The organism is Acinetobacter sp. YH12254, assembly GCF_013417415.1.
In the GTDB taxonomy this organism is placed as follows: domain Bacteria; phylum Pseudomonadota; class Gammaproteobacteria; order Pseudomonadales; family Moraxellaceae; genus Acinetobacter; species Acinetobacter pseudolwoffii.
In genome coordinates this window covers 1-115,343 of the sequence record NZ_VPEB01000005.1, presented here as the reverse complement: position 1 = coordinate 115,343, position 115,343 = coordinate 1, and the positions used below count along the sequence as shown (strand labels likewise).

At 43.0% G+C, this 115,343-nt stretch carries 101 protein-coding genes, 3 tRNA genes, 1 other RNA gene and 4 pseudogenes (1 of these 109 running past the window's edge); 49 read left to right on the top strand and 60 right to left on the bottom strand.

From position 1 onward, the window contains the following. The 4 genes and pseudogenes from FTV29_RS05020 to FTV29_RS05005 form a co-directional block, all read right to left on the bottom strand. Positions 1-135 carry the 5' end (the start) of an alpha/beta hydrolase gene (locus tag FTV29_RS05020; RefSeq protein ID WP_100328783.1) on the bottom strand. It extends 753 nt beyond the left edge of the window, so the window shows 135 of its 888 coding nt (coding positions 1-135); its start codon is at positions 133-135; the stop codon falls past the left edge of the window. Further along, the gene (locus tag FTV29_RS05015; protein WP_005096366.1) at positions 125-811 is read right to left on the bottom strand and encodes a BON domain-containing protein; all 687 of its coding nucleotides are present in this window, start codon (positions 809-811) and stop codon (positions 125-127) included. The genes FTV29_RS05020 and FTV29_RS05015 overlap by 11 nt, the downstream gene beginning before the upstream one ends. A 133-nt stretch (positions 812-944) precedes the next feature. Beyond that, positions 945-1,358 carry a YraN family protein gene (locus tag FTV29_RS05010; protein WP_005096365.1) on the bottom strand — a complete coding sequence of 138 codons (414 nt, stop codon included), beginning with the start codon at positions 1,356-1,358 and terminating at the stop codon, positions 945-947. 15 nt (positions 1,359-1,373) lie between these two features. Next, positions 1,374-2,333: pseudogene (locus FTV29_RS05005) on the bottom strand (penicillin-binding protein activator). Positions 2,334-2,343: 10 nt separating this feature from the next. On the opposite strand from FTV29_RS05005, the gene rsmI reads away from it, so the two are divergent. Beyond that, the gene (gene rsmI / locus FTV29_RS05000) at positions 2,344-3,186 is read left to right on the top strand and encodes a 16S rRNA (cytidine(1402)-2'-O)-methyltransferase (protein ID WP_005096362.1); all 843 of its coding nucleotides are present in this window, start codon (positions 2,344-2,346) and stop codon (positions 3,184-3,186) included. Between the two features lie 87 nt (positions 3,187-3,273). On the opposite strand, the gene FTV29_RS04995 is transcribed toward rsmI, so the two are convergent. The 7 genes and pseudogenes from FTV29_RS04995 to FTV29_RS04965 form a co-directional block, all read right to left on the bottom strand. Beyond that, positions 3,274-3,528, bottom strand: a complete 255-nt coding sequence (locus tag FTV29_RS04995) for a hypothetical protein (RefSeq protein WP_005171865.1) — start codon at positions 3,526-3,528, stop codon at positions 3,274-3,276. 175 nt (positions 3,529-3,703) lie between these two features. Beyond that, complete coding sequence (locus FTV29_RS04990) at positions 3,704-4,951, bottom strand: FAD-dependent monooxygenase (protein WP_180075205.1); 1,248 nt, start codon at positions 4,949-4,951, stop codon at positions 3,704-3,706. Continuing rightward, positions 4,948-6,156 (bottom strand): 2-octaprenyl-6-methoxyphenyl hydroxylase, encoded by a 1,209-nt coding sequence (gene ubiH, locus FTV29_RS04985; RefSeq protein ID WP_005096358.1) that lies wholly within the window; start codon positions 6,154-6,156, stop codon positions 4,948-4,950. The genes FTV29_RS04990 and ubiH overlap by 4 nt, the downstream gene beginning before the upstream one ends. Positions 6,157-6,273: 117 nt before the next feature. Beyond that, positions 6,274-7,178: pseudogene (gene yddG / locus FTV29_RS04980) on the bottom strand (aromatic amino acid DMT transporter YddG). A gap of 478 nt (positions 7,179-7,656) precedes the next feature. Continuing rightward, positions 7,657-7,926, bottom strand: a complete 270-nt coding sequence (locus FTV29_RS04975) for a DUF378 domain-containing protein (RefSeq protein ID WP_159138069.1) — start codon at positions 7,924-7,926, stop codon at positions 7,657-7,659. Between the two features lie 262 nt (positions 7,927-8,188). Next, entirely contained in the window at positions 8,189-9,523 is a 1,335-nt protein-coding gene (gene pepP, locus FTV29_RS04970; RefSeq protein ID WP_005096353.1) for a Xaa-Pro aminopeptidase, read from the bottom strand. A gap of 128 nt (positions 9,524-9,651) precedes the next feature. Then, positions 9,652-10,284 carry a UPF0149 family protein gene (locus FTV29_RS04965; protein ID WP_159138035.1) on the bottom strand — a complete coding sequence of 211 codons (633 nt, stop codon included), beginning with the start codon at positions 10,282-10,284 and terminating at the stop codon, positions 9,652-9,654. A 64-nt stretch (positions 10,285-10,348) separates the two neighbouring features. Here FTV29_RS04965 and FTV29_RS04960 point away from each other — a divergent pair, with 64 nt between their 5' ends. The 3 genes from FTV29_RS04960 (at position 10,349) to ssrS (ending at position 11,468) form a co-directional block, all read left to right on the top strand. After that, positions 10,349-10,906: a hypothetical protein gene (locus tag FTV29_RS04960; protein ID WP_005096351.1), complete on the top strand. Its 558-nt coding sequence runs from the start codon at positions 10,349-10,351 to the stop codon at positions 10,904-10,906. Then, the gene (locus FTV29_RS04955; protein ID WP_004279505.1) at positions 10,903-11,190 is read left to right on the top strand and encodes a cell division protein ZapA; all 288 of its coding nucleotides are present in this window, start codon (positions 10,903-10,905) and stop codon (positions 11,188-11,190) included. The genes FTV29_RS04960 and FTV29_RS04955 overlap by 4 nt, the downstream gene beginning before the upstream one ends. A 97-nt stretch (positions 11,191-11,287) precedes the next feature. Beyond that, positions 11,288-11,468, top strand: a non-coding RNA gene (gene ssrS / locus FTV29_RS04950) — 6S RNA. A 189-nt stretch (positions 11,469-11,657) separates the two neighbouring features. Here the strand turns inward: ssrS and FTV29_RS04945 are convergent. The 3 genes and pseudogenes from FTV29_RS04945 to FTV29_RS04935 form a co-directional block, all read right to left on the bottom strand. After that, on the bottom strand, positions 11,658-11,819 hold the full coding sequence (locus tag FTV29_RS04945) for a YqaE/Pmp3 family membrane protein (RefSeq protein WP_005096350.1): 162 nt from the start codon (positions 11,817-11,819) through the stop codon (positions 11,658-11,660). Between the two features lie 309 nt (positions 11,820-12,128). Then, complete coding sequence (locus FTV29_RS04940; protein ID WP_252766743.1) at positions 12,129-13,406, bottom strand: sorbosone dehydrogenase family protein; 1,278 nt, start codon at positions 13,404-13,406, stop codon at positions 12,129-12,131. Between the two features lie 499 nt (positions 13,407-13,905). After that, positions 13,906-14,387, bottom strand: a pseudogene (locus tag FTV29_RS04935) (VOC family protein). Positions 14,388-14,808: 421 nt separating this feature from the next. Here FTV29_RS04935 and FTV29_RS04930 point away from each other — a divergent pair. Continuing rightward, positions 14,809-15,390 carry a 5-formyltetrahydrofolate cyclo-ligase gene (locus FTV29_RS04930; protein ID WP_180075204.1) on the top strand — a complete coding sequence of 194 codons (582 nt, stop codon included), beginning with the start codon at positions 14,809-14,811 and terminating at the stop codon, positions 15,388-15,390. A gap of 146 nt (positions 15,391-15,536) precedes the next feature. Beyond that, positions 15,537-17,963: an endopeptidase La gene (gene lon, locus FTV29_RS04925; protein WP_100328791.1), complete on the top strand. Its 2,427-nt coding sequence runs from the start codon at positions 15,537-15,539 to the stop codon at positions 17,961-17,963. A gap of 60 nt (positions 17,964-18,023) precedes the next feature. On the opposite strand, the gene FTV29_RS04920 is transcribed toward lon, so the two are convergent. Beyond that, positions 18,024-18,971: a M28 family peptidase gene (locus FTV29_RS04920; RefSeq protein ID WP_100357239.1), complete on the bottom strand. Its 948-nt coding sequence runs from the start codon at positions 18,969-18,971 to the stop codon at positions 18,024-18,026. Between the two features lie 151 nt (positions 18,972-19,122). Here FTV29_RS04920 and rlmH point away from each other — a divergent pair, with 151 nt between their 5' ends. From rlmH to FTV29_RS04905, 3 genes are all read left to right on the top strand, one after another. Next, positions 19,123-19,605 (top strand): 23S rRNA (pseudouridine(1915)-N(3))-methyltransferase RlmH, encoded by a 483-nt coding sequence (gene rlmH, locus FTV29_RS04915; protein ID WP_005096341.1) that lies wholly within the window; start codon positions 19,123-19,125, stop codon positions 19,603-19,605. Between the two features lie 110 nt (positions 19,606-19,715). Next, complete coding sequence (locus tag FTV29_RS04910) at positions 19,716-20,492, top strand: dioxygenase (RefSeq protein ID WP_180075203.1); 777 nt, start codon at positions 19,716-19,718, stop codon at positions 20,490-20,492. A 132-nt stretch (positions 20,493-20,624) separates the two neighbouring features. Then, the gene (locus FTV29_RS04905) at positions 20,625-21,398 is read left to right on the top strand and encodes an META and DUF4377 domain-containing protein (protein WP_218946048.1); all 774 of its coding nucleotides are present in this window, start codon (positions 20,625-20,627) and stop codon (positions 21,396-21,398) included. A gap of 68 nt (positions 21,399-21,466) precedes the next feature. Here FTV29_RS04905 and gdhA read toward each other — a convergent pair whose 3' ends face one another. Then, the gene (gdhA, locus tag FTV29_RS04900) at positions 21,467-22,810 is read right to left on the bottom strand and encodes an NADP-specific glutamate dehydrogenase (protein WP_005096336.1); all 1,344 of its coding nucleotides are present in this window, start codon (positions 22,808-22,810) and stop codon (positions 21,467-21,469) included. Positions 22,811-23,157: 347 nt separating this feature from the next. Between gdhA and FTV29_RS04895 the strand changes: the two genes are divergently transcribed. Further along, entirely contained in the window at positions 23,158-23,949 is a 792-nt protein-coding gene (locus tag FTV29_RS04895; RefSeq protein WP_180075201.1) for an RnfABCDGE type electron transport complex subunit B, read from the top strand. A gap of 4 nt (positions 23,950-23,953) precedes the next feature. Beyond that, positions 23,954-24,667, top strand: coding sequence for an endonuclease III (gene nth / locus FTV29_RS04890; protein ID WP_005096332.1), 714 nt, complete (start codon positions 23,954-23,956; stop codon positions 24,665-24,667). Positions 24,668-24,784: 117 nt separating this feature from the next. Here nth and FTV29_RS04885 read toward each other — a convergent pair whose 3' ends face one another. The 4 genes from FTV29_RS04885 to FTV29_RS04870 form a co-directional block, all read right to left on the bottom strand. Next, positions 24,785-25,000, bottom strand: a complete 216-nt coding sequence (locus tag FTV29_RS04885; RefSeq protein WP_005096331.1) for a DUF3149 domain-containing protein — start codon at positions 24,998-25,000, stop codon at positions 24,785-24,787. A gap of 86 nt (positions 25,001-25,086) precedes the next feature. Further along, complete coding sequence (adk, locus tag FTV29_RS04880) at positions 25,087-25,746, bottom strand: adenylate kinase (protein WP_005096329.1); 660 nt, start codon at positions 25,744-25,746, stop codon at positions 25,087-25,089. Between the two features lie 75 nt (positions 25,747-25,821). Further along, positions 25,822-27,138 (bottom strand): hypothetical protein, encoded by a 1,317-nt coding sequence (locus tag FTV29_RS04875; protein WP_159138043.1) that lies wholly within the window; start codon positions 27,136-27,138, stop codon positions 25,822-25,824. Between the two features lie 65 nt (positions 27,139-27,203). Next, the gene (locus tag FTV29_RS04870; RefSeq protein WP_005096326.1) at positions 27,204-27,722 is read right to left on the bottom strand and encodes a hypothetical protein; all 519 of its coding nucleotides are present in this window, start codon (positions 27,720-27,722) and stop codon (positions 27,204-27,206) included. A 238-nt stretch (positions 27,723-27,960) separates the two neighbouring features. Here FTV29_RS04870 and mrdA point away from each other — a divergent pair, with 238 nt between their 5' ends. Together mrdA and rsmD are read left to right on the top strand one after the other, a co-directional pair. Then, positions 27,961-30,012 (top strand): penicillin-binding protein 2, encoded by a 2,052-nt coding sequence (mrdA, locus tag FTV29_RS04865; RefSeq protein ID WP_180075200.1) that lies wholly within the window; start codon positions 27,961-27,963, stop codon positions 30,010-30,012. Position 30,013: 1 nt separating this feature from the next. Further along, positions 30,014-30,571 carry a 16S rRNA (guanine(966)-N(2))-methyltransferase RsmD gene (gene rsmD / locus FTV29_RS04860; RefSeq protein ID WP_005096323.1) on the top strand — a complete coding sequence of 186 codons (558 nt, stop codon included), beginning with the start codon at positions 30,014-30,016 and terminating at the stop codon, positions 30,569-30,571. A 92-nt stretch (positions 30,572-30,663) separates the two neighbouring features. Here the strand turns inward: rsmD and FTV29_RS04855 are convergent, their stop codons facing one another. Then, entirely contained in the window at positions 30,664-30,882 is a 219-nt protein-coding gene (locus FTV29_RS04855; protein WP_005171910.1) for a hypothetical protein, read from the bottom strand. Positions 30,883-31,127: 245 nt separating this feature from the next. Here FTV29_RS04855 and FTV29_RS04850 point away from each other — a divergent pair, with 245 nt between their 5' ends. From FTV29_RS04850 to FTV29_RS04840, 3 genes are all read left to right on the top strand, one after another. Further along, positions 31,128-31,862: a sulfite exporter TauE/SafE family protein gene (locus FTV29_RS04850; protein WP_100328797.1), complete on the top strand. Its 735-nt coding sequence runs from the start codon at positions 31,128-31,130 to the stop codon at positions 31,860-31,862. A 99-nt stretch (positions 31,863-31,961) separates the two neighbouring features. Next, positions 31,962-32,723: a 3-oxoacyl-ACP reductase gene (locus FTV29_RS04845; protein WP_180075199.1), complete on the top strand. Its 762-nt coding sequence runs from the start codon at positions 31,962-31,964 to the stop codon at positions 32,721-32,723. Between the two features lie 134 nt (positions 32,724-32,857). Then, entirely contained in the window at positions 32,858-33,178 is a 321-nt protein-coding gene (locus tag FTV29_RS04840) for a hypothetical protein (protein WP_005096317.1), read from the top strand. A gap of 78 nt (positions 33,179-33,256) precedes the next feature. Here the strand turns inward: FTV29_RS04840 and FTV29_RS04835 are convergent, their stop codons facing one another. Beyond that, positions 33,257-33,805, bottom strand: a complete 549-nt coding sequence (locus FTV29_RS04835; protein ID WP_180075220.1) for a 1-acyl-sn-glycerol-3-phosphate acyltransferase — start codon at positions 33,803-33,805, stop codon at positions 33,257-33,259. 362 nt (positions 33,806-34,167) lie between these two features. On the opposite strand from FTV29_RS04835, the gene FTV29_RS04830 reads away from it, so the two are divergent. Further along, on the top strand, positions 34,168-35,331 hold the full coding sequence (locus FTV29_RS04830; RefSeq protein ID WP_100328800.1) for a hypothetical protein: 1,164 nt from the start codon (positions 34,168-34,170) through the stop codon (positions 35,329-35,331). A gap of 38 nt (positions 35,332-35,369) precedes the next feature. Here the strand turns inward: FTV29_RS04830 and FTV29_RS04825 are convergent, their stop codons facing one another. Next, positions 35,370-36,524, bottom strand: coding sequence for a LuxR C-terminal-related transcriptional regulator (locus tag FTV29_RS04825; protein ID WP_180075198.1), 1,155 nt, complete (start codon positions 36,522-36,524; stop codon positions 35,370-35,372). Positions 36,525-36,753: 229 nt separating this feature from the next. Between FTV29_RS04825 and FTV29_RS04820 the strand changes: the two genes are divergently transcribed. Continuing rightward, positions 36,754-37,248, top strand: coding sequence for a copper resistance protein NlpE (locus FTV29_RS04820; protein WP_180075197.1), 495 nt, complete (start codon positions 36,754-36,756; stop codon positions 37,246-37,248). 66 nt (positions 37,249-37,314) lie between these two features. Here the strand turns inward: FTV29_RS04820 and FTV29_RS04815 are convergent, their stop codons facing one another. Further along, positions 37,315-39,003 (bottom strand): YadA C-terminal domain-containing protein, encoded by a 1,689-nt coding sequence (locus FTV29_RS04815; RefSeq protein WP_180075196.1) that lies wholly within the window; start codon positions 39,001-39,003, stop codon positions 37,315-37,317. Positions 39,004-39,525: 522 nt separating this feature from the next. On the opposite strand from FTV29_RS04815, the gene FTV29_RS04810 reads away from it, so the two are divergent. Next, positions 39,526-39,903 carry a hypothetical protein gene (locus FTV29_RS04810; RefSeq protein WP_180075195.1) on the top strand — a complete coding sequence of 126 codons (378 nt, stop codon included), beginning with the start codon at positions 39,526-39,528 and terminating at the stop codon, positions 39,901-39,903. A 430-nt stretch (positions 39,904-40,333) separates the two neighbouring features. Here FTV29_RS04810 and groL read toward each other — a convergent pair whose 3' ends face one another. From groL to FTV29_RS04790, 4 genes are all read right to left on the bottom strand, one after another. Continuing rightward, positions 40,334-41,968: a chaperonin GroEL gene (groL, locus tag FTV29_RS04805; protein WP_180075194.1), complete on the bottom strand. Its 1,635-nt coding sequence runs from the start codon at positions 41,966-41,968 to the stop codon at positions 40,334-40,336. 66 nt (positions 41,969-42,034) lie between these two features. Further along, positions 42,035-42,322, bottom strand: a complete 288-nt coding sequence (gene groES, locus FTV29_RS04800) for a co-chaperone GroES (protein ID WP_005096311.1) — start codon at positions 42,320-42,322, stop codon at positions 42,035-42,037. 167 nt (positions 42,323-42,489) lie between these two features. Next, positions 42,490-43,266, bottom strand: coding sequence for a metallophosphoesterase (locus FTV29_RS04795; protein WP_005171918.1), 777 nt, complete (start codon positions 43,264-43,266; stop codon positions 42,490-42,492). Beyond that, positions 43,247-44,185 (bottom strand): diacylglycerol kinase family protein, encoded by a 939-nt coding sequence (locus FTV29_RS04790; protein ID WP_159138047.1) that lies wholly within the window; start codon positions 44,183-44,185, stop codon positions 43,247-43,249. Before FTV29_RS04790 ends, FTV29_RS04795 begins: the two co-directional genes overlap by 20 nt. Before the next feature lie 415 nt (positions 44,186-44,600). Between FTV29_RS04790 and FTV29_RS04785 the strand changes: the two genes are divergently transcribed. Then, positions 44,601-46,430, top strand: coding sequence for a phosphoenolpyruvate carboxykinase (GTP) (locus FTV29_RS04785; protein WP_005096308.1), 1,830 nt, complete (start codon positions 44,601-44,603; stop codon positions 46,428-46,430). Positions 46,431-46,576: 146 nt separating this feature from the next. After that, positions 46,577-46,999 carry a hypothetical protein gene (locus FTV29_RS04780; RefSeq protein ID WP_180075193.1) on the top strand — a complete coding sequence of 141 codons (423 nt, stop codon included), beginning with the start codon at positions 46,577-46,579 and terminating at the stop codon, positions 46,997-46,999. A 61-nt stretch (positions 47,000-47,060) separates the two neighbouring features. On the opposite strand, the gene FTV29_RS04775 is transcribed toward FTV29_RS04780, so the two are convergent. Beyond that, a complete protein-coding gene (locus FTV29_RS04775) occupies positions 47,061-47,729 on the bottom strand; it encodes a methyltransferase (protein ID WP_180075192.1) in 669 nt (222 codons plus the stop codon). 166 nt (positions 47,730-47,895) lie between these two features. After that, the gene (gene folD, locus FTV29_RS04770) at positions 47,896-48,744 is read right to left on the bottom strand and encodes a bifunctional methylenetetrahydrofolate dehydrogenase/methenyltetrahydrofolate cyclohydrolase FolD (protein ID WP_100328806.1); all 849 of its coding nucleotides are present in this window, start codon (positions 48,742-48,744) and stop codon (positions 47,896-47,898) included. A 153-nt stretch (positions 48,745-48,897) separates the two neighbouring features. Here folD and FTV29_RS04765 point away from each other — a divergent pair. Next, positions 48,898-48,971 (top strand) — tRNA-Cys (locus FTV29_RS04765). Between the two features lie 10 nt (positions 48,972-48,981). Then, positions 48,982-49,067: transfer RNA gene (locus FTV29_RS04760), tRNA-Leu, on the top strand. A 119-nt stretch (positions 49,068-49,186) separates the two neighbouring features. Here the strand turns inward: FTV29_RS04760 and FTV29_RS04755 are convergent. The 3 genes from FTV29_RS04755 to FTV29_RS04745 form a co-directional block, all read right to left on the bottom strand. Continuing rightward, on the bottom strand, positions 49,187-50,089 hold the full coding sequence (locus tag FTV29_RS04755; protein ID WP_005096301.1) for a YafY family protein: 903 nt from the start codon (positions 50,087-50,089) through the stop codon (positions 49,187-49,189). 154 nt (positions 50,090-50,243) lie between these two features. Beyond that, positions 50,244-50,447 (bottom strand): hypothetical protein, encoded by a 204-nt coding sequence (locus FTV29_RS04750; RefSeq protein ID WP_180075191.1) that lies wholly within the window; start codon positions 50,445-50,447, stop codon positions 50,244-50,246. 216 nt (positions 50,448-50,663) lie between these two features. Then, positions 50,664-51,656, bottom strand: coding sequence for an NAD(P)H-quinone oxidoreductase (locus FTV29_RS04745; RefSeq protein ID WP_005171939.1), 993 nt, complete (start codon positions 51,654-51,656; stop codon positions 50,664-50,666). A gap of 127 nt (positions 51,657-51,783) precedes the next feature. Between FTV29_RS04745 and FTV29_RS04740 the strand changes: the two genes are divergently transcribed. Next, positions 51,784-52,128 (top strand): co-chaperone YbbN, encoded by a 345-nt coding sequence (locus tag FTV29_RS04740; protein WP_005171940.1) that lies wholly within the window; start codon positions 51,784-51,786, stop codon positions 52,126-52,128. A 76-nt stretch (positions 52,129-52,204) separates the two neighbouring features. Here FTV29_RS04740 and FTV29_RS04735 read toward each other — a convergent pair whose 3' ends face one another. The 3 genes from FTV29_RS04735 to cysD all read right to left on the bottom strand — a co-directional run bounded on the left by FTV29_RS04735 (position 52,205) and on the right by cysD (position 55,288). Further along, entirely contained in the window at positions 52,205-52,474 is a 270-nt protein-coding gene (locus FTV29_RS04735; protein WP_180075190.1) for a hypothetical protein, read from the bottom strand. Positions 52,475-52,618: 144 nt separating this feature from the next. Next, positions 52,619-54,235 (bottom strand): sulfate adenylyltransferase subunit CysN, encoded by a 1,617-nt coding sequence (gene cysN, locus FTV29_RS04730; protein ID WP_180075189.1) that lies wholly within the window; start codon positions 54,233-54,235, stop codon positions 52,619-52,621. Positions 54,236-54,373: 138 nt separating this feature from the next. Continuing rightward, positions 54,374-55,288, bottom strand: coding sequence for a sulfate adenylyltransferase subunit CysD (gene cysD, locus FTV29_RS04725; RefSeq protein ID WP_005096294.1), 915 nt, complete (start codon positions 55,286-55,288; stop codon positions 54,374-54,376). A 311-nt stretch (positions 55,289-55,599) separates the two neighbouring features. On the opposite strand from cysD, the gene FTV29_RS04720 reads away from it, so the two are divergent. The 3 genes from FTV29_RS04720 (at position 55,600) to FTV29_RS04710 (ending at position 58,830) form a co-directional block, all read left to right on the top strand. Next, entirely contained in the window at positions 55,600-56,142 is a 543-nt protein-coding gene (locus FTV29_RS04720; RefSeq protein ID WP_180075188.1) for a hypothetical protein, read from the top strand. Between the two features lie 308 nt (positions 56,143-56,450). Then, positions 56,451-57,086 carry a YqiJ family protein gene (locus FTV29_RS04715; RefSeq protein ID WP_005096292.1) on the top strand — a complete coding sequence of 212 codons (636 nt, stop codon included), beginning with the start codon at positions 56,451-56,453 and terminating at the stop codon, positions 57,084-57,086. A 37-nt stretch (positions 57,087-57,123) separates the two neighbouring features. Beyond that, a complete protein-coding gene (locus tag FTV29_RS04710) occupies positions 57,124-58,830 on the top strand; it encodes a flotillin family protein (RefSeq protein WP_005096291.1) in 1,707 nt (568 codons plus the stop codon). A 64-nt stretch (positions 58,831-58,894) separates the two neighbouring features. On the opposite strand, the gene sucD is transcribed toward FTV29_RS04710, so the two are convergent. From sucD to sdhC, 9 genes are all read right to left on the bottom strand, one after another. Next, positions 58,895-59,785: a succinate--CoA ligase subunit alpha gene (sucD, locus tag FTV29_RS04705; protein ID WP_005096290.1), complete on the bottom strand. Its 891-nt coding sequence runs from the start codon at positions 59,783-59,785 to the stop codon at positions 58,895-58,897. A gap of 12 nt (positions 59,786-59,797) precedes the next feature. Then, the gene (sucC, locus tag FTV29_RS04700; RefSeq protein WP_005096289.1) at positions 59,798-60,964 is read right to left on the bottom strand and encodes an ADP-forming succinate--CoA ligase subunit beta; all 1,167 of its coding nucleotides are present in this window, start codon (positions 60,962-60,964) and stop codon (positions 59,798-59,800) included. Between the two features lie 172 nt (positions 60,965-61,136). Then, positions 61,137-62,567 carry a dihydrolipoyl dehydrogenase gene (gene lpdA / locus FTV29_RS04695; protein ID WP_005096288.1) on the bottom strand — a complete coding sequence of 477 codons (1,431 nt, stop codon included), beginning with the start codon at positions 62,565-62,567 and terminating at the stop codon, positions 61,137-61,139. Positions 62,568-62,662: 95 nt separating this feature from the next. Next, complete coding sequence (odhB, locus tag FTV29_RS04690; protein WP_005171964.1) at positions 62,663-63,877, bottom strand: 2-oxoglutarate dehydrogenase complex dihydrolipoyllysine-residue succinyltransferase; 1,215 nt, start codon at positions 63,875-63,877, stop codon at positions 62,663-62,665. Between the two features lie 18 nt (positions 63,878-63,895). Beyond that, positions 63,896-66,718 (bottom strand): 2-oxoglutarate dehydrogenase E1 component, encoded by a 2,823-nt coding sequence (locus FTV29_RS04685; RefSeq protein WP_180075187.1) that lies wholly within the window; start codon positions 66,716-66,718, stop codon positions 63,896-63,898. A gap of 821 nt (positions 66,719-67,539) precedes the next feature. Continuing rightward, a complete protein-coding gene (locus tag FTV29_RS04680; RefSeq protein WP_005171970.1) occupies positions 67,540-68,250 on the bottom strand; it encodes a succinate dehydrogenase iron-sulfur subunit in 711 nt (236 codons plus the stop codon). 14 nt (positions 68,251-68,264) lie between these two features. Next, positions 68,265-70,163 carry a succinate dehydrogenase flavoprotein subunit gene (gene sdhA, locus FTV29_RS04675; protein ID WP_005171973.1) on the bottom strand — a complete coding sequence of 633 codons (1,899 nt, stop codon included), beginning with the start codon at positions 70,161-70,163 and terminating at the stop codon, positions 68,265-68,267. Between the two features lie 12 nt (positions 70,164-70,175). Further along, on the bottom strand, positions 70,176-70,541 hold the full coding sequence (sdhD, locus tag FTV29_RS04670; RefSeq protein WP_005096282.1) for a succinate dehydrogenase, hydrophobic membrane anchor protein: 366 nt from the start codon (positions 70,539-70,541) through the stop codon (positions 70,176-70,178). After that, entirely contained in the window at positions 70,541-70,939 is a 399-nt protein-coding gene (sdhC, locus tag FTV29_RS04665) for a succinate dehydrogenase, cytochrome b556 subunit (protein ID WP_074383085.1), read from the bottom strand. The genes sdhD and sdhC overlap by 1 nt, the downstream gene beginning before the upstream one ends. Positions 70,940-71,947: 1,008 nt before the next feature. Between sdhC and gltA the strand changes: the two genes are divergently transcribed. The 3 genes from gltA to FTV29_RS04650 all read left to right on the top strand — a co-directional run bounded on the left by gltA (position 71,948) and on the right by FTV29_RS04650 (position 75,874). After that, positions 71,948-73,222: a citrate synthase gene (gltA, locus tag FTV29_RS04660; RefSeq protein WP_005096279.1), complete on the top strand. Its 1,275-nt coding sequence runs from the start codon at positions 71,948-71,950 to the stop codon at positions 73,220-73,222. A gap of 150 nt (positions 73,223-73,372) precedes the next feature. Then, positions 73,373-73,876: a hypothetical protein gene (locus tag FTV29_RS04655; RefSeq protein WP_180075186.1), complete on the top strand. Its 504-nt coding sequence runs from the start codon at positions 73,373-73,375 to the stop codon at positions 73,874-73,876. Between the two features lie 372 nt (positions 73,877-74,248). Beyond that, positions 74,249-75,874 (top strand): NAD+ synthase, encoded by a 1,626-nt coding sequence (locus FTV29_RS04650; RefSeq protein WP_180075185.1) that lies wholly within the window; start codon positions 74,249-74,251, stop codon positions 75,872-75,874. A gap of 215 nt (positions 75,875-76,089) precedes the next feature. On the opposite strand, the gene FTV29_RS04645 is transcribed toward FTV29_RS04650, so the two are convergent. Beyond that, a tRNA-Met gene (locus FTV29_RS04645) sits at positions 76,090-76,166 on the bottom strand. A gap of 176 nt (positions 76,167-76,342) precedes the next feature. On the opposite strand from FTV29_RS04645, the gene FTV29_RS04640 reads away from it, so the two are divergent. Beyond that, positions 76,343-76,747 carry a hypothetical protein gene (locus FTV29_RS04640; protein WP_005171986.1) on the top strand — a complete coding sequence of 135 codons (405 nt, stop codon included), beginning with the start codon at positions 76,343-76,345 and terminating at the stop codon, positions 76,745-76,747. A gap of 240 nt (positions 76,748-76,987) precedes the next feature. Beyond that, a complete protein-coding gene (locus tag FTV29_RS04635) occupies positions 76,988-77,428 on the top strand; it encodes a universal stress protein (RefSeq protein ID WP_005096273.1) in 441 nt (146 codons plus the stop codon). Positions 77,429-77,481: 53 nt separating this feature from the next. Here the strand turns inward: FTV29_RS04635 and FTV29_RS04630 are convergent, their stop codons facing one another. After that, a complete protein-coding gene (locus FTV29_RS04630; protein ID WP_074383182.1) occupies positions 77,482-77,778 on the bottom strand; it encodes an MGMT family protein in 297 nt (98 codons plus the stop codon). A 198-nt stretch (positions 77,779-77,976) separates the two neighbouring features. Then, complete coding sequence (locus FTV29_RS04625; protein ID WP_005171990.1) at positions 77,977-79,476, bottom strand: sodium:proton antiporter; 1,500 nt, start codon at positions 79,474-79,476, stop codon at positions 77,977-77,979. 229 nt (positions 79,477-79,705) lie between these two features. Here FTV29_RS04625 and FTV29_RS04620 point away from each other — a divergent pair, with 229 nt between their 5' ends. Together FTV29_RS04620 and FTV29_RS04615 are read left to right on the top strand one after the other, a co-directional pair. Next, positions 79,706-80,260 carry a hypothetical protein gene (locus FTV29_RS04620; protein ID WP_005096270.1) on the top strand — a complete coding sequence of 185 codons (555 nt, stop codon included), beginning with the start codon at positions 79,706-79,708 and terminating at the stop codon, positions 80,258-80,260. Positions 80,261-80,369: 109 nt separating this feature from the next. Then, the gene (locus FTV29_RS04615) at positions 80,370-80,522 is read left to right on the top strand and encodes a hypothetical protein (RefSeq protein ID WP_180075184.1); all 153 of its coding nucleotides are present in this window, start codon (positions 80,370-80,372) and stop codon (positions 80,520-80,522) included. On the opposite strand, the gene FTV29_RS04610 is transcribed toward FTV29_RS04615, so the two are convergent. Together FTV29_RS04610 and FTV29_RS04605 are read right to left on the bottom strand one after the other, a co-directional pair. Next, positions 80,506-81,411 carry a neutral zinc metallopeptidase gene (locus tag FTV29_RS04610; protein WP_100328816.1) on the bottom strand — a complete coding sequence of 302 codons (906 nt, stop codon included), beginning with the start codon at positions 81,409-81,411 and terminating at the stop codon, positions 80,506-80,508. The two genes, FTV29_RS04615 and FTV29_RS04610, sit on opposite strands and share 17 nt — an antisense overlap. A 49-nt stretch (positions 81,412-81,460) precedes the next feature. Beyond that, positions 81,461-82,387: a DUF808 domain-containing protein gene (locus FTV29_RS04605; RefSeq protein ID WP_074383090.1), complete on the bottom strand. Its 927-nt coding sequence runs from the start codon at positions 82,385-82,387 to the stop codon at positions 81,461-81,463. A gap of 189 nt (positions 82,388-82,576) precedes the next feature. On the opposite strand from FTV29_RS04605, the gene trpS reads away from it, so the two are divergent. Next, on the top strand, positions 82,577-83,590 hold the full coding sequence (gene trpS / locus FTV29_RS04600; protein WP_005096266.1) for a tryptophan--tRNA ligase: 1,014 nt from the start codon (positions 82,577-82,579) through the stop codon (positions 83,588-83,590). A 351-nt stretch (positions 83,591-83,941) separates the two neighbouring features. On the opposite strand, the gene lysS is transcribed toward trpS, so the two are convergent. Continuing rightward, on the bottom strand, positions 83,942-85,471 hold the full coding sequence (gene lysS, locus FTV29_RS04595; RefSeq protein WP_005172002.1) for a lysine--tRNA ligase: 1,530 nt from the start codon (positions 85,469-85,471) through the stop codon (positions 83,942-83,944). Positions 85,472-85,853: 382 nt separating this feature from the next. On the opposite strand from lysS, the gene FTV29_RS04590 reads away from it, so the two are divergent. Then, complete coding sequence (locus FTV29_RS04590) at positions 85,854-86,348, top strand: YqiA/YcfP family alpha/beta fold hydrolase (protein WP_100357258.1); 495 nt, start codon at positions 85,854-85,856, stop codon at positions 86,346-86,348. Between the two features lie 360 nt (positions 86,349-86,708). Here FTV29_RS04590 and FTV29_RS04585 read toward each other — a convergent pair whose 3' ends face one another. Continuing rightward, positions 86,709-87,251: an adenine phosphoribosyltransferase gene (locus FTV29_RS04585; RefSeq protein ID WP_005096259.1), complete on the bottom strand. Its 543-nt coding sequence runs from the start codon at positions 87,249-87,251 to the stop codon at positions 86,709-86,711. Positions 87,252-87,739: 488 nt separating this feature from the next. On the opposite strand from FTV29_RS04585, the gene rubA reads away from it, so the two are divergent. The 5 genes from rubA (at position 87,740) to FTV29_RS04560 (ending at position 91,941) form a co-directional block, all read left to right on the top strand. Beyond that, the gene (rubA, locus tag FTV29_RS04580; protein WP_005096258.1) at positions 87,740-87,904 is read left to right on the top strand and encodes a rubredoxin RubA; all 165 of its coding nucleotides are present in this window, start codon (positions 87,740-87,742) and stop codon (positions 87,902-87,904) included. A gap of 98 nt (positions 87,905-88,002) precedes the next feature. Further along, the gene (gene rubB / locus FTV29_RS04575; RefSeq protein ID WP_180075183.1) at positions 88,003-89,181 is read left to right on the top strand and encodes a rubredoxin reductase RubB; all 1,179 of its coding nucleotides are present in this window, start codon (positions 88,003-88,005) and stop codon (positions 89,179-89,181) included. Positions 89,182-89,238: 57 nt separating this feature from the next. Continuing rightward, the gene (estB, locus tag FTV29_RS04570) at positions 89,239-90,177 is read left to right on the top strand and encodes an esterase EstB (protein WP_218946047.1); all 939 of its coding nucleotides are present in this window, start codon (positions 89,239-89,241) and stop codon (positions 90,175-90,177) included. Between the two features lie 13 nt (positions 90,178-90,190). Next, positions 90,191-91,099, top strand: coding sequence for a LysR family transcriptional regulator OxyR (oxyR, locus tag FTV29_RS04565; protein WP_005172010.1), 909 nt, complete (start codon positions 90,191-90,193; stop codon positions 91,097-91,099). 254 nt (positions 91,100-91,353) lie between these two features. Continuing rightward, entirely contained in the window at positions 91,354-91,941 is a 588-nt protein-coding gene (locus FTV29_RS04560; RefSeq protein WP_180075182.1) for a response regulator transcription factor, read from the top strand. Positions 91,942-92,002: 61 nt separating this feature from the next. Here FTV29_RS04560 and ppk1 read toward each other — a convergent pair whose 3' ends face one another. Together ppk1 and mtgA are read right to left on the bottom strand one after the other, a co-directional pair. Further along, entirely contained in the window at positions 92,003-94,084 is a 2,082-nt protein-coding gene (gene ppk1, locus FTV29_RS04555) for a polyphosphate kinase 1 (protein WP_180075181.1), read from the bottom strand. 111 nt (positions 94,085-94,195) lie between these two features. Continuing rightward, on the bottom strand, positions 94,196-94,870 hold the full coding sequence (gene mtgA, locus FTV29_RS04550; RefSeq protein ID WP_180075180.1) for a monofunctional biosynthetic peptidoglycan transglycosylase: 675 nt from the start codon (positions 94,868-94,870) through the stop codon (positions 94,196-94,198). A gap of 78 nt (positions 94,871-94,948) precedes the next feature. Between mtgA and FTV29_RS04545 the strand changes: the two genes are divergently transcribed. After that, positions 94,949-95,767, top strand: a complete 819-nt coding sequence (locus FTV29_RS04545; RefSeq protein WP_005096251.1) for a rhomboid family intramembrane serine protease — start codon at positions 94,949-94,951, stop codon at positions 95,765-95,767. A gap of 51 nt (positions 95,768-95,818) precedes the next feature. Here the strand turns inward: FTV29_RS04545 and FTV29_RS04540 are convergent, their stop codons facing one another. Then, positions 95,819-98,311 carry an ABC transporter permease gene (locus tag FTV29_RS04540; protein WP_180075179.1) on the bottom strand — a complete coding sequence of 831 codons (2,493 nt, stop codon included), beginning with the start codon at positions 98,309-98,311 and terminating at the stop codon, positions 95,819-95,821. Between the two features lies 1 nt (position 98,312). After that, entirely contained in the window at positions 98,313-99,038 is a 726-nt protein-coding gene (locus FTV29_RS04535; protein ID WP_005096248.1) for an ABC transporter ATP-binding protein, read from the bottom strand. A gap of 11 nt (positions 99,039-99,049) precedes the next feature. Between FTV29_RS04535 and FTV29_RS04530 the strand changes: the two genes are divergently transcribed. Continuing rightward, positions 99,050-99,679 (top strand): arylesterase, encoded by a 630-nt coding sequence (locus FTV29_RS04530; protein ID WP_005096245.1) that lies wholly within the window; start codon positions 99,050-99,052, stop codon positions 99,677-99,679. Between the two features lie 43 nt (positions 99,680-99,722). Here FTV29_RS04530 and FTV29_RS04525 read toward each other — a convergent pair whose 3' ends face one another. Further along, entirely contained in the window at positions 99,723-100,337 is a 615-nt protein-coding gene (locus tag FTV29_RS04525) for a carbonic anhydrase (protein WP_005096244.1), read from the bottom strand. 309 nt (positions 100,338-100,646) lie between these two features. On the opposite strand from FTV29_RS04525, the gene FTV29_RS04520 reads away from it, so the two are divergent. Further along, the gene (locus FTV29_RS04520) at positions 100,647-101,684 is read left to right on the top strand and encodes an alpha/beta fold hydrolase (protein WP_159138419.1); all 1,038 of its coding nucleotides are present in this window, start codon (positions 100,647-100,649) and stop codon (positions 101,682-101,684) included. 14 nt (positions 101,685-101,698) lie between these two features. After that, positions 101,699-102,700 carry a hypothetical protein gene (locus tag FTV29_RS04515; protein ID WP_005096242.1) on the top strand — a complete coding sequence of 334 codons (1,002 nt, stop codon included), beginning with the start codon at positions 101,699-101,701 and terminating at the stop codon, positions 102,698-102,700. A 36-nt stretch (positions 102,701-102,736) separates the two neighbouring features. On the opposite strand, the gene FTV29_RS04510 is transcribed toward FTV29_RS04515, so the two are convergent. Continuing rightward, positions 102,737-104,836: a TonB-dependent receptor domain-containing protein gene (locus FTV29_RS04510; RefSeq protein ID WP_180075178.1), complete on the bottom strand. Its 2,100-nt coding sequence runs from the start codon at positions 104,834-104,836 to the stop codon at positions 102,737-102,739. 193 nt (positions 104,837-105,029) lie between these two features. Next, complete coding sequence (gene nfuA, locus FTV29_RS04505) at positions 105,030-105,668, bottom strand: Fe-S biogenesis protein NfuA (protein ID WP_180075177.1); 639 nt, start codon at positions 105,666-105,668, stop codon at positions 105,030-105,032. A gap of 159 nt (positions 105,669-105,827) precedes the next feature. Between nfuA and FTV29_RS04500 the strand changes: the two genes are divergently transcribed. Together FTV29_RS04500 and FTV29_RS04495 are read left to right on the top strand one after the other, a co-directional pair. Then, a complete protein-coding gene (locus FTV29_RS04500) occupies positions 105,828-106,445 on the top strand; it encodes a rhomboid family intramembrane serine protease (RefSeq protein ID WP_005096237.1) in 618 nt (205 codons plus the stop codon). 219 nt (positions 106,446-106,664) lie between these two features. Beyond that, positions 106,665-108,206, top strand: coding sequence for a hypothetical protein (locus FTV29_RS04495; protein ID WP_074383099.1), 1,542 nt, complete (start codon positions 106,665-106,667; stop codon positions 108,204-108,206). Positions 108,207-108,357: 151 nt separating this feature from the next. Here FTV29_RS04495 and FTV29_RS04490 read toward each other — a convergent pair whose 3' ends face one another. Continuing rightward, entirely contained in the window at positions 108,358-109,977 is a 1,620-nt protein-coding gene (locus FTV29_RS04490) for an inorganic phosphate transporter (RefSeq protein ID WP_005096235.1), read from the bottom strand. A gap of 533 nt (positions 109,978-110,510) precedes the next feature. Between FTV29_RS04490 and metH the strand changes: the two genes are divergently transcribed. Both metH and FTV29_RS04480 read left to right on the top strand, forming a co-directional pair. After that, positions 110,511-114,197, top strand: coding sequence for a methionine synthase (gene metH, locus FTV29_RS04485; RefSeq protein WP_180072007.1), 3,687 nt, complete (start codon positions 110,511-110,513; stop codon positions 114,195-114,197). An 823-nt stretch (positions 114,198-115,020) separates the two neighbouring features. After that, positions 115,021-115,343, top strand: a pseudogene (locus FTV29_RS04480) (IS701 family transposase); the annotation flags it as partial.

The following is a 115,343-nucleotide window of genomic DNA, read 5'->3' as shown; positions in this document are numbered from 1 at the left end:
GTAACCCTGTTTAGGCGTTAAACGATTCAACGCATAACTGCCAAAATCATAGAGTCTAAATGCTTTATAGCGTTGCTGGACTTCCAGAATCTGATTCGACAATTGGTTTTTAAAATGACCGACCTTATGGAGCATCGGTTGGTTCAACCGTATCAGGATCTATCGCAACCGGCGTCTGTTCGATACCGGGCTGTGCATAAGCAGGTGCTGCAAAGTTCTGACTGCTCAGATTTGAAGACTGTTCAACATTATCAATCAGGGTCACAATTTTGGTGACATTGCCCACTTGCTGCAATACCTGATTCAGGTCAGCAATTTCTGCGCTGTTCAAACGTCCCATCACATACAGCACGCCATCTTCAGTATGCACATGTACTTTACTGTCCGCAACCACAGTGGCTTTCATGATCAGGCCACGGGTATTAGCTGTGACCGCAGTATCCTGCATGATGGTGCTATAGCTGATCTGGTTGCCTACAGTAATAAAATTATGTACCGCTTTGACATCGCTCATGGATTTGACATTGTCTTCTGCCAGCTGCTTGAGATGTGCATCGGGCACCTGACCGGTCAGCAAGACATTGCCATGAAAACTTTCAATATTGACCCGGGCCTGTTTGAAGCGCGAATCTAGTTTATAAAGATTAATTTTTGCAGTACGGACAATCGAGGAATCAATAAACACCTGCCCCAAGGTACGCGCCCCACTCTCAGTTCCTACAGGAGCCGTACCTGTGCCGCTAGAAATAAAACTGGCACAACCTGATAAACTTGCGACACACAGCATTGTTATTGCAATACGCTTAACCACTCAGCAAGACTCCTTCATTTTATTACGTCTTTTTCAATCTAATAATCTGTCTTTAAGCTCAGATCATGGCAACTCTGCTTGAACTTTACAATGATCTTGAGGCAAATATAAGCATCTTTAGACCTTATTTTATTCACAGATTAATAAACTCTTGATCAAAAGTAAAAGCATTTTCAATCCATTCCAGATCATAAGGGTATTGCGAAAAGTCATGCTGTAGGGTTTTTGCAAATTGCTGTTTAAAATCAAAACAAATCACGTCAAAACGATAGTAATAGTGTGCAAATTGTGGATTTTTCTGAATAAAGCACATTGCCGTCTTGAGCATCTTGCCCTGTTTTGCTTTCGACACCGACTCGATCGCTTGCGCATATCCGGTGTGTGCACGAGCTTTGACTTCAACAAAGATCAGCTCCTGTTCACGTACCAGAATCAGATCCAGTTCACCATAACGGCTGTGATAATTGGCTGTAAGCAATTGAAATCCCTGCTGCTGCATCAGTTGGGCGGCTTGCTGTTCTGCCCATGTACCTAATTGCTGTCGCATTATTCTCTTTCCCTGTTAGAGCAGCTTTACACCTGTGCCACTGTACTGAAAACATTGCGGAGTACGCTGGACACCGTGTTCAGTGATCTGAATCCGGCCGGTTCTGCCCTGAAATTCAATCGTTTGCAGCCGCGGCTGAGATAAATACTGCTGGGTGATGTGCCAGGCATCGCCGCCAAAAGCAATCAGGCGCTGATAAGACAGATTAACCGGTTCCTTGGCATAAGCTTGCAGCACATCCGGCCAATCCGCTAAGTAAAGCACTGGAACATCACAAAACTTGATCCCTTGTGGCAGCTTGTGCTGTTCGCTCATGGCATTGGCTACGGTATACATCCGTGAACGATTTAATTCAGGCATGACAGCCATCCATTCTGCATTGCCCAGAAACAATAATCCCTACTTGGGCATTAAAAATCGTGGTGGTTTATCTACGATTTTAAATTTCAGATCACTCTGGCTCAGCAAGGACATCAACAACAGTTCATGCTCCGCTTCACTGCCCGGCTGGCGTAAAATCAGCAGTTGCCGAATCCCGTCTTTGAATAAAAGTGCTTTTAAGGCAGCGGCATCATCTTTCTTGGATAGACTGAACTGCCAGACATTGGGAGAGACATCAGCCACTTCATTCAGGCTGAGGGTACGTACTTTGGGTTTGCTGTTCAGCAGTTGTTCCACGTCGCTACGTGCCAATGGCCCCACCACCATTCTGGTCTTTTTATTGACATGCTGTTTAAGTAGCTGGGAGATATTTTTCTGATTGGCATTGACCCATTTCAGCGGAATCTTGTGTCCTGAAGCGGTATAGGCACTGAGAAAACCCTGTTTGATACTCGATGCAGCTCGCGCCAAAGGCCCGGATTCGGGTAGAATGATCAACACTTCTGCTTGAACGCTGCTGATGCAGCTGACTAAACACAAGCCTAATATTTTATTTTTCATCTTCCATTTTTTATTATTCAATTTATTCCACATGGAGAAACCTATGAGTGCTCAGTTATTTGTTGTTGCGACTCCAATCGGGCACTTAGATGATATTAGTTATCGTGCAATTCAGGTGTTGAAGTCGGTGAGTCTGATTGCTGCTGAGGATACACGAACTTCGGCACAGTTGCTTAAACACTTTAATATTCAAACACCTTTGACTGCATGTCATGAACATAATGAAAGCAACAAAATTGAGCAGCTGATCCAGCGTCTGCTCAATGGCGAAGATATGGCCCTGATCAGTGATGCTGGCACGCCCCTGATTAGCGATCCTGGTTTTAAATTTGTTCGGGCTGCTCAAGCGCATAATATCCGTGTTATTCCTGTGCCCGGTGCTTGTGCTGCGATTGCGGCCTTAAGTGCGGTCGGCTTGCCGAGTGACCGTTTCAGTTTTGAAGGCTTTCTGCCATCCAGACAAAGTCAGCGCCTGCTGAATCTGGAAAAACTCAAAGATGAAACCCAGACCTTAATTTTCTATGAAGCACCGCACCGGATTCTGGAATGCGTTAAAGATATGGCGAGCATATTTGGAGCAGACCGTCCTGTTGGCTTCGCGCGTGAAATTACCAAGACTTTTGAAACCATCAAGAAAATGACTTTAGGTGAACTGGTCGAATTCATTGCTAATGATCATAATCAGCAAAAAGGTGAAATTGTTCTGGTGATTGGCGGAGCAACCGAAGAAAAAGATCTGGATCAGGAAAAGCTGGATAAATTATTGAATCGCTTATTACAGGATCTGTCAGTCAAAGCAGCTTCACAACTGGCAGCAGATTTAACCGGTATCAAAAAGAAAGTGGCTTATCAACGTGCTTTAGAACTGACATCAGCCAACGATTAATATTCTAGCTATCTATCACTTTTATTTTTGCAAAAAAACACCACAACTGATGTGGTGTTTTTTTATAAATCCAAGTCAAGGAATGACTTATTCTTTAGCTACTGACTCATCTGCCGGTACTTCAACGATACGGCCGCCACTTGCGAGAAAAGCCGCAATTTCGTCTTCAAGTGCCTGACGCTTCTTTAACTTTGCAGTCACGGTCAAAGTTTCAGCTTCTGCAAGATCGTTATCATTGACGACCTCTGTACTCTCTGTTGCGCCTTTTTCAGCTGCTTTTGCTTCATCATCGTCAACGATTGAATCTTCAACGTCGTCATCATAATCATTCATGTCTGTCATTTGCATCTCCCCCAAAATGAGCGCTCGCTTTGTATTTAAAGCCAGGTGTCGAATTAAGTGAAATTTAGCAATCTATGTGGCATTCGCCTAGTACCAAATATTAAAAAATCGTATTTTTTTTAAACAAAATCGTTACTCTTTATGGATGTTTGTTTAAAAAATTTACATTTCAACGTTAAGCTGCATAGCGTGTGTCTTTAAGTAAACTCAGACCATTGGCCTGTGCCATAAATGCATCTTTTAACATTGGCTGATTTTCTACCTGTTTCAGACCGAAATTACGTGCCCAAACCATCGGGAAAAATGAAGTCGTTTCCATCCAGCCAATCGCAGACATGCTGTGCATCATGGCATCGTTTTGTCCTTTACGGCGGTGCTCATAACGCTTCAGGCTTTGCTCATGTGCCCAAACACCACGTGACTGATCATGCAGCAATACATCACAGAGCACGGCAGCATCCAGACAGCCAATATTCACCCCTTGACCTGCCAGCGGATGAATCACATGGGCAGCATCACCAATCAAAGCCAGACCATCTTGAACATAGTGTTGGGCGGCACGTGCTTTTAATGGAAAAGTCGCACGTGGTGTCGCTTGTACGACCTCACCGAGCATATGATGACTTTCACGGGTCAATAGCTGTGTAAAGTCAGCATCTGACAACCCTGCATATTCTTCAGCATAATCATCCGGCAAAGTCCAGACGATGGATTGCCAATGTCCCTGCTCTTCTTTTTTTAAGCTGGCCATCGGTAAAAAAGCCAGAGGGCCGGTTTCCAGAAAAATCTGGCGCGCCATATGCTGATGGGGCTGTACAGTTTGAATCGCACAGCTGATCCCGGCCTGTTGGTAATCCAGCACATCAATATCAATGAAAGCTTGCTCACGGACAAAGGAGTTGGCACCATCTGCACCAATCACCAGTTTGGTTTTAAGCTGTGTGCCATCGGCCAGATGAATGATCCAGACACCGACTCCTCGTTCTACCCGGCTGACTTTAACTTCGGTACGGTAATCCTGTACATCGTCAAGCATCTTTTGCTGAATAGCCAGATTCAGGATACTCGGTTCCACCATCGAACCTAAGGCCTGTTCTACTGAGGGTATTTTTTCTGAAGGCTGGCCGAAATTAATATCACCATAGCCATTTTTATTCCAGACCTGCATACCGGTATAAGGCTGCTGACGTGCCAGTTTTTCCCATACACCGACTATTTTTAATAGGTGAATGGTTGCCTGACTCAGCGCCAAAACACGTGGATTCGCTACACCTAATGCCTTATCTGCATCTAAAATTGGGGCAGCGTCTAAAACTGTAGGCTGCACACCACCTTGCGCCAGCAGAAGTGCAGTCAGTCCACCGACCAGTCCACCGCCAATAATGACCACATCCAAGATTTCGTTATTTTGATTTAAGCTCATGCTTTTAATCCCATGGCATAATTCGCAACCAAAGGTTTAATGCCTGGAATATTTTCAAAGCAGATTAAGCCTGTGTTACGCATCAGTTTGAGGAATGGATTCTGGTTACTAAAACCGCGTACCACTGAATCACAGAATTTAATGACCCGCTGCTGATCTTTCAGGCGTGATTTTTCGTAGTCCTGTAGCATGGCTGCATTGCCTAAATCAGCACCCTGCTCAAGCTGCTCTGCCAAATAGCGATTAAGCACATAAGCATCGCGCATACACAGGTTAAAGCCCTGTCCGGCGACAGGATGGATGGTATGGGCAGCATTGCCCATCAATACCACACGGCCAACGGCCTGTTTTTCTGCCAGGACTTGAGAGAGTGGGAAGCTAAAACGGCGACCGGTTTTCTGGAATTTTCCGGCACGATCACCATAAGTGTCCTGCAAGGCATCAAGAAAATGCTGATCATTTTCATCGCCCAACCATTCACCTTCTGTGCCTTTTTTTACCGGCCAGACAACGGAACGGCGATATTCACCCGGCAATGGCAATAACGCCAAAGGGCCTAAATGACTGAAACGCTCAAAACCGACATGACCATGGGGCTTCGAGGTTTGTACTGTAGTCACGATCGCGACCTGATTATAATCGTGTTCTGAAGTACCAATGCCCAATGCTTTACGGCAGAAAGAATCACGACCGTCTGCGGCAATGACCAGTTTAGATTGTAAAGTCAGCTCAGATTCACCACGCTGCGCCTGAATATAAGCACAATCGGCATCTTGGGTCAGCGATGTGACTTGTACACCATCAATCAGTTCAATCAGCGGCTGTTGTTTCACTTGGGTCAGCAGCACACGGCCGAGCCAGGCATTTTCAATCACCTGACCGAAACTTTCGACTTTTTCCTGTTCTGCTTTTAGGCATGCCTTACCAAAGCTGCCTTGTTCGGTAATATTGACTTCCAGAATTGGTGTGGCATGTTGCTGTAGTGCATCCCAAAGGCCGAGTTCCTGATAGATCTGTACACTACGGCGCGACAAGGCACTGTTACGCGCATCAAAACTGGAATGATACGGGGCAAGATGTTCATCATCATAATCTGGATATTTGATGGCTTCCAAAAGTTTGACTGCAATATTGGTTTTCGCCAACATCAGTGCGAGGCTTAAGCCCACCATACCACCACCGACAATGATGACTTCTTGTTGCATGCTGTAATCCTTTCAATGTCGTATCTAAGTCAATAGATACTTATAATCATGATGGATTTTATATTAGCTCAAAAAAATTCTTTTTTATAATGAAATAGCGTGTCTCGCCTCTGATGTTTATTGTTTCCGGGTGGCCAACCAGCACAGAATTGCTCCAGCCGTAACCATTGCCACACCCTGCCAAAAACCAAAAGACAAAGACGTACTCAGCAATAATGCTGCAAATAAAGCAGATAACACCGGAGTAAAATAGGAAGCACCCGCCATTAATGTCATGTTTCCAGAAATAATTCCAATATTCCAGGCACCATATCCCAAACCTAAAGCTCCGGCTGCCATAATCAAAGTGACGGTATTATCATAAGTAAAATTAAGCGCTGCTCCATTCATCAGGAAATATTTGATCCAGAGCACAACCGCAGCAAGGGCAAAGAATATCGTGACCAAGTTTTTACCTTGAGAAGTTTTTACGGTCACGGAACAATATGCAGCCCACAAAACCGCTGCAGCAAAAGCTAAACCATAACTAAGAGGATTAGCTTTCAAATTGCTCCATATTTGTAAGAGATCAAAGCCGGTATCTCCGCCTAAAACCCAACAAATTCCAACCAAGGCCAATAGGCAACCAGGAAGAATTAAGAGATTGGCTTTAACGTTGTTAAAAATGATTGCAAATAATAAGGTAAAAGTCGGCCATAGATAATTAATCATCCCTACTTCAATGGCTTGCCGACTATTTTGAGCATAACCAATAGAAAGGGCAAAACATAATTCATAAGCAACAAATAAAAGACTCCCCACCATAAATAAGGCTTTGGAATAGTAGAAAGCTTGGGTAGACCGATGGTAAAAAATAAAATAATGGATGCCACACTGTAAATCAGGGCAGCACCTGCGACCGCTCCAAAACTCTCACTGACACTACGAATTAAGCCAACATTCGTACTCCAGAAGATGACCGCAGAAAGACCAATTAAAGTCGCGACATTTCGATTAAATACCGGTAGAGCGTTTAAGAGCATGGGCTATTTACTCAGAATCAAAGATATTCAGATATATGCTTTTGTAGTTTTAAAGATTAATTTTTCGACTCATTCAGATCATGCAATGAATCAGAATGATAGTAAATAATGCAGACTTAAATTTTAGATAAGAACTGTAACTTTCAGCTAAATTTATAGTTTTGTATGACTAAAATTGGCACAACATTTATTTTTTTAAATCGTCGCTTAGCTTTTAAGGAGAACTAAGATCTACAGCTTGGAGGTAAAAAAATCATTTGTTTATGGACGTTTTTTCCTCATAACTCCGCTATTTTATGGCTATCCAAACACCCAAAATGCCGTCTCTGTCAGCCAGTCATCTAGCTCAAATCACCATAATAAAAACGGAGCCTCAGCTCCGTTTTATTGATAACTATTCCATCCACTCAAGCCGAATTTTAATTATTTAAAATCAACCTTGTAGGGATGTAAGTCATATAGATTAATCGTTGGCATATTAACGCACCACTCGGCTATGCGGCTCAGTGTGATGCACTGTTTTTCCTAATTTCGTACCGGTATAGATCAGGTACAATGCCGACAAACCAACCAGTACATAAACAATTCGAGAAAGCGCAGTCATATCACCAAAGATTGCAGCAACCAAATTAAAGTCGAATGCACCAATTAAACCCCAATTGATGCCACCAATAATTGTTAAAGCGTAAGCAATCCAGTCAATCGTATTTAGTCTCGTAAGTCTTCTCCTGCTGTTCTTTAAGTTTATTTAAGGATCAGAGAAAGTATGAGAAGCAAAGCGCATTTAATATGTAGCTTTGATGCTAAAAACCGATTTTCTGTGTTGAATTCCTGTCAATTTTTAAGCTGCAAATTTTAACTGGGTGAGTTTTATTTGACTTGTTCGTGATAAATGTAATTGAAATCTTTTTTACTATCGTTGCGCAATCTCTCAAAAGATCTGGCTTCAAATCTATTAGAGCAGTCATAAAAAAAGCCGATCTAAGGATCGGCTTTTCATGTCTCTAAAATTAAGCAGCCTGTGCTTTCGCCATTAATGCTTCAATGTCTTCTACCGTTTTCACGACTTTCGCGGTTAACACCAACGGGCCATTTGCAGTGGCCACGACATCATCTTCAATCCGGATGCCAATGCCACGCCATTTTGCATCCACAGTTTCATCATCAGGTGCAATATATACACCCGGCTCAACGGTGACCACCATGCCTTCTTCATACGGACGCCATTCACCATCGACCTTATACGCGCCAACATCATGCACATCCATACCAAGCCAGTGACCCGTGCCATGCATGTAGAACTGGCGGAAAGCTTCTTTTTCTATAATGTCGTCGATATCACCTTGCATCAAGCCAAGATCAAGCAGACCTTGCACCAGGATGCGCACAGCAACATTGTGCGGTTCTTTATAGGAGTTGCCAATTTGCACGGCATTGATCGCAGCGATTTGGGCATCCAGTACCACGTTATACAAGGCTTTCTGTTCCGGACTGAATTTACCATTCACTGGAAAGGTACGGGTAATATCTGAAGCATAAAGCTGATATTCAGCCGCGGCATCAATCAACACCAAATCACCATCTTTCAGCGCTTTATCATTTTCTACGTAGTGCAGGATGCAGGCATTTTCACCGCCACCGACAATACTGTTATAGGCCGGAACACCGCCATTCTTGCCGAAAATATAATTCAGCTCGGCTTCGAGTGCATATTCCATCATGCCCGGACGTACTGCTCGCATCGCTTGAGTATGTGCATCTGCCGAAATATCTGAAGCAATTTGCATCAGTTCAATTTCATTGTCATCTTTATGCAGACGCATTTCGTCAATAATACGATCCAGCTGAATCACTTGAGCAGGTGCAGACGTACCACGCCGGCTTTCACCACTTGCAGTCGCAATCCATTTCGCTACACGTGCATCAAAATCCGCGTTGTGGCCAATGCGATAAAATAACTGGTCTTTATTTTGTAATTTTTCCAGAATTCCTTCATCTAGCAGATCAATCGGATAGGCTTCATCTGCATCATAATCCTGCATCGCCCCATCAATCCCTGCACGATAGCCATTCCAGATTTCCATTTCCCGGTTACGTTCCCGGCAGAATAAACTATAGCTATAGCCTTCTTCTTCAGTGTCAAAGGTTTCAATCACAGCCACAGCTTCAGGTTCTGAAAATCCGGTTAAATAGAAGAAACTACTGTCTGCACGGTATTTATAATCTGCATCACGGTTACGCATCGCCACCGGACTGGTCGCGATAATCGCAATACTGCGTAAACCAATTTCCCCTGCGAGAATACTGCGACGTTCCTGAAAATCAGCTTGTGTTAATTTCTTCATTACACCTTACTTCTTGTCAATTCATGCTTTTATTGAAATATTCTCTTGAAAACAGAACATATATTCTAATGAAACAGCAAAATATATGCCTGATTTCAAGCAGTGTGATGACATAGCTAACTATTTAGTTAGCTTGGACGTTTAGGCGAGAAAATTTCGACCACGCTTTGCGCCTCTGTAGCAGAAACCTGAGGCTGCACTTTTTGTGTCAATTGCTGCAAGAGTGGCGTTTCCTCAACCTCCACTTTCTTACGTCCCAAAGACAGGCTCACTGGAATCAGGCGCACAAATTCATACAATTCCTGATAGCTTTCTTCACCTTCGGCATCATCGTCTGATTCTTCAAACTCAACCGCGGCTACATCTTGTAAATGTTCAATCAGTTCTACTTCGTCCTGACGAATATGACCAGAAGCCAGACCAAAACCTAACACCACGCCTGCGCACCAGTCCGCCAATGCCTGCACACGTTCTGAGAGCACATGCTCATCATCTGGAAGCAAAGGTAAATAATCCAGTTCATCTTCAGACAATGCATGGAAAACATCTTCAGCTTCGCCAGTCAACAGTTCTAATGCTTCGGCATCCAGTTCAGGCACATCCAGTGTTTCTAAAATCTGTAACCATTCTTCACTGCTCGGTGCCTGGGTGACACAAACAATCCCGGTCAGCAAACCATGCAGTTCACTCGGGCTAGAAATTTCCTCAATTGAAGAAAAATTGCGGTGCCATTCGGTCCAACCTGAAATATCGTCTTGCATTCGTTTATCCAATCTCTATACTGCTTATATATTACCTCTGTTTGCAACACTGTGCGACCTCGATATGTTAGAAGAATTACAGCGTCTACAAGTGCAGATTGGCGTGTTAAAAACGCGACTCGCACGGCTTGAAAGTGAGAATTCCAGTTTGCGCGAAGAGCAAGACTCTTCCATGGTGCAACATCAACAGCAAATTGAACAAAAGAACAGCGTGATTGCGCAAAAACAACAAGAAAATGAACACCTGACCGAACAGCTGACAGATTCTCGTGCCCAGTTTCAACTGCTCAATAATGATGCAACTGCACTGGCAGACCGTTATGGCCGTCTGGAAAAAAGCTGTACCGATCTGAAAAACCGTTTTCAGGAAATTCTGGCTGAACGAAATGAACTGCGGGTTTTGAAGGAAAAGATGCTGATCGAACAGCGTCAAGCCCAACAGGAAATTCAGCGCCTCAATCAGGAATCTGAGCGTTTAACCCAGAAAAATGAAAATGCCAAAGCCAAAGTTGAGGCGATTATTCAACGTCTGGCAATTCTCGGCACTGCGCAGGATCATCATGCACAAGAAATCCAACAACTGGCCCATCCGACTGAAGTAACTGAGGAAGCCTCATCATGAGTGAACAAATTGCAATTGATCTCAGAGTATTGGGGCATAGTTTCCGTTTGGCCTCTACTCCTGACAAGCAGGAAGAATTAGAGCGCGCGGCACAGTTATTGAATGATAAATACGATGAATTTCGTCGTAAAGCACCACGCATGGAACCCAGCAAGCTGATTATCATGGTGGCACTTGAGCTGATGCAGGAAGTCTTGAACATGAACAGATCACTGCAACAATATGCGCATTGCGAGCGTTTGTTACAAACCATTTTAGAAGAAGTTGAGGAACTAACAGAATAATCTCATATTCTGTTTAAACTTCGGCCATTTGGCTGAACTGTTTACAGTTCATGAACAGCATAGAGTTGCCACACCGACATTATCGTTTATAATTAACTTATCTCTGAGGTGTTCGCCAGCGGGTCTATATCCCTGCCGATACTTATATCTCCGGATGCGTTCTGCATATTTAGAGTGTATGCCTGCCTTCGTGCAGGAAACCCAGCAAGTATGCGTCGCGTCCACCTTGAACTCATCGGGTTCAGGGTAACGACATGCAGCGGCATCTTCGGAGTACTTTAATTTTTTGCTTAAAATATACTTATAATTCTCTTAAAATCCTTTCTAAACTTTCTCTCAGTTTTATATTTCAGTATTTATCTCGGTCATTTCTCAAAGTTCATTTTATTCATACCATTATCTGGTAGGCCTATAAAATGCTTAACAAGAAAATCGCTTTAACTTTCTTTTAAATACACATTGAATTTTCAAGTTATTTGATCTCGATCTAAAATAAACATGGCCCAGATTGCGGCAGGAATCCAGCCTAAAATTGAAATCTGCAGCATGAGACATATTGTTGCTTCAACCGGTTTGTGAATGGTCATAAATAAGGACCAGGGGAAAATAAAGGCAATCATCAACTTCATTTTAAATACCCTCTTGTGTTCGTGTTTGCAATTTTAATATCCAGTTTTTACTGGACTCTGTGTTCGCTCTTTTTAGTATTATCAAAAAAAATATGCATGCTGTATCATTCTAAAAAACATCTCAAAAGCCTAATTCAGTTAGCTTAAATGCAGCTTAAAAATTATTTTAAATCAGCTTGGCGAACTTATATTTTCAGTTATCGTCTTGACGTTTTTATGAAAAAGACCTTGCTTTCACTCGCGCTGCCCAGCAGCTTTTCACTCGACTGAAACCCCTCATCTTTGGGCTGTTTAGGTGAAAACTGATTGCTACTTGGCAGCCGTATTCAAGGGTGATACCCGCCAAATCACGTCACCGACATCATCAGCCACTAAAATAGCGCCTGCAGAATCTACGGTTACACCAACAGGGCGCCCAAATGCTTTGCCCTGCTCGCTTAAAAATCCGGTTAAGACATCTTGAGGCTGACCGAAAGGCTGGCCATTTTGAAAGGGAACAAAAATCACTTTATAGCCACTATGCGGTTTGCGGTTCCATGAGCCATGCTGGCCAATCAGTGCACCATTTCGATAATGAGGCATTAGATCTGCTGTATAAAAACTTAAGCCCAATGATGCTGTATGATTACCCAAAGCATAGTCTGGTGGAATTGCCCGTGCCACCCGTGCAGGGTTTTGCGGCTTGACCCGTGTATCTACATGTTGGCCATAATAACTATAGGGCCAGCCATAAAAAGCACCGTCTTTAACCGAGGTGAGATAATCTGGAACCAGATCATTGCCGAGCTCATCACGCTCATTGACTACCGTCCAGAGTTTGCCACTCTGTGGTTGCCAGTCCATACCATTCGGATTACGAAGTCCGGTTGCAAAAGGTCGTGCTTGAGTATTGGCCAGGTCAAATTCCATGATCAGTGCCCGACCTTCTTCTTGATCCAAGCCATTTTCAGCTACGTTACTGTTGGAACCTACCGTAATATAGAGTTTGCTGCCCGTAGGATTGGCAATGACATTTTTGGTCCAGTGATGGTTTAAACGACCCGCCGGTAAATCCAGTACTTTGGTGCCGGTTGCAGTAATTTGAGTAGCACCTGCTTGATAAGGAAAGCGCATCAGGGCATCAGTATTGGCCACATACAACATATTGCCGACCAGTACCATGCCAAATGGAGAGTTGAGATTCTGTAAAAATACAGTTTTTTGTTCAGCGACTCCATCACCATTACTGTCACGAAGCAGACTAATGCGGTTAGCACTCGGATGCGATGAGCCGGCTCGCTGCATTACCCATTTCATGATTTTGCCTTTAATTCCTTTGCTATCATCAGGCTTGGGTGGTGCATCGGTTTCGGCCACCAGCACATCACCATTTGGCAATACATAGATCCAGCGCGGATGCTGCAACCCTTTGGCAAATGCCTGAACTTTTAAACCTGTAGCGGGAGTGGGCATTTTACCCTCAGGCCAACCTTTGGCAGGTGCAATATTGACTGTAGGCAGCAAGCTGGATTTTGGTTTGGATAACTGTGGCTGGGAACCATAACTGTCAGCAATTGGCGACTTGGATGGCATAGTACAAGCCGTCATCGCCAGCAGAAGTGCCAAGCCTGCACTAGGCAAAAAAAAGTGAACCGGCTGAATAGGCATTTTTATCTCTTGTTATTTTTTATCGTCATCGAATTACTTTAAAAAACAATTGGAGATGCCACTAGTGGCTTGATGTTTTTTCTGGTTATGAATTGGTTATCAATTTTGAAGTAGATTTGTTTTTTTGTCGTAGCAGCATGATGCACAAGAGCTAAAAGAATTCTGATCAGCCATTCGATTCAGGGATTGTTGTAGTTCATCCAAGCAAAGCTCTGTTTTAAGGTTTCAGATACTGTTCAAAAGAAAAGCCCATCTTTTGATGAGCTTCTACGTGCAGATTAGACCTGAATGATCCTAAACCTAGAGAATCTATGAATAAGAGAGTCGGATATTCGTCTGAAATACTTCAAAAAACAATTAAGGGAAGTCCTCCAAACAGCTGGGTAAGATTGTGCTACACAGCCAGATCCACTGGAATGAAAGATAAGATCCGTGGCTCTCAACCACGAAATGCCGCTTCAATCGCGGAGATATCAATTTTCTTCATGGTCATCATTGCATCAAAGGCGCGTTTGGCGGCGGCACGGTCAGAACTGGTCACTGCCTGAATAAGCACAATTGGTGTAATCTGCCAGGAAATGCCCCACTTGTCTTTACACCAGCCACACTCGCCTTCCTGACCGCCATTGCCAACAATTGCATCCAGTATCGGTCGGTTTCTTCCTGATCTTCAGTTGCCACCTGAAATGAGAATGCTTCGTTATGCTGGAATGCCGGGCCACCATTTAGTCCAATGCAGCTAATACCCAGCACCCTAAAGTCAACGGTGATGACATCGCCTTCTTTTCCAGAAGGATAGTCTCCGGGTGCAAGGTTGATCGCGCCAATTGAGGAGTCAGGAAATGTCTCGGCATAAAATCGTGCAGCAGCTTCAGCCTCGTTATCATACCAGAGGCAGATGGTGTTCTTCGCAATATTCATCATGTTTAATCTCCATTGATTTAGGTCTTACGCGCTCTGCCTAGGCACAATGTGTTACATCTATCGGGTTAATCAGAGATCTGATCCCTTCTTTATAATTCACTCAAAAACACAAAAAATCGATTTTAGATTTGTACCTTTATTAATCAAAATCTATTTCATGATCATTAAAAGAATTACTTGAAAACTCATGCTTCAAAGAAAACAAAAAAAAATATGACGTTTTAAGCAGCCAATAATTCAATGCCTTTGATTGACCAATTTTAATCAAGTTTCTAGAGATGAGATTCATTATGAAATTTACTGAACTTAACCAGGTTGCTACCTCGTCATATGAGAATCAAGATCACAATTATTTTTTACTTTTCCAGAATTCCCACTTAGACTAGAGCACACTTTTGTTAGATCCGCTTTTTGCCCTATGACCATTCAAGAATTAAGAAGATACCTGCGTAAAACACGTCGTCATCTTTCTAAATTTGAGCAAAGGCAAGCTGCACAAAAAGTTTTAAATCGCCTTATACGCAGCCCGCAATTTATTCATGCCAAGCACATCGGCATTTATCTGCATGCTTTTGGTGAGATTCATACCCACACCATTATTGAACGCTGCTTTAAACTGGGAAAACAGGTCTATCTGCCTGCGATTTGCGACATGAATCAACAGCTGGTCTGGATTCGAATCAGCCAGCATCAATATCGCAACAAGCGCTTTGCCTATCATCGGCTGGGAATGCGGGAGTCCATGACGACACGTGGTACTCATGTTTCTAAGCTGGATTTATTGATCATGCCGCTGCTGGCCTGTGATCATTCAGGGACACGAATCGGGATGGGTGGCGGTTTTTATGATCGAACCCTGGCTTCTGCGCCCGGGCGTCCATTCCGTCTGGGACTGGCGCATGACTTTCAACTGCTTAGCCAGCCCTTAAAACGGGAAAAATGGGATCAACCCTTGGATGCTCTTATTACCCCGACAGTTTTTTTAGCTTTCAAACGCTAATTTCTCAATTTCCCTGTTGTGAACTACTTTAAAATCACATAATTAGTCATTTTTCATACAATTTAATCTTAACGCCCCTTGTATTTTTTAAATTACCCATCACTATTAAAACATGGCAACACCGTTGTCACTCATTAGGAGTGCTCATGTCTGAAATTATTATGAATCAAGAAACCTTAGAGCCTCAGGTTCCAAGTGTACTACCCCTTTTGGCGCTGCGTGATGTGGTGGTTTATCCGCATATGCAAATTGCGCTGTTTGTCGGTCGTGAAAAATCGATCAATGCAGTTGATGTGGCTCGTAACAGTGACAATCTAGTATTTGTAGTTGCGCAAAAAGATTCGCTTACAGAAGAAATTGATCACGACAATTTATATCAATACGGTACTGTCGCGAAGATTGTGCAAGTTGTGAATCACGAAAATGATGAAAACTGTATCAAAGTCCTGATTGAAGGACTGCACCGTGCCAAACTGAAAACCATCATTGACGAAAATGAGTATCTGACAGCAGAACATGAACTCAGCCCAATGACCGTTACGGTGGATGAAGACACTCAAGCCGTGCGCTTGCAAGAATTACGTGCGCTTTTTGCTCAATATGCAGAAGCGAAACTTCGTAATGCGCGTGAACTGATTACCGCAGCCAACAAAATTGAAGACCTGTTACAGTTATTATTCTTCGTGGCGACCCGTGTTCCATTGAATATTGATGTCAAACAAAAATTCCTGGAACATGATGAATTCGAAGCGCATTTAACTGAGCTGATGACTTATCTATTGCAACAATCTGAAGAACAGCAGATTGAGCAAACCCTGCATGACTCTGTTAAACGTCAGATGGAAAAGAACCAGCGCGAATACTTCCTGAATGAAAAAATGAAAGTCATTCAGCGCGAGCTTTCCGACATGAACGGCGGCGCGGAAGATGATGTCGCTGAAATTGAAAAACGTCTTGCTGAAGCAGATCTGCCTGAGCATGTACGCAAGAAAGCTGAAAACGAATTCCGTAAACTGAAAGCGATGCAGCCTGCCTCAAGTGAAGCAGCAGTTGTTCGCAACTATCTGGAAGTGATTCTGGATACACCGTGGAATAAAGCCAGCAAAGTCAGCATTAACCTGAACAAAGCACAGGAAATTCTGGATGCAGACCACTATGGTCTGGACGATGTCAAAGATCGTATTGTGGAATATCTTGCGGTTCAGTCGCGTGTGAAAAAATTGCGTGGCCCAATTCTATGTTTAGTCGGTCCTCCGGGTGTTGGTAAAACCTCACTGGGTGAGTCGATTGCTAAAGCAACTGGTCGTGAATTTGTGCGTATGGCCCTTGGTGGTGTACGTGACGAAGCCGAGATTCGTGGTCATCGTCGTACCTATATCGGTGCGATGCCAGGTAAAATCGTGCAGTCATTGACTAAAGTTGGGGTGAAAAACCCGTTGTTCCTGCTCGATGAAATCGACAAGATGGCGCAAGATTACCGTGGTGATCCGGCGTCTGCGATGCTCGAAGTCCTCGATCCATCACAGAACAACAAGTTCAGTGATCACTACCTGGATCTAGATCTGGATCTGTCTGAAGTAATGTTTATCTGTACCGCAAACAGCATGAACATTCCTGAAGCCTTGCTGGATCGTATGGAAGTGATTCGTCTTCCGGGTTATACCGAAGAAGAAAAAGTCAATATTGCAGATCGTTATCTGGTACCAAAAGCCATTAAAAATAATGGCCTGCGTGCTAAAGAGTTAACTGTGCATGAAGAAGCGATTCGTGACATCGTGCGCCGTTATACCCGTGAAGCCGGTGTACGTAGCCTTGAGCGTGAAGTATCCAAAATTGCACGTAAAGTGGTCAAAGAAGCGGTGAGCAAAAAAGCCAAAAACCTTCAGATTGAAGTGACAGCAGGCAATCTTCCAGATTACTTGGGCGCACATAAATTTGACTATGGTATGGCGGAAGAAGAAGCACAAATCGGCCGTGTCAATGGTCTGGCCTGGACTTCGGTGGGTGGCGAATTGCTGACCATTGAGGTTGCAGCCGTTCCAGGTAAAGGCAAGTTCATTACCACCGGTTCTCTTGGCGATGTCATGAAAGAATCAATTACCGCTGCCATGACTGTGGTGCGTACCCGTGCAGATGAGCTTGGCATCGAAGCGTCCCGCTTTGAAGAAACCGATGTGCACGTGCATTTACCGGAAGGTGCGACACCGAAAGATGGTCCATCCGCAGGTTTGGCATTGACCACTGCATTGGTATCTGCATTTACCGGGATTCCGATTCGTCCGGATATCGCGATGACAGGTGAAACCAGTCTGGGTGGTCGTGCATTACGTATTGGCGGTTTGAAAGAGAAACTTCTTGCAGCCCATCGTGGTGGCATCAAGCTGGTCTTCATTCCACAAGAAAACGTACGTGATTTGGCGGAAATTCCTGAAAATGTAAAAGATGGTTTAGAGATTAAAGCCGTGAAATCGATTGATGAGATTTTACCGCTGGCCCTCATCTCTTTGCCAAAAGCCTTGGTGAAAGCACCGATTGTAAAAACCAAAGAAGAAGCGAAAGCAGCCCGTCATTAAGATGAGCTGATTTGCCAAAACCCTGCTCCGGCAGGGTTTTTTATTGTGTAAAGAAATTGATTAAGGTTGCAAGGCCATCTCTACCAGCCCATCAATCACATAGGTCATCTTTTTCAGATCCAGTTTATCCAAGGTGTCCAGCTCAGTATTATAATAAGGGTTACGATAATGCGCCGTATCGGTAATTAACATGGTCGAATAATTGAATTTGGCATAATTCAGATAACCAGAAAAATTCATATCCTGAGCAAAAGTTGGACTAATAAAACGTTGACATTCCAGACGGTTAAGACTTTGCATGGCAGTACAATAATCTCCGGTCATGCCAGTCGAGGCCAAATGACCAATCGCGGCAATAAAGTTCCCATGATCTGGATAAATCCATTTCAACCCCACCGGATAAGTCTGCACCAGATTTTCATCAAAATAGCCAATTGAATCCAGAATCACCACACCTTTCAGCTTCTGCTTTTTTTTCTTGAGCGACTTGGCATGAATATAGCTGCCCATATGTTCTGTCTTGAAAAAAGGCGGCTCTTCCAAGGTATAAAAAGCAAATTCGATCTCATGTTTGAGCTTGGATTTTTGCAAGGCCAATAATCTTGCGGTTTCCAGTAAACCTGCCACTCCCGAGGCATTATTGTCAGCACCATATCGATCACTAAAGACATCATAATGCGTGCCCATGACCATTTTGGTTTTGGCCTGAGCATTTAAATGGCAAATGACATTTCGATAGCTTAGGCTATTGACCACATAGACCTGAAACTGACAGGGAATGCCAAAACGCTGCATCTGTCCTTTAATCCATGCAGACACTCGGTTCAGTTCTTTAACATTCTTGTAATTTCGAAATTCATCGACACTCATGATCTGGCTGAAAAACAATTCCAGATGAGGTATCTGGGCACGTGTGTTGCTATTGGCGGCACTGAGACTTGAGCCGATTAGACCGATGACCAACAGCAGCCAAGTACAACATCCTTTTATTATGACCTTAGTCCGCATTTATTATTATCCATTCCTTTATCAAGCGGAGACTTGAACTCAGGACATTAAAGCAGCACTAAATCCTTCATTTCAATTTCAATTTGTTTCCTGACTCAACTTCGTGTTGTTTGATCGTTATAATGAAGTATCCAATTATTGATCTGTCTGTATGAAAATCCGTATCCTGACCATTGGTCAAAAAATGCCAGCATGGGTGCTGACTGGTTTTGAAGACTATTTCAAGCGTATTCAGCCCTTTGTACAGACCCAGATTATTGAACTGCCCATGGCCAAGCGCGGCAAAAATGATTCTGAAGCGGATATCCTGAAATATCGAAATATTGAGGGTGACAGCATTTTAAATGCACTCAAGCAGAACGAAATCCTGATCGCGCTAGAAGTGGGTGGACGTGAGTTCAGTACCGAAAAACTGGCTGAAACCATGAAAGGCTGGATGCTGGAAGGCAATGATGTGGTACTGGCGATTGGCGGGCCAGATGGTCATTCGGAAGCAGTACGTAAAGCTGCTGCATGGCATTGGTCCCTCTCTAAGCTCACACTCCCCCATCCCATGGTTCGGGTGATGCTGATTGAACAACTGTACCGTGCAATGACCATTAACCATAATCATCCCTACCATCGTGCAGGTTAATGACGTTGCTGAAGCGTTCTTTTTATGCAACGTTTTGTTGAATAATTCCCCCTGCTTTTTTCGTTATTTTTAATGCATTATTGAGACATCTTCTAGATGTGGTTTGACTTATGAACTTACAAACGTTGCCCGGCTTATTTATTTCTCATGGCTCTCCTATGCTGGCGCTGAATCCTGAGCAAGTGGGTCCTGCCTTGCATCGTTTAAGCGAAAACCTGCCACGCCCGGAAGCGATTATTATCATGTCAGCGCACTGGGAAAGTGAGGCACTGGAAGTCAGTAGCGGTATTCGACCAGAGACCTGGCATGATTTCCGTGGTTTTCCGCCAGAGCTGTATCAATTACGCTATCCTGCACCGGGAAATCCTGAACTGGCCGAGCAGATCTTGGGTTTGCTGGCCAATGCCGGTTTTGCCGCACATGCCAATAGTACTCGTCCACGAGATCATGGCGTATGGATGCCGCTGCTGCATATGTATCCGGATGCGGATATTCCAGTGGTTGAAATTTCCTTGCCCATGTCGATGAGTGCCGATGAAATCTATAAAATTGGTCAAAGTCTGGCACCGCTACGTGAGCAGCAAATCCTGCTGATTGGTTCAGGCAGTATCACGCATAACCTACGTGAACTGTCTTGGGATGGAACGGCGGCTGATGTACCGGTATGGGCATCAGATTTCCGCAATTTTGTCGTCCATAAACTGGCCCATAGCGATTATGATGCGATACTGGACTGGTCCAATATTCCATACATGGCGCGTAATCATCCAACACTGGAGCATTTTGCCCCGATCTTCTTTGCGATGGGAACCGGAAGCCGCTTTAGTCTGGTGCATAGCAGTTTTAGCATGGGTTCTCTCGGCATGGATGTCTACCGCTTCGATTAATCTTGATTGAAAACTCAAAATTTTAACTTTTAAATTTGGATACATTTTGCAACCAAAATCTGCGATATGTATCCATATCTTTTAGAAATGCATCCGTTATCATTTCAATTCTTTGTTCTTTATTATAAATCCATGAAATTAAACTTTATTGTACTGGCATTATTACCTTTAACTTTTGCAGCCTGTCAGTCGGGTGATATCCAGCAGGCTGGAGATCGTACAGTGGCTACCCTACAACAAAAAAGTGCAAATCAGCTTCTTTCTGCCTACCACTGGCAACTAGATCGCGGGCTGGAACGGCCAATCGTGCTCAGTTTCGATGCTCAAGGCCGCCTGAGTGCCGTGACGGGCTGTAATGGACTCAGTACAAACTGGTCAGTGAAAGATAATATTATCAGCACCAGCGAAGTCATAGGAACCGAAATGGCCTGTGATGCGGCACTGATGCAACAGGAACGCTTTGTCAGCCAGCTTTTACAAAAACGTGCAATTCCTTTTGCGCTCAATACCACGAACCTTGACCAGCCGACCTTAACGCTTTCCGGTGTTGATGGTCAAAAATATGAATTTACCGGGAAAATGACTCCGGAAACCAGATATCAGGGGCAAGCTGAAACAATTTTTCTGGAAATTTCCCCAGATACCAAATCATGTACCGGTGTGGCTCAGCAAAGCTGCTTGCAAGTCAAACAGGTTAAATATGATCAAAACGGTCTGAAGACCCAGGTCGATAAGGACTGGACATTATTCTATGACCAGATTGAAGGTTTTCAGCATTCACCAAATGAACGCCAGATTATTCGGCTAAAACGTTTTGAAATTAAGAACCCTGCGGCAGATCAATCTAAATATGCTTATATTTATGACATGGCAGTCGAGCGCGAAGCTGTGAAAGGTTCACTATAAACTGTAATTTTAGTCATAAAAAACCGATGCCTAGGCATCGGTTTTTTGTGCTTATACTAAGTTAAAACTTAGAATACGCCTTGAGCAAGCATTGCATCAGCCACTTTTACGAAGCCTGCAATGTTGGCACCGTCTACATAGTTCACAGTACCGTCTTCTTTGGTACCGAATTTTACGCAGTTACGGTGAATTTCTTTCATGATCGCATGTAAGCGCTCATCAACTTCCTCAAAGGTCCAGCCTAAACGCAATGCATTTTGCGACATTTCCAGACCAGAAGTGGCAACACCACCTGCATTTGATGCTTTACCTGGCGCATAAAGCGTTTTCGCTTCAACGAATTTCTCTACAGCAGCCAAGGTTGAAGGCATGTTTGCACCTTCAGCGACACAGATCACGCCATTTGCGAGAAGCTTTTCAGCATCCTCCGCATCCAGTTCGTTTTGAGTCGCGCATGGCAGTGCGATATCACATGGAATACCCCAAGGACGTTGTCCTTCCAGATATTCAAAACCATGTTTAGAGGCAAATTCTGAAATACGACCCCGTTTTACGTTTTTAAGTTCCATCACTTCAGCAAGCAATGCTTCAGTGAAACCGTCTTTGACGTGAACCGTACCCGCAGAGTCAGAAAGTGAAACCACTTTCGCGCCCAGATACAATGCTTTGTCAGCAGCATATTGCGCAACGTTACCAGAACCTGAAATTGCGACAACTTTGTCTTTGAAGCTTTCGCCACGAGACTTGAGCATTTCCTCAGCGAAATACACAGTACCGTAACCCGTTGCTTCCGGACGCGCCAATGAACCACCGAAGGTTAAACCTTTACCGGTGAATACACATGCAGTGTCGTTACTTAATTTTTTCATCATGCCGGCCATATAGCCCACTTCACGACCGCCCACACCAATATCACCTGCAGGGATATCTGTGTTCGCACCTAGGTGACGATATAGCTCGATCATTAAAGCTTGGCAGAAACGCATGATTTCGCCTTCTGATTTGCCTTTAGGGTCAAAATCAGAACCGCCTTTACCACCACCCATAGGAAGTGTGGTTAAAGCATTTTTAAATGTTTGCTCAAAGCCTAAGAATTTTAGGATTGAAAGATTCACGGAAGGGTGGAAACGCATACCACCTTTAAATGGACCGATCGCTGAGTTGTATTGTACGCGGAACGCACGGTTTACCTGAGTTTGACCTTGGTCATCTACCCAAGAAACTCGGAACTGGATCGCACGTTCTGGCTCAACTAGACGTTCTAGCAAACCATGTGCTGCGTATTGTGGATTCTTTTGAATGAATGGCCACAAACTGGTCATCACTTCTTCGACAGCTTGAAGAAATTCTGGTTGGTGTGCATCACGTGATTTTACGTAATCTAGGAACTCATTAAGTGTGTTGTATTTCAACGCTTAATCCTCAGCAGAAAATGGATCAAAATTGGTCAAATTTACAATCAATGTTAAATTTTGGCGCAAAATATTAAATATCTTTTGTAACTAATCTACAATACTTTTTTTGAAAATACTTTAAAATTAATTTGATAACAAATATTTATATTGATTATGAATATTTTTTCTATGTCAGGAAATGCCAATTGAATCAAGGCTTAGATTCAGATTTATGCTTAATAATAAGGCATAACTTGACCCTTAATTGCGCACGACTTAGGAGTTTAAAAATATGTTAAAATGCATAACTCGACATATTTTGTTTCACTTACTGCAAAGCTCAGCATGAGCAGCTCTGGTTATTCATGAATTCGCCAATTTCTCTGGTCCAATCGATTGATGCTTTACTCCCTCAAACCCAATGTGGACTCTGTGGTCATCGTGACGGATGTTTACCTTATGCCCAGTCGATTGCTGAGGGTGAAAATGCCAATAAATGTGTACCAGGCGGACAGCCTGTTGCCGATACTTTGGCTGCATTATTAAATCGTCCTGAACTTGTGGCAGAAGAAAGTGTCTGGCCCATTCAAGCCGACGGTCGCCCGCAGCGCATCAAAGCCGTAATTCGTGAAGATGAATGTATAGGCTGTACCAAATGTATTAGCGCCTGCCCGGTCGATGCGATTATTGGCGCCGGCAAACTGATGCATACCATTCTGACCGATTTGTGTACTGGTTGCGAACTGTGCATTCCACCGTGTCCGGTTGACTGTATCGATCTGGTCGAAGACCCACAGCCTTTGCCGACTGAAGCACAGCGTATTGCTGAACAGGACGATTTACGTCAGCGCTATTATGCGCATATCCAGCGTGAAGAAAAACGCCGTACTGACCGTAAGGGCCCAGTCGTCCGTGCAGAAATCAATACTGCCCTGTTTGCCCAGTTCTCTGCTTTAAATGAGCAGCTTCCTGTGATTGGAGTCGTGAATAAGCCGGCGAATACTCCGATTACGCTAGATTCTAAAACCACGATTGAACTGGCAAAACTACGCACCCAAATTAAAAAGCTGGAAAAACAGCTTTCGGTTCGTGAAGATGCCAGCAAACGCCTGCAACTGACAGAATTAGCTGAAAAATTACAGACCTTACAGGGATAAGTACATGACCACTGCGAGCACAAAACCTGTAAAAAACATGACCAAAAAACAGATTCAGACCTTTTTTGAACGCCTGCGTGAACAGCGCCCCAATCCGAAAACCGAACTGAATTATGCCAATCCCTTTGAATTACTGGTGGCAGTAACGCTCTCTGCCCAAGCCACCGATGTCAGCGTGAATAAGGCCACGGACAAACTGTTTCCAGTCGCCAATACACCGGAAGCGATTTATGCGCTCGGTGTGGATGGTTTAAAGGAATATATCAAGACCATTGGTTTATATAACTCAAAAGCAGTCAACGTAATTAAAGCCTGTGAGATGCTGATTCAGAAGCACAACAGCGTGGTACCGGATAATCGTGCGGATCTGGAAGCCTTGCCGGGTGTGGGACGGAAAACGGCCAATGTGGTGCTGAATACTGCCTTTGGTCAACCGACCATGGCGGTGGATACACATATTTTCCGGGTTGGTAACCGTACCGGGCTGGCTACAGGTAAAAATGTGCTTGAAGTTGAGCATCGACTGGTCAAAGTGATTCCGAAAGAATTTATCATTGATTCTCATCACTGGCTGATTTTACATGGCCGTTATTGCTGTATTGCCCGTAAACCGAAATGTCATGAATGTGTGGTCGCCGATGTGTGTAACTGGCCTGATCGTTTTGAATTTGGTGCAGCACGCGCAATTGCAGTGAAGAATATCGCTATTTCTGAATAGAATTGCAGAACTAAACTAAGACCGAAAAAAAGGTGATCAATACCTCACCTTTTCTACAATTTTCAGCATACCGCTTTTATTTAAAACTGGACTCAGCTTCCACTGAAGCATGCCGAATTATTTATTCTGATCGTGTTCAGCCTGTTCCTGTTCTTTTTTGCGCTGTTCAAGCTCCGCCTGCAATTTCGGGTGCAACTGGCGTTGTGGATGCTTGGCTGCATTTTCTGCACGTTCTTCCTGACGTACTTTATTCAGTATTTTAAAACTCATATAGAACAGACCCATCAACACTGCCAGAAATATAACCATTAATACCAACACGCCAAATTTCATAGCCATAGCACCTGTTCAAATACGCAATAAAAAAGAGCCCTAATATGACTTAGGGCTCTTCGATTGTCAAAATCATCGTTAGCCGATTATTTTGCTTGATCCAGAATTGCGAAAAGCTCAGTCTGAACCTGATCGATTGGACGCAGACCGTTTAACTTGTTGTAAGTCGGTGCATTTTCACCTGATGCTGCACGGCCTTGGTAGAAGCCCACCAGTTGCTCCGTTTCAGTATGGTAAGAACCTAAACGTTTACGAATTGTCGCTTCCAGATCATCTGGACGCTGAACCAGATCTTCACCCGTTTCGTCATCTTTACCTTCCACTTTTGGCGGGTTGTAAACGATGTGATACACACGGCCAGATGCCGGGTGCTGACGACGGCCAGAAAGACGTTGTACGATCTCTTCATCTGGAACATCGATTTCAATCACGTGATCGATGTTGATACCTTCGTTTTCTAAAGCTTCTGCTTGAGGAATGGTACGCGGGAAACCATCAAAAATACAGCCATTTACACAATCAGGTTGCGCAATACGCTCTTTGACCAGACCAATGATCAACTCATCAGAAACCAAACCGCCATTGTCCATGACACTTTTAGCTTGTAGACCTAATTCAGTTCCTTCACGAATTGCAGCACGGAGCATATCACCGGTTGAAATTTGTGGGATATTGTAGCGCTTACAGATCAACTGAGCTTGTGTACCTTTACCTGCTCCAGGTGGTCCGAGTAAGATAATGCGCATATATAAACATCCTCATTTAAACAATATGTATGACGCCACGACCACAATCGCCCGATTGTGTCCCCCGGCATCTCATTATAAGAAAGCCACAAACAAATGGATTAAACCCGCGACAAAACCGGTTACCCCACCCAATAAAATCAGAATCCATTCATCTTCCTGAAATGCAGGACGTAAAAGATTCTGAAACTCCTTCGGAGTCAACTCGCGTATGCGGTCTCTAAACATTTGATAGATTTTCTGTGCACGGCTCGCATTAAATGCTGGGTCGCATACAGGCACCATCGTAATTTCAATCGAGCGATCGATCAAGTCCGTCTTGAGTTTTGCATACTCTTTTGGCCCTAAAGACAGCTGTAAAGAGGTCCGAACCAGGGGTGTTTCCATAATTTCATTAATATGACGTTTGACAATGCGGCGGGTTTTGTCTTTTTTCCCGCCATACATCATCTCGGTCATGATCGATTTTAACGTAATCAGATCTTCTGTGACTACACTTGCGAAAACATCAGAGACTTCATCCTGACGTTTCATAAATGCGCCTTGTATGTTATAGGTGCCAATACGCGGAATGACAGGTTTAATCCATGGAAACTTGCGACTTGTGGTACGGCTAAAGAATTGCGGGTACTTTACCGGATGCGGATAGAGCGGGTTGAATACCATCCAGATCGCAATCCAGTTAGTCAAAAAGCCCCAGATGGCAGCCCAGAACGGGACAGTCCAGTGCCACGGCACCACGAACCAGACAATCATCTGGAAAATACCAAAGAACATGCCGATGAGTGCACTGATATGCCAAATAAAATTGATTTCTTTTTGGCCCACTTTCAGGAACATGCGCACCATTAACCGACGGTCACCTTCCATCTGGCTGACCACCATTTCACGCATATCGACAAGTGACTCGACGTTCATGGTCAGCTCGGTCACCAATTCACGCAAAATTGCCGGCATTTGTTTTTGTGCCTGTGCATAAATTCTGCGTTTGATGGCAAAAGGCAGGTTTTCCCAAAGGACTGCATTACGATCCATCATCACTTCATCAATCAGATGTTCAAGTTCAAAACCAACCTGTTCACCAATGATCCGTGCCATATCATCTGGATCCATGGCCTGTAAAAATTCGCGGATGGAACCTAGTTTAGACAAAGTGTTATCGGTAATAATGCCTGAAATACGGCCAGCTTTGCGTGGCACGATCCCCTGCCAGCCGACAGGTACAGGACCGAGATGGACACCCCAAAAATTGATCGGATAAAAGACCATTTTCAGTGCCATCCAGACGTGAGCCCACGTTACAAATGCGGTCACCGGAATAATGCTGAGCACGGCCCAAAAATCCGGGCGATTCACAAAGGTTTGCCACAATTCGTTGACGTACTCAAGCATGCATAAGTTCCATATTTAATTTTTTGTTCACAGAATACACATATTTATAAGGTCAAATATTTTGTCTATAAACCGATACTTAAAGTATAGGAAAATTGTAGTCGCGGTTCAGTTTCGGCCACCACACGACCATTTCGATCTTCAAATTTCTCTCCGGCACCAATGCCGACACTAAAACTGCTGATTCGCTCTGAACTCAACAAAACATAGGCCAAATCAATTCCAGCACCTAAGCGAGCCTTGTATTCATTGTCGACGCGTTTGCTTTCAATATGACCCGCATAGCCTCCGACATAATACCCATTTTTATCCTTGCCGGTCAGATGCGCAGGATAACGAAAGCCTACTTGTCCCCCTATCGTTCGATCATCATCCAGAAAAACCCCACCTTTCACATAAGCAATCCCATAAGGATTAACCCATTCAGTATTTAAATGTACCAGCTTCCGGGTAAAACCAGCCCCAACATTAAAGGCTTTTGCCTGAGTCGCTTCTACTTTATCTGCAGTATTATTGATTTGATCATGTGCATAGGCCCCGTTCGCCCACAATGCAAACGCCAACAAAGGGTAAACCTTGTTCATTCCTTCACCATCTTCCTTAATTATAGTTTTTGGTATAGTCCTATTTTTATTCGATTTTACTGTATCAGAATTATCACAACTCTTATATACAGCACTTTACAATTTTCATGTCTGCAAAGTCAAAGCTTAAAGGAACTGATCGTAATGGCAGTTTTTCATTATCAAATCAAGTCCAGTTGCGTTAGAATATTCCACTTTGATTCTTTCCTCCTTTCCTCAGGTCTCAAGTCGATCGCGTATGAAGCAGCACTTTCCTTTAAAAAATGCACAACAAGAAAAGCGCATCTATCGTAGTCGAGTATGGATTTCTGTTGGAATCGTCATCTTTTTTATGCTGCTGCTGGTCAGCCGCTATGCTTATTTACAACTCTTTAATTTCGAGACCTTCAGTACCGCTTCTGACCAAAACCGGATTCGTCTGCAACCTCTGCCTCCAGCGCGCGGTTATATTTATGACCGTAACGGCGTATTGCTGGCCGATAACTACCCGGTTTTTACCGCAACTTTAAGCCGCGCCGATGTGCAGGATATTGACCAGACTTTGGAACGTCTGAAGCCTATTCTGGAGCTGACCGAAGAAGATATTGAACGCTTCCAAAGCCGGATCAAAACAGCACGTAGAACCGAACGGGTTTCGATCAAGCTCAACCTGAATGAAAATGATATTGCCCGTTTTAGCGAGGTCAAATATCAGTTTCCGGGCGTGAATATTGAAACCCAGATGACCCGCTATTATCCGCATGGCGACCTGTTTGCCCATGTGATTGGTTATGTGGGCCGGATTAATGACAAAGAACTCAAAGCCATTGACAAGGATCTGTATGCCGGGACCAACCTGATCGGGAAAATTGGGGTAGAAAAATCCTATGAAGAACTTCTGCATGGGGTGCCAGGAAATGAATCGGTAGAAGCGGATGCTTTTGGTAATGTGCTACGGCATTTGGGCCGTAAGGATCCGGTGCGCGGTAATGATCTGTTCTTGTCACTGGATTATGGTTTGCAGGTGGTGGCTTCAGAGCAACTGGCTGGACGCCGTGGCGCGATTGTGGCGATGAATCCGAAAACTGGGGAAATTCTGGCGCTGGTTTCCAGCCCAAGTTTCAATCCAAATCTGTTTGTGACCGGTATCAGTCATAAAGATTATAGTGATCTGCGTGATAATCTGGATCAACCTTTATACAACCGCGCCGTGCAAGGGGTTTATCCTCCTGGTTCAACCATTAAACCGATGTTTGCATTGGGCGGCCTGCATTATGGTCTGGTGGACTGGGATACCACTATTTCTGATCCGGGCTATTTCAGTCTGCCGGGCGATAGTCACCGCTTCCGTGACCATAAAAAATCCGGGCATGGCGCAGTCAACATGCACAAAGCTCAGGTCGTTTCTTGTGATACTTATTTCTATGTCATGTCCTACCGCATGGGCATTGAGAAAATGAGCACCTGGATGCGTCAGTTTGGTTTTGGTGAAAAAACCGGCGTGGATTTACCAAGTGAAAGCTCAGGACTGTACCCGAACCCGGAATGGAAGATGCGTACCCGTAACGCCAAATGGTTACGAGGTGAAACTATTTCGGTGAGTATCGGTCAGGGGGCTTTCACTTCAACGCCGTTACAACTGGCCATGGCAACGGCCATTACCGCCAACCATGGCAATAAAGTCATTCCGCATGTGTTACGTGAAAGTCGCGGTGCCAAAACGTTCAAGGTACATAATGGTACCCACGGCAAAATCGATTTTAATGGTCAGGAAGAAGACTGGATCAAGATGCGTGATGCCATGGTCGACGTGATTCAATCTGGTACAGGCCGAGGCATCAAAAGTGGCTTACAATATTCCATTGCAGGTAAAACTGGTACAGCTCAGGTGAAGAGTATTGCTCAAGGCAAGCGTTATAATGAATCCTTATTGACCGACCGTCAGCTGGATCATGGCCTGTTTGTCGGTTTTGCACCTGCTGAAAATCCTGAAATTGCGATTGCGGTCATTCTGGAAAATGGTCGTGGCGGTAGTGCAGCCACTGTGCTGGCTCGTCCGATTTTTGATTATTGGTTGCTGCATAAAGATAAGAAGCCGGTACGCCCGCAAGGTCATCAGCTCAGTGGTGGTCTGATGACAGCCGGAATCAAGCCTGCTGAATTGCCAAGTGGTGCAGGCATGTTGAGTCAAGATGCAGCAACTGTAGCTCCAGCCAATATTCAGCCACCAGATCCTGCCACCAATCCATCTGCAAATGCAGCTGCTCTAGCTGTAGCGCCTCCTGCTCCCACACCGGTAGAACGAGACTAAAATGAAAAACCAACTTCGAATTATTGGGGGTGACTGGAAACGTCGTCAACTACCTTTTGCCAGCATTGAGGGTTTACGCCCGACGCCTGATCGAGTACGCGAAACCCTGTTTAACTGGCTTATGTGGGACGTACAAAATGCACAGGTTTTGGACATTTGTGCAGGATCTGGTGCCTTGGCTTTTGAAGCCTTATCGCGTGGTGCGGCCTCAGTCGTCATGATTGAACCAGATCGTACTCAGGCACAATTCCTGACCCAGAATCTTGAACTTTTACAAGTCACCAAAGCACGCGCCCAATTGAAAATAGCAACGGCGCAGCAAGCTTTAACCAGCCTGCAAACACAATTTGATCTGGTTTTTCTCGATCCACCGTATAGCCTGAACTTATGGGAAGAGCTGGCATTACAGGCAGATCATCTGGTGAAAAATAATGCTTATATTTATGTGGAAGCAGACCGTGATCTACAGTTGCTTAAATTACCAGCATCATGGCGACTCATTAAAAATACCAAAGCCGGTACAGTGCGTGCAGGGCTTTATCAAAAAAGTGTTTCTTAAATAAAGTCACAATTAAGACCCATTAAAAAAGGATTCCGCGGTGGAATCCTTTTTTGTCAATAATAGTCAAACTGAAAGATGCGAGAAGTATTTTAGTCACGATCACGGCGCCAATCACGGTTGTCACCTCTGTCACGCTTCCAATCCCGATGATCTCTATGCTCCCGATTTTTCCAGTCACGATCCTTGTGGTCTCGATCATAATGTCCGTTGCGATCCCGGTGATCACGAGAACCATCATCCCATGGATCAACCACACAACCAGTTAATGACACTGCCAATACAGAAAGTAAAATCGCTTTTTTAATCATGTCCCTAATCTCTTTACTGCACCCTATCAGTATCAGGCGAGTTCATGGAGACTAAACGAACTCATTGTTGCTCTGTTGTAGTGATTTATGCATTTTTTATGCAGGAATAAAAAACTCATTCCTTATTTTCGTTTTAATATTTTACGCACATTTGAACTTTAATTTGCATAAATACAGCTAACTAAAAGCTTGGCTTTTGCCCTGATCTTTAGAATATTGCTGCCTTTCCTTCTGACCTTACCTTTATGACCTGGCTGTTATTTATTCTTGGTGCAATGGTCGCTGGTTTCGTACAGGGGCTGACCGGTTTTGCCTTTGCCCTGATTGCCATGTCATTCTGGGTCTGGGTATTGGCTCCGCAACTGGCAGCGCCCTTGCTGGTATTTGCTTCCATCTGGAGTCATTTAATTTCACTGACGCAGGAACAGAAACCACCCATATTATCTAAACAGTGGCTACTGCCTTATTTAGTAGCGGGTCTGATTGGCGTACCGCTCGGCACTTACCTGCTGCACATCATCCAAGCTGATACATTTAAACTGGTTTTGGGCATTTTTCTGGTGCTCTGGTCTCCGCTGATGCTGCTCAATCCACACATCAAAACCATTCAGCGCTCGGGAAAAATAGCCGACAGTAGTATCGGATTGATGGGTGGAATATTAGGTGGACTCGGTGGTTTCTGCGGAGCTGTCCCTTCAGCATGGGTGATGTTGAAACAACTCCCGAAAGCCCAGCAACGCTATATCTTGAGGCATTTTAATTTTGCAGTTCAGGTCTTCGCACTCGGTACCTATCTATGGCAAGGTATGATCGATCAAAGTCATTTACCCTATATGGCAGTGTTAATAGTTTTTGTCAGTATTCCGGCCATTTTAGGGGCAAAACTCTTTTATAAAATTTCTGAACTGCTGTTTAAACGTATTATTTTGAGTTTGCTGTTCAGCGCCGGCTGTTTTCTTATAGCGTCCCAATTCATTTAAGCCCAATCTCATGCAGAGTTGATTTACTTTGCCCCAAGCTTGAATCCGCTGACATAACTGCTATGTTAGGGCCAATATTTCGTAATATAGATCATCATTATGCAGATTCGTGATCAGATTGTTCTCGTTACCGGCGGAGCACGTGGCTTGGGTTTGGCGATTACTCAAGCCCTATTGGCAGAAGGTGCTCGCGTCGTCGTCAATTATCATAGCAGTCAGCAAACCGCCGAACAGCTTGCGCAGCAGTATCCCGAGCAGGTCTTTATTTATCAGGCCGATGTCACTCAGGCTGATCAGGTACGGACTTTATTTGCTGCGGCAAAAAACCATTTCGGCGAAGCAATTCATGCTGTAATCAATAACGCACTGATTCAGTTTGAATTTAATGGGGATGATCGTCCTAAGGTTGAAGATTTAACTTGGGAGACCATGTCACGTCAATTCAGTGGTGCAGTACAGGCTGCCCTCAATACCACGCAAGCCGCACTAGATGATATGAAGCACACGGGTTTTGGCCGGATCATCAATATCGGCACAAACTTAGTGCAAAATCCGGTGGTTCCTTATCATGACTATACCGCAGCAAAAGCGGCTTTATTGGCCTTTACCCGCACTACGGCGCAGGATTTGGGACAATATGGTATTAATGTCAATATGCTCTCTGGCGGCCTGTTACAAACCACAGATGCCAGTAAAGCCACACCAGACTTTGTTTTTGATCTAATTGCTCAATCAACTCCTTTACGCCGCGTGATTACACCAGAAGAGTTTGCTGCTGCAATCCTGATGTTTTTATCGCCTTATTCACGTGCCGTGACCGGACAAAACCTGATTGTGGATGGCGGCTTGGTTAAAGGTTAACTGACCAGAGAATAGACCGGGATTTTTAGATTCTATTGTTCTATTTTTTGACCATCTGGTAGATTAAAAAGGTTTTGTGACCGGATTTTACTTCTACAATATGGTGTTCCCATAAAACCTTTTGTCTATTTTCTATGAAATTTATCACGACATTGCTCAGTACCTTATTGCTGGCAGGTTGTATGTCTAGCGATCTGAAAAAATCGGAACAGCTGCTGCAAAATTTCCAGTGCTCCCAGATCGAGATGTCACAGATGTCGCATACCAGCATGACCGATTATTATCAGCATTCGCTCTATAGCACAAAATCTAAGGCCGAAGCGTATATCGAGCATTATCACCAAGGTGAAAAGTTATTTGATATTCCCTTATCGGAAGTTGTGCAACAGCAATATGAGCTGTATAAAAGTGCCTGTCAAAGCCTCGGTGGAATTTTACCCGCTTCTGAAAACTAAGTAGTATTTGTCTGATATTCTTAATTCTTAGGCAATAAAAAAGCAGGGAAAATACCCTGCTCTTTTTACAACGCAATTTTAATTCTGATAATAACGCTGATCGACACTGAAACATTCAGGGAATTTTGGCTGAATATCTGCATAAAATGCCATGATTTCCGCCATATCTTTTTCATAATCCCCTGTCGGATAAACGATTTTACCTACGCCAGTTTTCTTCTTGGCATAGTCCATATAGGCCAATGCAATCGGCACACCGGCATTAATCGCTACATGATAAAAACCTGTCTTCCACTGTTCCTGTTTGGCACGAGTTGCTTCTGGCGTCACCAACATCACCAGTTTAGGATGGGTCTTGAATAATTCCGTCATCAGCTGAACCATGCTCGGACGAGGCTCACCCGGCTGTTTAGGACGGCGATCAATCCCGATACCGCCCATAGCACGCACAAAAGGCCCAAATGGCAATTTCATGTAACTGTCTTTAATGGTTAAGCGAACATTTACGCCCAATGCTTTTAAGGCCAGTCGCGCATACAGTGCATCCCAATTACTGGTATGAGGAGCAGCAATCATGACACATTGGTCTAAATCTAGGGGCCAATGGTTATCAATTTCCCAACCCATCAGGTTCAGGCTTTGTTCTGCTAACTTCTCAAACACGTCACGCACCAATTCTATTCAAAATTGCGCGAATTTTAGCAACCTCGGCAAATATAGATAGTGCTATATGATCAATAAATAAACAATTAATCTATATTTGTATAATTAGAATTTTTAAATGAATAGTTGATTATTTTTGCCACCTTCAACTTATCTCATACATCAATTTACGGATAGTTCAGATTGCTTCCCCATATAAATAGGAATTTCTTTCCAATTTAAAGGATTCATACATTAAAAAGATCTTAACCTCCTAATTTTGGGATATGGCAAATATGAGGGTCTTTTTATACTGAATCCACATTATAAATTTCAGGAAGATTCTAATGAAAAAAACTTTACTTTGCCTTGCTTTAGCGGGGTTACTTAGTGCCTGCGGCGGTTCGGATGATAACTCAAGTACACCTCCTGCAAGTAATATTGGAACCCAGACAGGGGTGCTGACGGATGCTGTGATTTCTGGAGTACGCTATGTCACAAGTAGTGGTGCTACAGGTTTTACCAATGACAATGGTGAATTCAACTTCAATGAAGGAGAAACGGTTAAATTTTATATTGGTGATGTTCAACTCGGTGATGAAATTGAAGCCAAAGAACGTGTTACCCCTTTGGATTTAGCTGAGACTGAAAATGCTCGCCTTAACTTACTGGTATTTTTACAATCCTTAGATGGAGATGATAACGATGACAAACTTCAAATTAGTACGGCCACTACAGATGCCTTAAAAAATCAGAGTATTAATTTTGACCAACCTTATAATGACTTTAAAAATGAAGCTATTGTCAAAACAGTAATTCCTGAAGAAAAGTTAGTGAATGAAGAGGATGCTAAAGCACACTTTCAAGCGACCTTCTACAAAGATATTGCCGGTACGTGGGAGATTAACCGTACCGATAACACTGCTGTGTTGATTCACATTCTGGAAGATGGACGCTATGCACTAGGTGAAGCAGAAGCCAAAGATGAGAGTGGTCAAGCAGGTATTGAAATGGGCCGCTTAAAATGGAATGCAACAACAACCGTGATTGAACCGGAAATCCTGCATGACACCAATGGTGAATGGGGACTTTCACATCCTGCCGAGAATAAACCTTATTCTTTAAACTTTAATGGAACTCAATTAATTCTTACTGAACCGGGCGTTAATACTGAATACCGTTTAAATCGAGTTAAGCAGTCTAATAGTCTCGTCGGCACGTGGCGACTCAATGAAACGCACCTATTTGCTTTCTTTGATAATAACTATTATTTCTTCCTAGACACTGAAGGCGGAGATGATTGTGGTTGGCCAGGGATTGAATATGGCAAATATACATTGTCAGCAAATACTCTCACCACAACCGAGGTATTATTCGATACCAACGAGTGTGGTGGATTACAAGATAGTTCAAATGGCAGCAAGACAATTGCAAGCATCAATATATCTAACAACAATCTTATCTTACATCCGCAAGGTGAAGATCCTGTAACTTTACAACGTGTTAAATAACCCATATAAACCGGCTTGAATATGAAATTCAGGCCGGTTTAATCAATATGTTCAAATTGAATGGTACAACCCATCAATAAATGCATCAGTTCGATTTGCGAACAACATTGGGTTTTTTCATAAATATTTTTAAAATACGTCCGTACCGAACTCAACGTAATGCCACACTGTTCTGCAATATCTTCTATTTTATAACCATTAATTAACAACTCGCATAAATCAAACTCTCTTTTGGAAAGCTGGTAACACTGTTGTAGGTAAGCTCTTGACAGGGAATAATGCTGGTTTTTATCTGTCATAAATAAGGCAATTTGATGCTGAGCAGACTGTAAATGTTGCATATTTCTTAATTTTTTAAATGGCACCACCGTCAGCATTAATTGAGACCCCGTACTATCACTCAGTGCCAAGACTCCACCGACCTCAGCCTGAACCGTTGTAGCATCCAGTAAAGCACTTTCTAACAACTGATCAAGACGTGCCTGCTGAGAAGGATGGATTTTTAGATGATTATGTCTATCCAGATCCAGACATGAACTTTGATGAATCATCTGCTGTGCCACAGGATTGGAATAGCTTAAACACAAGTTTTGATCAAGCAGCACAATCCCTGTTTTTAAACCCTCCAATAGCGTATACAAGTTTAAATTATCTTGTTGAATCAAGCTGATTTGTCGGTGAATTTGTAAAGCCCGGCGTAAATGAATACTGATGCGTCGGAGAAAATCCAGCTCTGCCTGTTCAAAAGGCTGTACTTCAGGTGCACGATGAATACCCAGTACCGCCCAACGATAATTTCCCCGATCCAGCAATACGCCAGCCAGATAGCAGACACCTGTTGGCTTTAAACATTTTTCATAAAATACATAATGATCCGTACCGGGCCGCTCTGCATAATGCTGACAATTCTGATTTAGCGCATCCCCCATCTCAATATCATTCCATAAGGGCATATGGAGCTTCATATCAATCACTCTGATACGCTCATCCTGATAGGCAGCCAAACTTTCATTCGGGATATTATACGTGTGAACAAAATCATAGCCTGGATTAAGCTGATCCAGACCGGTAAAGATTGCACTCTTACTTTTAGTGTAGCTCACGATATCTTCGATCACCTCCAGCCACAAAGCTGGCAATAATGCAGCATCATAAATTTTTGCAATCAGATTATTTTCTTGTTCTAATTTCATTGCTGCCTCATTTTTTATAGTTCTTTCTTAATCATAGCGCCAAGCAGCCCTTGGTGAAACGACATAAAATGCCTTTAATATTTTATGAAAATCCCTAAAGTCTATTGATTGATGAATAACTTTGATCTGATTCACCTAATGAATCAAACTTTAACAAGATTGCTCTATTTATCTATACAGACTGCTTTTAATGTAATTAGCTAACAAATAAATCCATAGGATCAAAACAATGAAGAAATTTATATTCACCGCTGCGATGGCAGTCGCTATTTCATCAACGTTGACAGCATGTTCAAAACAGAATGACAATGAGCCAATGAATCATAATGCACCATCCAGCCCAGCGATGACGGAGCAAAATAACCCCGGTACCAATCTGACTCGGGCTGATAGCGCAGAGACCTCATTAGATTGGGCAGGTGAATATGAAGGTGTATTTCCTTGTGCCGACTGTGAAGGCATTAAAGTCGAGTTACAGCTTAATTCAGATAAGACTTATGAACTGAGTGAAGAATATTTAGGGAAAGCTAATAATAATGAATTTGAACTCAAAGGCAGTTTTAGTTTTGATCCTCAGGATCCATCACTCATCACATTAGATAACAAAGCTGAAAACCGTAAATTTTTTGTTGGCGAAAATTTTATTGAAGCACGTGATGTGGAGTCAGGTAAGAAAATTGAGAGTAATTTAAATTACAAATTAATTAAAAAGTCTTCATCATAATTTTGTAAAGACATAAAAAATCCCCGCAATATGCGGGGATTTTTTATAGCTCAGTATAAGGAGTAATTATTTACCGCCAAATACGTATGATACACCTACACGGCCACCAACTTCATTACCGCCAGCGAAACCAAGAGCAGCACTTACAGAAGTACGACCATCAGCAAATACGCTTGCAACACCTAGGGCACCAGCAGACTCACCTTCATAGTGACCTACACCGCCAAATACAGCGAATTGGCCAGCACCGATATTAGGAATTTGTTGTTGAGCAGCTAATGCAATTGCTACACCACGATAAGCAGTTTTTTCTACGTCATCAATACGAGAGTTCAACTGATTTACACGGCTATTTAATTGACCAGCTGTTGTATTGAATTGAGTAGTTAAACGTTGATCAACTTCAGCAACTTTAGCATCGATTTGAGCAGTTGCTCCACCTACAGCGTCGTCTACAGTAGTTTGGATATTATCAACAATACTTACACCATTGATACGGAAGTCACCAGAATCTACATAGTCAGCAGTGATTGTAGTTTTAGCAGATGTAGTACCATTTACATCAGTTGTAGATTTTTTAACTTCTAAACCGTAAATATTACCGCCTTCTGAATCAGTAGCAATAATACCAGTTTCTACACTTTGAGACTTAGTTGTAGTTGGACCATTTGTACCAACTTGGAAATCTGTACCTGCTGGAATTACACCTGCAGATGCTTCTGTATCACTACCACCAACTAAAATTTGACCAGCATTATCAAATGATTGTACCGATTCACCATATACAGTTTTAGTAGCACCTACAAATGCTGTTGAATTAATTTGGTTTGTAACACCACCAAACAAACCAGAAGCTGCACCAGCACCTACCAATGTAAGATTTTCGATTGAATCAACAGTTGTTTCTGTAAGAGTTTTATCAGCAGCAACCGTGTAATATTTACCATTGAACTCAATAACTTGTGCATCACGCACACCAGCTTCACTAATTGTACCGTAAGCTTTTAGCGGTGTAGTATCTACAGCTGTGCCACCAGTAATTTGCTGTGATGTTAAAGTACCTGTTTCATAGTTAATAGATACATTACCATTTAAGTTTTCTGGATTAACTTTAATTAAGGTTAAACCATGTGCATTAAGTGCAGTCTCAGCAACAGTAGTTGTTCCATTTGCAGCAACAAGCACCTCACTTGAAAGTACGCCAAGGTTGTTACCATTCGAACCGTCAAAAGCACCTACAGAAAGATTTTGGAATTTACCATTCCCCACAATCGTAGTATCTGCTTCTTCCAACAAACCATCAACCGCTTGCTCATCACCTGCAATTTCGCTAGTTACGTTACCTGAAAATTGAACTTCATCGCCCACAACTGTTGTATTAGAAGATAATGAATAATTCCAAGTATGAGCTGTGTCTGCAGGTACTTCTACAGGTTCAGATTCTTCAGGACCACCAACGACAGTCTCAGTACCAACTAAACCACCACGAACAAACGTATAGCCATCCGCTTTAATAGTTGCAACTGTCTCATTTTCTAATTCATTAAATTTATAATCAGTAGTAGAACCTTCGATTAGATCACGTGTATAAACTTTGTTACCAATTGCATATACATAAGTAGGCTCTGTCGTACCTTCTGCAGTGAATGCATACTGATCAACAACTTGCTCACCTTTTTTTGGCTCAGCCGCATTCGCCATTGTGAATGAAGCTAAAGTTAAAGCAGCTGCTAAAAGAGTCTTTTGAAATTTCATGTAAATTTCCTTCAATTTTTATAAAAAGACTGGTCTACCCTAGGATTGATGTAAACCAGCAAAACTGAGTTGAATGTCTGGTTGTTCTGGAGACTGCCATCCACTACCTGCCGCTGCTAGAGCGGACCTGAGGCAATAATATACAAAACGAAACAAAGATATCAATCAATATTTGATTTATTTTTAAATTTAAAATTGATTTTGAGGGTGAAAATAATATGAAATTAACTTAAGATTTTGTTTTAAATAGCAATTTAAGAAATAAAAAATGATAAAGTAACCTTGATTAATTCACAGATTGATTGACTAATATTTTTATTTAGTTGAATTCAATCTAAAGTGTAGAAATAAATAAAAATTACAAATAATTACAACAAGATAGGATAAACAACCTTGTTACAATTGAAATATGAGTCGAGTTTTCTTAAAATTATGCTCTTAAAATCATTGTAGTATTTTAAATACATTTTTAAGATAAAACTTATAAAGTGTATGATGAGATAGAAAGAGAGAACTTAATTTATGAGCAATCAAGAAGAAAAAAAATTATTTGCTGAACGCTTAAAACAAGCTTTAAACGCTGTCGGGCATCCTATTAGTCCGACTTATTTATCTAAAGAATTTAATAACCGTTACGATGGCACCTCTATTTCCGTACAATCTGCAAATAACTGGTTATTAGGTAAGGCCATCCCTAGCCAAGATAAACTCTCTATTTTAGCGATTTGGTTAAATGTATCTAATCAATGGCTAAGATTTGGAGACCAGGATATTAGTCCGAGTGCTCAGATTTCAGAACATGATATTGGAGATCTAGACTATTATCTAAAGTTTCGCGCTTTAAAAAATCATCATAAAGATATCATTAAAAAGTTGATTGATGAGTTAAATCAATTCTAATTTTTATGCGTGAAATAAGCTAAAATTTTTTTATGCTCATGTTCATATCTCCGTAAACGATCTTCATATTCCTTTAATTTCCGGTATAAAGACTTTAATTCACATTTACTAATCAATACCAGTTCAGAATGATCCTCTGAACTTTCCCCCTCATTATTTATAACTGTACTGTTCATATAGCCGCACATCAATTATATTTTGATTAAATAATAAATCAAAAAATTATATATTCCAAGATCAAATGTTACAAAAATAAACATTAATCAATTTTTTAATAAAAAATGATACCCTGTTTGCATTTTTTAATCTAGATCAAACTTATGTCTCAAATTTTACTCTATTTTTTATTGAAATCGTACTTTTTTATCAAGAAATAAAAAAAATCCCTACCTGAGGTAGGGATTTTTCAAGATCAAATGATCAACATGAATTACATCATGCCGCCCATACCACCCATGCCGCCCATATCAGGCATTGCAGGCTTGTCTTCTGGAATATCTGTGATCATACATTCAGTTGTCAACATTAATGCAGCAACAGAAGCAGCATGCTCAAGTGCAGAACGCGTTACTTTTGCTGGGTCAAGAATACCCATTTCGAGCATATCGCCATAAACACCCGTTGCCGCATTATAGCCGAAGTTGCCTTCGCCATTTTTCACAGCATTGATCACCACTGAAGGCTCATCACCCGCATTCGATACGATTTGACGAAGCGGCGCTTCAATCGCACGACGTAGAATGTTGATACCTACATTTTGGTCATCATTCGCGCCAGTTACGTTATCCAATACTTTCGCTGCACGTACCAGTGCAACACCACCACCTGCAACCACACCTTCTTCAACCGCAGCACGCGTTGCATGAAGGGCATCATCTACACGGTCTTTCTTCTCTTTCATTTCAACTTCAGTCGCAGCACCGATTTTGATCACTGCAACACCGCCTGCCAATTTAGCAACACGTTCTTGAAGTTTTTCTTTGTCATATTCAGACGTCGATTCTTCAATTTGCGCACGGATTTGCTGAACACGTTCAGAGATTTGACCTGCATTACCCGCACCATCCACAATCACTGTGTTTTCTTTAGATACAGTCACTTTATGTGCAGTACCTAAATGTTCAAGTGCAGTTTGATCTAGCTGCATGCCAATTTCTTCAGAAATCACCGTACCGCCAGTCAAGATCGCAATGTCTTGCAGCATCGCTTTACGACGATCACCAAAACCAGGTGCTTTAACTGCACATACTTTGATGATGCCGCGCATGTTGTTGACAACCAAAGTTGCCAACGCTTCGCCTTCAACATCTTCAGCGATGATCAAAAGCGGTTTACCTGTTTTCGCAACAGCTTCAAGCACTGTGATCAACTCACGAATGTTGCTGATTTTTTTGTCAACCAGAAGAATGAACGGATTTTCAAGCTCCGCAGTTAGCGTGTCTTGCTTGTTTGCGAAGTATGGCGAGATGTAACCGCGGTCAAACTGCATACCCTCTACCACATCTAGAGAATCTTCAAAGCCTGAACCTTCTTCTACAGTAATGACACCTTCTTTGCCCACTTTTTCCATTGCTTGCGCAATCAGTTTACCTACAGTGGTGTCAGAGTTTGCAGAGATCGAACCGACTTGTTCAATCGCTTTAGAATCAGACGCAGGTTGAGCAGTTGCTTTAATTTCAGCAACCAAAGATCTAACAGCGATATCGATACCGCGTTTCAAGTCCATTGGGTTCATACCCGCTGTAACTGACTTGATGCCTTCGTTCAAAATTGCTTGAGCCAATACAGTTGCAGTGGTGGTACCGTCACCTGCGATGTCATTAGTTTTAGAAGACACTTCACGAACCAGCTGAGCACCCATATTTTCGAATTTATCTTTCAGGGTGATTTCTTTGGCAACCGTTACACCATCTTTGGTGATGTGCGGCGCACCGAAAGAACGGTCGATCACAACGTTACGGCCTTTAGGACCTAGTGTTACTTTCACTGCATCTGCAAGGATATTCACACCAGCAATCATTTTGCTGCGCGCTGAATCACCAAATTTTACGTCTTTAGCTGACATTTTTGACTCCAAATACTTTTAATATCTTTTAAATTCTGATGAATATAAGACGACTTTAAACGGAAATTAAGCAAATACCGCTAAAATGTCAGATTCTTTCATAATAAGAAGTTCTTCGCCGTCAACTTTCACAGTTGTACCCGCATACGTACCGAACAATACTTTATCGCCAACTTTTACATCTAGTGCACGTACACCATTGTCAGTGATTTGACCATTACCTACAGCAATGATTTCACCTTGAGCTGGTTTTTCTGCAGCAGAACCAGGAAGTAAAATACCGCCAGCTGTTTTAGTTTCTTCTTCAACACGACGAATAACAACGCGGTCATGTAATGGACGAATGTTGCTCATATTTAACTCCATCAGACTAAGTCTTTTTAGGTCACTGATGACGACTTAATTATTCCATGGGTCATCATCAAAAATTTTTGATGTCACTTTTATGGAGATGGAATAAAACGCTTCAAGGGCAAAAATGAAAAAAAATTGCTTTTTTTTAACGAATACTGATTTTTCGTCTATTTATTCAACATATCAGGCTTTAACAGAAAGGACTGGGTCACGTCATCGAATAAATACTGGGAAATTTTTCCTGATGCATCAATCAGATTAAAACTATTTGGCTCTTTTTTATGTAGCCGATGCGAGGCTGAAGTACCTGCATGTACATCATAAACAGGATGATCTGCCCCCAAATCAAAGATCAGGTTCAAATCATAAACCGCAGGTTGATGCAGATGTCCATGCAAGACTGCAAACAGGCCATGTGCTGCCCAAGCTTCTAAAGCAATTTTGGCCATCAATGGACTATCCTTAAAACCGCGCTTATTTTGAAAAGGCACATAGAACGGTTGATGGCTGACAATAATTTTTAATTTGGAAGAAGGCGCTTGGCCTAATTTCCGATCAATACGCTGAATCTGCTCAAGCGATAAATGCCCTTTGGTGTGATAGCGGCGCCGGATTGAGTTCACCCCCACCAGATAAAAGTTGTCTGTTTCAAGTGTGGGTTCAAGTTCACCAAAAAAAAGCTGATAACGGGTAAATGGATTGAACAGCCGATTCCATAAATGATAGAGCGGAATATCATGATTACCCGGAATTACCAGATAAGGTGTCTCAAGCTGATCTAAAAACCGTTTACAGGCCAAAAACTGGCTTAAACGTGCGCGTTGGGTCAGATCACCACTGACGACGACCGCTTCCAGAGGATGAGTCTGACAGAACTGTCGAATTGCCTCTAAACACTCGGGTTTTTCTGTCCCAAAATGCAGATCAGACAGATGCAGGATCATGCGGCACCCTTACACTCAGGCTGTTTTTTAAAACAGAAATATTGAGGGGCGGCGCCATTTCTACGATTTCGCCATCAATCGCCACCATCAATTTCTTGGATCTAGATTCGATACGGACTTGATCGGCTGCAAAACTGTAAACATCCGAAGCCTGATCAATCTTGCCACGAACCAACTGATACACAAGCTTAAATAAAGTTAGCTTATCACTTTTAGAAACCACTACTCCTGCGACTTTACCCTGCTCTGCTGCTTTGGCAATCTGCATTTTCATATCTGCCAGTTGCAAGGGATTGTTGCCAAAAAAGATCAGCGGTGTTTTTACCGGATATTTCTTGTGATCTACCCAGATTTCCAGTTTCAGTTCCTTACGGTCGCGAATCAGCACATCCAGTGCGGAAGTATAGGCATGTAACGGCAATCGACCAAACCGCCGGTTATAATCTTCACGTTTTTTGATAAATAAGGGATACAGACCCAAACTGGCATTATTCAGATAAATATCCTGATTAATTTGGGCTACATTGATACGTTTAGATTGTCCCGTGGCAATCACTTTAGCGGCTTCAATTAAATCCAGGGGAATATCTAATAATCTGGCTACATAATTAAAAGTACCCAAGGGTAAAATTCCAACAGAAATTTGCGTATTCAATAAATGTTTGGCGACTGTATTTAAAGTACCATCCCCACCTGCTGCCACCACGATACCTGCTTCATCCGACGCTAAATGTCGTGTCAACACCTCCGCCATAACGTGATCAAATTGCTGTGAATCATTGATTTCATAAGCTTTAGTCTGATAACCTTGCGCTGAAAATATTTCAGTCAATTGTTCATAGATCCCTTCTGGCCCTTGTATGCGAAAACCAGCATTATGATTATAAATAAGCGATAAGGGTTTAGATTGATTAGACATTTTTCGCACAACTTTATGAAGCCTATTGGCATTTTGTCCAATTCATAGACAATTAACAGTAGCTTTATGTAAAATTCAAATGGCAACCATTTATTTAATCAATAACGAATATGAGACGTGCTATAAAATTAATAAACTGATTTTATTAATAATTTTTAAAATAAATACTATTCATAATTAAAATAAATAACCAAGACAATTCAAATATTTAGTTTTATCTTATTGTTTTTATTATATTTACAAATAAAATAGCATTATATGCCAAAAGAAATCTAGTGCTTCTTTGGTCTTATTTTTTTTATCATTTTATGCTTTAATACAGCCACTTTTTTTCATATATCATCCGGGCAACATTTTTATTGCTCGGATTGTACTTTGTACATCCTTTTTGTACACATTTGAGATAGGCCTCACCATGACCCAAGTGAACGCACCAGAATTCGTTCGTCACCCTAAGCTTATTGCTTGGGTGGAAGAGATTGCTAAATTAACAAAACCAGCAAAAATTGAATGGTGTGACGGTAGCGCAGAAGAATATCAACGTTATATCGACTTGATGATCGCTAACGGCACAATGCAAGCACTGAATCAAGAAACTCATCCTGGTTCTTATCTTGCGAATTCTGATCCTTCTGACGTTGCTCGTGTTGAAGGTCGTACTTACATTTGCTCTGAAAACAAAGAAGACGCTGGCGCAACCAACAACTGGGAAGCGCCTGCTGAAATGCGTGCTCGCCTCAACGGTTTGTTTGACGGTTCTATGAAAGGTCGTACTTTGTACGTTGTGCCTTTCTCTATGGGTCCTTTAGGTTCTCATATTGCACACATCGGTATCGAATTAACAGATTCTCCTTACGTTGCTGTAAGCATGTCTAAAATGGCTCGCATGGGTAAAGCTGTTTATGACGTTCTAGGTACTGATGGCGAATACGTTCCATGTGTACATACTGTGGGCGCTCCGCTAGAACAAGGCGAAAAAGACGTTGCATGGCCTTGCAACCCTGAAAAATACATCGTGCATTATCCAGAAACTCGTGAGATCTGGTCTTACGGTTCTGGTTATGGCGGTAACGCATTGCTTGGTAAAAAATGCCTGGCTTTACGTATTGCATCATTTATGGGTCGTCAACAAGGCTGGTTAGCTGAACACATGCTGATCCTTGGCGTGACCAATCCACAAGGCGAAAAACACTATATCGCAGCGGCATTCCCATCTGCATGTGGTAAAACCAACTTCGCGATGTTGATTCCACCAGCGGGCTACGAAGGCTGGAAAATTGAAACTGTAGGTGACGATATTGCTTGGATCAAACCAGGTGAAGACGGTCGTCTATATGCAATCAACCCTGAAGCTGGTTTCTTCGGTGTAGCACCGGGTACAAATACCAAGACCAACCCGAACTGTATGGCAACATTAACTAAAGATGTGATCTATACCAACGTTGCTGTAACTGACAACGGTGAAGTTTGGTGGGAAGGTCTTTCTAAAGAAGTACCTGCTAACCTGACCAACTGGAAAGGTCAACCTCACACTGGCGAAGAAAAAGCTGCGCATCCAAATGCTCGCTTCACTGTTGCTGCTGGTCAATGCCCTTCGATTGACGCTGACTGGGAAAATCCAGCAGGTGTTCCAATTTCTGCGTTCATCTTCGGTGGTCGCCGCGCGGACACAGTGCCTCTAATTTCAGAAGCATTTGACTGGGTTGATGGTGTTTACAAAGCTGCAACCATGGGCTCTGAAACCACTGCTGCTGCTGTTGGTCAACAAGGTATTGTTCGTCGTGACCCGTTCGCGATGCTTCCTTTCGCTGGCTACAACATGGCGGATTACTTCACGCACTGGTTAGAAATGGGCGAGCAAGTTGCTGAGAAAGCTGAAGCTGCTGGCAACAAACTTCCTGGGATCTATAACGTGAACTGGTTCCGTCGTGACGCTGAAGGCAACTTCGTATGGCCTGGTTTCGGTCAAAACATGCGCGTTCTTGAGTGGATCATTGACCGCTGTGAAGGTCGTGCAACTGCTGTTGACACACCAATTGGCCGCGTTCCAACTTATGAACAATTGAACTGGACTGGTTCTGACTTCACGAAAGAACAATTTGACCTTGTGACTGCTCAAGATAAAGATCAATGGATCAAAGAACTTGAAAGCCACACTGAATTGTTCGACAAACTTGGTGGTCGTTTGCCAGAGGCGTTAAAACAACGTCAAGCAGAATTAATTGCTGCGGTTAAATCTGCTTAATTGCTGATTGATCTAAAAGTTTGATTAAAAAAGGTCGCGTAAGCGGCCTTTTTTATTAAATGGATAAACAATTGATCACAATTGACCAGAGCAGCAGTTGAAGCAAACTATGGCATAATTAGCGCAAGACTTTAGGAAATATAAATATGAAAAGAACAACGGTCATTTTAGCTCTGGCTGCAAGCAGCTTCATGTTAAGTGCGTGTCAGACTGCACCACATCAATTCAACGGAAAAAGTGGCTATGAAATTCTGGAACGTTCAGGCAATACAGCAACCTTGAGCTATACGCTTTCAGGACGGCCTAATCAGGATGAAAGAAAATTGCAGGCAGCCTGTCAACAGACTTTGGGCGGTTCAAAAACCTATAATATCCAGATTTTAAGCACCAATGAAATTTCTAATCCACTTGCGGAGCAGGAACAATATGGCCGCCAATTAGGTAATAGCCGCACGCAAATCAGCTTAAGCAATACCCCAGATCTATATAATAGCGAGAATCTCGGTGCACGCGAAGCCTTAGACGCCCGCCCAACCACGATGCGTGTCATTCTTTATACTTGTTCTTAATATCCGATATATTCAAAGCAACACAATAAAAAGGGCTTATTGCCCTTTTTATTTTTCAAATTCAACGTGTTTTATAAAAACTGACATTACGAAATTCCGGCGATTCATCCAGGTCTGGCCAGGTCGTCGCGCTACGTTCATCCAGCTTTATATACTTTGGATGACTAAAATTTTTGACTCGACTGTCTGCTACCCATACTTCAGGTGCGAATTTTAAAAATTCATCCAGGAAGAAACGGTTGCATTGATCATAGAGCACATCTGCGGCTAACAGAATATCTAGCTGCTCTGCCTTATACAGATCATCCAAATATTCAAGCTCGACACTATTCAGCTCTGCATTGGCACGACATGCATCCAGACTGATCTGGTCGATATCACAGCAAATCACCCGTTTTGCGCCTGCCATTTTCGCTGCGATCGCCACTACACCCGAACCCGCACCAAAATCCAGTACCACCTTGTCTTTGACATGCTGTGGTTCAGCCAATAGCCATTGAGCCATAGACAAGCCAGACGCCCAACAAAAGATCCAATACGGCGTATCATTCCAGATACGACGAATCACTTCATCATCGAGTTTATCTGTTGGAAATACCGGTGGAATGAGCCATAAAGAAATAGGCGTATCGGGAAGCTGCTGCGCCTGTAATTCACAATGTGGAATCACATCATGTAAGGCTTTTAGCAGATGCTGAGGGGCTTTAGGCAATTGAAAGGTACAGCTCATTGGGTTTCTTTTAATTGGTATTTATATCTTTGAAAAATCTCCCTTAGCCCCTCTTTAAAAAAGAGGGGAAACTCTATCCAAAAATAGTGATCAGAGTTCCCTCCTGAGCTAAATTTAAAGCACTGCTTTTAAATTTAGCGCAAGTGGAGGGTTAGGGAGGATTTAATTAACCAAGCGCTTTTTCAGCAGCTTCTACCGTTTGACGAATCAAAGTGGTGATGGTCATCGGGCCCACACCACCCGGAACCGGGGTATAAGCAGACGCAATTTCTTCAATGCCTTGCAACTGGATATCACCTACCCCACCGCCATCCCGTGGATGGAAACCTGCATCAACTACCACTGCACCTGGTTTGATCCAGTCTTTTTGAATCAATTCCGCTTTACCGACCGCACCAACAATAATATCGGCTTGTTTTACAAATTCAGGTAGGTTTTGAGTGCGTGAATGGCAAATGGTCACAGTTGCGTTGGCTTCAAGCAGCATTGCCGCCATTGGTTTGCCCAAAATTGCAGAACGACCTACAACCACCGCATGTTTACCCGCGATTTCAATGTTGTTTTCTTTCAGAATCGTCATGATCCCGGCAGGCGTCGCTGACCCATAGGCAGCTTCGCCCATCGCCATACGCCCGTAACCCAGGCAAGTGACGCCATCGACATCTTTTTCAAGCGAGATCGCATCGAAACATGCACGCTCATCAATTTGAGCCGGAACCGGATGCTGAAGCAGAATACCGTGTACATCTGGATTGGCATTTAACTTTTCAATTTCTGCAAGAAGTTGTTTAGTTGTGGTTTCTGTTGGAAGCTCAACTTTCAATGAATCCATACCAACACGGCGACAAGCATTGCCTTTCATACGCACATAAGTTGCAGATGCACCATCGTCACCTACCAAAATCGTCGCAAGAATTGGAGTACGACCTGATTTTGCTTTCAGCGCTTCTACGCGAGTAAACAAGTCAGCTTCAATTTGCTTCGCCAATGCACGACCGTCTAGAACTAATGCCACGGCATTTCTCCCAAGTGTTGATATGAATCAATTTTGCACATTCTACATGAATAATTTAAATATTTTCCGCCAGATGCTGTTTTTATGCGCATACAAATGAATATGCTATTGTTTTTTTTTCAGGGCTTGATAATATACGCATCAACAAGACGTGGCGGGGTGGCAGAGTGGTCATGCAGCGGACTGCAACTCCGTGGACGCCGGTTCGATTCCGACCTCCGCCTCCATCTTGTTAAAGCCCGAGTGGTGAAATCGGTAGACACAGGGGATTTAAAATCCCCCGCCCACAAAGCGTGCCAGTTCGAGTCTGGCCTCGGGCACCATTTTAATCCTTGTTAAAATGGTGCAATAAAATCTCCAGCATTAAGCTGGTTTTTTTATGTCTGAAATTTAGAAAATAAGTCAAACTATCAATCAAGCCATCTTATACAGACGTGCGATTTTATCCCGCAGAACGTAAATAACGTTCTAAATCTTGCTCCAGTTTCTGCTGAAAATGTACAGGCTCAGTAATCTTGATGTGGGGCATCCAGTAACGCACCAAAGGTAAAAGCTGCATTTCATGGCGAATCTGACAACTGATTAACAACTCTCCCGATGCTGACTCTTGCTCAATCTGTTGTTCCGGAAATAAACGACGCTCTTTAAAAAACATGGCGACTTCTGGCTGAATTTTTACCCAGACTTGTTGTTTCTGCTGCCCAAACCAGATCCCTTCTTCATCCTCCAGAATTTTTAATATTTCAGCCTCATGTTCAAAGGGCTTCAGATCAAGCAACAATTCAACTTGCTGAATCTGACTGAGACGGTAGGTGCCTAGTTTTCCCTGATCTATACCCGCCAGATACCAAATGCCATGATGATGGATTAAACGATAAGGCTGGATATTTCTGGATTCTTCACGATAACGTAAATGAATATAATAACGCTTATGAATAGCAGCGGCTAAAGTTTTAAAATGCTCAGCAAACTGTTTGGTGTCTTCAAAATGATAGCCTTTTGCAGAAAACACCAGATTGGCACGATCATCTAACAATTCACGTAAAAACGACATATCCAACGCCGGATAAAGCTCACTGATCCCGGAAAGTTGAGCAAAGTTTTGAATATCTTGTAGCTTAAACCGTCCCAAATAAGAGGTATCCAGATAATATCTTTTTTGTTCATCCTGAAGTAAAGGCAAGTAAGAGCTTAGCCGATCGAAATCACGCTCTATGGTGCGGGTGCTGACCTGGAATTCTGCAGCCAATTCGGTAGCCCGAAGTTGATATCCGACATTTAATTTGGTCAAAATTCTGGCTAAACGCTCTGCAAGACGTTCATGTGTTGAAGCTTGCCGCTTCATAAATCCCCACTTAATACACTGTTATGTACTTACTTATAGCTAAATATTTGATTAATTATACTCAATCTCAATAAGTGAGTAATATTAGGACAAAGTCTAAGGCATTTATCTATATAAAGTCCTCGTTATCTATTGACTATAAAAATATCACTGCTTATTTAGATTTTCTGGATCGCTTTTGACCTGCATGACTATTCTGGGTGGTTAATCTTTCCACATAGCGCTCTAGATGCAGCATCGCACCATATAATTCATGTAGTTTTGTCCAAGTGATTGTCCCGCGTATAATCATTTTATGAATACGCCCTAACGCTTTTGAACCATGTTTAGGACTATAAGGTGCTGAAATAATTTTCATATATTTTTCCATCTCATATTCATGTGAATGTTGAATCTTTTAGTCGGAATTATCTATGAGTGCAATTTACCTATCATTCTTGACAGGTTGTGTCGCATAGTTGTTATTTTTTAACTTTTATTCAAAATAATATACATTTTTTTGTTGTTAAATTTTTATTTAAAACCAAAAAATACCAGTGAAATCACTGGTATTTTTTGACTCGATCACATTCGATCAAATTACTTCAACCACCACTTTACCGACATGCTCCCCGGTATCCATGGCTGCATGTGCATCTTGGATTTGATCAAACTTGAAAGTTTTATAAATCATAGGCAGACATTCACCTTTCGCCCATAACGGTGCCACTTGTTCTTTGAGACCTTGTGCAATTTCAGCTTTTTCAGCCCTAGTACGTGCACGCATGGTCGAACCCGTAATGGTCAGACGTTTCATCATGATAGGACCTAAATTAACCTCTTTGGCTTTACGACCGCCCAAAAAGGCGATATACACCAGACGTCCATCACGACGCAGCAAATTCAGGTTCCGCTCTAAATATGGCCCACCCACCATATCCAGAATGACATCGACCCCGCCATTGTCAGTTGCTTCATTAATCACTTGCTCAAAGTCTTGCGTCTTATAGTTAATCGCATAAGTTAACTCTGAAATAGCTGCAACCTTGTCATCCGTACCGACAGTCGCAAAGCTTTTAATTCCAAGTGCTTTACATAACATTAAAGCAGTAGTGCCAATGCCGCTGCTCCCGCCATGAATCAGCACGGTTTCGCCTGCTTTGGCCTGCCCCATCTGGAACACATTGGCCCACACGGTAAAAAAGGTTTCAGGAATGGCTGCCGCCTGTGTAAAGCTTACACCTTCCGGAATATTCAAGGTCTGGCTTTCTGGTACGACACAATATTCTGCATAACCACCACCATTGGTCAAGCCACAGACTTTATCACCAACTTTAAACTGGCTTACCTCAGCACCGACTGCAATCACTTCACCCGCGACTTCAAGGCCCGGGACTGGTGTTACGCCTTTTGGCATTGGATACAAACCTTGACGTTGCAAAATGTCTGGACGATTAATTCCGAAAGCATGGACTTTCACCAGAACTTCATCTGCTTTGGCTTCGGGGATCGCAACCGTTTCATAAGCCAATTTATCGATATCACCCGGTTCTATAATAATAATCTGTTGCATGCTTGCTTGTGACATATATTTCCCTGCTTATTGAATATTCAAGATACTTGGCGTTATTTGAACATAGTTAAGCTGAGGAATGAAGCCAAGTCGGACTTATGTATAATCAAGTCACTATTCAAAAAATTGATAGGAGATGGATATGAGCGAGATCATTGAGTATAACGAGAATAATTACAGTAATTTTGAATGGTTCGAAGGTTTTGCAGTCATTCGCTTTTATGCCGAATGGTGTAAACCTTGTATTCAGAATTTTCCGGTCTTTAATGAACTGGCAGCGCAATATGCTGAAAGCAAGCCCGAAATCAAATTTGGCAAAGTAAATATCGACCAATCTCCAGTATTAACCTTGCGCTATCATGTTTATGGCCTGCCTTCTACGCTGATTTTTAAAAATGGCACAATCATTAAAAGGATTGCTGGCGCAAAAAGTCTAACGGAGATAAAGACGATTCTATCTCAATCCCTAACTGATTTTTCTGAATAATTAAAGCATACATATCTGAAGATAAACTGTAGAGAAAATTTCGTTTTTACCCCTCGGTAAAATCCGGACTTGGTAATTAACCACGGCTTTTATACTCTTTGACCATCCGATCACTGACATCTTCCGGATAACACAAAGGTGCATGCCCACCCGCCCGATTATATGCACTACGTTTACCATAGCGACTGCCATTACTGGCCGTATTGTAAGGACATGGACAATTCCCCGGATAACGATCAATCGACTGCTGGATAATTTTTTGCTTAATTGCATCTGTACTGGTCGCCTGTTTAGCGTCCACCCCAAAAGCCAAACACAACCCGATTAAAATAAATATTTTTTTCATAAACACCCCTCAATATTTGTATTATATCGAGAAGAAATTTAAGTGAAAGTTCAACATTCACACGGCTGCACATTATTTACATACTTAAAAAGTATCCAAATAAAAAAAACCGCTTTACAGCGGTTTTTTTAAATCGACTCAGTCTTATAATCGAACCAATTCTACAATTTTCTCAGCAAGCTCTTCGACTGCTTCCACAATTAAAGTGGTGTCCGTACCTTCAGCAGTATCGGTAATCACCACCACACCTGTTTCACGAAGCAATGCAACTTGTGCAGCATCAAGACCCGCTCTGGCAATTGCCACGATGCCTTGCTGAATCAGTAAACTTTCAAGTGCCTGAGCATTTTCCAAAGCTTTTGCCGAGACAGTCAGCGCAGCAGGTTTTTGCCCCAAACGCGCAGCACGCACTTCAGCAGTCACAGGCTCATCATGTGCAGACCATTCAACTGATTCTTCCACCATACCTGCACCAATCGTCACGTTATTTAAACGATCAATGAAGATAAATGAACCGGTATAACGGCTGTCTTGATAACGGTCAAAGACCACGGGCGCATCAAATTCAACAGTCACATTGGCAATCGCATTCAGCTCAAGATTTTCGACCTGAACTTTCTCCAGTGTGTTGACGTTGGTACGGTAATGAATCGCTGTCACTTTTGCAGGAACAGTCTGTGTACCAATCTTAATGTTGTACAGCTTGCCAATCACCAGCGCTTGATCCGCCATCCACACCACAGTCGCTTGAACTGAACGAGAAATATTTGGAACCGCTTGATCGGCACGAATTAACACGTTACCACGTGAAATATCAATTTCATCGTTGAGCGTTAAAGTCACAGCTTGACCTGCAACAGCACGTTCAAGGTTGCCATCAAAAGTAACGATTTCTTTTACTGTTGATGATTTACCTGATGGTAAAGCCGTTACGGTATCGCCAACGTTGAGATCACCAAGTGCGATCGTGCCGCAGAAACCACGGAAATCGAGGTTTGGACGGTTGACATATTGCACTGGGAAACGAAAATCTGCTTTTGCCGAAGTACGGTTAATTTCTACCGACTCAAGCGTACCCATTAACGTTTCACCGGTGTACCACGGCGTATTGGCGGACTTGTTCACCACGTTATCGCCATTCAATGCAGAAATTGGCGTAAAGATGATGTTCGATGGTTTGCGATCGCCCAACTGCGCAACGAATGCTGCATATTCTGCCCGAATTTCATTGAAGCGGGCTTCAGAGAAGTCCACCAGGTCCATCTTGTTGATCGCAACGACAATATTTTTAATACCAAGTAAGCTTGCAATAAAGGTATGACGACGGGTTTGAGTTTGCACACCATAACGCGCATCAATCAAGATAATCGCAAGGTCGCAGGTCGATGCACCTGTTGCCATGTTACGGGTGTACTGCTCATGTCCCGGAGTATCGGCAATGATGAACTTACGCTTTTCAGTCGAGAAATAACGATAGGCGACATCAATGGTAATGCCCTGCTCACGTTCTGCCTGCAGACCATCTACCAGAAGTGCCAAGTCAGGTGCATCGCCTGTGGTACCGACTTTTTTCGAGTCACGGGTGACGGCTTGCAATTGATCTTCATAAATCAATTTTGAATCGTAAAGCAGTCGACCAATTAGAGTCGATTTACCATCATCTACGTTACCGCAAGTCAGGAAACGCAACAGGTCTTTATTTTCATGTTGTTTCAAATAGCCCAAAATATCTTGGCTAATCAGTTCTGATTGATGAGACATTGCCCAAAGCTCCACATATTCTTTAGAAATCGGTTTTGAATCCCTCTAAATCTCCCTTTATAAAAGGGAGACTTCCTCCACTTTTAAGCCCCTCTTTCTCAAAGAGGGGTTTGGGGAGATTTTTAGGGGGAGATTAAATTAGAAGTAGCCTTCCTGCTTCTTCTTCTCCATCGAGCCTGCTTCATCATGGTCAATCATACGACCCTGACGCTCAGAGCTGGTTGCCAAGAGCATTTCTTGGATAATTTCCGGCAAGGTATCTGCAGTTGATTCAACTGCACCTGTTAATGGATAACAACCTAAAGTACGGAAACGTACCGATTTCATTTGTGGAACTTCACCTTCTTTTAAAGGCATACGTTCGTCATCAACCATAATAAGTGTACCGCTACGCTCAACCACAGGACGTTCTGCAGCCAGGTAAAGTGGCACAAGTGGAATACTTTCCAAATAGATGTATTGCCAGATATCCAACTCGGTCCAGTTTGATAACGGGAATACACGAATACTTTCACCTTGATTCACTTTACCGTTGTAAAGGTTCCAAAGTTCAGGGCGTTGGTTTTTGGGATCCCAACGATGTTTATCATCACGGAATGAATAGACACGCTCTTTGGCACGAGATTTTTCTTCATCACGGCGCGCACCACCAAAAGCAGCATCAAACTTGTATTTATTTAAGGCTTGTTTTAAACCTTGGGTCTTCATGATGTCAGTATATTTTGAACTACCATGATCGAAAGGATTGATGCCTGCCTCGACTCCTTCTTTGTTTTGATGCACGATCAAATCAAAACCATGTTTTTTTGCCATGTTGTCACGGAAAGCAATCATGTCTTTAAATTTCCAACCCGTGTCTACATGCAGTAGCGGGAATGGAAGTTTGGCTGGATAAAACGCTTTCAGTGCAAGATGCAGCATGACTGCTGAATCTTTACCAATGGAATAAAGCATGACTGGATTTTCAAATTCAGCTGCTACTTCACGGATAATATGAATACTCTCAGCTTCAAGCTGTTTGAGATGAGTAAGTCTTTCCTCATTTAACGACATGGACAACACCAGCTTAGAAAAACGTGTACTTATGACACTTTTGAAAATTTATATTCATTATAGTGATTTACTTATCTTAGCCATTGCTTGTTTTATGATATTGATATATCAAAAGCTCATATAAAAATTCACTAATAACAAATATCAGTTTTTATGAATCAATAATGAACGTCACCACATCTGACTATTTTTGCTGTACTAATTTTTAAATTCATCCATAAAAGCATAGATAAATAATCTAAAGTAGTGGTTTCCAAGATGCTGAAAAATTAATAGAGTAGGCTAAATTCTCCCTTTGATATATTTTGCTTATGGCTTATAGCGCTTTTGATCTCTCCACTCTAAAAACTCGCCTGGAACAAGCAGAGCTTGCAGGTTACATTTATCAGCATCAACAACACATTTTAGTCTTACAAGAACCTTTCAGTGAAGATGGCAAGCCTTTAAATATCTATTTGCAACATGAACTGACTGCCGACCAGATCGGATTACAGTTTGGTCTGCGTTTGAAAGAAGGTCATTGGGAATTCTTATTGGGTGTGACGTATAGCAACCAGAATGCAGCTTATGAAATCGGTGCGGGTAATCTTAAAGGTGATCAAAAAGCCTTTAACTTACTCTATGCATTTTACAATTACCCTAAAGCATTCTATCTGGTGGCATTGCCTTTAACCAGCAATAGCCAGATGCTGGAGCAGACTTTGGGACAGCAACTTTTCAGTCAGCCGGATCTGCATTTTCTGGATACTGCGATCAAGGTGAACCCGATGGGTGAACAGATCACATGGATAAAAAACTATATTCTGCAACAGACTCTGGATATGAAAGTCCGGATTCAGACTGCCTTACTCTAAGTCTTTAAGAAAGAAATATAGAGATACTAAGGCACAGTATTTCTATATTTCTCAGAAAAACCAATCCACACAACCTTAAAATTTACACAACATATTGAAAATAATTAATTTTTTAGCAGATTCTAAATAAACTTATAGTTTACTATTAACTTTAATAGTTCAATAATTATTAAATACATAATATATTCAATCCTTGTTTATAAGGTTTTTTGTTATTTTTTTGCATACAAAATTAATAATTACTGCTATCGTTATAGCATCAGAGGCTTCCTTACACTTTTCCTAAAACATAATTATAGAGATAAAAAATGTGGGAACTGTTTACTCATCCGTCAAATATCGTATTTAGTATCAGCCTGAGTCTGATGCTGATGTTTGCTGCACTGGAATGCATATTACTGCTGCTCGGTGGCGGCTCGCAGAATATGTTAGAACAGTTTTTGCCTGAAGACCCCCTGCAACCAGAAATTAATCCAGATCAACATCCCGGCTTTTTCACCAAAGTATTTGACTGGTTATATCTGGGACGTCTGCCTTTATTTATCTGGCTCATCATTTTTCTGACCAGTTATGGCCTGAGTGGCTTATTGATTCAGGGAATATTTGAACGCCTGACCAGCCAGCTCTTCAATGTATGGCTAATTTCCCCAGCCTGTCTGTTTCTGTGTATGCCGATAGTGCGCTGGCTTGCCATGGCTGCCAGCAAGCTTATGCCTCAAGATGAAACTTCTGCCATTTATAGTGACGAGCTTATTGGGCGTACCGCAATCATTATTCTGGGTGATGCCAAAGTCAACTCTCCTGCACAAGCCAAAGTCCGGGATCAGCATGGCCAGACCCATTATGTTTTAGTCGAACCAGAAACCAATCAAATTTTAAATCAAGGTCAGAATGTCGTACTGACCCATAAAACCAAAAATGGCTTTCAAGCCACTGCACTCTAATTTTATTCAGCCAGAACCAAACTGAGACTTTATAACAATGTTAACTTTTGATTTATATAATATTTTAATTATTTCTGGAATTATTTTTGCAGCACTGGTGACCTTCGGTCTCATCATTGCGCGCCTATACCGCCGGTCCAGTAAAGAAATCTCCTTTGTGCGTACCGGTTGGGGTGGTGAAAAAGTGATTTTGGGCGGAGGCGCAATCGTGCTCCCAGTCTTGCATGAAATTATTCAAGTCAATATGAACACTCTGCGTCTTGAAGTGCGCCGTGCAGATGATCAGGCACTGATTACCCGTGACCGTATGCGCGTGGACGTCATGGCCGAATTCTATGTGCGGGTCAAACCTACTGCTGATTCAATTGCAACAGCCGCACAAACGCTCGGGCAAAAGACCATGTCACCGAATGAATTAAAAAATCTGGTCGAAGGCAAATTTGTCGATTCACTGCGTGCAGTAGCAGCAGAAATGGCCATGGAAGAACTGCATGAAAAACGGGTCGACTTTGTACAAAAAGTACAGCAAGTGGTTTCAGAAGATTTGCATAAAAATGGTCTGGAACTGGAAACCGTTTCCCTGACTGGCCTGGATCAAACTGGATTTAAATATTTCAATCCACAAAATGCCTTTGATGCTGAAGGCCTGACCAAGCTCACTGAAACCATTGAAGATCGTCGTCGCAAGCGAAATCATATCGAGCAGGATACCGACCTGGCGATCAAAACTAAAAATCTGGAAGCAGAACAGGCGCGCCTGCAAATCATTCGTGAAGAAGAATATGCCAAGCTGCAACAGGAACGCGAAATTGCCATTCGCCGTGCCGAGCAACTGGCTGAAATTTCTGCTCAGGAAGCCGGTAAAAAACGTGAAGCAGAAGAAGCACAAATTGCTGCTGAACGAGAAGTCGACCTCAAGCGTATTTTAGCGGCCCGTGATGTAGAAAATGAGAATATCCAAAAAGCGCAGCTGATTCAAAAAGCCCAAGTCGAACAAAAGAAAACTATTGAGCTGGCCGAACAGGATCGTGCCATTGCCATTGCAGAAAAATCTCGCGCCGAATCTGAAGCCAAAGCGCAAGCCGATCAGGCACGTGCTCAAGCGGTAAAAGCGGAAGAAGAAGTCATCACTGTACGCCAAATCCAGCAGGCAGAGCGTCAAAAAGCGGTTGAGCTGGTCGCAGCCAAAGAACACGCAGAAAAAGATGCAATTGCGATTACGGTTGCCGCTGAAGCCGGAAAACAAGCCGCAGCAGATGATGCCGAAGCAGTACGTATTGCTGCTGAAGCTGAAGCCGAAAAGGTTCGTCTTAAGGCCAAAGGTGAAGCGGACGCAAAAATTCTACTGGCTCAGGCGATGGAAAAACAGTATCAGGTCGATGCAGAAGGTACCCGTGCAGTCAACGAAGCCAATAATGTGCTGTCACCTGAACAGGTCGAAATGCAGATTCGCCTAGCCATGTTGAAATACTTGCCTGAAATTATCCGGGAAAGTGTTAAACCGATGGAAAATATTGATGACATCAAGATTCTTCAGGTCAATGGCCTGCATGGCAGTCATGCCGGTTCCTGTCAGACAGATGCACATCATGAAAATGGCAATGTTGCCCTGTCAGATCAGGTGGTAAATAGCGCCCTGCGTTATCGCAGCCAAGCACCCTTAATTGACAGCCTAATGAATGAACTTGGTATTCAGGGTGGTGATATTAATGGTATGACCCAGAGTCTGAAGGCTAAAACTTAAAAATAGAATGAGATATAAAAAAGCTCCCAACTGGGAGCTTTTTAGTGCATGTTTAATCTATAAATCAAACCAAACCTTTATCTTTCAATACTTGCAACATGGTTGAACCAAGTTCCGCAGGACTGCGGGTATATGCCATACCCGCACGCTCAAAGGCAGCAAATTTTTCTTCAGCAGTTCCTTTACCACCTGAAATAATTGCACCCGCATGCCCCATACGCTTGCCTTTAGGTGCGGTAACACCTGCAATATAACCGACCACAGGCTTGGTGACATGAGCCTGAATATATTCCGCTGCCTCTTCTTCTGCGGTACCACCAATTTCACCAATCATAATAATGGCTTCAGTCTGAGGATCGTCCTGGAACAGTTTCAAGCAGTCAATCTGGTTCATGCCCGGAATCGGATCTCCCCCGATCCCGATACAAGTCGACTGACCCAGTCCAAGCTTGGTGGTCTGCGCTACGGCTTCATAGGTCAAAGTCCCTGAGCGCGAGATAATTCCAATTTTACCCGGCTGATGAATATGACCCGGCATGATCCCGATCTTACATTCACCCGGCGTAATAATGCCCGGACAGTTTGGCCCGATTAAACGCGTGCCATTACCATTGGTTTCCAGATAACGCTTGGCTTTAAGCATGTCGATGGTCGGTACACCTTCAGTGATCACCACAATTAACTCAATGCCCGAATCAACCGCTTCAACAATAGAATCCAGCACAAATGGTGCAGGAACATAAATCACCGAAGCATCTGCGCCAGTTTCTTTCACCGCTTCGCGCATGGTATTGAATACTGGTAATTCCAGATGGGTTTGACCACCCTTACCCGGTGTTACACCACCGACAACTTTGGTGCCGTAAGCCAAAGCCTGCTCAGAATGAAATGTACCGTTTTTTCCTGTAAAGCCCTGTACCAATACTTTGGTGTCTTTATTCACTAATACGCTCATGATTGATACTCCTTAAGCTTTTACAGCAGCAACGATTTTTTCTGCAGCGTCAGCAAGACCATTTGCAGAAATCAATTTCAAACCTGATTCATCCAGTAATTTTGCACCCAGTTCCGCATTGTTGCCTTCGAGGCGAACAACCACAGGAACGGTCACATTTACTTCCTGAACCGCCGCAATAATTGCTTCTGCAATCATGTCACAACGTACAATTCCACCAAAAATATTAATCAACACACCCTGCACAGAGTGATCTGCCAGAATAATTTTAAAAGCTTCAATCACGCGCTCTTTGGTCGCACCACCACCGACATCGAGGAAGTTGGCAGGTTGACCACCATAAAGCTTGATAATATCCATGGTTGCCATCGCAAGACCGGCACCATTCACCATACAGCCAATGTTCCCTTCCAATGCCACATAGTTCAGATCGAATTCAGATGCTTTGAGTTCACGTTCATTTTCCTGAGACTTATCACGTAGCGCAGCCACTTCAGGCAAACGGTACAGTGCATTCGAATCAATCCCGATTTTGGCATCCACACACAGAATATCGCCATTTTCACGCACAGACAGCGGATTGATTTCAAAAAGTGCAAAATCATTGTCTACAAATGCCTGATAAGCAGCAGTCATGACTTTAACAAATTGATTAATTTGGCCATCTTTGAGTTTTAGGGCAAAAGCCACTTCGCGAGCCTGAAATGGCATGAGCCCCACTAAAGGATCAACTTCAACTTTAATAATTTTTTCAGGGGTTTCTTCAGCCACTTTCTCAATTTCAACACCGCCTTCAGTCGATGCCATAAAAGTAATGCGGCGGGTTGAACGATCGACCACCGCACCCAAATAAAGTTCGCGCTCAACAGGATAAACATCCTCAGATACTAAAATGCTATTTACCGGCTGACCATTGGCATCGGTCTGATAAGTTACCAGGTTTGAACCGATGATCTGGTTGGCATATTCAGCAGCCTCGGTAGCCGATTTAACGACTTTTACACCACCGGCCTTCCCACGACCACCTGCATGCACCTGAGCTTTCAGTACTGCGAACTTTCCACCTAACTGCTCAAAAGCATGTACCGTTTCATCGGCATTGGTGGCAAGTATCCCTTCCTGTACCGGCATACCATATTTTTTTAATAGCGCTTTTGCTTGATACTCATGTAAATTCATTCAATAACCTTTTATTACTTCTTTGCCTTGTTATAAACCCACCAGTACCCAGACGTCCGTCAAAGCAGTACCAGCATTTCTTAAAATCGTTATCTTTATTTTTAGATGATTGTTCCCATAAAAACAACCATGAAATGTAAAAAGAGCGACCTAAGCCGCTCTTTTTTTAATTTTATTTACGTTTGCGTTGAATCGCATGAATGGCACGACCATCGACCGCAAGTGCAGCTTCGTGTACCACTTCAGAGAAAGTTGGATGACCAAAAGTCATCAACTGTAGATCTTCAACTGAAGATACAAACTCAAGTGCAATCATACCTTGATGTACGATGTCAGACGCAGCAGGTCCAATCACGTGCATACCCAATAGACGATCTGTTTTCGCATCAGCAACAAACTTCACAAAACCAGCATTTTCGCCAGCAGCCATCGCACGGCCGTTTGCAGCAAAACCGAATTGACCGGTTTTCACTTCGTGACCTTTGTCTTTGGCTTGCTGTTCTGTTAAACCAACCCACGCCGCTTCCGGATGGGTATAGATGACAGAAATAATCGTGTCGTAGTTGACTTGAGCGGCATGACCGTGAATACGTTCAACGGCCATTACGCCTTCTTCCATGGCTTTATGCGCAAGCATAGGACCACGAACCAAGTCACCAATTGCGTATACGCCGTCCACAGACGTTGCACACCAATCGTTCACTTCAACCAGACCACGCTCAGTCAGTTTAATGCCGCAATCATCCGCCAATAAACCTTCAGCATAAGCACGACGGCCTACACATACGATTAACTTGTCGAAAGTTTGAGTCTTGTCTTCACCGCCCTGAGTGTACTTCACAGTCACTTCAGAACCGTTCACTTCAGTACCAGAAACTTTCGCACCAACGCGAATATCAAGACCTTGCTTAGTCAACAGTTTTTGGTAGTCTTTTGCCAAGGCTTTATCAGCCATTGGTAAGAATGCATCCATTGCTTCAAATACAACAACTTCAGCACCCAGACGACGCCAAACTGAACCTAATTCAAGACCGATAACGCCCGCACCAATTACGCCTAATCGTTTAGGTACTTCTTGGAATTCAAGTGCGCCAGTTGAGTCAACAATAATGTTTTGATCAACAGGTGCAGATGGGATATTGATTGGCACAGAACCAGTCGCAAGAATCACGTATTTTGGTTCTAAAATTTGAGTTTCGCCTTCATGAGAAACGAACTCAACTTTTTTACCGGCAAGTAATTTACCTGTACCTTTTAACCATTCGATGCCGTTGCCTTTCAGCAAGCCATCAATACCCATGGTCAATTGGTCAACGATTTTGTCTTTACGCGCTAAAAGTTTAGCAAGATCAAATTTCACTTCACCCGTGGTAATACCGTGATCATCTAGATGCTGCACTGTATCTTCGTAACGGTGAGAAGAATCAAGCAAAGCTTTAGACGGGATACAACCCACGTTTAAGCAGGTGCCACCTAAAGATGGCTTGCCTTTATGAATACGTTTTTCGATACACGCAACTTTGAAACCAAGTTGAGCTGCACGAATTGCTGCTTCGTAGCCGCCCGGGCCACCACCAATTACGACTAAATCGAATTGAGACATGTTTATCTCCAAATAATCCCCTTTAATCTCCCTTCAAAAGGGAGACCTAAGCCCTCTTTTTAAAAAGGGATTAGGGAAGATTCTTAATAAATAAATTACAGATCAAGGATAAGACGCGCTGGCTCTTCTAACAATTCTTTGATTGTTACAAGGAAACCGACTGCTTCTTTACCATCGATTAGACGGTGGTCATAAGACAATGCAAGGTACATCATAGGCAAGATTTCTACTTGACCATTCACTGCCATCGGACGTTCCTGGATTTTATGCATACCCAGAATCGCAGTTTGTGGCGTGTTCAAGATCGGAGTAGATAACAATGAACCGAAAGTACCACCATTGGTAATCGTGAATGTACCGCCAGTCATGTCTTCGATGCCTAATTTGCCATCACGCGCTTTCGCAGCGTATGCACGAATACCGTTTTCAACTTCGGCATAGTTCATGCGGTCTGTATCACGAAGTACAGGAACCACCAGACCACGCTCAGATGAAACTGCAACACCAATGTCATAGTAACCGTGATAAACAATGTCATCGCCATCGATTGATGCGTTCACTGCCGGATAGCGTTTTAGCGCTTCAGTTGCTGCTTTAACAAAGAATGACATGAAGCCAAGACGTGCACCATGACGTTTTTCAAACGCATCTTTGTATTGAGCACGCATTTCCATGATTGGTTTCATGTTCACTTCGTTGAACGTGGTCAACATTGCAGTTTCTTGAGTCGCTGCAAGTAAACGTTCAGCAACACGCTTACGAAGACGTGTCATTGGAACACGTTTTTCGATACGTTCGCCCACAGCAACGCTTAATGGCGCAGCAGCAGGAGCAGCTGGTTTCGCTTGGTGGTTTGCCACATCTTCTTTGGTGATGCGACCGCCACGACCTGTACCCGCAACATCAGCTGCTGCAACACCAGATTCAGTCAATGCTTTACGCACTGCTGGCGCTTGGTCTTGTACTTGCTGACGTTCAACGATTGGTGAATTACCTGCTTCAGTATTCGCCGCAGCTTGTTCAACTTTCTCTTCAGACTGAACTGCTTGAGTTTGAGCAGCGCCAGAAACAGCACCTTCTTCAAACTGTGCAATGACTTCAGCTGAAAGTACAGTGTCGCCTTCATTTTTAATGATAGAGGCAATTGTACCGTCTGCAGGAGCAACAACTTCTAAAACAACTTTATCAGTCTCAATATCACAGATCACTTCATCACGTGATACTGCTTCACCTGGTTGTTTGTGCCAAGTTGCGATCGTACCGTCCGCAACTGACTCTGGGAATACCGGTGCTTTAATTTCGGTTGCCATTACTTAGAATCTCCTGGATTATTCAGCGTCGATCGCAAGCGCGTCGTTGATGAGCTGAGCTTGTTGTTTTGCATGCAAATATGGTGAACCACAAGCCGGTGCAGCAGATGCTTCACGGCCAGCGTAGCTAATACGGACTTGTTTACCCGCTTTCATCACATCGTCATATAGACGCGGAGCGATGAACAACCAAGCACCTTGGTTTTTAGGCTCTTCTTGTGCCCAAACCAGTTCTTTCACATTTGGATATTGTGCAAGGACTTCTGTCAGGCGTTTTTCTGGGTATGGATATAATTGTTCAATACGCACAATCGCAGTATTGTTCAATTCTTTTTCACGACGTTTTTCAATCAGGTCGTAATACACCTTACCACCACACAGAACCAGACGGGTTACATCTGACTTGTTGATGTTGTCCACTTCATCAATCACGGTCTGGAAGCTACCGTTTGCAAGTTCTTCTAGCGTAGACGTTGCAAGTTTGTGACGAAGAAGAGACTTCGGTGAAGTCACGATCAATGGCTTACGGATTGGACGAATCGCTTGACGACGTAAAGCATGATAAATCTGTGCAGGTGTGGTCGGTGTGATCACTTGCATGTTGTCTTCAGCACATAGCTGTAAGAAACGCTCTAAACGTGCAGATGAATGTTCCGGACCCTGACCTTCAAAACCGTGTGGAAGAAGCATGGTCAAACCACAGACACGTTCCCATTTGGTTTCACCAGACGAGATGAACTGGTCAATCACAACCTGTGCACAGTTCGCGAAGTCACCGAATTGCGCTTCCCAAATGATCAAGCTCTTAGGAAGAGTCGTCGCATAACCATATTCAAATGCCAATACCGCCATTTCTGACAACAATGAGTCATAGATTGCAGTACGCGGCTGGTTTTCTTTCAGGTTACACAGCGGAAGATAAGTTGAACCATCGACCTGGTTATGCAGTTTTGCATGACGGTGCGAGAAGGTACCACGACCTACGTCTTCACCGGTTAAACGAAGCAAGTAACCATCATCTAGTACAGTTGCATACGCCAGAGTTTCAGCAGCACCCCAGTTCAGTGGCATTTCACCCGTTTGCATTTTCAGACGGTCATCGATCACTTTCGCAACCTGACGCTGCATCACGAAGCCTTCAGGAAGTTCGCGCATTTTCGCGCCAAGTTCTTTTAGACGCTCGATCGAGAAAGTCGTATCCCATTCGTCTGTGTAGTCATGACCCAAGTAAGGCGTCCAGTCCACAAACATTTTCTTGTTCGGTTCAAGTACCAGCGCATTGGCAACGTGATTACCCGCTTCCAGATCTGCACGGTAATTTTCAACCATTTGATCTGCATTTGCACGATCAAGAACACCCTGTTGTACCAGTTGATCCGCATAAAGCGTACGCGTGGTCGCTTTCTTGCTAATCACTTGATACATCATTGGTTGAGTTGCAGCCGGCTCATCCGCTTCGTTATGACCACGACGACGGTAGCAGAACATGTCAATCACAACGTCTTTACGGAAAGTATGACGGAAGTCATGAGCCAATTGTGAAATGAATACCACAGCCTCAGGATCATCACCATTGACATGGAAGATCGGCGCCTGGATCATTTTCGCGATATCAGTACAGTATTCTGTAGAACGCGCATCACGTGGATCAGAAGTGGTGAAACCCACCTGGTTATTAATCACAATGTGCACTGTACCACCCACGGTATAACCGCGAGTTTGTGACATCTGGAAAGTTTCCTGGTTGACGCCCTGACCTGCAAATGCAGCATCACCATGTACGATTAATGGCAATACGTCATCGCCGCCAATGTCTTTACGACGTACTTGACGTGCACGTACCGAACCCTCAACCACAGGGCCAACGATTTCCAAATGTGACGGGTTAAACGCCAATGCCAAGTGAACTTCGCCACCTTGGGTCATCACGTTTGAAGAGAAGCCTTGATGGTACTTAACGTCACCAGAACCTTTCTTGTGAATCGATTTACCTTCAAATTCACCAAACAGGTCAGCCGGGTTTTTCCCCATGATGTTAACCAGAAGGTTCAAACGGCCACGGTGAGGCATACCGATTACAACTTCTTTACAGCCAACAGAACCTGCACGCTGAATAATTTCGTTAACCATCGGGATGAATGATTCACCCCCTTCAACGCCAAAACGTTTTGCACCAACAAACTTATTACCTAGATATTTTTCCAGGCCTTCAGCTGCGGTTAAACGTTCAAGGACATGTTTCTTTTGTTCAGCATTAAAACCATATTGACCACGTGCACTTTCCAGACGTTGTTGAATCCAACGTTTCTCTTTGGTGTCCACGATGTGCATGTATTCAGCACCGATTGAACCACAGTAAGTGGCTTCCATTGCCTGAACCATCTCAGCCAAAGTCGCTTCTTCTTTACCGATCGCCAGGTTGCCAGTATTGAATACCGTATCTAGGTCCGACTGAGTTAAACCATGCGCAGCAAGATCTAGATCAGGCACAACTTCACGTTTCGCCAAACCCAATGGATCCAGTTTTGCTTTCTGGTGACCACGATTACGGTATGCAGCAATCAGCTGCAACACGCCAATTTGGCGACGTTCATGCTCTGAGCTGACAGTTGATTGAACAACAGGCTGAATACGGCTTGAATTACGACCTAAAAGTAGGAATTGCTCACGTACATTACTGTGTGGTTGATCACCTTTTGGGAATTTACCGAAGTATTCTTGCCAGTCAGCACCTACTGAATCCGGAGCCGTCAAATACTGCTCATAAAGTTCTTCAATATACGCTGCACTATCAGCGCTAAGTTCAGTGTCAAGACGCAGAGCGTCAGCAACTTCTTGCATTTGTGGACCCATTTCCTATTGCAAAAACATTTTCAGGATGCTTTTTAAGCAAAACCCAGGATTATTAGTGTCAGATTGGTAATATGACACTAGTCCCCCATAAGGCATAAGCCATGAGGCGTTATCACCACACCAAGAAAATCTTGATATGTTTAATGAACAATAACACCCCTCAGCGGTATCATTACTCATTGAATACCCGATCGAAACCGGGCAATTTTTTGCAAATCGACTTAGAAAAAACAAGTAGGAACAAAGATTTTTTCTAAAGCGACTCAAGCCTACCTTTATATACCAGTCCCTGGTTATGCAATGTTTAAAAAATGTACCTAAAATGGCATTTTCTAAAGATAGTCATAGGCTAAATGCTAACATGTTCTCAAGTTTTCAATTGATTTTTTTGACACATACCTTTCATAAATTGGCTAAATACAGTTCAGATATTTTACTCTAACCTATGGTGCTTTATCTCAAAAATAGATTCAATGTAGACTTAAGTCCTAAGCATTTCCGATAAATAAAAAGAGAGCAAACCTTTCAATCCACTCCCTCCTTAAATTTCCGTTATATAATAACATCGTTCTTGTTATTTTTCAGGTCAGTTTTACAGCTAAAAATCATAAATACCCCAAATAATTACATGTTCTTGTTCTATGGCACTTAACATCACCCGTCATTTCCCGACTACCTGACTCAACTTTATACATTTTAAGTATAGTATCTTTATTTTTATCTGATGATTTTTTATTTTGCTTCAATGGTTTGCACAAAAAAAGCACACCTTGTGGTGTGCTTTTTTCCAAACTGCTATCAGCAGCCTATTAACCTGCCATATCTAAAAGCATATTACGGATATGACCGATTGCTTTAGTTGGGTTCAAGCCTTTAGGACACACAGATACACAGTTCATGATGCCTTTACAACGGAACAATGAGAATGGATCGTCAAGACGAGCCAAACGCTCTTGTGTTCCAGTATCACGCGAGTCAATGATGAAGCGGTAAGCGTTCAACAATGCTGAAGGACCCAGGAACTTGTCCGGGTTCCACCAGAATGACGGGCATGAGGTTGAACAACATGCACATAGAATACATTCATACAGACCATCAAGATGCTCACGCTCTTCAGGAGACTGTAAACGTTCCTTTGGAGGCGCAGGCTGGTTGTTGATCAAGAATGGATGGATCTTGTTGTACTGATCGTAGAACTGGTTCATGTCAACCACCAGATCTTTCACTACAGGAAGGCCAGGCAATGGACGAACAGTAATTTCATTTGGTAAATCGTTCAGGTTCCAAAGACACGCCAAACCATTTTTACCATTGATGTTTACACCATCAGAACCACAAATACCTTCACGACATGAACGACGGAACGTTAAAGATTCGTCTTGTACTTTTAATGCTAGAAGTGCATCAAGCAACATACGGTGCTTGTCAGTCAATTCCAGTTTAAAAGTCTGCATGTACGGTGCTTTATCCTTGTCAGGATCATAGCGGTAGATATGAAATGTACGAGTACCTCTACTCATCTGAATTCTCCTGATTAGAATGTACGTGGTTTAGGTGGAATCGCGTCAACCGACAATGGACGGTAACGAACTGGCTTGTACTCAAGACGGTTGTCCACAGAGAACCATAATGTGTGCTTCATCCACTCATCATCACGACGACCATATGGATAATCCGCATGATCCGGTGACAATTCGAAATCTACCACAGTATGCGCACCACGACATTCTTTACGCGCAGCAGCTGAAATTAAGGTCGCTTTTGCAACTTCATACAAGTTTTCAACTTCTAATGCTTCAACACGTGCAGTGTTAAATACTTTAGATTTGTCTTTCAAATGAATATTACGAACACGTGGCTCAATTGCAAGAATCTGCTTTACACCTTCCTCAAGTAGTGCCGATGTACGGAATACACCCGCATGATCTTGAACGATGTCACGAATCGCATCTGCAACTTCCTGAGCATTCTCACCTGTTGTGGATTCGTCAAGTTTACGAATACGCGCAACCGTTTGCTCAAGTACAGTTGTTGGTAGTGGCTCGTACTCATCACCGTGATGCTTAGTCACATAATCGATGATGTGTTTACCCGCAGCCTTACCAAATACCACCAAGTCAAGCAGTGAGTTGGTACCTAAACGGTTTGCACCATGTACAGATACACATGAACATTCACCAATTGCATAGAAACCTTTCACTGGCTTAGTGAAATCACGTTCGGCTGCATTGGTCGAATAAACATCGGTATCCTTGTTGTAATGTGCCGCCAGCGCTTCAGTTTCGCGTGACTCAGGCACAACAACCTGACCATGAATATTGGTTGGAATACCACCCATTTGGTAATGGATTGTTGGTACTACTGGAATTGGTTCTTTGGTGATATCCACGTTCGCGAATTTCTTGCCAATCTCGAATACCGATGGCAGACGCTTCATGATCGTATCCGCACCTAAATGCGTCATATCAAGCAGGATATAGTCACCTTTAGGACCACAACCACGACCTTCTTTGATTTCTTGGTCCATAGAACGTGATACGAAGTCACGTGGCGCCAAGTCTTTCAAAGTTGGAGCATAACGCTCCATGAACGGTTCGCCATCTTTGTTACGAAGGATTGCACCTTCACCACGACAGCCTTCAGTCAACAATACACCTGCACCCGCAACACCCGTAGGGTGGAACTGCCAGAATTCCATATCTTGCAATGGAATACCTGCACGCGCCGCCATGCCAAGACCGTCACCAGTATTGATATAGGCATTGGTAGATGCACGGTAAACACGACCCGCACCACCGGTAGCAAACAATGTGGCTTTACCTTGGAATACAGCAATTTTACCAGTTTCCTGGTCAATTGCAGTGACACCAAGTACGTCGCCTGCTTCGTTACGGATCAAATCAAGTGCGATCCATTCTACGAAGAATTGTGTACCCATTTTCACGTTGCTTTGATAAAGCGTGTGAAGAAGTGCGTGACCTGTACGGTCGGCAGCAGCACATGCACGTGGCACCGCTTTTTCACCGTAGTTCGCAGAGTGGCCACCGAATGGACGCTGGTAAATTGTACCATCAGCGTTACGGTCAAATGGCATACCCAAGTGTTCTAATTCGTATACCACTTGAGGTGCTTCACGCGTCATAAATTCGATTGCGTCTTGGTCACCTAACCAGTCCGAACCTTTTACTGTGTCGTAGAAATGGTAGTGCCAGTTATCTTCTTGCATATTACCAAGAGATGCACCAATACCACCCTGCGCTGCCACAGTGTGAGAACGGGTTGGGAAAACTTTGGTCAGTACCGCAACTTTCAAACCAGCTTGAGCAAGTTGGTAAGACGCACGCATACCTGAACCACCACCACCCACGATGACTGCATCGAAGGTTTCGTGTGGAATATTTGTGTAATCTTCTTTAGGGTTTATAGCGCCCATGATTGTTTCCTATCAATTCGCCCAAAAAATCTGGATCGCCCAGATTGCATATGCCAACACAGCAATAATCACTGCTGAAGTCAGTACAATACGCAAACCATTCGCCGAAGGACCCATTTGACGAGTCGTCACATAGTCTGTGAAAACTTGCCACATACCAATCCAAGCGTGTGCAACAAGAGATAAGACTGACAATAAAGATAGAATCTTCATTGGAGTTGTCATCATGAAGCCATACCATTGTTCATAGCTGAATCCACTGTTACACAGGATCCAACCCAAAATAACAACGGTATAAACAGCCAAAATAACAGCACTAACACGTTGGAGAAACCAATCGCGAGAACCTGAACCTGTTAAACCAGTAGCGCTTTTCATTAGAGTACGATCCATACAAATGCTGCAACGATACCGATTGCAGACAAGATTAATGCGATAGTAGATGCGACACGGCCACTTTCTAATTCTTCAGCAACGCCAATGTCAGCAAGTAAATGCTTAACACCCGCAATAAAGTGAAAAATCAAGCCGGCGACAAATACCCATACAATGAAACGAACAATGAAACCATTCATGATTTCTTGAACTTGCGCAAAACCTTCAGGTGAAGACAGTGATTTGTCTAAAATCCAGAGAAGGACCGGTACGAGTAAGAATACGATAACACCTGAAAGACGGTGTAGAATTGATGCAATAGCCACGGGCGATTTTAAGTTTACTTCTAAAACTTGACCCATGGACAAATTGACAGGTCTGTTGCTTTTCACAGCGGGCATCCTGTAAGTAAAAACTCCATCCGGAGTTTGTTGGAATTAATTCGAAGGAAAGCTGGCATTCTTAGGCAAATACATGCCTAAAATCAAAACGACACTGAATTATAAAACGTCAACTATTAAAACACAAACAGATGGATTTGGCTTTTTCAAGAAAAACCCTTTAAATAAGAATCATTAACAACAACATATGAGGTTCTTTAGCGACTAAGAATCCACTAACTTTCATCTATATAATTGTTTTTAAATAATTAACTTGATCAATTTACTCTGTTATTCTTTTTAAAGCCAATTCCCGCTATTTAGACTAAAGATGCACAGTTGCAGCACAAATCTTATTTAAAATCTCGATTTAATTTAAATGGAAATCAAGCTCATACAGGTAGTGCAGCAGTTATTAAGATGGGTCTGCTTTCAGGTATAATTATAACCTGAGCTTAAAGAGTCACTTAGACTGCACTCGATGATGGATTTTTTGATCGCTTTAGAGGATTTGGATTCGAAAAATCACTCATTTATTTTTAGACTGGGGACCTTTGCTGCAAAGTTGGCCATTTATTAAGCTATTTTTTAATCAATTGAATCAAGTCAAAAATTTAATTAATTGCTTTTATTTATAATTCTGCATGTGCAAAGGAAATGAGTAAAAACCATGTAAGTTATGAGATTTATATAGTTTTAACAACTCCCAATAAGATCAGCGATACTTTTTCGCAGCATTTCTTAGTCTGAAAAAACGCTTACAAATAATTCAGGCCCTCTATTTTTTTCTGCACCTCTGTTTAAATTTGACTTATTATAGAGGTTTGATGCTGTGATTTTACTGAACTTTTTATACCAAGATGGTGTGACTAAGCCGCTGTGCAAGCGTCATTTTTTCATCCATAAGTATAATTGACAAAATTTCAGTACTCACTAATCTTATAGCAAATTTTTGATCCATCCGTTTTGTGCATTAAAAGATTGATAGACAACTCGGATATACATTCACCAGGACAGGAGATCTATTGAATGTCTGAAGCAACTGGCAAGAAAGCCGTTTTACAGCTTGATGGCAAAGAAATTGAACTACCAATTTACAGCGGCACATTGGGCCCAGATGTAATCGACGTTAAAGATGTGTTGGCTGCAGGTCACTTTACTTTTGATCCTGGTTTTATGGCAACAGCGGCGTGCGAGTCTAAAATCACCTTCATCGACGGTAACAAAGGTGTACTTTTACACCGTGGCTACCCAATTGATCAATTGGCGACTAAAGCTGATTACCTAGAAACTTGCTATTTACTTCTTAATGGCGAACTTCCGACTGCTGAGCAAAAAGAAGAATTCGACGCTAAAGTACGTAACCACACAATGGTTCACGACCAAGTTAGCCGCTTCTATAACGGTTTCCGTCGTGATGCGCATCCTATGGCGATTATGGTGGGTGTTGTTGGTGCGTTATCTGCGTTCTACCACAACAATCTGGACATCGAAAATGTTGATCACCGTGAAATCACAGCGATCCGTTTAATTGCGAAGATCCCTACTTTAGCGGCTTGGAGCTACAAGTACACAATCGGTCAACCGTTTGTTTACCCACGTAACGACTTGAACTACGCTGAAAACTTCCTTCACATGATGTTCGCGACTCCTGCTGATCGTGATTACAAAGTTGATCCTATCCTTGCTAAAGCAATGGATCGTATCTTCACGCTTCATGCTGACCATGAACAAAATGCCTCTACGTCTACAGTACGTTTAGCTGGTTCTACTGGTGCTAACCCGTATGCATGTATTGCTGCTGGTATCTCGGCACTTTGGGGCCCTGCTCATGGCGGCGCGAACGAAGCTGTTCTTAAGATGCTTGATGAAATCGGCTCTGTAGAAAACGTTGCTGGCTTCATGGAAAAAGTGAAGACTAAAGAAGTTAAACTGATGGGCTTCGGTCACCGAGTTTACAAAAACTTCGATCCACGCGCGAAAGTCATGAAAGAAACTTGTGACGAAGTTCTTGGTGCGCTTGGCATCAACGATCCACAACTTGCTTTGGCTATGGAACTTGAACGTATTGCACTTTCTGACGAATACTTCATCAAACGTAACCTATACCCGAACGTAGACTTCTACTCAGGTATCATCCTTAAAGCGATTGGTATCCCGACAGAAATGTTTACTGTGATCTTCGCGCTTGCACGTACTGTTGGCTGGATCAGCCACTGGTTAGAAATGCACAGCGGTCCTTACAAGATCGGTCGTCCTCGTCAGCTTTATACTGGTGAAGTTCAACGCGATATCGCTCGTTAATTCGAACGGCGTTGCAAGACAGAAAACCACCCTTTGGGGTGGTTTTTTTAGTGCTGACAAAATCCTACATATAGCCTCTTTAATTCCTTTTAAAATGCATGAACCTCGACCATATTCATAGATTGAAAACTTGAACAGGATCTGTACTTGATGTTGTTGTATGCCCTACCGTTTATTTTAAGATTCATCCGTTTTGAACAGTTCAAGTGCCGCAGCCTAACGCCCGGTGAAATCAGAATCTGTCAGCAGGTATTTGGCAATCTGATTGACTATTCGGCAGTCAGGATCATGAATCACCCATATTTACCCTGGCAATCCAGACATGTGATTATGGCACCCAGTGGTTATATCCATGCACGAAATTTAAATTATCGGGAAGACTATTCATGTGAAAGCTTGGCCTATCAGGCACTGTTTATTCATGAGATGACCCATATTTATCAATACCAACAGCAGATTAATGTGGTTTTAAAGGGCGCATTTCTACAAAGTGCTTATTTTTTAAGCTTAGGGAAATATAATCCTTACAAATATCAATTTAATCCCAACAAATCATTTTCACAGTATAATATTGAACAACAAGGTGATATTGCCCGAGATATTTTTCTTAAAAAAATACCCAATATTATTTTAGATAGCCAAACAATTGTTTGATATATAATCATTTTTATTCAAAATATCATCTTGATTTGGCATTTTTAAAATTAAGGCCATGAATAAATGATTTAAATCCTGAGATTTATTCATGTGCAGAAAACCTACATATTCTTTATTTTTGGATAATAACTTTTCATTTCAACATTCATTCTCGCAAAACAGCTCTAGCTTCTGGATTAAATTTCGATAAAATAACCCAAGTATGATATTTTAGCTCGCAGATCAAGATTTAACGATCATGTGATAAAGACGTTTTTTCTTTTGCCATTTGGCATTTTTTTAAGTATCAAAATGCACTCAGCTGGATAATTAGAATTATAAAAATCAGTGATTTAGTGTATTAACCTATAGGAATAGGATTTAATTGGAATGAAAAGTTTTAAAATTGCGATTGCTCAGCTCTCTCCACATGTGGGCAATTTGGATGCAAATACTCAAAAAATGATTGATCAGGCCAATCAGGCTAAAAAAGATAAGGCTGATCTGATTATCTTCCCTGAGCTTGCAATCTTGGGCTACCCTGCAGAAGATCTATTAATTCGTCCAAGTCTGGCCAAACGCACCAAAGCTGCTTTTGAAAAACTGACTGAAGTCAAAGATATTGTGATGGTCTTCGGTTTTGTAAATCAAACTGAAGATGGCCAGCGTTATAACTCAGCAGCCGTCATGAAAGATGGTGAGGTGCTGGGTATTTATAACAAACAGGTGTTGCCAAACTATGGCGTATTTGATGAAAAGCGTTATTTCGGTGAAGGTCATCAACATCTGGTATTTGAATATCTCGGACACAAATTTGGTGTGCTGATTTGTGAAGACGCATGGTCTTTAGCTACTGTACAGCAGCTGGCAAAACTCAATATCGAAACTGCTCTGGTACTGAATGCCTCTCCATATGAAGTGGGTAAACCACAACACCGTATTGAGACCATGGCAGCTCTGGTAAAACAATTGAATATCAATCTGGTCTATTGTAACCAGGTCGGTGGTCAGGATGATCTGATCTTTGACGGTACCAGCTTTGTGTTAAATAAATCTGGCGAAGTCGCGCTACAGGCCCCAAGTTTCCAGGAAAGCCTTTCTATCGCAGAATATGATGCTGAACAGCTTCAATTTAGCAAAGGTACAATTACACCTGCGCTGGACACCATGGCTGAGATCTATCAGAGCCTGGTGATGGCAACCCGTGATTATGTACAGCGTTCTGGCTTCCCCGGCGTGATTCTGGGCCTATCGGGTGGGATCGATTCTGCCCTGACCCTTGCGATTGCTGCAGATGCCATTGGTGCAGACAAAGTTCAGGCGGTCATGATGCCTTATACCTATACCGCACAAATCAGCGTAGAAGATGCGGCTGAACAAGCAAAAAATATGGGGGTAACCTTTGGTATTGCCGAAATCAATCCGGTAGTAAACGGCTTTATGCAGGTACTCTTCCCGTTCTTTGGAAGCGCCCCGGCAGATGCGACTGAGGAAAACCTGCAAGCACGTTCGCGTGGTACCTTATTAATGGCGCTTTCCAACAAGTTCGGCAATCTGGTGCTTGCGACCGGAAATAAATCTGAACTGGCTGTGGGTTATTGCACACTGTATGGTGACATGGTCGGTGGCTATGCCGTCTTGAAAGATGTGTACAAAACCATTGTGTTTGAACTGGCGAAATATCGTAACAGTATTTCAGAAACACCCGTGATTCCAGAACGTGTCATTACTCGCCCACCATCAGCAGAATTGCGTCCAGATCAGGTCGATCAAGACTCTTTACCTTCGTATGACATTCTGGATGCCATCCTGTATTCATACATCGAAGAAGACATGAGTCAAAACGATATTATTGACAAAGGTTTTGATGCCGAGGTGGTGAAAAAAGTCATCCGTCTGGTCGACATGAATGAATACAAGCGCCGCCAAGGTGCAATTGGACCACGAATCAGTTCACGTTCTTATGGGCGCGAACGTCGTTATCCAATCGTCAATGGCTGGAAAGCAGGTAACTAAGCCCTTTTCTTAGTTATTTAAATCGAATCGCCTGAGTGAATACTGGGGCGATTTTTTTATATCGACGCTAAAAGTAGAAAATTAATCAACAATCACAGAAAAATAATTTTGGAAATATCTGAAAATTTAATGGATGCTTCAAATAATTTTTATCATGCGCCATACTTTTTAAAAGACAAAAAAAGAGACCAAGCTGAGAGCTTGGTCTTTTAAAATGGTGGCTATGACGAGACTTGAACTTGTGACCCCCGCATTATGAGTGCGGTGCTCTAACCAACTGAGCTACATAGCCGTAAACTGTGTGCGCATTATCGTAATTTCAGGTGCTATCGTCAAGCATTTTAAAACACAAATGTTCAGTCTTTATGCAAATGAAGAATAAACTCTTAAACTTTAAACAATATTAGATTTTTTATTTGGTATTTCACATATTCTTATGAAGAACTTTAATGCTTGGAGCTTTCACCGATGTACAAAATCAACATACTGATTCTTTTACTTAGCACTTTAGCAATCACCGCCTGCCAGGTGATTTCTCCTATTTTTGTCAACTACAATGGAGTACGTCGCGATGTGGCACAGTGGATTAATCATCAACAATTCATGAGCATGCAACAGAAACGCACCTTGGCGCAATTAAGTCGGGCTCAACAGCAAATCAAGCGTTATCCGGAATATGATCAGACTCAACGACTGGCCATTGCCAAAGAAAATCAGATTGCATTCTATTGTGCACGTTTGCATGTGAACGAACATAAAATCCAGCAACTGCAACAACAAATTTTCGCACCTGAGACGCAGGCGATTTTAAATCAATATGAACAACTGGCACCACAAATCAAATTGGACCCGGCATCCATTCAATGTGATTGACAATCAGCTTGAATATTTCTGTAAATCCATATAATTCAATTATTTAAAATCAATAAACCATGAAACTTAAAACTCAGAAACCTGCGTTTAACTGTTTAATCTATTAGACATTATACCTATGTATTTACTTGGTTTTATTTTTATACAATACAGGCTATGATCAAAGTATAAACAACTATTCGTACTCGGTTTAACGTGTCATCATTTTTATAACACTTAATTCCCAACAGGAGAATTCTAATGCCTTTTGAACATATTTTAGTCCCTATTGACGGTTCGGAAACATCTTATGCTGCCGTTGATAAAGCAGTCGAAGTTGCCAAAGCATTTAACAGTAAAGTGACAGTGGTACAGGTACTGACACTCGACCCTTATATTGCTGCGGAATATATCTCTGCAGCGCAAACCAACGACCTGATTGAACGTGCTCGCACCTCGATCTTAAAAACTCTGGATGAAGCCAAAGCAAAATTCTCTGGTGCAGGTGTTGAAGTAGATACCCAGCTACTTGAAGGCCAGGTGATTTATAGCGAGATTGTCAAAGCAGCGAAAGATTTAAATTCTGACCTGATCATAATTGGTTCACATGGCCGTACTGGCTTCAAGAAACTGTTCCTGGGCAGCGTAGCTCAAAGCATTCTAGGTCAGGCCGATATTCCAGTGATGGTTATTCGCAAGTAATCCGTGCATCAAACTCAAAATCCCCACTTTCTAAAAGCGGGGATTTTTTATATCTAGACCCAACCATCCCACTGATAGCGTTTTAAATCCACACGATCACCATTCAGCACAATCCCTTCCTGTATCAGCTTTTGTTGCTGAATATTCTGGCCAGATGAATCAAGCTTGTTCAGACTGATTTTAGCTTGTGCATTGATCACCCGATACCAGGGAATGTCGGTATTTTCTTCCAGATGGCTTAAAACCCGACCCACTAAACGTGCATGTTGAGGTAAACCGGCCAGTCTGGCAATCTGCCCATAGGTTGCAACTTTTGCATAAGGGATCTGACTGACCACAGTCAAAATCATCTCTGCCATTTCCTGACTGGCTGAACTTGTCTTGCTGCATTTCATCTGTTCAATAGTACCTTTAAATAAAAGATCACGCCCTGATCCCCCTATTAACAGCTATAGGAAAATAATCACGCCTGATTAAATGCTGATTCAAGCGATCTCATTTCACTATTAAACATAATCCAGTAGCGCTTTATCTTCTGGATTTTATCTTTAGAAATTATCTGGATTTTCCAGCCGTTTTACCTCTTGAACTTTGTCTGGATGATGTACGGTAGCAACACCATCGATATCTTTCTGATCAATCAGAATCTCTGGCTGAAAAATAGTGATGGTTTCATTTCCTTTGACATCTTCTCCGACAATATATTGGAAACCCTTACGGTTCAGCTTGTGGCACATACGCTGGTACCAGCCTTTAAAGCCCTGTGTGTCTTCCTCGGGATTATAGTAAAAAGCATTCATCACCGCAGGTAAGCCCAGACCACACACCAGACCCGACAAGAGCACCACAATAAAGGTATAGCCCACCAAGATACTGCTATAAGCCTCTAGCTGAGGAATATTGGCCACCGCCAGAATAAGCGCCAGGGAAATCCCGCCACGCACACCGCCCCAGGACAAAATCGTTAAACTGCCGTTATAGCTTTTTCGGCGTATTTTGGGGAACATGGCAAATGCCAAGTGATTGGCAGCAAAGCGGGCTAAATGTAAAATAATAAATGCCACAATCCCGCCCAAGACCAGACTGGTACTCAGGTCAAGAATAAACAACTCCAAACCAATCAGAGTAAACAGGAAGGAGTTAATAATCCCTTCAACCGTATGCCAGAAATGGTTCACGTCACCAATATCGGCATCGGCCAGAATTTCTTTCCATTTATTACCGACAATTAAGCCACCAATGACACAGGCAATCGGTGCTGAAGCATGGGCCAATAAAGCAATAAGATAAGAGCCACATGCCAATAAAGCAGTGGTCAGAATCAGTGACTCCATTTCATGCTTGCCACGCAAGATTCTTAATATTGCAAAGCCAAATCCCAGACCAATCAGTACGGCCACCACAATCTCATACAATAAAGTTTGCATGACAGCCAGTACCGTAAAGTTTTCGCCTTGCAGAACATTGAGCAGGGTCATAAATAAGGCGATACACATGGCATCATTAAATAACGATTCGCCTTCCAGCTTGACAATCAGATGATGCGGTGCGCGAACTGAACTCAATACGCCTTTAATGCCGATCGGATCAGTCGCACCTAAAGCCGCACCAAGTAATAACAACACCAGTAAATCCACATGATTACCAATCAGGAACTGATAGCCATATAAAACTGCACCAAAGAACACCGCGCAAAAGACCAGCGCTAAACTTGCCAAAATACCAATCGGTCGCCAATGATTACGTAAATCTGAAACCTTAAACTTCAGTGCAGATGAGGTCAGAATAAAGCAGATCACCCCATTGATCAGAAAGTCATAAAAATCGATGTTACGAACAGCCTGCTCGATATTGTCAATATTAATACTAAAGAATGGATTACCTTGTAATAAACTGGCGCCCCATTGCAAAATAAAAACAAAGATGGCCGAAACAATCGGAACACCGATCGCTTGCGGAAAACCTAAAACACGCTTATTAAACATAGTGGTGGCAATGGAAAGTGCAAAGACCACCGTGAGTAGCTGAAGAAAAAAGAAATTTCCCATTCGGTTTCCTAAAGTCGGGCGAGATGGAGCAATATGCGCCGAGCGGCATGGTCAAAATAGAGATTTGAATAGCAGAGCATTAGTAAAAAGGCATTCTAGCAAAACAAGTTTAATCCTCTTTTTATCGAATTGAGTTAAGTTTCTTTTCAGTATTTCCGAATGATGATTTAACATACAGATCAGCACTCGGCTTTTGCTTTCCCATCTTTCTATTTTGAATTTTTCTCCCATGCACCAAACTGTCAAAACCATTTTTCGTCTTTGTTTTGCGAGCGTGATTTTTCTGATCACCTTATCCTTATGTTTTACCTGCTTCGCTAAAATTCAGGAGATTCTGCAGGCAGAACAGCATTATCAGCAGGCAACCCGTATTCCCTTGAAAAGTACAACTGGCGAACAGTATGTTTTGGTATCTAATAACCAGCGACCGGACAATGCCATTTTTATTCTGATTGCAGGAAATGGTTATGTGGCCAAAATCAATTGTGAGCATTACAGTGCTTTATGTAGTGATGAGGATAATCAATCACATACCCGTCAAATCCAGAGCGTCCACCTAATTAAAGCAGGAAATCTGTTTTATATTGAAAAAATTCAATTTAGAGATAGCCAGACTGGCAAAGTCACGGCTCTCGAATATACCAACCATGATATGCAGCAGTTCTATCAAAATGACATCAACAATCTCAAATATACGGTCTTTGCCATTGCCTTGTTTGCTTTGGCCGCCTTATTTGTCAGTATCAAGATATTAAGAAATTTCCGGCGTTTTCTGCATAAATAAAAAAGGATTGCCTGCTCCACAGCTGCCCCACAATTGAATTAAGTAGATTTTGGAGATGCGAGTGTGACAAGGAGGTCACACCTTAGCCATCACGACAAGCATGTTGTGTATGGCGAACAAAAGACTTTTGCCTGCTTTTGACCTGTCAAAAGCAGGATTTCATGACTTCACAGATTCAAACTATAACCAAAGTTCAAATGATGAGACAGCAGTGGCACCTGCTCCTTTTTTTATCTGGAAACAAGCTAAATATTTTGGTTAAAGGTATCGCAATTCGAAACCTGACCCGATTTCAAGCCGGTATTAAACCACTGTACACGCTGCGCACTGCTGCCATGGGTAAAGCTGTCCGGTACCACCTGCCCGCGAGCACGTTTCTGTAAATAGTCATCACCAATTTTATGTGCGGCATCCATAGCTTCCTGCACATCTCCCTGTTCCAGAAACTGGGTGCGCTGATGATTATGGTAGGCCCAGACTCCGGCCAGACAGTCTGCCTGCAATTCTTGGCGCACTGAAAGCTGGTTACTCTGTACTTCGCTTGCCTGCTGACGTGCCTGCTGTACTTGAGAGGAAATCCCCAAAATGGTCTGGATATGATGACCTACTTCATGGGCCACCACATAAGCCTGCGCAAAATCTCCGGCCTGATCATTACGGGAGAGTTCGGTGGCATTCTGTTCTCCACCAATCCCCATCTGAGTACGCATATCTTTAAAGAATGCGGTATCGATATAAACTTTCTGGTCTGCCGGACAGTAGAAAGGCCCCATCGCCGCCTGAGCCGTACCACAACCCGAATTCACAATGCCATTGAACAAAACCAGTTTTGGGGGAACATACTGCTGATTTAACTGCTGCTGAAACACCTGAGTCCAGGTATCTTCAGTATCTGCTAGTACGGTGCCGACAAAATCAATCGACTCCTGCTGTTCCGGCGTAGGATTTTCCAGACCCCGTGTTTCCGCCGCACCCGATACGCCTTGGGTGACCTGTTTGGTGGTTTGATAAGCTTGCTGTGGATCGACGCCGAAGAATTTCCAGGCCACAAAAGCCACAATCAACCCGACAATACTGATACCACCAGCTTTGGCACCACCACCGCGACGGTCTTCTACATTACTACTGACACGACGACCTTTCCAACGCATAGTTTTTTTCCTTTTCTTCATCTGCTCAATTTGCAGATATTTTTGCATCTTAAGCTTTTGATGATTTGGGCCAGATTTTTTTAATCAGGCTGATGACCAGCATCACCAGCAGACCCGCTAAAATTCCCACGGCGAAATTAATCAAGGTCGGTGTTACAGCACCTACAATATTTCCGATACTGGGAATATCCTGTACATAGCTAACACTATCTTCAGTAAAGTGGTGAATAACAGGAATAGCATGATTAATAATTCCCCCACCGACCAGGAACATCGCTGCAGTTCCAACAACTGATAAAATTTTCATCAGAATCGGGGCAAATGCCAACAAGCCGCGTCCTATTTGTTGCTTAAAATCGGACTGCTGCTCGGTCAGATGCAGACCGATATCATCCAGTTTGACAATCAGGGCAACAAAACCATAGACCCCGATGGTCATCACGATCGCGATCAGGCTTAAAACGGTAACTTTGGTCAGCATAGAGGCTGCTGCTACCGTCCCCAAGGTAATCACGATAATTTCAGCCGAAAGGATAAAGTCGGTGCGAATCGCGCCTTTGACTTTTTCATTTTCAAACTGGTGCAAATCTGTTTCAGTCTGGATCAGTTGCTCACGGGCCTGTTCAGCATCCTTGGCCTTCGGTGTATGCAAGGTGTGTACGATTTTTTCCACGCCTTCATAACACAGAAACAAACCACCCAGCACCAATAAGGGGTTAATCAGCCAGCCGGCAATAAAGCTGATTAACAAGGCCAGCGGCACTAAAATCAGCTTATTGACAAAAGAACCTTTGGCCACTTTCCAGACTACCGGTAATTCACGATCTGCCCGTACGCCTGACACTTGCTGTGCATTTAAAGCCAGATCATCACCGAGGACGCCTGCTGTTTTTTTGGCTGCCATTTTACTCATCACAGCCACATCATCCAAGACCGTCGCAATATCATCTAATAATAGTAATAAACTGCTCGCCATATTTATTATCCTTATCATATTTCAGTTTATTTTAATCAAAATTCTTAAAAATATTGTATTCACTTGTTTAATTAATAAGATTTTTTTAATACAGCTTTTTTTCTGGCTGACAATCAAAAACAGAATACCGTACAATGTTGCCATTCGTTAAAATACAGCTGTAGTACTGACTACCCTTTGGAATAAATAATGAGTAATCAAGATAATCGTCCAGTGATCTTGACGGGCGACCGTCCTACCGGACAACTTCACCTCGGCCACTTTGTCGGTTCATTACGCTCTCGTGTAGGCCTGCAAGATTCTCACCATCAACACTTGTTACTTGCTGATGCTCAAGCACTCACCGATAATGCCGATAATTTTGAAAAAGTACGTCGTAACATTATTGAAGTGGCAACGGATTATCTGGCTGTCGGTATTGATCCAACTAAAACTACAATTTGTGTTCAGTCATGTTTACCTGCCTTAAACGAACTGACGATGCTTTACCTCAATTTCGTGACGGTGTCACGTTTAGAGCGTAACCCGACCATTAAATCTGAAATCCAGATGCGTGGTTTTGAGCGCGATATTCCAGCGGGTTTCTTATGCTACCCGGTGGCTCAGGCAGCAGACATTACGGCATTCAAGGCCACTGTTGTTCCTGTGGGTGAAGATCAGATTCCAATGATCGAACAGACCAATGAAATCGTGCGTCGTCTGAACCGTCAAATCGGTCATGACCTGTTACCAGAATGTAAAGCGCTACTGTCTAATGTCGGCCGCCTTCCTGGTTTTGATGGCAAGGCGAAAATGTCAAAATCTTTGGGCAATACCATTGTGCTGGATGCGACAGATAAAGATATTAAAAAAGCCGTCAATGCCATGTATACCGATCCGAATCATCTTCGTGTGGAAGACCCAGGTCAGGTTGAAGGCAATGTAGTATTCACTTATCTGGACGCCTTTGATCCAAACAAAGAAGAACTGGAAGAGCTTAAGGCATACTACCGTCGTGGTGGTTTAGGCGATGGTACAGTGAAAAAACGTCTGGAAGGCATTCTCAAAGAATTGATTGGTCCAATCCGTGAGCGCCGTATTGAACTGGCTAAAGACCCTGACTATATTATGGATATTTTAAAGACCGGAACAGATAAATGTCGTGATATTACCCAGGCGACTTTAGATGAAGTGAAAACCGGTTTAGGTGTATTCCGTTTCTAACATAAAATGATCACCTAAAGCTCTTCATATGAAGGGCTTTTTTATTGCGAGGTGTTTATGCACGATAAAGCAGCAAACTCGCCCATAGAATCTCCATAGTTTTAACCTTAATTAACATCTATTAACATGAATACTGCTGAGTCAAGCCTTACCGGGTCGTATTATAGCTACATACAGTAAGGAATCAAATTTAACTCTCTCCACAGTTAAGCTTGATGTAGTTTGAAAAAACATTCCTTTTTCTACGCAATGATCACCCCAATCATTGCGTTTTTTTTGTCTTTAATTTTTTAGTATAGCGATTTAAAGCATAAAAAAACCCGCCTAAGCGGGTTTTCTAAAATTCAGCACTTATGCATTTTTATGACGCATATGCGGGAACAAGATCACATCACGGATACTTGCTGCATTAGCAAAGATCATCACCAGACGGTCAATACCAATACCTTCACCGGCTGTTGGCGGTAGGCCATATTCCAGTGCTTCCACAAAGTCTGCATCATAATGCATCGCTTCATCATCACCCGCATCTTTTTCCGCAACCTGTGCCTGGAAACGTTCCGCCTGGTCGATTGGATCATTTAATTCCGAGAAGCCATTTGCCAGTTCACGACCACCAATAAAGAATTCAAAACGGTCGGTGATGTGCGGATTATCATCATTACGACGTGCCAATGGAGAAGTTTCCGCTGGATATTCCGTAATGAATGTTGGTTGACGCAGTTTGGTTTCAACTGTTTCTTCAAACACAATCGTTTGCAGTTTACCCAGACCAAAACCTGGCTTCACTTGCTCTTTCAATTCTTCTTGAAGGAATTTTGCCAGGAACTCACGGTCATTGACATTTTCCGGAGTAAATTGCGGGTTATTTTCCAGAATTGCATCAAACATTGAAATTTTCTTGAATGGCCCTTTGAAGCTATACACTTCATCACCATAAGGCACATCGGTCGAACCCAAGATATCCAGCGCCAGTTTTTCCAGCATCTGCTCGGTCAATTCCATCAGATCCTTATAATCTGCATAGGCTTGATAGAATTCAATCATGGTGAATTCTGGGTTGTGACGCGTAGATACCCCTTCGTTGCGGAAGTTACGGTTAATTTCGAACACACGTTCAAAACCACCCACCACCAAACGTTTTAAATAAAGCTCTGGCGCAATACGCAAAAACAATGGCATGTCTAGTGCATTATGATGCGTTTCAAACGGTCGTGCAGAAGCACCGCCTGGGATCACATGCATCATTGGCGTTTCAACTTCCATATAACGTTTTTCAGTCAGGAAGGCGCGAATACCAGCAACCACTTTGGCACGAATTTCAAACGTTTTACGGGTTTCTTCGTTCACGATGAGATCAAGATAACGTTTACGATACTTCACTTCAGTATCATTCAGACCGTGGAACTTGTCTGGCAGTGGACGCAATGATTTGGTTAATAATTCAAAATGTTCGATGTGTACATACAGATCGCCTTTGCCTGAACGACCGATATAACCTTCGATTGCAATAATGTCGCCAAGGTCTAAACCTTTGATGGTCGCAAGTACATCTGCAGCAAGTTCTTTACGGGCGACATAAAGCTGGATACGACCTGTCATGTCCTGGATCACAATAAATGAACCACGGTTTAACATCACACGACCGGCAACTTTGACGTAGACCTTTTCGCCTGCTTCAATTTCTTCTTTAGATTTATCAGCGAACTGGTCTTGTAAATCTTGGGCATAATGCTCACGCTTAAAGGTATTTGGCCATGGGCTTTTACCAGTTTCTTGTGCCTGAGCTTCGATTTGCTTTAACTTGGCATGACGCTGTGCAATTAAATCGTTTTCGGAAATGATTTGTTCAGAAGTCGATTGAGCGTTAGTTTGCGTCATCTCTGCCTCGAATAAGATTAGTTAAAAAATAGAAGTTGCATAGAATAGCAGAAATCCTACCCGAATCGTAGCTTAAACACTCTCAGGAAGCGGCTTTTCTTTGGAAAAATCCACTATCTTGGCATTTTCCCAACCTTATCCCCTCCATCTAATCCACTCTACCAATACAATTCAGCTCGATTTGGGACCGATTATGCGATTACTTAGATGAAAGTCCTAGTGTGTGACGAGGTAGAGCCAATCACTGTACAAAAAAATGCTGGCTTAGACCAATAGCTAACTGCCTTGAATGTCCACACGTTCTACAATGATGCTCAGATTGAAGATGATGTGCCAATCAATAAATACCAATATGGCATGCCCCATAAAAATGAGTAAGATTATGTCTAAGATTTTGTTTTTACATGGCTTAGATTCCTCCAGAGAATCCACCAAGTTTCATGCAATTGATGTCGTGCATAAATATTGTATTGATGTCGATTATCGTAATCTGAGCTATAATTCGGTCGCCAGTTTTTATCATGAGATGATTGAAACCATCAAACCGGATATTCTGGTGGGTCATAATCTTGGCGGCTATTGGGCACTGAAAATGTCGCAGGCTTATCACCTTCCCTGTGTGGTGGCGAATCCCATTTTGCAACCCAATTTCAGAGATGATTATCCGGCAATTTGTCATGGCGATTTACAGCATGATATTCCGCAGTTTGCCTATCTCGAACTGGGCGATGAAATTCTGGATATGCATGCGGTTCAGGCACAGCTTGAAGACTATATGCAAATTCAGGCAGTTGATGGCGGCCATCATCGACTAGAACATCCTGAACAGATTAATACGCTGATTCAGGAAATTGAACATCATTTTATCAGACAATAAAAAAGCCCCGATATTGAGGTAATGCTGATCAGTTAAGGAGTTTAGAAATAGACTCTTTAACTTTTTAGTCATTCACGGCGGAGTCTTAACTTTATAAATCAAATACTTGTAAATAATTTGTTACTTTGGTTTCGCCCAAAGTAACCAAAGGCATTTGTCGTCCGCAAAACTCGTCAGCCACCATCGACTAGTAAATTTGTCGCAGAAACAATCATTTTTAAATCTAGTCCTGCCTCAAACAGTTGCGGATGACTTTTCTACTTGTCAAATATGATCATGAATTTAAAAAAGAAAATGCCAGTCAATTTCTTAACTGACCGGCATTACCGATATTGAGGAGCTTTTTTTTAAATCTACAATTTAGGCAACCGCAGCTTCAGGCTGAGATTTATCATCCAGTACTGACCAGATATCCAGACCTAATTCAGCATGCAAATCAGGAAGATCAAGAAAGATACTTGCACCTAGTACTTCATGCTGACATTTGAGTGCCAATTCATTTACCGCTTTTAAAGTTCCGCCTGTTGCCAGAACATCATCAACAATGATAACTTTCTGAGACTGAACTTCCGCAGACATTTCTAAACGATCCAGACCATATTCCAGGCTATAACCGACACCCACGACTGGAGGCGGCAATTTTCCTGCTTTACGCACCAATAATAAGCCTTTTCCGGTACGTTGTGCCAACAGGCTCGCCAACACAAAACCACGTGCTTCCACTGCGATAAAGCTTTCTACTTCTGCTAGTTTGTCAGCAGGAATGCTGGCAATCAGGGCATCAGTCAATGGACCAATATTGCTCATGAAAAGTGGGGTCAAATCATAAAAGCAAATTCCTGGTTTTGGAAAATCTTGGACCGTACGAATGTGAGACCACAAAGAAGTAGATAAATTGCTCATGGGAGATCTTAAAAAAAGAAAAGGAATATGCGAATTTTAAACCTATTTCCAGCCAATGAACAAGCCGAGCTGTATAATAAAAACTCAATATTTAAGCACAAGTTATTGATTTTATTAAATTCATTTATTATAAAAATATTTAATCCAGACTTTACTGATTCTAAATTATATAAAAACCTCAGTTTTTACTGCACGACTTTGGTCTATAACGCCTCATTTAAGCTAAATTTTGCCACAGCAGCCGCTTCATCACTCCACAGCATTTGCCAGCAAAGCCGATTTGACTCATTTTCAGAGAAATACTGAATCCCAAAGTCATTCTGCTGCTAATTTCGCTGATTAAGCTTTTATTCACTTTACTTTCTGAATAGAACTGCGTAAAAATTTAGCCAAATATGTTCACTGTTAAAAAGTCATATTCTTTTAGAGTCTTGCCATTTTATGGATTTTAAGCTGACGGTTACACTTGCTCAGTTTTGGAGAGTTACATGAAAAAGTATCAATGCATCGTTTGTGGATGGATTTATGACGAGGCGGAAGGTTGGCCTCAAGACGGCATCGTGGCGGGAACCAAATGGGAAGATATCCCGGATGACTGGACCTGTCCAGATTGTGGCGTGTCTAAAGTCGATTTCGAAATGATCGAAGTCTGAGCACGCCCAGTTAAAGACCATGTCGATATGGTCTTTTTTTATGTCCTTTTTATCCTCATATAAAACAGCATGGAGAGCCCTACAGCATGGAAACGACTATGCATCCTATCGTTATTATTGGTTCAGGTATGGCAGGTTATGCTGTAGCACGTGAATTTCGCAAACTTAATCCAGAGCATGAACTGCTGATGATTTGCGCGGATGATGCGATAAATTATGCCAAACCGACCCTTTCCAATGCTTTGGTTGGCAAAAAAGCGCCTGAACAGATTGCATTGGGCGATGCTGCAAAAATGTCGGCACAACTGAATATGCGGATTGAACAGCAGACTTGGGTCAAAGCCATTCATCCGGAAGATCATCAGCTGGTACTTGAGAAAGATGGTCAGGAAAGCACACAGAATTATTCCAAACTGGTCTTGGCGGTCGGTGCCAACCCGGTACGTTTAGCCATTTCCGGTGATGCCAGTGATGACATTCATGTGGTGAATAATTTAAGTGACTATAAGACGTTCCGCAGCAATCTGGCGGCACGTGAAGATAAACGCGTGGTGATTTTAGGCGCAGGCCTGATTGGCTGCGAATTTGCCAATGACCTGCAAAATACCGAGCATCAGGTCACAGTCATTGATTTAGCCCCTCAGCCACTTGGCCGCTTATTGCCAGAACATGTTGCTACTGCATTCCAGAAGAATCTTGAAGAAACCGGCATTCACTTTGTCTTGGGCACAACAGTCGAAAAAGTCTCTCGTGCGGACAATGGTGATTATCTGGTCACGCTGGCCAACGGTCAGTCTTTGATCGCAGATGTAGTGTTATCTGCGGTAGGCTTACAGCCGAATATTTCTTTGGCAAAACAGGCAGATGTACATACCAGTCGCGGAGTTTTAACCACTGCACAACTGGAAACCAACCAGGCTGATATCTATGCCGTGGGTGACTGTGCCGAGGTCAATGGAACTTTATTACCTTATGTTATGCCGATCATGCAACAAGCCCGCGCTTTGGCAAAAACCTTAAACGGTGAACATACCGCTGTACATTATCCGGCTATGCCAGTGGCAGTCAAAACGCCTGCTGCACCTTTAACGGTATTGCCTGCACCGGTTGATGTGGATGTCACCTGGGAAACTGAAGAATTTGACGATGGCATGCTGGCTAAAGCGTTCGATGCTAACGGCACTTTACGCGGTTTTGTGCTTTTGGGCGCCACTGCAGCCAAACAGCGTCTGACCTTGACTAAACAGGTTCCTGACTTGATTCCTGCTGCGGTTTAGAGGTTTAATAGCAAGGATATTTTTTAAACGAAATATCCTTTAATTAGGACAGCGACCATGTACAGCGCAGCACAGTTTAATCTTTCCCCATATACCTCGTTCATGCATGAAACCAAGGTCGATCTAGGCAATGGGATCGAGCTACATGTCGAGGTGGGCGGAAATCCGGAACATCCCACCATTTTGCTGATTATGGGTCTGGGTGGGCAAATGCTGTACTGGCCTGACTTCTTCTGTAAGTCACTGATTGACAATGGTTATCACATCATCCGTTTTGATAACCGTGATATTGGTCTGTCTTCAAAAGTCCATCTCAAAGGCCCACGCCTGAATACCCTGAAAATGATGAGCCGTTTTGTGCTAGGTCTGGGTAATCAGGGTGCACCTTATGATCTGTATGATATGGCTGAAGATGTCAGTCTGCTAATTGAAAAAATGCAGCTGGAACAAGTCTATGTGCTGGGTGCCTCAATGGGCGGTATGATTGCCCAGATTCTGGCCGCGCGTTATCCGGACAAAGTCAAAAAACTGGGCTTACTGTTTACCAGCAACAATCAGCCGCTACTGCCACCGCCCTTTCCTAAGCAACTCTTTAGTTTGATTGACAAACCGGCTTCAACAGATGAAGATGGCATTGTTGATCATAGTTTAAAACTGTTTAAGATCATCGGCTCGCCAGGTTATGTTAATCATCTGGAAGCGGTGCAGACCGCCCGTAAATTATATAAGCGAAGTTACTATCCTGCTGGTGTACTTCAACAGTTTTTAGCAATATTATGTACAGGCTCATTGCTGCAACTGGACAAGCAAATCAAACAAGAAACCCTGGTGGTCCATGGTTCTCGAGATCGATTGCTGCCTCCTAGCCATGGCAAGGCCGTTGCGAAAGCAATCTCAGGGGCTAAATTTGAATTAATTGATGGAATGGGGCATGATATCCCACCGCATTTTATTCCATATCTTAGCGAATTATTTGCTGATCATTTTAAATCATAAACATTAGGACACTATGGCTGCATTACCATCTTTAAGACAGCTGTCATACCTCGTAACACTGTCAGAGACGCTACATTTTACAGAAGCTGCTCGCCGTTCGTTTGTCACCCAGTCAACCTTGTCTGGCGGCATCATGGAACTGGAGCGTTTACTCGGTGGCGTACTTGTTGAACGCGACCGCCAGAATGTTCGTTTAACGCCTCTTGGTGAACAAGTGGTTGCACGCGCACGTGTTCTACTGGCTGATGCTCAGGACTTGATGCGCTTAAGTCGTGAGATGAGTGAACCCTTAACCGGTGATTTACATCTTGGCGTGATTCCTACGATTGCTCCCTTCCTGCTGTCACAGCTGCTAGAAGAAGTGCATAAACAATTACCAAAAATCCAGTTGCATCTGCATGAAGCACAAAGCGAGAAAATTGTAGAAAAACTGGAACATGGCAACCTGGATATGGTGGCCTTGGCGCTACCTTTCGATACACGTGGCCTGAAAGTGGCCGAGATTGCCAAAGAGAATCTGTATCTAGTTTATCAAAAATCAGACCAACACGCTGCACAAGCGAATTCTCTGGAAGATCTTGATCTGTCTCGCCTGATGTTACTTGAGGAAGGTCATTGCTTACGTGATCATGCCCTGAGTGCCTGCCCGATTGGTGAGCGTAAAAATGATCATCGTTTAAAAGCCAGCTCTTTGCCGACTTTAATCGAAATGGTCTCTGCAAATCTTGGTTTTACTTTATTGCCAGAAATTGCGATTTATACCAATATGATCAAAGCCAATCCTGAGATTCTGGTCAAGCCAATCAACTCTGCACCAAGCCGCACCCTGGCATTGGTGACGCGTAAAAGTACGCCGCTACAAAGCGAGTTTGATGTGTTATTACAGATTTTCCAAAAAATCACTCAGCACAATGCTGCTTGAGCTAAAATTTTAGATGATTAAAAGGAGCACACTCGTTGCTCCTTTTTTTATATCTCAAAGTGGATATAGCCAACCATCATAGACCTGCTAAAGTCTCAAACTGACTGTTGCTGTCATCGGTTTTAATCTGTAATAAATGCTATTTAAGACGAAGATGAGGTGATTATCGTTAAATCCCTATTTTTTGGGATATTCATTTTATTTTGCTTCATCCACAGTATAGCCTTCTCTCAGAATCAACAGGATTGAGCTTATTGGCTGCCCTCTTGCCTGCACCGGTTTTAGTCATCGCTTCATCTACTGACCTGGACCTGTCCAAAACTCAGACTGTGCTGCAACAACTGGGCTATCAACCAGATATGCTGCTATATGCAGACAATTTCCAATCTGCACAAGAGATGATTGCCGAACATCTGCCTAATTTGATTCTTTATCACCTGACAGAAGCCTCACAGATTCATTTCATCGGCCAGATGAAACGGCATACCCCAAGTACACCTGTAGTTGCCGTACTCAAGAGTGAATCCACAGCACTCATTTATTCAGCAATCTTATCTGGTGCAAATAGCTATATCCAACCTCAGGCTTCATTCATCCAGTTTGCTGAAAGCCTGAAAATTGTCTTGCGCGGCGGTGCCTATATCCATGCTGAACTGGCAGAACATATCCTGTACCAGCTCACTGACAAAACCTGTCTCAAGGTAACCGAATTGCAGCTCTTACGCTTACTCAGCCAGCAAAAAAACCCAGTAGACATACAGCACCAGCTCCAGCTGACTGACTATCAGATGTATGCCCAGGTCAAACAGATCTATCGCAAACTGCTGATATCCTCTGCTTAAAACCCTTGAATGCTATTTTCTGGATAAAAAAGAGGCTGAATTTTCAGCCTCTTGAGAGCATTTATTTAAACAAGTCCAATAAAATGCGTTGAGCATTATGTGGCTTTTCACCTTCTTGCAGCTGTGCCCGCAGCCAGGTTCCATCCCCTTGTAATAACCAGGATTGCTGATTATCTTTCAGATAGTTAAGCAGCCCCTGTTGATAGATGCGTTTTTTCAACGCTTCATCTTCTACCGGGAAGCAGGCTTCGACCCGGTTAAACAGGTTGCGATCCATCCAGTCTGCACTTGAACAGTAAACCCGTGCATTACCGTTATTGCTGAAATAATACACGCGGGTATGTTCTAGGAAACGCCCGACAATCGAACGTACCCGAATATTTTCAGACAAACCTGGCAATCCCGGACGCAAACTACAAATCGAGCGGATAATCAGGTCAATCTGTACCCCGGCCTGAGAAGCTTCATAGAGTTTATTGATCAGTTGCATCTCGGTCAGCGCATTAACTTTGACAATAATCTGCGCCGGCTTGCCTGCTTTGGCATTCACGATTTCATTATCAATATAATTAATGAGTTGGGTATGTAAGGTAAATGGCGCATGTAACAGCTTTTTCAGCTTGGCCATTTTCCCCATACCGGTCAGCTCCTGAAAGATACGGTGCACATCTTCACACAGGTCTTTATCCGTGGTGAGCAAACCATAATCAGTATAGATTCGCGCATTACCGGCATGATAGTTGCCGGTTCCCAGATGTACATAGCGCACCAGTTTATTATTTTCCCGGCGTACCACCAGAATCATTTTGGCATGGGTTTTATAGCCAACGATGCCATAGACCACCACCGCACCGGCTTCTTGCAGGACATTGGCCACTTCGATATTGGATTCTTCATCGAAACGTGCACGCAATTCAATCACGGCCGTGACTTCCTTGCCATTGCGGGCAGCTTCCGCCAGCACCTGCACGATTTCAGAATCCGGGCCACTGCGGTACAGGGTCTGTTTGATCGCCAGCACTTGTGGATCACGTGCAGCTTCACGCAACAATGAAATGACCGGTGCAAAAGACTCAAACGGATGATGCAGCAAGATATCCTGTTTTTGCATGGCACTAAAAATATTTTCAGATTTTTTCAGTACTTTGGGAATGATCGGGGTATGTGAATCATAGCGTAAATGCGGGCGCTTGAAATTAGACAGTAAGCGCGCCAGATTGACTGGGCCTGCGACTTTATAAAGCTGCTCTTCTTCCAGATCAAATTCATTCAGCAGATATTCATAAATATGCTGCGGACAGTTTTCTGTCACTTCCAGACGTACAGCACGGCCAAAACGGCGTGAACTGAGTTCGCCTTTAAGCGCCTTAGCCAAATCTTCAACATCTTCATTCAGGGCCAGATCGGCATTACGCGTGACACGGAACTGATAGCAACCGGTCGCTGTCATGCCCGGGAACAGATCCGAAACATGTTCATGAATAATCGCGGACAGCATCACATGATGCTCTTTGCCATCGGTTAATTCATCTGGCAGACGTACCACGCGTGGTAACGAACGCGGCGCTGGCACCACAGCCAGATCAATCTGACGGCCAAAGGCATCTTTACCTTCGAGAGTCACAATAAAGTTCAGTGATTTATTCACCAGACGTGGAAACGGATGTGCAGGGTCTAGGCTAATTGGCGTCAGGACGGGCGCAACCTGTTCCTGAAAATATTTTTTCACCCAGGCCGATTGTGCCGGAGTCAGTTCACCACGGCGCAAGAAACAGATATCTTCCTCACGCAGTTTTGGCAAAATTTCTTCATTTAAAATACGGTACTGGCGTTCAATCGCAGCATGTGCAGTTTTGGAAATCTGTTCCAGCACCTGCTTTGGGGTCAGGCCATCCGGACTACGACTTTCATTGTCTAAATCTAACTGTTCCATCATTCCTGCGACCCGAATCTCAAAAAATTCGTCCAGATTACGCGAGAAAATTAACAGGAAATTCATGCGTTCAAGCAAGGGATGTAAAGGATCGACAGCCTGTTCCAGGACGCGTAAATGGAAGTCTAAAATAGACAGTTCACGATTTATATAACGATCATTATATGTATATTCGGACTGTGCTGAAGTAGTGCTGGCTGCCGTATTCATATCAAACCTATGCGGATTTAAAATTGTGCTTATCAGTTCAAGTATGCTTCAAATTGATGACAATTTCATAAAAAAAAGCCCAAAAACTGGGCTTTTTCTTTAAATAATTATTTAAGGCAATTCTGCATAACGCATATAACGCTGAATCATGCGCTTGCGTGCATTTAAGGCAGAGGAGTTGCGATGATCCTGAAAATATTTTGGATTGGTCAGAATGGCCGCCAGAAAGATCGCTTGATCCTGAGTCAGGCTTTGCGCAGTTTTGCCAAAATAATGTTTGGCTGCGGCTTCTACGCCATAGATATTGTCACCAAATTCAATCGAGTTTAAATAGACTTCCAGAATCCGCTGTTTCGACCACATGCGTTCCATCATCCAGGTGGCCACCGCTTCCTGGCCTTTACGTACAAATGAACGCTTATTAACCAGAAATAGGTTTTTCGCCAATTGCTGGGAAATGGTAGACCCCCCAGCCACCACCCGGCCCTGATCCCGGTTTTTATTCAGCGCAGTTTGAATGCCGTCCCAGTCAAAACCATGGTGATGAACAAATTTTCCATCTTCGGCAGTGACAATGGCACGTTTCAGATTCAGGCTGATCTCGTCATAGGGACGCCATTGATGTTGAATGGCTTTGGAAGGTTCCGTCCAGTAATCAATCCGCATCATCATGGTGGTATTGACCGGATTGGTTCGCCACCAGGCCAGACTGGCAAAGATCCACAATTGAATCAGTAAAATCACACTGACGATGACTAATATCGTGCGGATCAGAAAGGCTTTCATGTCAGTGCGTTACTCCTGAAAATTTGATTTTTCGTGTTAAGCTTATTCGAAATATACAATCACAGCAAAAAAAATAGCATGTCTAAATACGCTCCCCCTGTCGTACACCGCAAACTTGAAATGCAGCTCTGGTGGATCACGGCCATTTTAATCGCGATTAATGTCGGATTATTTGGCTGGCAGGCCATCAATGGCATGGATATCAGCCAGCCGAGTACCCGAGATGCGATTCTCTGGGGTGCCGATTATGCACCTTTAACCTATTTAGCGGAACCCATGCGTTTGTTTAGCAGTATGTTTTTCCATTTTGGCCTGATTCACCTGATGTTGAATATGTGGGCCTTGTATATTTTTGGTAGTGTTGCCGAACAACTGTTTGGCCGGATGTATTTTATTGGCTTATACCTGTGTGCCGGCTTAATGGGCAGTTTGCTCAGTGGCTATATGAACATTCAGGACAGCTATGATCTGATTGCAGGGGGTGTGGCCAACCCAAGTTTATTGCCGGCGGTCAGTGCCGGTGCATCCGGTGCGGTGATGGGACTCGGCGCTTCACTGACGGTATTGGCCCTGTTGCCGATGCTGCCCCAGCAACGTTTTATTCTAGATAAAAAGACCTTGGTGATGGTGATGGGTCTGAACCTGGCCATGGGCTTTATGATCAGCGGAATCAACAATGCCGCACATATTGGTGGCATGTTGATGGGCGCTTTTTTAACCTTGCTGTGGTATGCCGGACAAAAAATGCAGCGTAGCCGCCTGATCAACCTGATCGCTTTAGTGATTGGTTTTGGCCTCTGTGTGCTGCTTTATCAACATAACTTGGCCTTGATCGAAGCAATTCGCCCACTGTGGCAAGAGATTCTCGACCTGATGCGACAACAATTGCAGCTTTAAATCATTGCCGCTTTAAATACCAGCGAATTTAAAAAGCCATGGAGATGAATCTTACTGATTCATCTCGCGCAAGCTTTGTAAGGGCGGAATGTCCGACAGATAGCTCAGACGATAACGGCCAATCAGCGCACATAACACAGTCATGAAAATCGGCAGGATAATCCAGATTTCCCAGTGTGGCTGAATCATTAAATCCATACGATAACTGGCGATTGCGCTAATCACTTCGGCAAACAGACAGGAAACCACTCCGGCAAACAGTCCGATAAAACCAATTTCCAGACTCATCATGGTTTTCAGTTTTTGTTTGGAGCTGCCAAATGACCGTAGCAAGGCCACTTCACGTTTGCGTTCATCCATGAGCAGGTTCAGACAAGCCATCAGTACCAGAAAACCGGAGATACTAACCAGCACGGCCAGAATCGTCACGATCTGCACCAGTACATTCACAATACGCTTGATCTCTTCCAGAATCAGGCTGACATCAATAAATACCGTATTGGAAAATTGCTGGATCACAGACACCAGTTTGTCCTTATCTTGTTCCGGCACATAGAAACTGCCCAGATAACTTCCGGCATTGGCATCCATGCTATTCGGGGCAAAAATAAAGAAGAAATTCGGACTAAAACTTTCCCACTCGACCGTTCTTAAATTGATGACCTTCGCTTCCAGCACACCTTCGGGCAGACTGAAACTGAGCTTGTCGCCAATCTTGATACCTAATTCTTCAGCAGTATTGGCTTCGACCGATACCGTGCCGACCTGTTGCAAAACTGCGTCACCACGAATAATCACATTATCCTGTGGATAGCTGTCGGACTGGGTCAGGTTCAGCTCGCGTTTTAAAGTATTATTGCTTTTGACTAATTCTGGAGCAAAAGGCTGATCATTTTTAGCCACCAGACGCCCACGAACGTTCGGATAAAGTGGTGTACTTTTCCAGCCATTCTGCTCAATTTGAGCTTTTAGGTCTGGCATGTCAAACGGCGGCAAACCATACACAAACTGATTTGGTGTACCTTGCGGCAACTGTTGCTGCCAACGCTCTAATAGGTCTGTGCGCAATACGGCTAATACTGTAATCAGACTGAGACCCAAGGCCAAAGCGGTAATCTGTAAGGCTGTTTGAGATGGTGTTCGTACATAGGCTGACAGATTCAATTTCTGATTGCGCAGCAGTTTTAAGATCAACCATACCGTCAGATACAACACTGCACATAACACAATAATCGCGCCAATTACCCAGGCAGTCAGGAGCAGATTTTCGGTTAGAATCACGCTAAAAATAATCAGGCTCAGCGTTCCGGTCAGCAGCATCCACAGCATGGATTGCACTGATTTTTCCTGCTGGCGGATTACTCGAATTGGTGGCGTGTTCAACAGTTGCAATAGGCTCGGCATGACAAAGCCCAACAGCACCACCGCACTGGTCAGCATCGCGACTGGTAATGGCCCGAGCAGCATCGCCATAGCAGAGAATTCAATTTCTAAGTTGGGAATCAGTTGCAGCATTAACTGTAATAACCCATAACCCAGACCAATGCCGACCACCGTACCAATCGACATGGCAATCAGCAGTACTGTACCGAGCAAGGCCAGATAAGCCGATAAAATCTGCTGTTTGGTCGCACCGATACAACGCATCAAGGCAATATGATCTTGATTCTGCTGGACATAACGCTGCGCAGTGAGAGCAATCGCGATACCACATAATAAAATGGTCAGAATATTGGCCAGTTGCAGGAAGGTATCCAGGTTGGCAATCGGCTTCATTAAGCGGGTATTGCCCTCACTGGCATTGCGTAACCGGAGACTGCTTTGCTGCTCAAATTCCTGTCCCTGCACTTCTGCTGGCGTTTCAGCCGAGCCGTTTTCGGATTTGAGCTGCTGCTTGAATAAAGCTTCATATTCTTGCGTATTGTCTGGAGAACCCGCCATGAGCAAGCGATATTCTATCCGGCTACCCACCTGAATCGCATTGGTGCGTGCCACATCCGCCTGAGATATAATCACCGTTGGCGAAAAGCCAGAAAATCCGAGCTCCTGATTAGAATCCTGTTCAATCTTGGCTGTGACTTTAAACGCCGCATCGGCAATATTCAGCTGATCGCCCAGTTTGACTTTGAGCAGGTCCATAGCCCGTGGACTGAGCCAGATTTCACCCGATTGAATCTTCGTTTTTGCAGGTTGCACCTGCAGCTCGCCACGCAAGGGAAAAGCCTGATCAATGGCTTTGACATTGACCATGACAAACTGTTCATCGGTATAGGCCATGGTGCTAAAGAAAGTGACTTCTGACTGCTGTAAATCCAGCTGTTTGGCCTGATCACGCCATTCTTTTGGTAGAGGCTCATTGTCCGAAAGTACCAGATCACCGGCCAGCATTTCTGCGGCCTGCAAGGCCACTGCATTTTGAATCTGTTCATTGCTAAACTTGAGTGCTGTTGTTGCACTGATCGCCAGCGTTAAGGCAATAATTAACAGATAAATTCCGGTACTTTTAAAACTTTGTGTGAGTAGAGGACGAAATAAAGGGTTCATCTCATCCTCCACTCGGATGTTCAATCAGCTGGCCATTCAGCAGTTCAAAATGTCGCTGGCATTGCTGTGCCAGTTTGCGGTCATGCGTCACCAGCACCAAGGTCGTACCCAGTTCCCGATTCAACTGAAACAAAAGCTGTTCAATTTCCTTGGCAGTTTCACCGTCGAGATTGCCTGTGGGTTCATCGGCAAAAATAATTTTCGGTTCACTGACCAATGCCCGGGCAATCGCGACACGCTGCTGCTCCCCGCCAGACAGGACTTTCGGGGTTTGTTGTGCCTGCCGATCCAGACCAACTTTATGCAGTAGCGCCAAGGCTTTTTGTTCAGCTTCTGCATATTTGAAACTGGGCTGTAAACGCAGTGGCAGCATGACATTTTCAAGGGCAGTCAGATGTGGCAAGAGCTGAAAAGACTGAAACACAAACCCGATATTTTTCAGGCGCACCAACGCACGTTGTTCTTCATTCAAGGTAGAAACCGACTCGCCACTGACGATGAGCTGGCCTGAACTGGCCTGATCCAGCGTTGCCAGAATGCCTAGCAATGTGGATTTTCCCGAGCCGGAACGACCGGTAATTGCCACCTGCTCGCCTGCCATAATCTCCAGATCAAGATCCTCAAAAATAGTCAGCTGTTTTTGTGAAAGTTGTATCTTTTGTGTCAATTTCTGGGCAGAAATAATCGCCTGTGGCATGATGTTCGAATCGTTGCTACTTTGAATCATACGTGTCCTATATGAAAGATCTTAATCAGAAAACTCGGGTATTGTCTTACTTGTTTTTGCTCAGTCTGTGCCTGTTACCGCTCGGGGTATCAGCAAAGACGATTATGATTTTAGGTGATAGTTTAAGTGCTGGTTACGGTATTCAGCCACAACAAGGCTGGGTACATTTATTACAAAAACGTTTAGAGCAACAGTATCCGAAACAGCATAAAGTGGTCAATGCAAGTGTCAGTGGAGAAACCACCAGTGGAGCGCTGGCCAGACTGCCGAAACTGTTGCAGACGCATCGTCCAGACCTTGTGGTCATTGAGTTGGGGGGTAATGACGGCTTACGCGGACAGCCGCCGCAAATGATTCAAAAAAATTTAGCCAGCCTGATTCAGCAAAGCCAGAAAGCCAAGGCCAAAGTCGTGGTATTTGGTATGAAGATGCCGCCTAATTATGGACAGGCCTATAGCAAGGCCTTTGAAAATAATTATAAGGTAGTGAGCCAGCAATATAAGGTGAAATTGTTACCGTTCTTTATGCAGGGTGTGGCCGGCAATAAAACCCTGATGCAAAAGGATCTGATTCATCCAAATGCCAAAGCACAAACCATCCTGCTAAATAATGCCTATCCATACATTAAAGGCGCTTTATAAAGCGCCTTTAAGTTATTTTAGACTGTATTTAAATAAATTTTGCCTAAAAATCAAAGAACAATACTTCACCTGTTTCCAGTGAATATTCAGCACCGACCACTTTGAGTTGTCCTTGCCCAATCAGATTTTCTAATACTGCTGAACCATGACGTAGTTGGTTAACCGATGCAAATACGTTAGAACGCACAGCATGCTTGGACAATTTTGCCAAGTCATTTTTCAGTTCAGTTTGCATTAAGGTTTCAACTGAAGGACGTACTCGATTTACAATCGACATCAGGTTTGCCGACGGCGGGCAATCTGGGCACATTAAGGTATCAATGGTGGCCTGGATCGCGCCACAATGACTATGACCTAAGACTACAACAATAGCACAGTCATAGCGTTCCGCCGCAAATTCAACACTCCCGACCTGTGATGGTGCGACAATATTGCCTGCAACACGAATCACAAAAAGATCACCGAGACCCTGATCAAAAACCATTTCAGCTGGGACACGCGAATCTGAACAGCCCAGTACAATTGCAAATGGGTTCTGATCCTCTGCCATTTCTGCGCGCTGTTGGTGGCTCAGTTGTTTTGGATGCGAGGTATCACCGCTGACAAAACGTTGGTTCCCTTGTTTAAGACGTTCTAAAGCTTCTTGAGCTGTGAGCATTCTTTTCTATCACCGATGTTTTAGTTGCAATATTTTACTGCCAGTTTTTTTGAATGTCACTTGCAAAAAATCTTAGCTGCTTAAATTTTTAACATTTATCTAATTTCATTTCAGCAGGGATTTTGTGTGCAGCACATCACATTTCTAGATCATTCAATGCTGTTCAGCAAAAAACTAATGGGTGACAAGCGCCAGGATTGATTTAAAATAGAATGAAGAATAATGTTTTTATTTGACTGAAATAGCAAATTTACAACATGGAAGTATTTGAGCAATTTGCTCGCTGTATATTTTTTGGGGAATGTGCCAATGAAGAAAATAATAAAGTTGCGCTCGAAAATAATCTGCTCGACCTTAGTCGCGTTTACGATGGCATTGCCGAGCTTTGCACATAGTCAATATATGTTTAGCCAGCCGAATGAAAAGCCTGCCAAAATATTACAACAACATCTGCTGCAGGAACGAACACAAGCTGGACTTCAATCCAAGACACTTAAAATCGGTGATGTGACCTGGAGCTACAGTGAAGGTGGTGCCAAGAACAAGCCTTCAATTCTGCTGATTCACGGTCTGGCAGGAACGCGAGATAACTGGAATCGGGTCGCACAGTTTCTGACTCCACATTATCATGTGATTATTCCTGACTTGCCGAGCAACGGCGATACCAAGGTTCCAGAGAGTTTCGATGTTTCTGTGCCCAATGTGACTTCTCAGATGCGTTTATTCATTGAAACCTTAAATGTAGACGAGAATTTACATATTGCCGGACATTCCCTGGGGGGATCGATTGCCACGGTCTATGCCTCACAATATCCATTCGATACGCAAAGCCTGTTTTTAATCAATAGTGCCGGCCTGTATAAAATGGGCAATACGCCCTATACCAAAGACCCGCAAGCCCTAAAAGACCTGATCGTCAGCAAGCCCGGTGATCTGCAAGATGTCTCCAGACAGCTGATGCAGAACCCGCCGGTGATTCCTTATCAGCTCCAGTATGCACAGGAAAAACTGCTAATTTCACGTTCTGAGCAGACCAGTAAATCGATTGATCAGGTCGTGATGCTGAACCGGATTTATACACCGGAAACCTTTGCCCGCCTGACCCGCACAGTTGAAGCACCGACCTTGATTTTATGGGGCAGACAGGACCGGATCATCAATGTCGAAGTGGTTAAAGAACTGCATGCCCTGTTGAAACGTGCCGAAACGCCGGTGATTCTGAACAATGTCGGGCATATGCCGATTCTGGAAGCAGAAAAACAGGTGGCACAACATTATTTGCCTTTTCTGGCCAAGACCCAGACCCTAAAAAACCCGCTTGCTGATAAACTCATTCCTTTAAATTAAGTTTCAGAGCCGTTATGCAGAAACACCCGATGATTGAGCAGTTGATCGATGCTCAACTTGATTTTCTCGATCAGGCATTTTCTCAATCTGAAACGATTCAAACTGAGTTTCATGCGTTTTATCTGTGGTTGCGTAAACAGAACCTGAAAGATCTATGGAGCTGTGATCTGATTCATCAGCTTTTACAAAAACAGATTCTGGATACTGCTGCCAGCAGCTTTCTGATTGAGCAGATTGCTGAGCATATCCGTTTTGCACTGGTGCATCCGGCCAACGATACGACCAAAATTGCCGATGTGATTCCAGTCCTGACCGTGGATAAAATCGCACAATATGTTGCCAGTAAAAGTGGCCATCGTCAGCGTCTGATTAAGACCGTCGTGAATAATCCGGCATTTTCGGCCATGATCACGCAACTGATCCAACATTCCATTCAGGATTATCTGGATAATTCTGTCATCGCTAAAAGCGTGCCAGGGGTTTCCCGTTTTATGAAAATGGGCAAGTCGGTACTGGAAAATGTCACCGATACGGATCTGGACAGTACTATTGCGCGTTATCTGCAAAAGAATATTTTAAAACTGAGCCAGATGAGTGAACATGTGCTGAACCAGCACTTTGATGATGAAAAACTCTATCATTTTCAGGCCAATCTCTGGCATAAAATTAAAGATATGCCGGTATCGGTATTGAAAAATTATATTGAGCTTCAGGATTTAAATCAGACAGTCGGTTTAGGACATGAGATCTGGGATCATTTGCGTCAGACGGATTATCTAAAACAGCAAGTTCATGATGGAGTTCATACCTGGTATGTACGCAATCAGGAACATACTTTTGACAGCTTGCTGCGTGATCTGAATATTGATGAAGCCTTAATCCAGCATGAGTTACAGCAATTGTTGAGCCCGATCATTCAACAGATGGTTTCACAAGGTCATTTACGTGAACGTACACGCAGATATCTGGAACAGTTTTATTATTCAGAAGATACTTTGAAGATTCTTAAAGTATAAAGTTTAAAAGCCGCTCGAGAGCGGCTTTTAAATTGTTTAGAAATTATAAGTCAGTCCGACAAAGACTTCCTGACGATCCAGATAATAATCATTTGAAGCATTTACTAATTTTTTATCAAATAAATTATTGAGACCACCTCGAACAGTCACTTGATCGTTCACTTCATAATTCGCAGATAAGTTAAATACCGTATGTGGTTTTTGCATCACTACCGTATCTTCAATACTTGCCGTATATTGTTCACCGGTATATTGCGCTGCAAGTTCCAATGAAAGTGGATCAGTGGGAGTCCAGTTGAGTGCACTATAAACGGATAACTCGGGAATCGTTGAAAGATTTCTGCCAGTCACTAAGTTTTTTGATTCAAAATAATAGGTTGCATTGGTCTTCCAGCTTAAATTCTCTAAGAGTGGTAATGCCACACTTGCTTCCAAGCCCCGTACACGCGCTTTTTCAGCATTTTGATATTGTGTCCACCACACCCCATTAATTTCTCCTAAAGCACGATATTCAATTTTATTTTTAAAATCTGTGTGGAAATAAGTTAAACCGAGATCAAAATTATTTTGAGCAAAATTAAATCCAAGTTCATAGTTGGTACTTTCTTCAGGCTGCAGGTCTGCATTACCCGCCATATAACATCCGCCCGATACATAGCCTAAAGGTTTCAAGGATGTACATCCATTCCCCCCTGAACGCGTCGCTGCACCTGCAGTATTCTCTTTGAGTGAAGGAGCTCTAAAGCCCTGAGCAACACCACCTTTAATGGTCAATGCATCATTTGGTTGCACCACCAAATAAGCACGTGGACTATTATGTGTGCCAAATTTATCGTGATGATCAAAACGGTTACCAAGGGTCAAATTGACTTGATCATTAAAAACAATTTTATCTTCAACGAACAATGCCCAGGTATCTCCTTCTAGCTCTGAACCATATTCTTTGCCGTCATAACTTGGAATAGCCAGCCCAATATTACGGGTATTAACCAGTTCTTCTGATTTCCATTGACCTCCCACTGTTGCAACATGCTCCACACCTAATTTAAACGGAATATTGAGATTAGCTTCTACAATGCTTTCCTTGGATTTTTGTGTGGTCGGCCCAGTCTCTGTCACCTGACTTTGATCATAATCATTGTAGTAAGCCGTAATTTTTGAATCACCGAAACCCCATTGAGCATCATGTGATAGAGACACTGAACGATGTTCTAACTCAGATGGACCCCATGCTAATAAAGCCTGTTCTTTACCATCCACCACCTGAGGCGTGGTCGAGGCATTATTCTCTTGCAAGCCATAACCCAGCTCTAAAGATAAGCTATGAATATCGTTCGGCGTATAATCGAACTTTAAGTTCGCATTCTGATCACGACTACCCGATTGTCCGGTTGCTTTACTTCCTGCCATTCCGGGAAGATTACGGTCAGAGATTTGATAACCTTGATCCGCTTCCTGTTCAGTGATCCCGACTGTGGCACGCATACCTAGTGTATCGGTTAAAGGGCCATATCCCACGAGTCCTGATTGAATGGTTCGCCCTAAATCCGAAGATGTCGTTGGCATGGTATGGTTTAAGGTCAATGAGCCACCCCATTCTGAAGGGATTTTTTTGGTAATGATGTTGATCACTCCACCCATCGCATCAGAGCCATATAAAGAAGACATGGGTCCACGTACAACCTCAATACGTTCAATCATTTCTGGTCTCACCCAGTTTAGATCTTGATGTCCTAGGTTTGCACGATAATTGGTATCTCGAGAAGAGCCCACACGTTTACCATCAATTAAGATCAGCGTGTAATTGTCAGGCATCCCGCGTAATTGTATTTTTGAACCTGCCCCATTTGAACTTAGGCCCCCTGTTACGCCGGGCACGCGTTTCAAGATATCGGCCAGACTTGAAACAGGCTGTTTCTGTATGTCTTCTGCCGTAATGACACTAATTGAAGCTGGCGCAGATTTAACATCAACTGCCTGTCCACTCGCAGTCACCACAATCGTTTGTAATTTGGTCGCATCAGCCTGTACGATTCCCTCTTTTTCTTCAGTAACTTGGTCTTGCGCTTGGACTGAAACAGTCATTGCTGTAAATACTGCGAAAGTTAAAGTTGTTTTTAAGAAGGGCTTATTCATACCTTGCACGTCCTAAGAGTTATGAAGAGATCATGTTTATTCGGTTGCGAAGTGTAACAGGGATTTCCATAAATGCAATTAATATTGATAATTATTATCATTAACATTTATTAAACTTAAAGCCAGATATAAAAAAACCTCGAAAGTTCGAGGTTTTTTAGAATGCGATAAATGAACTGTTCTATAGAACAGCTTATTTCATATACGCACCTTCAGATTGGCTATGATCCGTTTCATCAACGACATGCATCAATTCAGGAATATGCTGCTTTAGCGTGGTTTCTACCCCTTGTTTCAAGGTGATATCAATCGCTGAACAACCCTGGCAACCACCGCCAAATTTAAGCACCGCTGTTAAGCCATGCTCTGGGTCTTCTTTGACTTCAACCAGTGCACAGTTACCGCCATGCCCTGCCAGACCCGGGTTAATTTCAGACTGCAATACATAGGTAATACGCTCTTCTACCGATGCATCTGGCCCCACACGTGGCACTTTAGAGTTCGGTGCACGGAATGTCAACTGACCACCAAAACGGTCTTTGTTGTAGTCAATCACGGCATCGAGTAAATACGGAATAGATGGCGAGTCGATAAAAGCAGGGAAATCAGGATATTCCTGCTTATAATCTGTCGGTACAACTTCATCAGGTGCACTATAGGCCATGCAACATTCAGCGCGAGGAGTACCCGGATGTTCTACAAAAACACGCACACCAATACCCGGGGTGTTCTGTTTATCCAGTAAATCCTTTAAATACTCTTGTGCTGTTGGTGTAATCAATAAGTTGGGAATTTCACCAACAACTGGAGTGCTGCTGTTCTCAGTCGACATAACAATAATTTCCTCAAGCTCAGACGGCTATTTTAACTGAAGATCGGGGGGAATTTTTAAAAATCAACTAAAATTGTCGGATTTATTATAAAAGTACAACTTTAGTGCAATTTTAATGGCATGATAATTGGCAAATAGGCACCATTAGAATTACTTTATATGCTTGATTTACCTTTTAATCACACCGTTACCATTATTCTGATCACCTGTATTGTGTCCTTTATTGCCTTCTCTAAAGAGACGGTGATGAATCGCCTGATTTTCTGGCCACCGGCACTGCAACGTGGACAATATGACCGCTTTATTAGCCATGGTTTTATTCACGCCGATGGAACTCACCTGCTATTCAATATGATTACCCTGTTCTTTTTTGGCAGTGTGATCGAGAGCTTTTATCGTCAGTATTTATATGATCTGGGTTTTATTCTGTTCTATCTGGGCGGTCTGATTGCAGCTATTATTCCAAGTTATCTGACCCATAAAAATAATCCGCGCTGGGCCAGCCTTGGTGCATCAGGTGCAGTTTCTGCGGTGCTGTTTGCCTATATTCTGTTTGAGCCGTGGAAGCTGATTTTTGTGTTCTTTATACCGGTTCCTGCAATTATTTTTGCCGTGCTCTATGTGGCTTATAGCATCTGGTCAGGCAAAAAAGGCAATAGCAACATTAATCATAGCGCGCATTTGTGGGGAGCAGCCTACGGCGTGATCATGACCATTATTCTGGAGCCACGCCTGATTCCGCATTTCCTGAATAAACTGATGCAGGTTCCGTTTTAATCAGGGTTATTGAAGGCTAGAGAAATAAGGCTACATATAAGATAAGTCTGATATTTCCGCTAAAAATAAATAAGAGAGCCATGGCTCTCTTATTTATTTGAAACATCTCGTAATATATTAAAAAGTCATGATGTCACTTATTGCCAATCTTGGAGTGAATTTTGCAGCGATAATGTATACATCTGTATATTAATTACTGTCATTTACGAGATATTTTGCATGTCCACTACACCAGACGGTCTTCAATTTCCGCTTCAGTCCAATCAACAAAAACCAAGTAGCTCAAAAACAGGACGCGCGATCATCGCAGCAGCTTTGGCCAATGTGAATCAGCACAGTGCTGCACAGGCACAATCAGAAAAAAACTGGCGCAAACAATATACCGTGCATTTTAAGCAACTGGTCGAGCAAGGGCTAAGCTCGCCTGAAGCCAGCCTGAAAATTGCTGAAGATGGTCTGGCACAGGCGCATCAGACCTTTGAATTTTACCGTGATGGCCAGAAGCATTTACTGAAAGATGCCCTTACCTTGCCCGCCGATCAACTACATAGCTTTAAATTGACGGGAAGCAGTCAGGCTGCACCAGAATGGTATGTGCCCTACCACGGCCAGAAGCTGCAAGGCTATGCCTTATTGGAGCAGATTGAACGCTGGGAAAACCAAGGTATTATGGAAAGCAGCCATGCCAATGCCCTGCGTGAATGTGTGGCGCGCCCAGAATGGTTTGATTTGTCAGATCGAACCATGGTGCTGTTTGGTGCTGCATCTGAAGCTGGCCCTTTGACCTGGCTGGCAAAATGGAAAGCCAATATTGTGGCGATTGACCTGCCCAACACCCGGGTCTGGGGCAAGATTATCGATACCATCAGCCAAGGCAATGCCACGCTGTATGCACCCTGTACTGAAGCACTTGCAGAAGATACGCCTGACGATGTTCTAAAAGAAAAACTCGGTGCCAATCTTTTGACTCAGATTCCCGAGATTGCTAAATGGCTATTACAGTTTGAGCCGGATCTGGATCTGGCCGCAATTGCCTATCTGGATGGCGAGAAGCATGTCCGTGTTTCGATGGCGATGGATGCCATCATGAAATATGTCAGCGAACAAAAAGCCAATACCAGCCTGATGTATATGTGTACCCCGACCGATGTCTATGCGGTTCCAAGTGAAGTGATTGAAGCATCAAAAGTGAAATATGCGGAGCGCTCGAAAGCACAGACACTGATTTCCAAAGGTGTATCGACTGTAAGCCGCAAACACTTTTTTCAGAAAAATGCGCATGAGCTGATTCAATCTGGTGACCAGTCTTATGGGATTTGTGACTGTCTGGTGGTAGAACAAGGTCCAAACTATGCACTAGCCAAACGCATTCAACAATGGCGTGCTACTTTAGCTCGCGCTCAGGGTCAACGTGTCAGCATCAATATCGCTCCATCTACAACCACGTATTCAGTCACCAAGAATCCGCTATTAAAAGCCGCGTTCAACGGTGCCAGTCTGTTTGATGTCGAAGCTTTTGCACCTGAAACCACAAATGCACTGATGGCAGCCCTGTGGATTCATGATCTGCGTAATGCTACCTCTGTGGCCAATCCTGAAGTGAAGCTGAATCATCCACTGGAATTGATGATGCAGGGTGCGAATCATGGTGGTTTGTGGCGAGTGGCTTATCTGGCGCGAACTGCATTACCTTTTGCTGCCCTGTATGGTTTTGCGACAGAGAAGTTACCCAAGGGATTATTGAGTAAGCTTAAGAAGTAATTGATTTCCTTGACTCTACCCTTCTCCTAGAGTCAATATTATTTTTATTCAAAATTCTCCCCCTCTCCCCAACCCTCTCCAAGGGAGAGGATTTTAAAAAACTTCATAAAAAAACGCTGCCGAAGCAGCGTTTTTTACTTATCTAATAATATTAGAAAACTTTAAGTAACAACCAGTACAAAGTACCTGATAAACAAATTGTGGCGGGTAAAGTGAAAACCCAGGCAGACAGAATGGTTTTCACCATCTGGAAGTTCAGACCTGACTTATTCGCCACCATGGTACCTGCAACCGCAGAGTTCAATACATGAGTGGTCGATACCGGCATCCCGAAACCATCCGCAGCCGCAATGGTCGACATCGCCACCAGTTCAGCAGACATACCCTGACCATAGGTCATATGCTGCTTACCAATACGCTCACCGACTGTCACCACAATACGCTTCCAGCCAACCATAGTACCCAGACCCAGCGCCAGAGCAACGGCCACTTTCACCCAGGTCGGGATGTATTGCAAGAATGAATCCAGACTGTCACGGTATTGATCTACCGTTTTGTCCTGTTCAGCCGTCATTGCAGGTAAAGCTTCTGCTTTGTCCAAACGCTTGAAAGCTGTGGTACTTAAGTACATGTCATTCCGGAATTCTGAAACCTGTGCTTCAGGCACTTCCCTAATGCTGCTATAGCTACCGACTTTTTCACCTAAATGATCTGTGAGGCTCGCCAATGCAGGCACCACTTCAGGGGTGATTTCTTTGGTTTGGATATAAGTCGTGATGATCTGACGCGCTTTTTCATCTTCAATATCCGCATGGTCTGGATAAATCGCATTGGCCGTTTGCGCAGACAATTGCCCAAAAGTCTGGATATGCTGTTGATCTAGGTTTTTGTTGAGTGAGTACGCCATTGGTACACAGCCAATCAAAATCAACATGATCAGCCCCATGCCTTTTTGACCATCATTTGAACCGTGCGCAAAGCTGACACCGGTACAGGTAAAGATCAAAATGGCACGAATTAAAGGGGGTGGCGGTTTATTACCTTCAGGTGGCTGGAACAGCTCCACCTGTTTCTTGAAGATTTTTTTCACCAGCAAGAACAGCACAGCGGCAAATGCAAAACCGATTAAAGGCGAAAATAACAGCGCCTTACCGACTTTCATCACCTGCTCCATGTCTATACCCGATGCACCGCTACTCGCGTGCAGAATGTAGTTCATGATACCCACACCCAGAATCGAACCGATCAGGGTATGTGAGCTGGATGCAGGAATACCAAGAAACCATGTTCCCAGGTTCCAGACAATCGCAGCGATCAGCATGGCAAACACCATGGCAAAACCTGCTCCGGAGCCGACATTCATGATCAGCTCAACAGGTAACAGTGCAATAATACCGTAAGCCACCGCACCACTGGCCACCATAACCCCAAGGAAGTTACAGAAACCGGCCCACATTACAGCGACAGGCGCAGAAAGTGCATTGGTATAAATGACCGTGGCAACCGCATTGGCAGTATCGTGGAAGCCATTGACGAATTCAAAGCCCAGCGCAATAAACAATGCCGTCGCCAGGAGAATAATTGAATACAAACCCAGTGCAGGAACATGCGCTAAATCGGCAGACAATTGAAAACCGATATAAATAAGAGTAGAGATAATGACAGTTAGAAAAACTGGCATAAAGAATTTTGGTGTCGGCACGTGAACATTGGTCGACTTGTGCGAAGCCGACTCGTGTGCTGAATCTATGGGAGTTTGATTAGGATTCATGCAAGCAGGAATAGAGGATTCAAGAATTCCCCTATTGTTCAGTTAAATTGTGACAATTATATGACAAACTGCTGTCATATGAAGCAATAATTTAGATTTTCTTACTGCTGTTCGTCCTGTTTAATCCCGAGTAAAACACTGCTGTTTGATTCAATAAATCATCAACTTAAGATAAAATTCCAGCTTTTCAGAACTCAGAAACGTGTCCTGTTTTTGCGCTTAAAGCTTTGAAACTCCCTCTACGCTTAAGATGACCATAATTTCTATGTACAGAGCATAGTCAATAAATATGACAATTTCATGAATAAAAGCATCAGCTTAATTTTTCAAATATATTTTTGCCAGTTTTAGCCAGATCCCATTTTAAAGCTGAATACTGCATAGACCGGATAACAAAAACCTGTCTTGTTCTAACTGACTTATCAAATTTTCATATCATGCATATCCATCATTCTGAGAAAGGAGGCGCAGAATTCAAGCATTAATTCTGCTAATATGGACGATGTTTTTTGATTTCTACTGAGAAAGTTTGAATGTCGACACTTGCCACCTTAAAAGAACTTCTTGCCAAGAAAATTTTAATTATCGATGGTGCGATGGGTACCATGATCCAGCGCCATAAACTGGAAGAAGCCGATTACCGTGGCGAGCGTTTTGCTGATTGGGCTTATGATCTGAAAGGCAATAACGACCTGCTCGTTTTGACACAACCACAAATCATTCAAGGTATTCATGAAGCTTACTTGGAAGCTGGCGCCGACATTATTGAAACCAATACCTTTAACGGTACGCGGGTTTCGATGTCTGACTATCATATGCAAGATCTGGTTCCCGAGATTAACCGTGAAGCCGCGCGTCTGGCCAAAGAAGCCTGTGCCAAATATTCAACCCCAGAAAAACCACGTTTTGTGGCAGGTGTGATTGGTCCGACATCACGTACCACGTCTATTTCTCCAAACGTCAACGATCCAGCCTTCCGCAACATCACTTTTGATGCCTTAAAAGTGGATTATATTGAATCAACCAAAGCGCTGATTGAAGGTGGTGTCGACATCATCCTGATTGAAACCGTATTCGATACTTTAAATGCCAAAGCTGCGATCTTTGCGGTGAAAGAAGTCTTTAAAGAACTGGGCTATGAACTGCCAATCATGATTTCAGGCACCATTACCGATGCATCTGGCCGTACCTTAACCGGTCAAACCGCAGAAGCGTTCTGGAACTCGATGCGTCATGCAGAACCGATCTCGATTGGTTTTAACTGTGCGCTTGGTGCAGATGCGATGCGTCCACACGTCAAAACCGTGTCGGATGTAGCGGATACTTTTGTTTCAGCACATCCTAACGCTGGCTTGCCAAATGCCTTCGGTGGATATGATGAAACACCGGAAGAAACTGCAGCTTTCATTAAAGAATTTGCGGAAAGCGGTCTGATCAATATTACCGGTGGTTGCTGTGGTACCACACCGGATCACATCCGCGCAATTGCACAAGCAGTGGAAGGCATTAGCCCGCGTCAAATTCCTGAGATTGCGCCAGCTTGTCGTTTAAGCGGTTTAGAACCATTTAACATCACCCCAGATTCACTGTTCGTGAACGTCGGCGAGCGTACCAACGTCACCGGTTCGAAAAAATTCCTGCGTCTGATTCGTGAAGAAAACTTCGCCGAAGCACTCGATGTTGCCCGTCAGCAGGTTGAAGCCGGTGCGCAAATTATCGATATCAACATGGATGAAGGCATGCTGGATTCACAAGGCGCCATGGTGCACTTCCTGAATCTGATTGCGTCTGAGCCGGATATTTCACGTGTGCCGATCATGCTCGATTCTTCTAAATGGGAGATTATCGAAGCAGGTTTGAAATGCGTGCAAGGTAAAGCCGTGGTGAACTCGATTTCCTTAAAAGAAGGTTATGACGAGTTTGTCGAACGTGCCCGCCTGTGCCGTCAGTACGGTGCCGCAGTGATTGTGATGGCATTTGATGAAGATGGTCAGGCCGATACAGCCGCTCGCAAAAAAGAGATCTGTAAGCGCTCTTATGATGTGCTGGTCAATGAAGTGGGCTTCCCTGCTGAAGATATTATCTTTGACCCGAACGTATTTGCGATTGCGACAGGGATTGTAGAACATAATAACTATGCGGTTGATTTCATTGAAGCGACTGGCTGGATTAAAGAAAATCTACCCCATGCCATGATTTCAGGTGGTGTCTCTAACGTCTCGTTCTCATTCCGTGGTAATGAGCCAGTACGTGAAGCGATTCACTCAGTGTTCTTGTACCATGCCATTCAAAAAGGCATGACCATGGGGATTGTGAATGCCGGTCAAATGGCGATTTATGATGACATTGATAAAGAATTAAAAGCTGCCGTTGAAGATGTGGTTCAAAACCAGAATCAAGGCGAAAGTGGTCAGGATGCAACAGAACGGCTGCTGGCTGTCGCTGAAAAATATCGTGGTCAAAGTGGTACGCAAAAAGCCGAAGAAAACCTGGAATGGCGTAATGAATCTGTTGAAAAACGTCTTGAATATGCACTGGTCAAAGGCATCACGACGTATATTGACCAAGACACTGAAGAAGCCCGTTTAAAATCAACCCGTCCACTGGATGTGATTGAAGGCCCATTGATGGCAGGTATGAACGTGGTTGGCGACCTGTTTGGTGCCGGTAAAATGTTCTTGCCGCAGGTGGTAAAATCTGCGCGTGTGATGAAGCAGGCAGTGGCTTGGCTGAATCCGTTTATTGAAGCTGAGAAAACCCAAGCTGAAGCCAAAGGTAAAATCCTGCTCGCGACGGTAAAAGGTGACGTACACGACATCGGTAAGAACATTGTCGGCGTGGTGTTGGGCTGTAACGGTTATGACATCGTGGATCTGGGCGTGATGGTGCCGTGCGAGAAAATCCTGCAAACCGCAATTGATGAAAAAGTCGATATTATCGGTTTGTCTGGTTTGATTACACCGTCTCTGGACGAAATGGTCTTTGTTGCCAAAGAAATGCAGCGTAAAGGCTTTAATATTCCATTGATGATTGGTGGTGCAACCACCTCTAAAGCCCACACCGCTGTAAAGATTTCACCGCAATATCAAAATGATGGTGTGTACTACACAGCTGATGCTTCACGTGCCGTGGGTGTGGCAACACAATTGCTTTCTGCCGAGATGAAACCAAAACTGGCAACGGACTATGCGGCGGATTATGAAAAAATCCGTACACGTTTAGCCAATAAACAGCCGAAAGCCGCCAAATTGTCTTATGCAAAATCAATTGAAAATGGCTTTAAAATTGATTTTGGTGCACACACTCCAGTAAAACCAAACTTCATTGGTTCGGAAACTTTCACCAATTATCCACTTGAAACCTTGGTGGAATATTTTGACTGGACACCGTTCTTTATTTCTTGGAGTCTGGCGGGTAAATTCCCGAAAATCCTGGAAGATGACGTAGTGGGCGAAGCAGCACGTGACTTGTTTGAACAAGCACAAATTATGCTGAAAGATATCATCGAGAATAAACGTTTCGATGCGCGTGCCACCTTCAGCATTTATCCTGCCAACCGTGTGGCAAGCGACACTGTTGCTGTGGCAGATGAAAATGGCAATGTGACCCATACTTTTGAACATCTACGTCAGCAGTCGGATAAAGTGACAGGCAAAGCCAACTATTCTTTGGCGGACTTTATTGCACAGAAAGATGTGGCTCAGGATTATTTGGGTGGTTTTACAGTTTCAATCTTTGGTGCGGAAGAGCTGTCGCAAGAATACAAAGCCAAAGGCGATGATTATTCTGCAATTATGGCGCAGGCTTTAGGTGACCGTTTTGCGGAAGCATTTGCTGAACATTTGCACCAGCGTATCCGTAAAGAATTCTGGGGCTACCAAGCAGATGAACAATTGTCGAATGAAGATTTGATTAAAGAGAAGTATGTCGGTATTCGTCCTGCACCGGGCTACCCTGCGTGTCCTGAACATTCTGAAAAAGCGCCACTCTTTGACTGGTTAGGTACAACTGACAAGATTGGAACTTACTTAACCTCTAGTTTTGCAATGTGGCCACCTTCATCAGTCAGCGGTTTCTATTATGCAAATCCTGAAACTGAATACTTTAACGTGGGTAAAATCTCTGGCGACCAGTTGGAAGATTATGCGAAGCGTAAAGGTTGGACGCTGGATGAAGCGAAACGTTGGTTAGCGCCGAATTTGGATGATTCAGTGGTTTAATCCCCCTCGATCCCCCTTTGATAAAGGGGGAAGATTCCATTCGTATCGAATATAAAAAACCCCTCAAGTGAGGGGATTTTTTTGTTATTAATCTCCCTAAATCCCTCTTTAAAAAAGAGGGACTTTCACGTATCAAATTCATTACGTGACAGCTCCTCCCATTTTTAAAGGGATGTTGGGAGGGATTAAAAAATCACGTAAATTAAACTATACTAAACCATTAAAACTAAAACAATTTTCTAAATCATGGATCAATTTAGTACCAGAGAATTAGCCTCAATTACATGGGGAACCATACTTATAATGGCTTTAATATTCTACTCTGTAAAAAATGTTCAGCTCAGATATTCTCTTATCACTGTTATCAAAGCATTTTTTCAAATTAAAATTATTACTGCTATTTTATTAATTACTACCTATGTCTTGCTAAGTGTATTTATCTTATACCAAATACAAATCTGGGATATTAGTCAACTTAAAAATACATTTTTTTGGTATATAATATTTGCAATAGGCACTATGTTTAGTTTAAATACTATCAAAGAAAATTCACATAACTTCTTTATTCAAACTATACGATCCTCAATAAATTTAAGCATCCTCCTTCAATTTATCATTAACTTCCATACATTTAATTTCTTCTTAGAATTAATATTGATTATTCCATTTGTCACTCTTGTAACTATTTTGAGTGCTGTTGCTAATGAAAGTATAGAACAGCAGAAAGTTAAAAAACTTTGTGAGTTCTTACTAGCTTTGATATTTCTTAGGACTTACGCATTGACGGATTCAAAAAAGTATTAAAATACTTTATAAAGTATCTGTGATCAGACGAATTAAACATGCTTCTACAGCAACTTGTACATTACCCATTTATATGGGCTTTCTCATGACAGAACCGAACTCTATTAGCTGCACACAACTTGCCGAGACTTATAATATCTCGCATGATAGTGTAAATCGCTTTCTAGAGCGTGAAGACTACACACCTCACGACCTATATCAAGAATCAATTCAACATATTGATAATAATAAACTTATAGTCAGTATTGATGATACTGTTTTAGATAAACCATATAGTCAACATATGGACTTGGTTAGCTATTTTTGGTCAGGCAAACACCACCGATCCGTCAAGGGTATTAA

What these genes read in the sequence shown, in the direction of transcription:
- FTV29_RS05010 (WP_005096365.1), bottom strand. Translation starts at nt 1,358, where the DNA reads ATGCGACAGCAATTAGGTACATGGGCAGAACAGCAAGCCGCCCAACTG.
- rsmI (WP_005096362.1), top strand. Translation starts at nt 2,344, where the DNA reads ATGAGTGCTCAGTTATTTGTTGTTGCGACTCCAATCGGGCACTTAGAT.
- FTV29_RS04995 (WP_005171865.1), bottom strand. Translation starts at nt 3,528, where the DNA reads ATGACAGACATGAATGATTATGATGACGACGTTGAAGATTCAATCGTT.
- FTV29_RS04990 (WP_180075205.1), bottom strand. Translation starts at nt 4,951, where the DNA reads ATGAGCTTAAATCAAAATAACGAAATCTTGGATGTGGTCATTATTGGC.
- ubiH (WP_005096358.1), bottom strand. Translation starts at nt 6,156, where the DNA reads ATGCAACAAGAAGTCATCATTGTCGGTGGTGGTATGGTGGGCTTAAGC.
- pepP (WP_005096353.1), bottom strand. Translation starts at nt 9,523, where the DNA reads ATGAAGAAATTAACACAAGCTGATTTTCAGGAACGTCGCAGTATTCTC.
- FTV29_RS04965 (WP_159138035.1), bottom strand. Translation starts at nt 10,284, where the DNA reads ATGCAAGACGATATTTCAGGTTGGACCGAATGGCACCGCAATTTTTCT.
- FTV29_RS04960 (WP_005096351.1), top strand. Translation starts at nt 10,349, where the DNA reads ATGTTAGAAGAATTACAGCGTCTACAAGTGCAGATTGGCGTGTTAAAA.
- FTV29_RS04955 (WP_004279505.1), top strand. Translation starts at nt 10,903, where the DNA reads ATGAGTGAACAAATTGCAATTGATCTCAGAGTATTGGGGCATAGTTTC.
- FTV29_RS04945 (WP_005096350.1), bottom strand. Translation starts at nt 11,819, where the DNA reads ATGAAGTTGATGATTGCCTTTATTTTCCCCTGGTCCTTATTTATGACC.
- FTV29_RS04940 (WP_252766743.1), bottom strand. Translation starts at nt 13,406, where the DNA reads ATGACGGCTTGTACTATGCCATCCAAGTCGCCAATTGCTGACAGTTAT.
- FTV29_RS04930 (WP_180075204.1), top strand. Translation starts at nt 14,809, where the DNA reads ATGACCATTCAAGAATTAAGAAGATACCTGCGTAAAACACGTCGTCAT.
- lon (WP_100328791.1), top strand. Translation starts at nt 15,537, where the DNA reads ATGTCTGAAATTATTATGAATCAAGAAACCTTAGAGCCTCAGGTTCCA.
- FTV29_RS04920 (WP_100357239.1), bottom strand. Translation starts at nt 18,971, where the DNA reads ATGCGGACTAAGGTCATAATAAAAGGATGTTGTACTTGGCTGCTGTTG.
- rlmH (WP_005096341.1), top strand. Translation starts at nt 19,123, where the DNA reads ATGAAAATCCGTATCCTGACCATTGGTCAAAAAATGCCAGCATGGGTG.
- FTV29_RS04910 (WP_180075203.1), top strand. Translation starts at nt 19,716, where the DNA reads ATGAACTTACAAACGTTGCCCGGCTTATTTATTTCTCATGGCTCTCCT.
- FTV29_RS04905 (WP_218946048.1), top strand. Translation starts at nt 20,625, where the DNA reads ATGAAATTAAACTTTATTGTACTGGCATTATTACCTTTAACTTTTGCA.
- FTV29_RS04895 (WP_180075201.1), top strand. Translation starts at nt 23,158, where the DNA reads ATGAATTCGCCAATTTCTCTGGTCCAATCGATTGATGCTTTACTCCCT.
- nth (WP_005096332.1), top strand. Translation starts at nt 23,954, where the DNA reads ATGACCACTGCGAGCACAAAACCTGTAAAAAACATGACCAAAAAACAG.
- FTV29_RS04885 (WP_005096331.1), bottom strand. Translation starts at nt 25,000, where the DNA reads ATGAAATTTGGCGTGTTGGTATTAATGGTTATATTTCTGGCAGTGTTG.
- adk (WP_005096329.1), bottom strand. Translation starts at nt 25,746, where the DNA reads ATGCGCATTATCTTACTCGGACCACCTGGAGCAGGTAAAGGTACACAA.
- FTV29_RS04875 (WP_159138043.1), bottom strand. Translation starts at nt 27,138, where the DNA reads ATGCTTGAGTACGTCAACGAATTGTGGCAAACCTTTGTGAATCGCCCG.
- FTV29_RS04870 (WP_005096326.1), bottom strand. Translation starts at nt 27,722, where the DNA reads ATGAACAAGGTTTACCCTTTGTTGGCGTTTGCATTGTGGGCGAACGGG.
- mrdA (WP_180075200.1), top strand. Translation starts at nt 27,961, where the DNA reads ATGAAGCAGCACTTTCCTTTAAAAAATGCACAACAAGAAAAGCGCATC.
- rsmD (WP_005096323.1), top strand. Translation starts at nt 30,014, where the DNA reads ATGAAAAACCAACTTCGAATTATTGGGGGTGACTGGAAACGTCGTCAA.
- FTV29_RS04855 (WP_005171910.1), bottom strand. Translation starts at nt 30,882, where the DNA reads ATGATTAAAAAAGCGATTTTACTTTCTGTATTGGCAGTGTCATTAACT.
- FTV29_RS04850 (WP_100328797.1), top strand. Translation starts at nt 31,128, where the DNA reads ATGACCTGGCTGTTATTTATTCTTGGTGCAATGGTCGCTGGTTTCGTA.
- FTV29_RS04845 (WP_180075199.1), top strand. Translation starts at nt 31,962, where the DNA reads ATGCAGATTCGTGATCAGATTGTTCTCGTTACCGGCGGAGCACGTGGC.
- FTV29_RS04840 (WP_005096317.1), top strand. Translation starts at nt 32,858, where the DNA reads ATGAAATTTATCACGACATTGCTCAGTACCTTATTGCTGGCAGGTTGT.
- FTV29_RS04835 (WP_180075220.1), bottom strand. Translation starts at nt 33,805, where the DNA reads ATGGGTTGGGAAATTGATAACCATTGGCCCCTAGATTTAGACCAATGT.
- FTV29_RS04830 (WP_100328800.1), top strand. Translation starts at nt 34,168, where the DNA reads ATGAAAAAAACTTTACTTTGCCTTGCTTTAGCGGGGTTACTTAGTGCC.
- FTV29_RS04825 (WP_180075198.1), bottom strand. Translation starts at nt 36,524, where the DNA reads ATGAAATTAGAACAAGAAAATAATCTGATTGCAAAAATTTATGATGCT.
- FTV29_RS04820 (WP_180075197.1), top strand. Translation starts at nt 36,754, where the DNA reads ATGAAGAAATTTATATTCACCGCTGCGATGGCAGTCGCTATTTCATCA.
- FTV29_RS04815 (WP_180075196.1), bottom strand. Translation starts at nt 39,003, where the DNA reads ATGAAATTTCAAAAGACTCTTTTAGCAGCTGCTTTAACTTTAGCTTCA.
- FTV29_RS04810 (WP_180075195.1), top strand. Translation starts at nt 39,526, where the DNA reads ATGAGCAATCAAGAAGAAAAAAAATTATTTGCTGAACGCTTAAAACAA.
- groL (WP_180075194.1), bottom strand. Translation starts at nt 41,968, where the DNA reads ATGTCAGCTAAAGACGTAAAATTTGGTGATTCAGCGCGCAGCAAAATG.
- groES (WP_005096311.1), bottom strand. Translation starts at nt 42,322, where the DNA reads ATGAGCAACATTCGTCCATTACATGACCGCGTTGTTATTCGTCGTGTT.
- FTV29_RS04795 (WP_005171918.1), bottom strand. Translation starts at nt 43,266, where the DNA reads ATGATCCTGCATCTGTCTGATCTGCATTTTGGGACAGAAAAACCCGAG.
- FTV29_RS04790 (WP_159138047.1), bottom strand. Translation starts at nt 44,185, where the DNA reads ATGTCTAATCAATCTAAACCCTTATCGCTTATTTATAATCATAATGCT.
- FTV29_RS04785 (WP_005096308.1), top strand. Translation starts at nt 44,601, where the DNA reads ATGACCCAAGTGAACGCACCAGAATTCGTTCGTCACCCTAAGCTTATT.
- FTV29_RS04780 (WP_180075193.1), top strand. Translation starts at nt 46,577, where the DNA reads ATGAAAAGAACAACGGTCATTTTAGCTCTGGCTGCAAGCAGCTTCATG.
- FTV29_RS04775 (WP_180075192.1), bottom strand. Translation starts at nt 47,729, where the DNA reads ATGAGCTGTACCTTTCAATTGCCTAAAGCCCCTCAGCATCTGCTAAAA.
- FTV29_RS04755 (WP_005096301.1), bottom strand. Translation starts at nt 50,089, where the DNA reads ATGAAGCGGCAAGCTTCAACACATGAACGTCTTGCAGAGCGTTTAGCC.
- FTV29_RS04750 (WP_180075191.1), bottom strand. Translation starts at nt 50,447, where the DNA reads ATGAAAATTATTTCAGCACCTTATAGTCCTAAACATGGTTCAAAAGCG.
- FTV29_RS04745 (WP_005171939.1), bottom strand. Translation starts at nt 51,656, where the DNA reads ATGTCACAAGCAAGCATGCAACAGATTATTATTATAGAACCGGGTGAT.
- FTV29_RS04740 (WP_005171940.1), top strand. Translation starts at nt 51,784, where the DNA reads ATGAGCGAGATCATTGAGTATAACGAGAATAATTACAGTAATTTTGAA.
- FTV29_RS04735 (WP_180075190.1), bottom strand. Translation starts at nt 52,474, where the DNA reads ATGAAAAAAATATTTATTTTAATCGGGTTGTGTTTGGCTTTTGGGGTG.
- cysN (WP_180075189.1), bottom strand. Translation starts at nt 54,235, where the DNA reads ATGTCTCATCAATCAGAACTGATTAGCCAAGATATTTTGGGCTATTTG.
- cysD (WP_005096294.1), bottom strand. Translation starts at nt 55,288, where the DNA reads ATGTCGTTAAATGAGGAAAGACTTACTCATCTCAAACAGCTTGAAGCT.
- FTV29_RS04720 (WP_180075188.1), top strand. Translation starts at nt 55,600, where the DNA reads ATGGCTTATAGCGCTTTTGATCTCTCCACTCTAAAAACTCGCCTGGAA.
- FTV29_RS04715 (WP_005096292.1), top strand. Translation starts at nt 56,451, where the DNA reads ATGTGGGAACTGTTTACTCATCCGTCAAATATCGTATTTAGTATCAGC.
- FTV29_RS04710 (WP_005096291.1), top strand. Translation starts at nt 57,124, where the DNA reads ATGTTAACTTTTGATTTATATAATATTTTAATTATTTCTGGAATTATT.
- sucD (WP_005096290.1), bottom strand. Translation starts at nt 59,785, where the DNA reads ATGAGCGTATTAGTGAATAAAGACACCAAAGTATTGGTACAGGGCTTT.
- sucC (WP_005096289.1), bottom strand. Translation starts at nt 60,964, where the DNA reads ATGAATTTACATGAGTATCAAGCAAAAGCGCTATTAAAAAAATATGGT.
- lpdA (WP_005096288.1), bottom strand. Translation starts at nt 62,567, where the DNA reads ATGTCTCAATTCGATTTAGTCGTAATTGGTGGTGGCCCGGGCGGCTAC.
- odhB (WP_005171964.1), bottom strand. Translation starts at nt 63,877, where the DNA reads ATGGCAACCGAAATTAAAGCACCGGTATTCCCAGAGTCAGTTGCGGAC.
- FTV29_RS04685 (WP_180075187.1), bottom strand. Translation starts at nt 66,718, where the DNA reads ATGCAAGAAGTTGCTGACGCTCTGCGTCTTGACACTGAACTTAGCGCT.
- FTV29_RS04680 (WP_005171970.1), bottom strand. Translation starts at nt 68,250, where the DNA reads ATGAGTAGAGGTACTCGTACATTTCATATCTACCGCTATGATCCTGAC.
- sdhA (WP_005171973.1), bottom strand. Translation starts at nt 70,163, where the DNA reads ATGGGCGCTATAAACCCTAAAGAAGATTACACAAATATTCCACACGAA.
- sdhD (WP_005096282.1), bottom strand. Translation starts at nt 70,541, where the DNA reads ATGAAAAGCGCTACTGGTTTAACAGGTTCAGGTTCTCGCGATTGGTTT.
- sdhC (WP_074383085.1), bottom strand. Translation starts at nt 70,939, where the DNA reads ATGCCCGCTGTGAAAAGCAACAGACCTGTCAATTTGTCCATGGGTCAA.
- gltA (WP_005096279.1), top strand. Translation starts at nt 71,948, where the DNA reads ATGTCTGAAGCAACTGGCAAGAAAGCCGTTTTACAGCTTGATGGCAAA.
- FTV29_RS04655 (WP_180075186.1), top strand. Translation starts at nt 73,373, where the DNA reads ATGTTGTTGTATGCCCTACCGTTTATTTTAAGATTCATCCGTTTTGAA.
- FTV29_RS04650 (WP_180075185.1), top strand. Translation starts at nt 74,249, where the DNA reads ATGAAAAGTTTTAAAATTGCGATTGCTCAGCTCTCTCCACATGTGGGC.
- FTV29_RS04640 (WP_005171986.1), top strand. Translation starts at nt 76,343, where the DNA reads ATGTACAAAATCAACATACTGATTCTTTTACTTAGCACTTTAGCAATC.
- FTV29_RS04635 (WP_005096273.1), top strand. Translation starts at nt 76,988, where the DNA reads ATGCCTTTTGAACATATTTTAGTCCCTATTGACGGTTCGGAAACATCT.
- FTV29_RS04630 (WP_074383182.1), bottom strand. Translation starts at nt 77,778, where the DNA reads ATGATTTTGACTGTGGTCAGTCAGATCCCTTATGCAAAAGTTGCAACC.
- FTV29_RS04625 (WP_005171990.1), bottom strand. Translation starts at nt 79,476, where the DNA reads ATGGGAAATTTCTTTTTTCTTCAGCTACTCACGGTGGTCTTTGCACTT.
- FTV29_RS04620 (WP_005096270.1), top strand. Translation starts at nt 79,706, where the DNA reads ATGCACCAAACTGTCAAAACCATTTTTCGTCTTTGTTTTGCGAGCGTG.
- FTV29_RS04615 (WP_180075184.1), top strand. Translation starts at nt 80,370, where the DNA reads ATGGCGAACAAAAGACTTTTGCCTGCTTTTGACCTGTCAAAAGCAGGA.
- FTV29_RS04610 (WP_100328816.1), bottom strand. Translation starts at nt 81,411, where the DNA reads ATGCGTTGGAAAGGTCGTCGTGTCAGTAGTAATGTAGAAGACCGTCGC.
- FTV29_RS04605 (WP_074383090.1), bottom strand. Translation starts at nt 82,387, where the DNA reads ATGGCGAGCAGTTTATTACTATTATTAGATGATATTGCGACGGTCTTG.
- trpS (WP_005096266.1), top strand. Translation starts at nt 82,577, where the DNA reads ATGAGTAATCAAGATAATCGTCCAGTGATCTTGACGGGCGACCGTCCT.
- lysS (WP_005172002.1), bottom strand. Translation starts at nt 85,471, where the DNA reads ATGACGCAAACTAACGCTCAATCGACTTCTGAACAAATCATTTCCGAA.
- FTV29_RS04590 (WP_100357258.1), top strand. Translation starts at nt 85,854, where the DNA reads ATGTCTAAGATTTTGTTTTTACATGGCTTAGATTCCTCCAGAGAATCC.
- FTV29_RS04585 (WP_005096259.1), bottom strand. Translation starts at nt 87,251, where the DNA reads ATGAGCAATTTATCTACTTCTTTGTGGTCTCACATTCGTACGGTCCAA.
- rubA (WP_005096258.1), top strand. Translation starts at nt 87,740, where the DNA reads ATGAAAAAGTATCAATGCATCGTTTGTGGATGGATTTATGACGAGGCG.
- rubB (WP_180075183.1), top strand. Translation starts at nt 88,003, where the DNA reads ATGCATCCTATCGTTATTATTGGTTCAGGTATGGCAGGTTATGCTGTA.
- estB (WP_218946047.1), top strand. Translation starts at nt 89,239, where the DNA reads ATGTACAGCGCAGCACAGTTTAATCTTTCCCCATATACCTCGTTCATG.
- oxyR (WP_005172010.1), top strand. Translation starts at nt 90,191, where the DNA reads ATGGCTGCATTACCATCTTTAAGACAGCTGTCATACCTCGTAACACTG.
- ppk1 (WP_180075181.1), bottom strand. Translation starts at nt 94,084, where the DNA reads ATGAATACGGCAGCCAGCACTACTTCAGCACAGTCCGAATATACATAT.
- mtgA (WP_180075180.1), bottom strand. Translation starts at nt 94,870, where the DNA reads ATGAAAGCCTTTCTGATCCGCACGATATTAGTCATCGTCAGTGTGATT.
- FTV29_RS04545 (WP_005096251.1), top strand. Translation starts at nt 94,949, where the DNA reads ATGTCTAAATACGCTCCCCCTGTCGTACACCGCAAACTTGAAATGCAG.
- FTV29_RS04540 (WP_180075179.1), bottom strand. Translation starts at nt 98,311, where the DNA reads ATGAACCCTTTATTTCGTCCTCTACTCACACAAAGTTTTAAAAGTACC.
- FTV29_RS04535 (WP_005096248.1), bottom strand. Translation starts at nt 99,038, where the DNA reads ATGATTCAAAGTAGCAACGATTCGAACATCATGCCACAGGCGATTATT.
- FTV29_RS04530 (WP_005096245.1), top strand. Translation starts at nt 99,050, where the DNA reads ATGAAAGATCTTAATCAGAAAACTCGGGTATTGTCTTACTTGTTTTTG.
- FTV29_RS04525 (WP_005096244.1), bottom strand. Translation starts at nt 100,337, where the DNA reads ATGCTCACAGCTCAAGAAGCTTTAGAACGTCTTAAACAAGGGAACCAA.
- FTV29_RS04520 (WP_159138419.1), top strand. Translation starts at nt 100,647, where the DNA reads ATGAAGAAAATAATAAAGTTGCGCTCGAAAATAATCTGCTCGACCTTA.
- FTV29_RS04515 (WP_005096242.1), top strand. Translation starts at nt 101,699, where the DNA reads ATGCAGAAACACCCGATGATTGAGCAGTTGATCGATGCTCAACTTGAT.
- FTV29_RS04510 (WP_180075178.1), bottom strand. Translation starts at nt 104,836, where the DNA reads ATGAATAAGCCCTTCTTAAAAACAACTTTAACTTTCGCAGTATTTACA.
- nfuA (WP_180075177.1), bottom strand. Translation starts at nt 105,668, where the DNA reads ATGTCGACTGAGAACAGCAGCACTCCAGTTGTTGGTGAAATTCCCAAC.
- FTV29_RS04500 (WP_005096237.1), top strand. Translation starts at nt 105,828, where the DNA reads ATGCTTGATTTACCTTTTAATCACACCGTTACCATTATTCTGATCACC.
- FTV29_RS04495 (WP_074383099.1), top strand. Translation starts at nt 106,665, where the DNA reads ATGTCCACTACACCAGACGGTCTTCAATTTCCGCTTCAGTCCAATCAA.
- FTV29_RS04490 (WP_005096235.1), bottom strand. Translation starts at nt 109,977, where the DNA reads ATGAATCCTAATCAAACTCCCATAGATTCAGCACACGAGTCGGCTTCG.
- metH (WP_180072007.1), top strand. Translation starts at nt 110,511, where the DNA reads ATGTCGACACTTGCCACCTTAAAAGAACTTCTTGCCAAGAAAATTTTA.